Source organism: Pseudomonas peli, assembly GCF_050563605.1.
In the GTDB taxonomy this organism is placed as follows: Bacteria; Pseudomonadota; Gammaproteobacteria; order Pseudomonadales; family Pseudomonadaceae; genus Aquipseudomonas; species Aquipseudomonas peli_A.
In genome coordinates, this window is sequence record NZ_JBNXUH010000001.1 from 393,021 (window position 1) to 486,162 (window position 93,142).

Here is a 93,142-nt window from a genome sequence, read left to right on the forward strand (position 1 = left end):
AAGGTAAGTACGGCCCGAATGGCCAGGTCAACGCCATTCCGGGTGCCAACCTGCCGATGGCAGCGCTGGGTACCTTCATCCTGTGGATGGGCTGGTTCGGCTTCAACGGTGGCTCGCAGCTGAAGATGAGCACCATCGAAGACGCCAACGCCGTGGCTAACGTGTTTGTGAACACCAATATGGCGGCTGCCGGTGGCTTGATCGCTGCGCTGATCGTGGCACGCATCCTGTTCGGCAAGGCTGACCTGACCATGGCCCTTAACGGTGCTCTGGCTGGCCTGGTAGCTATCACTGCCGAGCCGCTGACCCCGACTGCCCTGCAAGCAACCCTGATCGGTGGCGTGGGTGGCGTGCTGGTGGTGTTCTCGATCCTCGGTCTGGACAAGCTCAAGCTAGACGATCCAGTCGGTGCCATCTCCGTTCACGGTGTGGTCGGTATCTGGGGCCTGTTGGCTGTCTGCCTGACCAATAGCGACGCCACCATTGGCGCACAGCTGCTGGGTATCGGCGCGATCTTCGCCTGGGTCTTCGTGGCCAGCCTGATCGTCTGGTCCATCATCAAACTGGTGATCGGCCTGCGCGTTACCGAGGAAGAAGAGTACGAAGGCGTGGACATCGCCGAATGCGGTATGGAAGCCTATCCGGAATTCACCAAGCGTTGATTTCCTCTGGTTTCAACAAGGGCGCCTAAGGGCGCCCTTTGTTTTTTCCGAAAGCGAATAAAGGGTTGTGGTTTTTCAGCATGTGCGCGGTTGTGATGGAGCGGCAACAGACCCTAGAATGCGCGCCGTTGAGCACAGTTCGCCGATGCGCAGCGCTCAGCCCAAGGCAAGGCCACTGGAATTTTTATCAGCGACGTTAGAAAGCTGACGCAGCTGGGCTATAACTACTCTGCTTTTCGCAAGTCATGAGGTTGGAACATGAGCGACGAAGATCTGGAACACGACGAATTAGAAGGCGCTGACGAAGACGAAGGTGAGGAGCTGGCTGCCGCCGATGATGGCGACAGCAGCGATGATGGCGATGGTGACGACGAAGTCGTACCCGCCAGCAAAGGCAAAAAAGCCAAAGCCGCCGTCGACGTAGAAGAACTGCCGAGCATCGAAGCCAAGCAGAAAGAGCGTGATGCTCTGGCCCGCGCCATGGAAGAGTTCCTCTCCCGGGGTGGCAAGGTGCAGGAAGTCGAGCCGAATGTGGTCTCCGATCCGCCCAAGAAGCCGGACAGCAAGTACGGCAGCCGCCCTATCTAAGGGCCCATTTACGATCTGCTGCGCGTCGGCCCTGCGGCGTTAAAAAACGGCTCGGAATGCTCATGTACAACAGTACACTCCGCTTCCTCACCGGTTTTTGCCTTGCAGGACTCTAGCTCGCGAGATCATAAACAGCCCCTAAGTGACTGTACGAATACAAAAAGCCCGCAGGCCGAAGCCTGCGGGCTTTTTGTGGCGGTTAAGCGCTGTTTACGCCCAGCTATGCAGCAATGCCGGCAGCTCGGCCAGGCTGCGGATCTGTCCATCCGGGGTGTTGTCGGCCTCCCAGGCTTTGCCCTGGGGGTTGAACCAGATCGCCCGTAAACCTGCAGCCTGCGCACCGGCAATGTCGTCGCTGGGGTGGTCGCCGATATGCACCGCGTGCTCGGCGGCGATTCCGGCGCGTTTCAGGGCTTCGGTAAAGGGTTTCGGGTCGGGTTTGCCGACGCCTAGCTCCTCGGCGCACAGGGCGAACTGGAAGTAGTCGGCCAGGCCTAGGCGGCGCACGTCGGCATTGCCGTTGGTGATGACCCCGAGCTGGAAGCGATTGGCCAGGGCTTCAAGGGTTGGATGCACCTCGGCGAACAGTTCGACCTGATGGCGCGCGGCGAGAAATACCTGAAAGCCAGCTTCGGCCAGCGCCTGCGCATCTTTGTGCGGGTAGCCAGCGTCTGTCAGGGCATGCAGCAGAATGCGCCGGCGCAGTTCGCTGAGGCGATGCTTGAGCATCGGCTCGGCCTGCAGCAAGGTGGCGCGAATCGACCACAGATACTCCACCGGCACCGCACCCAGGCGCGGCGCATGCATCGCCAGCCAGTTGCGCAGCGCCGCTTCGGCGTCCTGCATCACTGGTGTGACATCCCACAGGGTGTCGTCGAGGTCGAAGGTGATCAGCTGAATGCTCATTCTGTGCTGCCTTTGCGTTTGGCCCTGGGGTGGGCTTTGTCATAGACCGTGGCCAGGTGCTGGAAATCCAGATGGGTGTAGACCTGGGTGGTGGCGATGTCGGCGTGGCCGAGCATCTCCTGCACCGCGCGCAGGTCCTGGGACGATTCGAGCATATGGCTGGCGAAGCTGTGGCGCAGCATATGCGGGTGTAGGTGTTGGCCCAGTTCGCGCACGCCGGCCTGACGCACGCGCAGTTGAACTGCACGTGGGCCAATACGCCGGCCCTGCTGGCTGATAAATACCGCGCCGTCGTCCGGGTTGGCCAGCGCACGCAGTGGCAGCCATTGCTCCATTGCCTCGCGCGCCATGCGCCCAAGCGGCAGTTCGCGGGTCTTGTTGCCTTTGCCGATGACGCGTACCAGGCCGGCGGGTAGGTCGAGGCCATCCAGGTTCAGGCCAACCAGCTCGGACAGGCGCAGACCTGATGAATAGAACAGCTCCAGCATCGCCTGATCGCGGCGGGCGATAAAGTCGTCTTCCAGCGCGCCATCGAGCAATTGTGCGGTACGGTCGGCGTCCAGGGTTTTCGGCAGGCGGCGTTCGCCCTTGGGCGGCATCAGGCCGCTGGCCGGATCACTCTGGCAGTGGCCTTCGCGAATCAGGTAACGGTATAGCCCGCGAGTGGCCGAGAGCAGGCGCGCCAGGCTGCGGCTGGATTGGCCCTGCATATTCAGCCGGCCGATCATGCGGCGCAGACGCGCGGTATCGAGCGCGGCCCAGCTGTCGATCTGCTCCTGGGTGCAGAACGCCAACAGCTTGCTCAGGTCGTGGCGGTAGCCAATCAGGGTGTGGGAAGAAAGCTGGCGCTCGCTACGCAGGTGTTCGAGGTAGGCGTCCAGGAGGTCTTGCATGGAAGCTCCCTGCGGTGCGGTCGGTGCGATGGTTACAGCGATTAACGCACCGAGCGCAAGGGTGTGGCAAAGCCCGGTACGACGCGTGCCAGCACTTCGGCGATGTAGCCGAGGAACAGCGTGCCCAGCGAGCTTTTGTAATGCTGCGGGTCGGCGCTGCCAATCGCTAGCACGCCATGCAGGCCTTGATAGGAGATGCTCACCACCGCCGCTGAGCCGACTTGTGCGCCGTCTTCGGCACCGAAGAGGAAGTTCAGCTCATGCTCGCGCAGTACGCCGCAGATGGTTTTACCACCGGCCAGCAGGCCACCGATGGCTTGATGCGCCTCCGCGCTGCTGACCGATCGGCCGACCGGTAGTGGCGCTTCGCTAAACAGAATTAGGCTGACGAAGGGCACCTGAAACTCGCGGCGCAGGCTGTCTTCGACGCAGCTGACCACTTCTTCCAGGCTGTTGGCATCGAGCAGGTCGAGCACCAGGCGGCGGGTCTTGTCGAACAGGCGGTCGTTGTCGCGGGCCACGTCCATCAGTTGCGAGAGACGGTGACGCATCTCGATATTGCGCTCGCGCAGCAGTTTCACCTGGCGCTCGACCAGCGACACGGTATCGCCGCGCTGGTGCGGAATGCGCAGCTCGGGGATCAACTCGTCGTGGTCGATAAAGAATTCCGGATGCAGGCGCAGGTACGCGGCAACCGTGTCCGAATCCAGTGGCTTGGGTGAATCCTGCTTGTCGGTCATAGGCGAACCTGTCCTTCGTACACACGTACTGCGGGTCCGGTCATCATAACGGGCTGGCCGGGGCCTGCCCACTCGATGCTCAGTTTGCCGCCGGGCAGTTCGAGCTGCACCGGTGAATCCATCCAGCCCTGGCTGATCGCCGCCACTGCCGCTGCGCAAGCGCCGGTACCGCAGGCCTGGGTTTCCCCGGCGCCGCGTTCCCAAACGCGCAGCTTGGCCTGCTTGCGGTCGACCACTTGCAGGAAGCCGACATTGACCCGCTGCGGGAAGCGCGAATGGTGTTCGAGTTTTGGCCCCAGGCTGTGCACCGGCGCGTTGTCGACGCTGTCGACGCGCAGCACGGCATGCGGGTTGCCCATGGACACGGCGGCCAGCTCAACGGTCTGACCGTCGACGGCCACGTTGTAGCTCAGCGCCTGTTGTTCGGCCTGGAACGGGATATCTGCCGGCACCAGGCGCGGCGCGCCCATGTTGACGCTGATCTGCCCGTCGTTGCGCACGTCCAGTTCGATGATGCCGCCCTTGGTTTCCACGCGCATCTGCTTCTTCACCGTCAGGCGCTTGTCCAGCACGAAGCGGGCGAAGCAGCGTGCACCGTTGCCGCACTGCTCCACTTCCGAGCCGTCGGCATTGAAGATGCGGTAGCGGAAATCCACGTCCGGGTTGCTTGGCGGCTCAACCAGCAGCAGCTGATCGAAGCCCACGCCGGTGTGGCGGTCGCCCCACTGCTTGGCGTTCTTCGGCTGGATATGCGCGTGCTGGCTGACCAGGTCGAGGACCATAAAGTCGTTGCCGAGGCCGTGCATCTTGGTAAAGCGCAATAACATCGCCACTACTCCGGCAGGCGGCTTTCGCCCGCAAAGAGTTCGCTGAGCGTCTCACGGCGACGCACTTCGAAGGCGTGGTCGCCATCCACCATCACCTCGGCGGCGCGGCCTCGGGTGTTGTAGTTGGAGCTCATGACAAAACCGTAGGCACCGGCCGAGCGCACGGCCAGCAGGTCGCCTTCGGCCAGGGCCAGCTGGCGGTCTTTGGCGAGGAAGTCGCCGGTCTCGCAGATCGGCCCGACGATGTCGTAGTTGCGGGTCGCGCCATCGCGCGGCTGCACGGCCACCACCTCCATCCAGGCCTGGTACAGGGCTGGGCGGATCAGGTCGTTCATCGCCGCATCGACAATGGCGAAGTCCTTATGCTCGGTGTGCTTGAGGTACTCGACCTGGGTCAGCAGCACGCCGGCGTTGGCGACAATGGAGCGGCCCGGTTCGAACACCAGGGCCAGGTCGCGGCCGGCAATGCGCTCACGCACGGCCTTAATGTAGTCGCCAGCCAGTGGCGGTTGTTCATCGCGGTACTGCACGCCGAGGCCGCCACCCAGGTCCAGGTGCTTGATGCGGATGCCGTCAGCGGCGAGCTGATCGATCAGCGCGAGCAGGCGGTCGAGGGCATCGAGAAACGGCGGCAAGGTGGTCAGCTGCGAGCCGATATGGCAATCGACACCCATCACCTGCAGGTTTGGCAGCGCAGCGGCGCGGGCATAAACGGCCGGGGCCTGCTCGATATCGATGCCGAATTTGTTTTCTTTCAGGCCCGTGGAAATGTACGGGTGGGTGCCAGCGTCGACATCCGGGTTGACCCGCAGCGAGATCGCCGCAGTCTTGCCCAGTTCGGCGGCAACCAGTTGCAGGCGCTCCAGCTCGTCAGTGGATTCGACGTTGAAGCAGTGCACGCCCACTTCCAGAGCGCGGCGCATGTCGTCACGGCTCTTGCCAACGCCGGAGAAGACGATCTTGCTCGGCTCGCCGCCGGCGCTCAGTACGCGCTCCAGCTCGCCACGGGAGACGATGTCGAAGCCAGCGCCGAGGCGCGCCAGCACATTCAGCACGCCGATATTGGAGTTGGCTTTGACCGCAAAACACACCAGGTGCGGCATGCCCTGCAGGGCATCGGCATAGGCGCGGTACTGCGCCTCGATGTGCGCACGCGAGTAGACGTAGGTCGGCGTACCGAAGCGTTGGGCGATGGCGGACAACGCCACGCCTTCCGCGAACAGCGCACCGTCGCGGTAGTTGAAGGCGTTCATAAGCTGTCCTTATTCGGTTTGCGCAGGCGCTGGCTGGCTTTCTTCCGGCAGGTACAGCGGGCCTTTCTGGCCGCAGCCAGCGAGCAGGGCGCTGACGGCAAGCATCGCGATAAAGGCAGTAAATAACCGCTTCATGGTGGAATCCTTGTAATAAAGCATGATTGCGCCGGAGTATACCGACCCCCCGGCGCCTTGCCTATGCGCCGGGGTTCCCGTCGGGCGGGGCTTTGCCTGTATCTTTGGTGCTAGGGTCTGTTCCCATTTCGTCGCGAGCCGCGTTGCCGCGAAAAATCTCGCCAGGCTAGGCGGAGGACGCAGGTAATGGTGTTCCCTTGCCAAGTCCTCCAACACCGCATGGCGAGATTTTTCGCGCAACCCGAAGGGCCGGGCTAGTTTTAGCGCGATGCTGCGTTTATCGACACTCATTTGGACCAACCAAACTTCGTGTCTCATGCCTTGCCTCGCGCTAAAACTAGCTCCGGCGCGGCCGTGAACGAAACGGGAACAGACCCTCGCTTTGCACCCATCGCCAGCGATCAGGAGACTGGATGGACAACCCCGTACCCGTGAGCAGCTCGGTTTCCGTTGCCTACCTGCAAGGTTTGCTCGATTACCTGACGCGCCAGGGTGTCGACAGCGCTGAGCTGCTGGAACGAGTGCAGCTCAGCCCGCAGATCCTCGCTCAGCGAGATCAGCGCATCGCCGCCAGCACCTATCTGGAAATGCTCGGCCACGGCGTACGGTTGACCGGCGATGAGCAGCTGGGTCTGCACCTGGGCGAGGCGGTACGCCCCGGTTATTACGGTGTGTTGGGTTATCTGATCATGAGCTGCGCGACCCTCGCCGATGCTTTGCATCGTCAGGCGCGTTACGCCGCGCTGGTCGGTAACCTCGGCCAGGTCGATCTTGCCGATGAGCCGCCGCTTGCAGGGCTGGAGCCGCAGGTGGCACACAGTTGGCAGCCGTTGTTGCCGCAGCAGAAACGTCAGCTCAGCGAAGAAACTCTGGCCGGCTGGGTGACCTTTGGCCACTGGATCAGTGGCCTGGATATTCCGCCGACCGAGGTGCGCTTCCAGCATTCGGCCCCGGCGGACACCTCCGAATATCAGCGGATTTTTCGCTGTCCGGTGCTGTTCGATCAGGCCGATAACGCCCTGGTATTTCCCAAACGCCTGCTCGCCACACCGCTCGGCCAGGCCGATGCCCAGGTGCGCCTGATGCTCGATGCCTATGCTGATCGCCTGCTGGGTGAGATTCAGCAGGGCCATAGCGTGCTCGACCGCGCGCGTCTGGAATTATCCCGCCAACTGCCGGAAGTGGGCGCCGATCTTCAGCAAATCGCCGCGCGTTTGGCGCTCAGTCCGCGTACCCTGCAGCGGCGTTTGCGCGAAGCCGGGTTATCCTTCAATCAGTTGGTGGATGAAACCCGCCAGCAGCTGGTGTTGCATTACCTGCGCGACCCGGCGCTGGAACTGGCGGAAATCGCCTTCCTGGTTGGCTTCAGTGAGCCCGGCTCGCTGGCCCGCGCGTTTCGCCGTTGGACCGGGCAGAGCCCAGGCGAGTATCGCCGTAGCTTGAAAGAACATTAATCACCGCAGCCCAAGACTTTTGCAGTCGCTGATTTTTTTGAGGTAAGTCGTAATGAGTTTGACCGAAGCCCGCTTTCACGATCTGGTCGATGCCACCCAGCAGGCGGTGGAAGATATTTTCGATGACAGCGACCTGGACCTCGACCTGGAAAACTCCGCTGGGGTGCTGACCGTGCGTTTTGAAAACGGCACTCAGCTGATCTTCAGCCGTCAGGAGCCGCTGCGTCAGCTGTGGCTGGCGGCGCGTTCGGGCGGCTTCCACTTCGATTACGACCAGGCCAGCGAGCGTTGGATCTGCGACAGCAGCGACGAGCTGTTGGGCGAAATGCTGGCGCGTATCACCCTGGAACAATCCGGTGCCGACCTTGAGTTCGAAGAGCTCTGACGGCGCGGGCCAGGAGGTCGCCTCGCCCTGCCGTCGCCAGTGTTGTCTGGATGATCAGGATATTTGCCTGGGCTGTGGCCGCACGCTGCAGGAAATTCTCGACTGGGGCAAAGCCGATATGGCAGGCAAACGCAGCATCTGCGCGGCTGCCGAAGCACGCTTGCAACAGCGTAACGTCGCACCTTGACCGGGCGGTCTTGTTTATTTGACTAGCTGTGGTACGGTCAGCCCAAGCCTTGCAAAACCCCGTCTTAGTGATGGGGTTTTGCTTTTTTCACGATCCGTAAAGGGGACATACCCGCACCATGACCAGCGCACCTTCGCTCACCATCACCCGTCTTGACCTGCAGCGCCTGGAGCATCTGCTCGACAGCCTGGACGACTTCGGTCCCAGTGCCATCGCGTTGCAGGCCGAACTGGACCGCGCCGATGTGGTTGGCCATGACGAGGTACCGGCCGGGGTGGTGACCATGAATTCGCGGGTGCATTGCCGTGAAGAAAGCAGCGGCAAGGATTACCACCTGACCCTGGTTTACCCGCAGGATGCCGGTGGTGAAGGCTGTGTGTCGGTGCTGGCGCCGGTCGGCACGGCCCTGCTGGGTCTGTCTGTGGGGCAACATATTGATTGGGCTGCGCCCGGCGGCAAGGTGCTCAAGCTGACGCTGCTGGCCGTGGAATATCAGCCGGAAGCGGCGGGTGAATACAGCCGCGCCGAGTGAGCAGGTTGCGCAAAGCCTTCTAGAGTAGAGCTAAGCCAATCTCGGCATGGAGGCCGTATGTCCAGTCTATCCCTGTACTTTCCCCAAGGTTTTGACCTCTATCGCGCGCTGCAATGCGCGCAGTTGGTCAGTTTCGCCTACGACCAATACAGCCAGTGGCAAGCCCAGCAGCGCCCGCGGCGGCCCCAGGATTTCACCTGGCAGCCGCCTACGTTGCCCGGCTGGGGCTTTTCCGCGCCAATCTGGAGCGTGCTCAGCGAGCTGCACTTTCTCAACGAGTCGGAACCCTTCGGCTTTGCTGCGCGTGATCCGCAGGGCGAGGTCTATCTAGTGTTCCGTGGCACTGACACGGTGCAGGACTGGCTGGATGATCTGGATGCCGATCAGCGCGCCTACCCCTGGCAGTCTGGCCTGGGCAATGTGCATGACGGCTTTCTCAAGCTCTACACCTCACTGCGCGACCAGGCTTTGCAGGCCGTAGATACTCAGCAGCCCAATGGGTCGCTGTGGGTGTGCGCGCACAGCCTGGGTGGTGCGCTATCCAGTTTGGCGGTGCTGGATATGCGCGAACGCTGGCCGGACTTGCCCTTGCAACACTACAGCTTTGCCAGCCCACGCCTGGCCGCCCCGGATTTTGCCGCGCACTACAACGGGCTGCAGGTGCCGACCTTCCGCGTGGTGAATGACAGTGATCTGGTGCCGCAGGTGCCGCCGGGAGTGACCGGCAAGTGGCTGTACCAACACCTGGGGCTGGCAGTGACCTTCAGCGCCAGCTACGCCTCGGTGGGTGACAATCACAGCCTGGCCGGTTGTTATCTGTACGCCTTGCAGAACCCGCAGGCGCCGATGCGTGGCTGATCAGGCCTTCTGCAGTGCCTGATTCAGCGCCGCTTCCAGGCGACTTTTGTAGCGCAGGTAATGCACGCTCTGCATATGCCCTTCGCCGAGTACCGCGGACAGGTCGAGGTCGGTGATATAGCAGGGGTAGCGCGCGCCATCGCGGCGTTGCGCGAGGATGTGCTGGGCGACCGCGGCGAACAGGTCGCCGGCGTATTCCAACTCGGAAAATTCGCGGTGATTACAGTAGAGGGTGACGTGCGAGCGCTTGCCATCGGCCGGCTCGACGATGGCCTGCACGTCATAGAACGGGTGGCTGATCGGTGACAGCGGCGGCGGCCGGCGCTCCAGGCGCTGGGCGCGCAGCGGCGCATCCGGCAGTACCTGGTAATACAGCACTTCCAGCGGCTGATGCGCCGGCAAGTTATCCAGCGGCAGTAGGGCGTTACGCCGGTACAGCACCGATTGCAGAAAACGTTGCAGCGGCGTTAGCAGGCTTTGTTCATCACGGAACGGCATCTGCTGGCGCCACAGGGCGTTGTGCTCGTCGAGCACGCTCAGTTCGGCCGTAGCGCTGCCTTCGTTCAGCCGGTAGAACACCTGAATGCACTGCGGTCGCCCGACGGGAAGAATCAGCGCCAGGTCTTCACCTTCCAGAGCGCTACGATCCAGATGCAGCTCGCTGTAGCCGGGCAGCTCCTCGCCCAGATGGTCGATCAGGGTAGGCAGGTCTTTCAGGCTGGTGTGGCTGACGTGGCCGGGCTTCAGTTCGAGCACGTGGTAGTGCTGCTTGATCTGCAGCAGGTAGCGGTTGGCCTGTTCGCTGCTGAAGCTGCCGAGGGTTTCGCGGAACAACTCTTCGACCCGCTCGGCAATTGCCGTGGCGCGGTTGCGGCAGAAGCAGCGCACGCGCAGGTTGGGCTTGCGGCCGCTGGCGGGCAGGGCGTTGAGGAAGTCGCGCAGGCAGTCGAGCAGCGCATGCGGGCCGTCATAGCGGGTCACCAGCAGCTCGTTCCAGCTGTTCAGCGTGACCTGATCGATGGTCAGAATCAGGTTCTCGCGCACCCCGGAATAGCCCAGCGCATCGGTGCGCTCGGTGGTCATGTGCATGTTCATCTGGCTGAACTGCTTGAGCGGATCGATGCCGACGTTGACCAACAGCAGCACTTCGCCGGGTACGCTAGCGCTGAGCAGAGCCGCTTCATCTACTGCCGGCAAAGGCAGCGGCACCGCCTGCTGCAGGCTGCTGAGCAGGTTGGACAGCTCGTATTCGGTCAGGTCGCTGGAGCCTGGGTGCAGCGACAACCGCGTGCTGTTGTCGATCACCCCATTGCGCTGGCACCAGGCGAGCAGTTCGATCAGCTCGCGCGAGCGCTTGAGCGGCGAGAAGTCTTCCAGGTCCTGGGCGTTGACGCTGCCGCTGTAGAGCGCCCACAGCGTTTCATTGGGCTCATCCGGGCTGGGGCTCTGCGCCAGGGTCAGGGTGTCTTCGGCGAGGTCCGGGGCGATGCCCGGGTTGATAAATTCGATCTTGCCGGCCTTGCGCTCGAAGGCGGCGTACAGGCGGCGGCCGAGGATGCCCAGATCGCGGCTGTTGAGGGAGCTGCCTGCATGTTCGCTGCGGGCAAACTCGGAGAGAAAGCGGTAGCTGTAGGTCAGCTCGTTGACCAGCATGCGCCGTTCGGCGCTGACCTGGCGCACCTTCCACTGGCTGCGGCTATCGAGCATTGCCAGCTGGCGGCTGTCCCAGTTCCAGTCGCGGGTCAGGCGCTCCAGCAGCAGGCGTTGCCAGCTCTTGCGGTTGTTGCGCGGTGGACGGCTGAGCTTCTTGTCGACCTTGAGGTACAGACAGCGGCGGATCAGCTCCAGGCGCTCGTGCTCGCCACGGGCCTTGAGGTATTCCTCCAGGCGCCGGTAGACCACGATATAGGGGTCGAGCTCGTCGACGTCGAGGCGATTGGCGAACACTGCCTGTTTGAAACGCAGCGACAGGCATTCGACCTTGGGGTGTTCGCTGGCGTAAACCTCGGTAAGCAGCAGCTTGAGCACCGACTTGTAGGGTGACTCGATGCCCTTGAACAGTTGCCACATACCGGCGCCGATAAATTCTTCCGGCGGTATGCGCGCCAGGTGGCCGAGGTCGAGCACGTCCTCGGCGCGGATAAAGCGCTTGGCCAGCAAGGTGCTGGTGTAGTGCTGGTAGCGCTGCTCTTCATACACCGGCACCAACCACCACAGCGGCGTGCGCCCGCCGAGCCAGATGGCGGTGCGGTAGAACTCATCAAGCAGCAGGTAGTGCTGGGTGGTGCCGCAGTCGTCCGAGGTCAACTGCGCCTCGCGTTCGCCCTGGGTGAAGCGCGCCGGGTCGATCAGAAAGAAATGCGCCTCGGCGCCGAAGGTGGCCGCCCAGCTTTCCAGCAGTGCGCACTTCTTGTTCAGTTCATGCAGCTGTTGCGGGCTTAGATCGCTGGCGTGGCACACCCACAGGTCCATGTCGCTCTGTTCGGCCTGGGCCACGGTGCCCAGGCTGCCCATCAGAAACAGGCCGTGGATCGGCAGCGCCTGTTTGCCGCGATAGGGTTTGTAGGCGAACGAGCGGGTCAGGCGCTGCACTTCGGAGAGCAGTTCGTCGTCCGGCTCGAAGCCGCTGAGACCGGCCGGAGTCAGCCCGGAAACGTAGCCTGGAAGTAGCGGATGATTGACGTGGAACAGCAGCGGCAACAGCTTGAGCACCAGTTGCTGGCGCGTCGACAGCGCCTGCATGGCGCGTTGCAGACGGCCCTGGTTGAGTTTGAGAAAGCGCGCACGCAGCTGCGTCAGTACCTTGCGGTCGATACCGTCTTCAATGTCTGGGCGAATTTCCTCGGTACGGCTCATGCTCAGGCTCTGCAGGGCGGTGCGTGATCATGCCTTGCCAGGTGGCTGGCGGACGGCTGCGGATACAGGGTTATCGCCTGCGTCGCGGGCAGCTTGAGCAAGCCGCTGCAACGCAGGCTGGGTTGGCTTGGAAGCGGTTTTGATCTCGCTCTGGCTGGCGAGACTCGAGGGCGCTTCTCAGGCCGCTTCGGTCACATTGAGAATGGTCAGCAGAACTTGCGCGTGTTCGGCGGCATCCAGGCCCAGGCTGGTCAGGTATCCGCCGTCTGGCTGGTTGATCAGGCCTTTGGCATGCAGGCGTTTGGCGGCGGCAATCGCCGAGGGAGTGGCAGTGTGGTGAACCTTGATTCCTTCCTGAGTGGTGCCCAGGTTGTACAGCGCGAGGATTTCCAGTTCGGCAATCAGTTCGGGGGTAAAGGCCATAAGTACTCCAGCTTCTTGTTTTAGTGAGCTGCGGCCGGCGGCGGCAGCACCCGCTGCGGTAAATCGGCTGAAACAACAGGCAGCCTGCGAGGGCAGTGTAGTGAAGCCCCAGGCAGTCTGCTGTGACCTGATGCTGCCAGAAGTTGGCGTGCTGTGGGGTAAATTTTTCCGGGTTGGTTACGACGCCTGTTCGGGCAGCTCGGGCAAGGCGCGCAGGCCCTGCTCGTAGCGGGCGAGATCGAAGGGGCGGTCATCGCGCAGCATGACGTCGATTTCATCGGCCAGCACCAGGGCCATCAACTCGATGATCTCTTCGCGTTCGTAGCCGACCAGGCTCAGTTTGTTCAGCACCGCCTGGACGAAGGCCGGTTCACCGGCTTCCAGCTGGTTTTCGATGGCCTGGATCAGGGTGTCCTGGGCAAAATCTTCGTCTTCTTGCTCGCTCATGCGCGACTCCGGTAGATGGCTGTTCAGCCCTGGGCAAAATCCAGCAGGGCTTGGCCGGTAAGGCGGTAGATGGTCGATTCGTCCTGCGGGCGGGCGCCGAACGATTGGTAGAACTCAATGGCTGGCTGATTCCAGTCCAGCACGATCCACTCGAAACGGCCACAGTCCTTGGCCACGGCCAGTTGCGCCAGATGCCGCAGCAGGGCTTTGCCCGCGCCCGCACCGCGTTTTTCCGGACTTACATAGAGGTCTTCAAGGTACAGCCCGTGTTTGCCCAGCCAGGTCGAGTAGTTGAAAAAGTACACCGCATAGCCAATGGGCTGGCCCTCATGCTCGCAAATCAGCGCATGGGCGTTACTGTCCGAGCCGAACAGGCTTGCCTGGATGCCGGCCACATCGGTTTTTACCTCATGCTCGGCGTTATCGTAGATCGCCAGATCGGTGATAAAGCGCAGGATCAGGGCAGCGTCTTCGGCAGTAGCGGTGCGGATATGCAGGGGCATGGGGTACTTAGCCATAGCGAAAAATCAGAAGAGTTAGCGGTAGGCCGACCACACAAAGAAAGCCGAAGGCGCTGACCCAGCTACAGCGTGGGTCCAGCGGATCGGACACGCGTAATGGCAGGCGCGGATAGCGGCCCAGCGTCAGTAGACGCAGAACCAGCCAGCCGCTGGCGTAGAAGAGGTAGCCGAAAACCAGCTCCAGTACGACCTCTGCCAGGACAGACAGGCCGCGCAGTACCAGCTCGAACATGGGACGTCCCTTTCCCTTGGTGAGTTGACGATCAGCGCGTCGTCAGCAGTTCTTTGCCGCGCACAACAGCGGCGCGCACCTGATTCGGTGCGGTGCCGCCGATATGGTTGCGGGCATTTACCGAGCCTTCCAGGGTCAGCACGGCAAACACGTCCTGTTCGATCTGTTCGCTGAACTGGCGCAGTTCTTCCAGGCTCATCTCGGCCAGATCCTTGCCGGACTCGACGCCGTATTTCACCGCATGACCGACGATTTCGTGACAGTCACGGAACGGCAGGCCCTTGCGCACTAGGTAGTCGGCCAGATCGGTTGCGGTGGAGAAGCCGCGCAGCGCCGCTTCACGCATGATCGCGTGCTTGGGCTTGATCGCCGGGATCATATCGGCAAAGGCACGGAGGCTGTCGCGCAGGGTGTCGGCGGCGTCGAACAGCGGTTCTTTGTCTTCCTGGTTGTCCTTGTTGTAGGCCAGCGGCTGGCCTTTCATCAGGGTCAGCAGGCCCATCAGCGCGCCGAACACGCGGCCGGTCTTGCCGCGTACCAGCTCGGGTACGTCGGGGTTTTTCTTCTGCGGCATGATCGAGCTGCCCGTGCAGAAACGGTCCGGCAGGTCGATAAACTGGAATTGCGCGCTGGTCCAGAGCACCAGTTCTTCGGAGAAACGCGACAGGTGCATCATGGCAATCGAGGCGGCGGCGCAGAATTCGATAGCGAAATCGCGATCCGACACGCCATCCAGCGAGTTGCCGCCAACGGCGTCGAAACCCAGCAGCTGAGCGGTAACTTCGCGCTGAATCGGGTAGGTGGTGCCGGCCAGCGCCGCCGAGCCCAGTGGCATGCGGTTGGTGCGCTTGCGGCAATCCACCAGGCGCTCGTAGTCGCGGCTAAGCATTTCGAACCAGGCCAGCAGGTGGTGGCCGAAGGTCACTGGCTGGGCGGTTTGCAGGTGGGTAAAGCCGGGCATGATGGTCTCGGCTTCACGCTCGGCCTGCTCCAGCAACCCCTGCTGCAGGCGGGTGATCTCGGCTAGGATCAGGTCGATCTCGTCGCGCAGCCACAGGCGGATATCGGTAGCCACCTGATCGTTACGGCTGCGCCCGGTGTGCAGTTTCTTTCCGGTGACGCCGATGCGGTCGGTCAGGCGCGCTTCGATGTTCATGTGTACGTCTTCCAGATCGACGCGCCAGTCGAACTGGCCGGCTTCGATCTCGCCCTGAATCTGCGTCAGACCGTCGACGATGGCATCGCGCTCGGCATCGCTGAGCACGCCGACCTTGGCCAGCATGGTCGCGTGGGCGATGGAGCCCATGATGTCGTGGCGATACAGGCGCTTGTCGAATTCGACGGAGGCGGTAAAGCGGGCAACAAAGGCATCGACTGGCTCGCTGAAGCGGCCGCCCCAGGATTGGTTGGTTTTTTCAGTGCTCATGGGCTTCGCTCGGCTGGTGCGCTAAAACGGGCTGGCCGCGCTGGGGCGGCCGGCAAGACGGGAAAGTGCGCCGATAATAACAGGCTGGCCGGCAAATTCGCCGCGTCGCTTTGTCGGTGGGCGCAGCTAGGCTGCAGTAGGGCAATGTTGCGCCGTTCACAGTTTTATCGCGGCGGGCGCATTTCGGTGCTTTATTTTGCCCGGTCGCAGCTGTCTATCTTGCTGCTGGGGCGGGTCACGCGGAAACTGCGGCGATGAAAATAAAAAGTGCTTTATCAGAAAAACAACCACCACTGGTCGATGACTTCTTTGTACCCGAGCTTTGTCAGCCAGAAGCCCTGCTGAGCATGGTGCTGCTGGCCGAGTTGCTGGTGCTGGTGCTGGTGTTGTCCGAACCGATGCTGCCGGGCTTCGATTGGGTGCGTCTGGCGCTGACTTCACTGTTTGTGCAATGGATCGTGCTGCTCTCGGCCGCCGTGCTGTGCCGCCTGCGCCCGTTGATGGCGCGCATGCCGGCAGCCACAGCCGGCGCCTTGTGCTGCGCGATTGTGGTCGCCCTGAGCCTGATCTGTACCGCCGTGGCGGATTATTACGAGCTGGGCGGGCCGTTGCCGCGTACCGGCGAGGTCAATCTGTACCTGCGCCATGCCTTGATCAGCCTGATCATGTCGGCGTTGCTGCTGCGCTATTTCTACCTGCAGAGCCAGTGGCGCAAGCAGGAGCAGGCCGAGCTGCGTGCGCGCATCGAATCGTTGCAGGCGCGCATTCGCCCGCACTTTCTCTTCAACAGCCTGAACAGCATTGCCAGCCTGGTGGTGATCGACCCGTACAAGGCCGAGCAGGCGGTGCTGGATCTGTCCGATCTGTTCCGCGCCAGCCTGGCCAAGCCCGGCAGCCTGGTGCCCTGGCGCGAGGAGCTGGAGCTGGCACAACGATATTTGTCGATTGAGCGCTATCGGCTCGGCGAGCGTCTACAGTTGCAGTGGGGGATCGTTGATGTTCCGGATGATCTACCGATTCCACAACTGACGCTGCAGCCCTTACTGGAAAACGCCTTGATCTACGGCATTCAGCCGCGTATCGAGGGTGGCTTGGTGCGGGTCGAGGCGAGTTATCACGAGGGGGTATTCCAGCTGTGCGTGAGCAATCCATACGAACAACTAGGCGAGCAGCCGCCGTCGCGCGGCACGCATCAGGCGCTGACCAATATCGATGCGCGGCTGGTGGCACTTTTCGGGCCGCGGGCCAGTCTCAGCGTAGAGCGCCGTGACGGACGCCACTTCACTTGTCTACGCTATCCTTGTGCGAGACCCAAGCAGGAAGCCCGTGCATTATGAATGTCCTGATTGTCGATGATGAACCCCTGGCCCGAGAGCGCCTGAGCCGTATGGTGGGCGAACTCGATGGCTATCGCGTGCTTGAACCCGCAGCCAGCAACGGCGAGGAGGCCCTGAGCCTGATCGACAGCCTGAAGCCGGATGTGGTGTTGCTGGACATCCGCATGCCCGGCCTGGATGGCCTGCAGGTGGCGGCCAAGCTGTGTGAGCGCGAAGCGCCGCCAGCAGTGATTTTTTGTACTGCCCATGATGAATTTGCCCTGGAAGCCTTTCAGGTCAGCGCGGTCGGCTATCTGGTCAAGCCGGTGCGTGCGGAAAGCCTCAGTGAGGCGCTGAAGAAAGCTGAACGGCCCAACCGCGTACAACTCGCTGCCCTGACCCGTCCTGCCGTGGACAGCGGTGGTGGCCCGCGCAGCCATATCAGTGCGCGCACCCGTAAGGGCATCGAGCTGATTCCGCTGGATCAGGTGATCTACTTTATCGCCGACCACAAATACGTGACCCTGCGTCATGCGGGCGGCGAAGTGCTGCTGGATGAACCGCTGAAAGCGTTGGAAGACGAATTCGGCGATCGCTTTGTGCGCATCCACCGCAATGCTCTGGTGGCCCGTGAGCGTATCGAGCGCTTGCAGCGCACCCCCCTTGGGCATTTCCAGCTGTTCCTCAAGGGTATGAACGAGGAAGCGCTGATTGTCAGCCGTCGGCATGTAGCCGGGGTGCGCAAACTAATGCACAACCTTTAGCGTTCTGGCTGGATCTGCTGCGCGTCGGCGATCCTGCGTTGGAAACAGGCTCGGAATGCTCATTTACAACAGTAAACTCCGCTTCCTCGCCTGTTTCCGCCTTGTCTCACTCTAGCTCGCAAGATCCGATACTGGTTGCTAAGGAGCTTTAGCTGCTAGGGTCGCAGGCCTGATCTGGGCCAGCCTGTTATTATCCCCGGCAGTTCGTTTTCTGGAATTGCCCATGTCTCGCGAAATCCGCATTGCCACCCGTAAAAGTGCCCTGGCCCTGTGGCAGGCTGAACACGTCAAAGCCCGTCTGGAACAGGCGCACCCTGGCCTCAAGGTCAGCCTGGTGCCCATGGTCAGCCGTGGCGACAAACTGCTCGACGCGCCGCTGGCGAAGATTGGCGGCAAGGGTCTGTTTGTCAAAGAGCTGGAAACCGCGATGTTGGAAAACCAGGCAGACATCGCCGTGCATTCGATGAAGGATGTGCCGATGGACTTCCCCGAAGGCCTGGGCCTGTACTGCATCTGCGAGCGGGAAGACCCGCGCGATGCCTTCGTCTCCAATACCTATGCCAGCCTCGATGCCTTGCCCGCCGGTAGCGTGGTTGGCACTTCCAGCTTGCGCCGTCAGGCCCAGCTGCTGGCGCGTCGTCCGGATCTGAAAATCCAGTTTCTGCGCGGCAACGTCAACACCCGTCTGGCCAAGCTGGATGCCGGTGACTACGACGCCATTATTCTTGCCGCAGCCGGGCTGATTCGCCTGGGTTTTGAAGAGCGCATCCGCTCCTCGATCAGCGCTGAAGACAGCCTGCCAGCGGGTGGTCAGGGCGCGGTGGGTATCGAATGCCGCACTGCCGACAGCGAAATCCATGCCCTGCTGGCGCCCCTGCATCATCGTGATACCGCGCTGCGGGTAACCGCCGAGCGCGCGTTGAACAAGCACCTGAATGGCGGCTGCCAAGTGCCGATCGCCTGTTACGCGGTGCTGGAAGGCGATCAGCTATGGCTGCGCGGGCTGGTCGGCCAGCCGGATGGTGGTTTGCTGCTGCGGGCGGAAAACCGTGCTCCGGTCGCGCAGGCCGAGCAGCTGGGTGTGCAGGTCGCTGAAGCCCTGCTGGCCCAGGGCGCTGCGGCCATTCTGCAAGCCGTTTACGGCGAGGCCGCTGCCGAGTGACGGGCTGGCGTGTGCTGCTGACGCGCCCGGCTCAGGAGTCGGCCGCGCTGGCGGCAACCTTGGCTGAGCAGGGCATCTACAGCAGCAGCTTGCCGCTGCTGGCCATCGAAGCGCTGAGCGAAAGTGCCGAGCAACGCGCCGCGCTTGCTGATCTGCAGCGCTACAGCGCAGTGATCGTGGTGAGCAAGCCGGCGGCGCGGCTGGCGCTTGATCTGCTGGATCGCTACCAAACGCCAGTGTCTGCCGAGCAACCCTGGTTCAGCGTCGGCGCGGCCACGGCGCAGATTCTCAGTGAACACGGTCTGCAGGTGTATTACCCCGAACAGGCCGATGACAGTGAAGCGCTGCTCGCCCTGCCACAGTTGCAGCATGCGCTGACGGCCGCCACCAACCCGCGGGTATTGATTCTGCGCGGCGAGGGTGGCCGAGAGTTACTGGCCGAGCGCTTGCGCGGCCAAGGCGTGCAGGTGGACTATCTGCCACTGTATCGCCGGGTGCTGCCGGATTACCCGCCGGCGGCGCTGGTCGAGCGGGTTCAGGCTGAACGCCTGAACGCTCTGGTGGTCAGCAGTGGGCAGGGCTTTGTGCATTTGCGCGAGCTGGCCGCCGACGCCTGGGCCGACCTGGCCCGGCTACCCTTGTTTGTACCCAGCCCGCGAGTTGCCGAGATGGCCCGTGCAGCGGGTGCGCAATTTGTTGTGGACTGCCGTGGCGCGAGTGCCGCGGCGTTGCTGGCAGCGTTGCAGGCGCAACCTGCCCCGATCTCTGACGCAAAGGATGGATACGTGAGCGAAGCAACTACTCCGAAAGAGCAAGCCCCGAAGGATCCCGACGTGAAACAACAGCAGCCGGCGCCGGTGGATGCCGCCGCTGCGAAGCCCGCTACGCCAGCACCTGCTGCGGGCAAACCGGCCTCGCGTGGCAACGGCCTGGCGCTGCTGGCCTTGCTGGTTGCGGCGGCTGGCGCCGGTGCGGGCGGTTGGGGGCTGTGGCAGTTGCAGGCGCTGGACGCTCGCGAGCAACAACAGTTGGGCCTGTTGCAGGAGGCGCGTAATGAAGCGCAAAGCCTGGCGCAGACCGGCAAGAAGTTGGAGGCGCGGCTGGATCAGCTGCCAAGCGTCGAGGAACTGGAAACCCGTCGCCGTCTGCTGACCCAGTTGCAGGGCGATCAGCAATTGCTCAACCAGCGTCTGGAAACCGTACTCGGTGCCAGTCGTCAGGACTGGCGTCTGGCCGAGGCCGAGCATCTGCTGCGTCTGGCCAGCCTGAGGCTGTCCGCGTTGCAGGACATCAACAGCGCTACCGCGCTGGTCCAGGCCGCCGATGAAATCCTCCATGAGCAGGATGACCCCGCCGCATTTTCCGCCCGCGAGCAATTGGCCAAGAGCCTGCAGGCACTGCGTTCGACCACTAACCCGGACCGTACCGGGCTGTTTCTGCAACTCGGCGCATTACGTGAGCAGGTGGCGCAACTCAATGCCCTGGCTCCGAGTTTCAGCGGCGAGGGTGGCGTGCTCAGCGAGCTGGCCGATGCAGGGGTGGTCGAGCAGCAATGGTGGCAGCGTGGCCTGCAAACCTTGTCGGAGTACTTCCGCATCGACTTCAACGCCGACCGCAATATCCGCCCCGTGCTCGCCGGCCAGAGCCTGACCCAGGTTCGCCTGGCCCTCAGCCTGGCGCTGGAGCAGGCGCAGTGGGGCGCGTTGCATGGTCAGAGCGAGGTCTATCGCCAGGCCTTGCAGCAGGCGCGTGAAGTGCTGGATGCGCACTTCGATGTGGACAACCCCAATAGTCGCGCCTTGCGTGCGCGCATTGACGAGCTGGCCGAACGGCCGATTGCGGTGACGCCGCCGGATCTCAGCCCGACGCTGAACGCCGTACAGGCTTATATGCAGGCCAAGCAGACGGCGCGCAGCCAGCAGAAGGTCGAAGCTGAGCCTGCGGCTGCGGCCACCGATGATGTCGAGGCTTCGTTGCAGGAGGCCCTGCAATGAAGCGCATCTACTGGTTGCTGCTGATTCTGGCGCTGGTGGCTGGCGTCGCCAGCCTGGTGCTGTTCGGTCTGCCGCTGGCTGAGCACAAGGGCTATGTGCTGATTGCCTTCCAGGGTTTCCGTTATGAATCCAGCCTGTGGGCTTTTGTCGCGCTGTTGTTGGTGGTTTGGCTGCTGATTTATCTGCTGCGGCTGAGCGTACGGCTGCTGGTAACGTCCGGCGGCTTGATCAATCCATGGTCGCGCTTGCACAGCCGTCGCCGCGTGCGTCTGGCGTCCGAGCAAGGCTTTCTCGATCTCGCCGAAGGCCGCTGGGCCCGTGCTCTGCGCCATCTGCAGCGCGCCGCAGTCGATGCACCGCAGCCGTTGAGCTATTACCTGGGTGCGGCCCGGGCTGCGCATCAGCTGGGGCATTACAACGACAGCGACGATCTGCTGGAGCAGGCCCTCAACCGTCAGCCGCAGGCAGAGCTGGCGATTGCCCTGCAACATGCCGAACTGCAACTGGCGCGCGGTCAGACCGATGCCGCGCTGGAAACCTTGCAGGTGATGCGCTCGCGTCATCCGCACCACCACCTGGTGTTGCGTCAGCTGCAGCAGCTTTACCTGCAGTCAGGCGATTGGGCGGGCCTGCTTGGGCTGCTGCCTGATCTGCGCAAGGAGAAAGCCCTGGGCAATGCCGAGCTGAGCGAGCTTGAGCGTCAGGCCTGGCGCGGTCGTTTGCTGCAGACCGGTCGCCAGACTGACGGCGACGCCCAGGCGGCGTTACTCGCGTTGCAACAAACCTGGCAGGCCATGTCCTCGGCGCAGCATCAGGAGCCCGAGTTGCTGGCGGTGTATGCCGAGCAACTGCGCCAGCTGGGTGCCGAAGCCGAGGCGGAAGAACTGCTGCGGCATTTTTTGAAGCAGCATTACGACACGGCCCTGGTGCGCCTCTACGGCTTGCTGCGTGGGCGTGATCTGGGTAAGCAGCTGCAGGTGGCCGAAGGCTGGTTGAAGCAGCATCCCGAGGATGCCGGTCTGCTGCTGACACTGGGTCGGCTGTGCCTGCATAGCCAATTGTGGGGCAAAGCCAAGGATTACCTGGAAAGCAGTCTGACCTTCCAGCGTCATCCGGAAACCTGCGCAGAGTTGGCCCGTCTGCTGGCGCAACTGGGCGAGCTGGAGCGCAGCAACAGCCTGTATCAGGAAGGCCTGCGTCTGCTCGATGCACGTCTGTGTACTCCGGCTTTGCCTGCACCGATCTGATCCCGTAGTGAGTGAGGTGTCTATGCGAATCTGGTTGATGCTTTGTCTGGCGGTGCTGCTGATCGGTTGCGCCGGCCCGCAGGTAAATGATTACGCCAATGAGCAGCCGCGTCTGGAACTGAGCGATTACTTCAACGGCGATTTGCAGGCCTGGGGCATGTTCCAGAACCGCTCCGGGGAGGTGGTCAAACGCTTCCACGTGGCCATGACGGGCACCTGGCAAGGCGATGTGGGCGTGCTCGACGAGCGCTTTACCTACAGCGATGGCACCACGGAACGACGCGTCTGGACCCTGACCAAACAGGCCGATGGCAGCTGGCGAGGCACTGCCGATGATGTGCAGGGCGAGGCGGTCGGGCAGGTTGCCGGCAACGCCCTGCATTGGCGTTACAAGCTGCGGCTGAAGGTCGACGACTCAACCTATGTGGTTGATTTTGATGATTGGATGTTCCTGATGGACGGCCAGGTGATGCTCAACCGGGCGCGTATGTCGAAGTGGGGCATTGATCTTGGCCAGGTCACCCTGAGCTTTTACAAGCCCGCTGCGGCTGAGAAGGCCGAGTAGCCGCCGGTTAAACGCTTGTATGAAATTTTCTCCCGCGCTGCCTTGAAGGCTTAGAGCTGCGGGAATAATCTGGCTCACAGATACCGCCGGAAAGTTGCCGTTTCACGGTTGTCTTCCCAGACCTTGCACGGACTGACAAAAATCTGTCTCGATGCGGGCGTACAACACTAATAGCAATAGGGAAGTAGAGGTCATCATGCTCGAGAGTTGTCAGAACGCCCAGGAACGTTGGGGTGGAGTTCACCTGCTGATCGACCGTTGGCTGCAAGAGCGCAAAGAGTTAGTTCATGCGTATGCCGCCATCAACAATTCACCGCAAGCGCCGAGCGCTAATGCCGAGGCATTGCAGCGCTTCTGCGAGATCCTTGTCGATTACGTATCCGCCGGCCACTTCGAGGTCTACGAACAGTTGACCAGCGAAGCCAAGGCCTTTGGTGATCAGCGTGGTCTCGATCTAGCCAAGCAGATCTACCCGCGTATCGAGGTGATTACCGAAGTGGCGCTGGCCTTCAATGACCGCTGCGACAATGGCGATTGCCACGACTCGGTATCCCTGCTCGATGAGCTGAAACGCCTCGGCCAGTTGCTGCACGAGCGCTTCGAGCTGGAGGACTGCCTGATCGAAGTCCTGCACAACGCCCATCAGGAACAGGCCGCGCCTGCCCTCTGATGAACTGACTCGTTACTCCTTGGTGTCGAGCAGTTCCAGCTCGAACACCAGGGGCGAGTAGGGTGGAATCAAATCCCCCGCACCTTCTTCGCCATACGCCTGAGCCGACGGAATCACCAAGCGCCACTGCGCGCCCACCGGCATCTGCTGCAACGCACTGCGCCATCCGGCGATCACGCTATCCAGGCGAAACCAATGCGCGGTCTGACTTTCGTCGAACTGACTGCCATCCGCCAGAAAACCTATATAGCGCACCTGAATGCGGTCTTTCGGGCCGGGTTTGCGGCCGCTGCCGGCGCGTAGCTCCTGCATCAGCACGCCATCCTGCAGTACGCGCACTCCGGCCTTGGCTTTCTCAGTAGCGAGGAAACGCTGCTCGGCCGTCTTGGCTTTTTCGATGCGTTCCGGCGCGTTGGCCAGTTGCGCTTCATGCTCGGCCAGCAGGCTTTCGATGCGCTTGGCATCCAGCGCCAGCGGCTCATTAAGGTAGGCCTGGCGTAAGCCATCGAGCAGGGCTTGCAGCTCCAGATCGGGCACCTCATCGCGCAGCCGTTCACCGAGTTTTACCCCCAAGCTATAGGCCAGGTCGTGGGAATGCTCGTGTGCTTGAGATAAGGGCGCGAGCAGGCAGAGCAGTAGCAAGGTGAAACGTGGCATGGGTGTTCTCCGGCCTAAGGTGCGCCGATTATGCCAGCCAGGCGTGCAAGCTCAATGCATGAGGTGGCAAGGCGGGTAAAAGGAGGTCTAGTATGACGCCATCTTCATCCGCCAGGAGGCGAGTCATGTCGGCTACAAAGAATGCAAAGAAGAAATCAGTGAGTACCCCGCTGCACCTGTTGCAGCAACTTTCCAGCAGCCTGCTTGAGCATCTTGAAGATGCCTGCACCCGTGCTTTGGTTGATGCTGAAAAACTGCTCGCCAAGCTGGAAAAACAACGCGGCAAAGCCCAGGAAAAACTGCATAAAGCCCGCAGCAAAATGCAGGATGCAGCGGTTGCCGGCAAAGCCAAGGCCCAGGCCAAAGGCAAAGATGCCGTGGCGGAACTTGAGCATCTGCTCGATACCCTGAAGGACCGTCAGAGTGAAACCCGCACCTATATCGCTGGCCTCAAGCGCGATGCGCAGGAAAGCTTGAAACTGGCCCAGGGCGTCGGCAAGGTTAAAGAAGCCGTAAGCAAGGCGCTGGACAGTCGCTCGACCAAGGCTGCTGCAGTTAAACCTGCTGCCAAGCCGGCCGCGACCAAAGCCCCGGCCAAGCCAGCGGCCAGCAAACCAGCGGCTAAACCTGCGACTAAAGCTGCTCCGCCAGCCGCCAAGACTCCGGCTAAAGCCCCCGCCAAACCGGCTGCCAAAGCCCCGGCCAAGGCCGCAAGCAAAGCGCCCGCCGCCGCAAAACCTGCAACCAAGGCACCCGCCAAACCTGCGGCGAAGAAACCAGCAGCGGCCAGCGCGGCCAAGCCTGTGGCACAGCCTGCCAAGGCAGCTGCTAAACCTGCAGTGAAGAAAGCGCCTGCGGCTAAACCCGCCAGCAAACCTGCGGCCAAGCCAGCTGCAAAACCTGCAGCTAAGCCGGTTGTGAAGAAAGCCGCCGCCAAGCCCGCCGCTAAACCGGCTGCTGCCAAGCCAGTGGTTGCCAAGGCTGCGGTTGCCGAAGCGCCTGCTGCACCTGCCGGCAGCAATGGCAGCACCCCGCCAAGCGCTGTTTAAGCGCTGAGTTGCGCCGCCGCGATGCGCAGCGTTTGCAGCGCATCGTGGTTGCCGGGCTGGGGAGCCAGGCTTTCCAGCCAATTCAGCTGCGCGTTCGCCGCGTGGCTTGACCAGTCCTGAGTGCAGGCCGCCAGGCGCTCCAGCTGCTCGCGTTCCGCCTCCAGTTCAAGCTGTTTGATCTGTTCACGTAATTGCGCCAGGGCATTATCGCTCTGCGCCAGCTCGCGCCAGCTCTGGCGCAATTGGCGTAGCGGCACCACCACCTGCTGTTGCCAGGGCTGCGCCAGATTTTTCAGCGTCGTGACGCGTTCGTCGCTGCATGCGATCTTGCGGGTTTCCAACCAGGCGGCGCAGAGCAACACGCACACGTCTGCCCCTTGTGTTTGCAGCAGCAGACACGCGGCCTCGACGCCAGGGCGTTGATACAGTGCTTCGGCGAATCGCCACAGGTCAGTAGGCATGGTGCTTTCCGGGTTTCTCTAAAGGGACTCTGGTAGACTCCGCCGCCATTATGATCCGACTCCAGAACCTGACTTTACAGCGTGGCCCTCAGCGTCTGCTAGAAGACGCCGAGATGACCCTGCACCCCGGCCACAAAGCCGGCCTGATCGGCGCCAACGGCGCCGGCAAATCCAGCCTGTTTGCCCTGTTTCGTGGCGAGCTGAGTGCGGACGCGGGCGACTGCCTGATCCCCGCCGATTGGCGCGTTGCGCATATGCGCCAGGAGATCGATGCGGTCGAGCGCCAGGCGGTGGACTATGTGCTCGATGGCGACCTGCAACTGCGCAAGGTGCAGGCCGAACTGGCCGTGGCCGAAGCTGCGCATGACGGCGCCGCCGTGGCGCGCCTGCACACCGAACTGGATACCCTCGACGGCTACAGTGCCGATGCCCGAGCGCGCAAGCTGCTCGCTGGCCTGGGTTTCGACAGTACGCAGATGGATCGCCGTGTCGGCGACTTCTCCGGCGGCTGGCGTATGCGCCTGAACCTCGCGCAGGCGCTGATGTGCCCGTCCGACCTGCTATTGCTCGACGAGCCAACCAACCACCTCGACCTCGACGCGATTCTCTGGCTGGAAAGCTGGCTGAAAGGTTACCCCGGTACCTTGCTGCTGATCTCCCATGACCGCGATTTCCTGGATGCCGTAGTGGACCACGTTGCCCACCTCGATCAGCAGAAACTGACCCTCTATCGCGGCGGTTATTCGGCCTTCGAGCGTACCCGTGCCGAACGTCTGGCGCAGCAGCAACAGGCGTACGAGAAGCAGCAAGTGCAGCGCGCGCACATGGAAAAGTACATCGCCCGCTTCAAGGCCCAGGCCACCAAGGCGCGTCAGGCGCAGAGCCGGATCAAGGCGCTGGAACGCATGGAAGAGCTGTCGGCGGCGCATGTCGATTCGCCCTTCGACTTCAGCTTCCGTGAGGCCGACAAGATCTCCAGCCCGCTGCTCAGCCTTAGCGAAGGCCGCCTCGGTTATGGCGACAAGGTGGTGCTGGAGAAGGTCAAACTGAACCTCGCGCCCGGCGCGCGCTTGGGTCTGCTCGGGCCGAACGGTGCGGGCAAGTCGACCCTGATCAAGAACCTGTCGAACGAACTGCAGCCCATCAGCGGCCATCTGCAACGTGGCGAGAACCTGGTGGTCGGCTACTTTGCCCAGCATCAGCTCGATGCTCTGGATGACAAGGCCAGCCCGCTGCTGCATTTCCAGCGCCTGGCGCCGACCGAGCGCGAGCAGACCCTGCGCGACTTCCTCGGCGGTTTCGACTTCCGCGGCCCGCGCTGCGACGAGCCAGTGCTGAATTTCTCCGGCGGTGAGAAAGCCCGTCTGGCCTTGGCTCTGATTGCCTGGGGCAAGCCCAACCTGCTGTTGCTCGACGAACCGACCAACCACCTCGACCTGGAAATGCGCCTGGCGCTGACCATGGCGCTGCAGGAGTTCAGCGGTGCAGTGGTGGTGGTGTCCCACGATCGCCATCTGCTGAAAAGCACCACCGACGAGTTCCTCCTGGTCGCCGATGGGCAGGTGCTGCCGTTCGACGGTGATCTGGAAGACTACGCCCGCTGGCTGGTGGATTACCGCACGCGGCAGGCGCCGACGAGCGGTGGCGAGAGCAATCCGGATAAAGCCGACAAGCGTGTGCAGCGCCAGGCCGCTGCCGCGCTGCGTCAGCAATTGGCGCCGCACAAGCGCGAAGCCGACAAGCTGGAGAAAGAGCTGGGCCAGCTGCACGAGAAACTCGCTGCCGTCGAAACCCGCCTGGGTGACAGCGACATCTACGAAGCCGCGCGCAAGGACGAGCTGCGTGACGCCCTGGCCGAACAGGCCAAGCTGAAAAGCCGCGAAGCCGATCTTGAGGAGCGCTGGATGCTCGCGCTGGAAACCCTCGAAGCCCTGCAAGCCGAGCTGGAGGCCGCCAGTTGAATATCGCCCTGCCGACCCTGGAATGGCTGATGACCTGGCAAGAGCCGTTGCTGCGCACCGGTCAGATTATTCTGATTGTGCTGCTGGCCTGGCTGTTCCAGCGCATCCTCACCCGCGGCATCACCCGACTCGGCAAACGCTACCCGCAGCTGCCAGCCGAATTGCTGATGCCCCTGCGCGGTCTGCTGCGCTGGTTGATTGTGGGTAGCGCATTCATGCTGGTGCTGGAACGCCTGGGGGTGTCCGCACAGGTGCTGTGGGCCGCGCTTACCGGCTTTGCGGCAGTGGCTGCAGTCGCCTTCTTCGCGATCTGGAGCGTGTTGTCAAACATGTTCTGCGCGTTGCTGATCTTCGCCATGGGGCCATTTCGCATCGGCGAATGCGTCGAAGTGCTGGAAAGCGCCGACAAGCCGGGAGTGCGCGGGCGGGTGGTGGCGATCAATCTGTTCTACACCACCCTGGAAGATCTCAGCGGTGATGCACCTGGCGCCTGGGTGCAGATCCCCAATAGCCTATTTTTTCAAAAAGCCGTGCGCCGCTGGCGCAGTGGCGACATCCCACCTGTACGTACTAGCGAGATTTAATCCCTATGGAATGGCTGGCCAGCCCTGAACTCTGGGTCGCGTTTCTGACCCTGACTGCCCTGGAAATTGTCCTGGGCATCGACAACATCATCTTTATCTCGATCCTGGTCAGTCGTCTGCCCAAGCATCAGCAACCCAAGGCGCGCTTCTTCGGCCTGGCGTTGGCGATGGGCACGCGGATTCTGCTGCTGCTGTCGATCAGCTGGGTGATGCGCCTGACGGCCGACCTGTTCCATGTGTTCGATCAAGGCTTCTCCGGGCGTGACCTGATCCTGCTCTTCGGTGGTCTGTTCCTGTTGTGGAAGAGCACTGCCGAGATCTTCCACAGCCTGGAAGGCGAAGAGGAAGTTCAGGCCGCCGGCGGCAAGGCTTACGGCTTTATGGGCATCATCGTGCAGATCGCGATCATCGACATCGTCTTCTCCCTCGACTCGGTAATCACTGCGGTCGGCCTGGTCGACAACGTGCCGGTCATGGTCGCGGCCATCGTCATCTCGGTGATTGTGATGATGCTGTCGGCAGGCACCATCAGCGACTTTATCGACAAGCACCCGAGCCTGAAAATACTCGCCCTGTCGTTCCTGATCGTGGTCGGTACCGTGCTGGTTGCCGAAGCCTTCGGCGTGCATGTGCCGAAGGGTTATGTGTACTTCGCCATGGCCTTCTCGCTGGCCGTGGAAGCGGTCAATATCCGCATGCGCGTGGCCCGCGCACGTGCCCGCAAGGAAGCAGAGCCGGCGCCGGTGCAACTGCGTAAAGACCTGCCGGACTGATCGACAGGCTGGGCGCGGTAACTGACAAGGGGTAGGCTAGATGGCCTACCCCTTTTTTATTCCGCTGTCTGTTAATGGAGACGTGCCATGGCACTGGAAACCTGGCTTGCATTCTTTGTGGCCTGTTGGGTCATCAGCCTGTCGCCGGGCGCGGGGGCGATTGCTTCGATGTCCGCCGGCTTGCAATACGGCTTTCTGCGCGGCTACTGGAATGCCCTGGGCCTGCAGCTGGGCCTGGCTTTGCAGATCGCTATCGTGGCCGCCGGTGTCGGGGCGATTCTGGCAGCGTCGGAATTGGCCTTCAGCCTGATCAAGTGGTTTGGCGTGGTCTATCTGGTGTACCTCGGCTATCGCCAGTGGCAGGCGCTGCCCAGTGATATGACGGCGCAAACCGAACGGCCCATCGGCCGGCCGCTGACCCTGGTGCTGCGCGGTTTCCTGGTCAACTTTAGCAACCCCAAGGCGATTGTCTTTATGCTCGCGGTGCTGCCGCAGTTCCTCAATCCACAGGCGCCGCTGCTGATGCAGTACCTGGTGATGGGTGTGACCATGATCTGTGTCGACCTGATCGTTATGGCCGGCTACACCGGCTTAGCCGCACGGGTGCTGGGCGCGCTGCGTTCACCACGTCAGCAGAAGCTGATGAACCGCACATTCGGCGCGCTGTTTGTCGGTGCGGCGGCACTGCTGGCCAGTGTGCGCCGCGCCCCGGTCTGATCTTCGCCAGTATAGCTACCAGGGAATCGGTTGGCCGTCCCAGCCCCAGAAGCTGCCAGTCTGCGCCGGACCGTGCTGCTCAATCTGCGCCAGCAGGCACTCGGCTGAATAGCTCGGGGTAAACAGCTTGTCTGCCGGCACATTGGCCTGAAAGGGTTTCGACAGTTCGGTGTCGGTCGTACCAGGATGCAGGCTGAGCACGCAGCTGTTTGGGTTAAGGCGGCTCAGCTCGATGCTTGCAGTGTGCAACAGTTGGTTTAGCGCAGCTTTGCTGGCGCGGTAGCTGTACCAGCCGCCGAGGCGGTTGTCGCCAATCGAACCGACCCGCGCCGACAGCGCCGCCACCGTGCAAGGATGCTGACCGCGTAGCAGCGGCAGCAGGTGCTTGAGCAGCAGGATCGGTGCAAAGCTGTTGCGCTGAAAGGTCGCCAGCAGTCCCTCAAGATTGATCTGCGCCAAACCCTTCTCGGCCTTTGCCGCGCCGTCCTGCAGTACACCAACCGTGCACAGCAGCAGATGCAGACGCGGAATGGCAGCGCGCAAATGCGCGGCCAGCTTGCTCAGCGCCTGTTCGTCGCACACATCCGCGTCCAGACAGTGCAGGCGTTGGCCGTATTGCTCTTGCAGCTCAAGCAGGCCGGGCGCCTGACTGGCCTGGCGGGCGATGGCCCAAACCCCGGCGACATCGGTGCGGGCGAGCAATTGTGTGGTCAGCGCCAGGCCAATCCCCCGGCTGGCGCCACAGACCACGACATGCGCCGGTTCTTCCAGGCGTTGCCAAAAACTCATCGCATCACTCCTGCGCCGTTGCGACGATCCGTCGCGGGCCATGGTCGATCAGTGGTTGAGGAAAGTCGTTAGGAGGGTAACAATCTAATGTCATCCATTCGTATTTGGGATCAACTCCTATATGACTTCCGTATTGCGTTTCTGCAGCTGGTTGCTGGTGCCCGTGTTGGCACTCTGCAGCCTGGTTGTTATGGCCGAGCCCATCGAGGGCGCGGCGCAAGCTCTGCATCTGCTCGGTTACCTGGGCGCTGACTACCCGGCTACCGTGGCCAATGGTCAGGTGATCGACTCCGGTGAATACCGCGAGCAGCTGGAGTTTCTTACTGTACTGCAAGGCCTGATCGTTGCGCTGCCAGTGCGTAGCGAACAGGCTGAGCTGCAGCAGGGCGTGGCCAGCCTGCGCCAGGGCATTGAGCAGCGTGTCGACGGCGGCCAGATCGCCCAGCAGGCGCGGCAGTTGTCCGCGACCCTGGCCACGGCCTATGGCGTCAGCCAGACGCCGGCCATCACTCCCGACCCTAGCCGTGGCGCGCCGCTGTTCGCCCAGCACTGCAGCGTCTGCCATGGCGACAGCGGCGCGGGTGACGGGCCGGCGGGCATCGGCCTGGAACCGCCACCGGCCAATCTGCGCGACTTGGCGCGGCTTAATCGGTTAAGCCTGTATGACCTGTTCAACACCATCGGCCTGGGCATCGACGGCACCGATATGGCGGCCTTTGCCGATCAGCTGGATGAGCGTCAGCGCTGGGACCTGGCCAGCTATATCGCCGGGTTCAGCGCCGAGCCGGTTGCCGCAGGCGAGCCGTTCAGCCTGACGGCGTTGGCGGGCACGACCCCGAATGAAGTTGCAGCAGCACAGGGTGAGGAGGCGGCTGCACGCTTTCGCGTCCAGCGTGCGCAGCCGCCGGTGCAGCAACGTGGTCCGCTGCAATTGATCGAGCATACCCGCGCGACCCTGGAGCAGAGCCTGACGGCCTACCGCGCCGGTGATCACGAGCAGGCCTATGACCTGTCCGTCGGAGCTTATCTGGAAGGCTTCGAACTGGTCGAAAGCGCCCTGGATAACCTTGACTCGGTGCAGCGCAAGACCACCGAGCGAGCGCTGATGGCTTACCGCCAGGCGCTGCAGGACGGCCTGTCGGTGCCGCAGGCGGCGCAGCGGCTGGAGCAGGCCAAGGCCGAGCTGGCGACTTCTGCTGAGCTGCTCGACAGCGATGGCCTGTCGGATTCGCTGAGCTTCTTCTCCAGCCTGCTGATTCTGTTGCGTGAGGGGCTGGAGGCGATTCTGGTGCTGGCGGCGATTCTCGCCTTCCTGCGCAACACCGGCCAGCAACAGGCGGTGCGCAGTGTGCATATTGGCTGGGGCCTGGCGCTGCTGGCTGGGGCTGGCACCTGGGCGTTGGCGGCGTATCTGATCGACGTCAGCGGTGCGCAGCGTGAACTGCTGGAAGGCGTGACTGCGCTGTTTGCCAGCGTGATGGTGCTCTGGCTCGGGGTGTGGATGCATGACCGCCGGAATGCCGCGGCCTGGCAGGATTACATCAAGAGCAGCCTGGTCGGCGGTGGCGGGCGTTTCGGCTTTGCCGTGCTGGCGTTCTTTTCGGTGTACCGCGAGTTGTTCGAAGTCATCCTGTTCTATGAAACCCTCTGGCTGCAGGCTGGCCCGCAGGGTCATGGCATGGTGTTGGCGGGTGCGGCAGCGGCGCTGGTGCTGCTGCTTGGTCTGGCCTGGGTGATTCTGCGCGGCTCGCGCAAACTGCCGCTGGCGACCTTCTTCGGCGTCAATGCCGTGCTGCTCTGCGTACTCTCGGTGGTATTTGCCGGCCATGGCGTGGCCGCCCTGCAGGAAGCCGGGGTGCTCGGCACACAGCCGGTGGCATTCTTCGAGTTTGACTGGCTGGGCATTCACGATGATGCCTACAGTCTTGCGGCCCAGGCCACGGCGCTGGCGGCCATTGCGCTGCTCTACGGGCGTAGCTGGCTGGGCGAGCGTCGCCGTCTGTCTCAGGCTTGAAGCGCAGCTGCTGCCGGCATGGCTTAACATGCCGGCTTTGCTGCCTCTGGAGAATGTTGGGTGATGCGAGTCTGGATTGATGCTGATGCCTGCCCCAAGGCGGCCAAGGATCAGGTGGTGAAGTTCGCCTTGAAGCGACGCTTCGAGGTGCTGCTGGTAGCGGGTCAGGCGCAAATCAAACCGGCGTACAGCTGTGTGCGGCTGATCGTGGTGCCCAGCGGCCCGGATGCGGCCGATGATTACCTGGTGGAACATGCCGTGCCGGGTGAGCTGGTGATCTGCAGCGACGTGCCGCTGGCCGACCGCCTGGTGAAGAAGGGCGTCGCGGCCCTTGATCCGCGCGGCCGCGAGTTTGATGAGCGCAATATGGGTGACAAGCTGGCGGTGCGTAACCTGTTTACCGAGCTGCGTGAGCAAGGTCAGGTTGGCGGCGGTCAGCCGCCTTATGGCGAGCGCGACAAGCAGGCGTTCGCCAATTCGCTGGATCGTATTCTTACCCGTCTACAACGTCAGACCGGCGCGTAACGCTGGCGGTAGTGCCCGCCATTCAGCCAGGTATGCAGCTCACCCAGCGGCAATGGCTTGCTGAACAGGTAGCCCTGCAGCAGGTCGCACTGCTGTTCCTGCAGAAATATCATCTGCTCGACGTTCTCCACGCCTTCGGCGACCACCCGCAGCTTGAGTTTGTGGGCCATGGCGATGATCGCGGAGGTGATCGCCATGCCGCTGCTGGAGCCGGGGATTTCGCGGATAAAGCTGCGGTCGACCTTCAGGCTGTCCACGGGCAGGCGGCTGAGGTATTGCAGGGACGAGTAGCCGGTGCCGAAGTCATCGATGCTGATGGTCATGCCCATGGCGCGGATCTTGTCGAGTTGCGTCTGTGCGGCGCTCAGGTCGTGCATCAGGGCGTTTTCCGTGACTTCCAGGGTCAGTGAACTGAGCGGCAGGTCGGCGCGTTGCAACTCGATCTCCATGGCCTTGACCAGGTGCGGCTGCAGCAGGCTCAGGGCCGAACAGTTGACCCCCAGGTGCATCTGCCGGTAGCCATTGTTGTGCAGCCATTTGAGGTCGCGGCAGGCGCGCTTGAGCACCCAGATATCCAGCTCATGGATAAAGCCGTGCTGCTCGGCGATGCGCACAAAACGCTCCGGGCTGATCACCCCCAGTTCGCTGTGCTGCCAGCGCACCAGGGCTTCCAGGGCGACCACCTGGTCGCCGCGCGCCGACAGGATGGGTTGGTAATACACCTGCAGCGCGTCGCGGTTCAGCGCTACGCGCAGTTCCTGTTCCAGGCTTAGCTCCTGCTGCGCGTCGTGTTCCAGCTGGGTGCTGAAACCCAGGCAGTGATTGCGCCCCTGACGCTTGCAGTGGCCAAGGGCGATGCCGGCCTGTTTCAGCAGTTGGCCGGAATCGTTGGCATCCTGTGGGTAGCGACTGATGCCGATGCTGGCGGTCAGGCTGAGCTGGCCGCTTTCCAGGCTGAAGGGTTGGCGGATCTGCGTGAGGATGCGCTCGGCCAACTGGCTGCCTTGCTGCAGTGGCACGTTGAGGGCAAAGGCGCAGAACTCGTCGCCGGAAAAACGCCCGAGCAGGTCTTCGCGGCCGAGTGCACTGCGGATGCGCGCGCCCACCTGTTTCAGCAGTTCATCCCCGCGGCCATGACCGAGGCTGTCGTTGATCCGCTTGAAGTTGTCCAGGTCGATAAACAGCAGAGTAGCGCCGTGAGGCGGCGCGGTGGCCAGGGTGGTGTCGAGCATCTGGCTGAAGGCCTGGCCGTTGAGCAGGCCGGTCAGGCCGTCATAGTGGGTCAGGGTGTCCAGTTGCTGGGTTAGCTGATGCAGCTGCCGGCGCTCCTGGCGCAGGCGCTGATCGGCCCAGCCGGCCAGCGCGCCAATCAGGATGATCAGCAGGGCAATCAGGGCAATCGCTGTGCCCAGCAGTTGGTGACCTTCCTGGCTGGCCGCCGCTTGCAGCGGTTGATCCAGCGGCACGCTGAGGGTCAGCGCTGCCATGCCGGTGAAGTGCATGGAGGCAATCGCCCCGCCCATGATCAGGCTGGCCAGCAACCGCAGCCAGTTGGCGCGACGGCCGCTTTGCCCGCGGAAATAACCGGCCAGCAACAAGGCCGCGAGCGAGGCGACGATGGCGATCAGAATCGACAGTAGGAACAGACCGGGATCGTAGTGCTGGCTGGCCGCCGAGCGAATAGCCGCCATGCCGGTGTAATGCATGGTGGCGATACCGCAGCCGGCGACGATGGCGGCCGCCACGGTTTGCCAGAGGCGCAGCCGTTCATGACCGATCACCCGCATCACTACATAGGACACGGCGATGGCGATCAGCAGGGAGAACAGGGTGATGCCGATGTCGTAGCTGAACGCCAACGGCGCGGAAAAGGCCAGCATGGCGACGAAGTGCATCGACCAGATCCCGCCGCCCAAAGCCCAGGCCCCGACCCATCGCCAGCGTTCGCGGCTCTGCTCGCGGCTGACGCGTTCGGCCATATTCAGCGCGGTAAAGCCGGCGGCACTGGCAATCAGATAGGACAGCAGCACCAGTAACGGGTCATGGCTGCAGTCGAGCAGGACCATCTGGTCCGCCGCAGGCGGGCTGAAAAAGGGCAGTGAAAACATGAATGGCTCCAACTACAGGCGGTTACGCAGCCATTGGGTTTGCCAGTCAGTGTAAGCCTGCGTGGGGGTAAAGCCCACCTGTGCCTGCAGCTAGCCGCAGAGATAAGTGCCGGTGCCGACTGCCACCAGGGTGCCGTCGTCGCTGTGCAGTTCACTGCGTACCACTGCCACCTTGTTGCCGGTGCGCAGCAGCACGGCGGTAGCGGTAAAGCGCTGGCCGCGGCCGGGGCGCAGGTAGTCGATGCGCAGGTCGATGGTGCCGAGCTTCGACAGCCGCGTCATGCGTTCGGCGCTGGACAGGTGCTGGTGCTTATCGAAGGCGCCAATCAGCGCCATGGCGCCGCCAGCCACATCCAGCAACGAGGAAATCACCCCGCCATGCAGAATGCCGTGGACGAAGTTGCCGATCAGCTCGGGCTTCATCGGCAGGTGCATGGTCACGCGCTGGGCGCTCAGCTCATCCAGCTCGATACCGAGCACCTGATTGAACGGGATGCGCTGGAAGAAGCTGCTCACCGCTTGTTGCAGCTCGGCGGTGAGCTCGAAAGGTGGGTTGCTCATGGGAGTCGTGCCTGGGCGGATGGATGATCAACCTGCCGCACTGGGGCCGCTGTGACCAGTGGCGCGGCCGGAGTACCGCGCGCATTGGCGTGATTGGCTTGCTATAGGCCTGATCTGCGGCTGATCAGGCCGCAGACTTAGGCCGGGTGGCTAAGCTCCAACACCCGATCCACCAGCTTGTTGATGCCGGCGGCGGCTTCGCTGATCGACTGGGCGAGCATATAGGCCGGGGTGGTTACCAGCTTGCGCTCGGCGTCTTCGACAATCTCGCTGACTTCGCACTCATGGTGCTCGGCGCCCATCTGCACCAGAGTCGCGGCGGTTTCATGGTCCTTGCCGATGGTGCAGATCACGCCAGCGCCGAAGATCTTCGCCGCCAGCGCCGGGGCGATGCAGATCAGGCCTACCGGCTTGCCGGCCTTGACGAAGGCCTGGGCGGCACTCAACACATCCGGCTGCACCGTGCAGTTGGCGCCGCTGATGGCGAAGTCGGAGAGGTTCTTCGCCACGCCAAAACCGCCGGGCAGGATCAGCGCATCGAAGTCGCCGACATGCAGCTCCTTGACGTCCTTGATCTTGCCGCGGGCGATGCGCGCCGACTCGACCAGCACGTTGCGCGTGTCGTCCATCTCGTCGCCACTGTAGTGATCGACCACGTGCAGCTGCGGCACGTTGGGGGCGAAGCACTGCACCAGGGCGCCGCGCTGATCAAGGCGCAACAGGGTGATCACGCTTTCATGGATTTCCGCGCCGTCATAGACGCCACAGCCGGAAAGAATCACCGCGACTTTTTTGTTCATCAAGTTCTCCTGAATTGCCAGCCGTATCGGATTGAGTCGTGATCTAGCGTCGCTTGAGCACTGTTGTCGTCATATGCCACCCAGGTTGGCATGGCGCGCCGCGAGGCGGGTGCCGTGCTGGGCTAGGATTTATTGAGCAATCCTAGCCGTTAGCCTCGTGCAGCGATATGGCGATTCTATGCAACCGGTGAAACCATGAATTACATCCTTTATGCCGTACCGTTCTTCTTTGCCTTGATCGCCCTGGAACTGCTGCTCGACCGCTGGCGCGGGGTCAGCACCTACCGCTTCTCCGATGCGGTCAACAGCCTCAGTGCCGGGGTGCTGTCGACCACCGTGGGCCTGCTGACCAAGGCCGTCGGTCTGCTCACCTACACCCTGGCCTGGCAACAGCTGGCGGTGGTAGAGCTGTCGGCCAGCAGTCTGTGGGTCTGGCTGTTCGCCTTCGTCTTCTACGACTTCTGCTACTACTGGAACCACCGCCTGGGTCACGAGCGCAACGTGCTCTGGGCCGCGCATTCGGTGCACCATCAGAGCGAGGACTACAACCTCTCCACCGCGCTGCGGCAGACCAGTACCGGGTTTATCTTCGGCTGGATCTTCTACCTGCCGATGGCCGTGGCCGGTGTGCCACCGTTGGTGTTCCTCACGGTGGCGGCGCTGAACCTGCTTTATCAGTTCTGGGTGCACACCCGGCATATCCCCAAACTGGGCTGGTTTGAGTGGGCGTTTATCACGCCGTCCAACCACCGTGTGCACCATGCGCAGAATGCTGTGTATATGGATCGCAATTACGGCGGAGTGTTCATTCTCTGGGATCGCCTGTTCGGCACCTTTCAGGAAGAGCTGGACGAACACCCGGTGGTGTTTGGCGTAACCACGCCGCTGGCCAGCTGGAATCCGCTGTGGGCCAATGCGCAGTTCTATGTCGCGCTGTGGCTTGACGCCGTGCGCGCCGAGTCTTGGTGGGACAAGCTGCGCATCTGGTTTATGCGCACCGGCTGGCGCCCGGCCGATGTGGCGGCGAAATATCCGCAGAGCAAGCCGGACCTCAGCCAGTTCGTCAAATTCGACGTGCCGCTAAGCCTGGCGCAGAAACTCTACGCAGGCGTGCAGTTCAGCCTTTATGTGGCAGGCGGCACGCTGCTGTTGGGCATGGGCGGCGAGCTGAGCTTGGCGCAGACGTTGCTGGGCGTGACCTGGATGGCGGTGGGCCTGTTCATCATCGGCAACTGGCTGGAAAACCGGCCCAACGCCAAACGCCTGGAAGTGCTGCGCCTGTTGTTGAACCTGCCGCTGGCCTGGCTGGCGCTGCAATTGGGCCTGCTACCGGCCCAGCCGCTGATTTGGGCGCTGCTGCTGGGTTATAGCCTGCTCAGTTTCGGTGCGCTGTTCTGGACGCCGCGCGGTCACAATCCAGTGCCTGCTTAGGCATAAACCGCTGCTCGACCCGATAACGGTGGACAGGCGCAGGCCTGCTCCGCCGTTATGCTTTTTGGTCTTTGAGTAATGGCTTTTCCCCTATTTTCGGGCATATCCCCGCGCCTGTGGCAGCGCTATGCTTGCTGGGCTTGCGGCAAGCGGTCGCAGCGCTGTCGTGCGTTGTCATACTTTGGTCATAATGGCCGCTTATAACTGTCACACTCGCCCGTCGCTACGGGCTTCGGAGCCTGCCGTGAGCTTTACCCCCGCCAATCGCCTGTTTCCCGCCACTCGCCTGCGTCGCAACCGCCGTGATGATTTTTCCCGGCGCCTGGTGCGGGAAAACCGCCTGAGTGTCGATGACCTGATTCTGCCGGTGTTCGTCCTCGACGGCGAAAACCGCCGCGAAGCGATTGCCTCGATGCCGGGTGTCGAGCGCCTGTCTATCGACCTGCTGCTCAAGGAAGCCGAACATTGGGTCGCACTGGGCATTCCGGCGCTGGCGCTGTTCCCGGTGACGCCGCTGGAGAAGAAATCCCTGCTGGCTGAAGAAGCCTGGAACCCGGACGGCATCGCCCAGCGCGCGATCCGTGCCCTGCGTGCCAAGTTCCCCGAGCTGGGGGTGATCAGCGATGTGGCGCTGGACCCGTTCACCACGCACGGTCAGGACGGCATTCTCGATGCCGACGGCTATGTGCAGAACGACGTGACCGTCGATGCGCTGGTCAAGCAGGCGCTGTCACATGCCGCGGCCGGTGCTCAGGTGGTGGCGCCCTCGGACATGATGGATGGCCGAGTGCAGGCGATCCGCGAGGCGCTGGAACTGGCCGATCACAGCAATGTGCGGATCATGGCCTACTCGGCCAAGTACGCCAGCGCCTACTACGGCCCGTTCCGCGATGCGGTGGGTTCGGCGGCCAATCTGGGCAAGGCCAACAAGGCCAGCTACCAGATGGACCCGGCCAATGGCGACGAAGCGCTGCATGAAGTAGCGGCCGATCTGGCCGAAGGCGCCGATATGGTCATGGTCAAGCCGGGCATGCCCTATCTCGACATCCTCTGGCGGGTCAAAGCGGAATTCAAGGTGCCGACCTTTGTCTATCAGGTCAGCGGTGAGTACGCCATGCATATGGCGGCTATTCAGAATGGTTGGTTGGGCGAGGCGGTGATTCTCGAATCACTGACTGCCTTCAAACGTGCGGGTGCCGATGGCATCCTGACTTATTTCGCCGTGCGCGCGGCAGAACTGCTGAAGCAGGGGCAATAGCCCCGCCAGGACTTTGTAATGAACACCGAAGGACTCAGTACCCCTGAATTGCAAGACGCCCAGCCGGTCGTCGACGAGGTTGTAGCCGTGGAAGTGCCTGTCATCGAGGCCCCAGCGCCGGTCGTACCTGCGCCTGTGGTGATCCATAACCTGGATGACAGCAGCCTGTATATCCACCGCGAGCTGTCGCAGCTGCAATTCAATATCCGCGTGCTGGAACAGGCGCTGGATGAGTCCTATCCGTTGTTGGAACGGCTGAAGTTTCTGCTGATCTTCTCCAGCAACCTGGATGAGTTCTTCGAGATCCGCGTTGCTGGCCTGAAGAAGCAGATCAACTTCGCCCGCGAACAGGCCGGCGCCGATGGTTTGCAACCGCATCAGGCTCTGGCGCGGATTGCCGAGTTGGTGCACGAGCAGGTGGACCGGCAGTACGCGATTCTCAACGACACCCTGTTCCCGGCGCTGGCCAAGCACAACGTCAACTTTATCCGTCGACGCTTCTGGACGGCCAAGCACAAGGCCTGGGTGCGCCGCTATTTCCGCGACGAGATCGCGCCGATCATCACCCCGATCGGCCTCGACCCGACGCACCCGTTCCCGCTGCTGGTGAACAAGAGCCTGAACTTTATCGTCGAGCTGGAAGGCATCGACGCCTTCGGCCGCGACTCTGGCCTGGCGATCATTCCGGCGCCGCGTCTGCTGCCGCGCATCATCAAGGTGCCGGAAGAGGTGGGCGGTCCTGGCGACAACTTCGTGTTCCTCTCCTCGATGATCCACGCCCACGCCGATGACCTGTTCCAGGGCATGAAGGTTAAGGGTTGCTACCAGTTCCGCCTGACCCGTAACGCCGACCTCTCGGTGGACACCGAGGACGTTGAAGACCTGGCCCGCGCCCTGCGCGGCGAGCTGTTCAGCCGCCGTTATGGCGATGCGGTGCGCCTGGAAGTGGTCGACACCTGCCCACGGCCGTTGCTGGATTACCTGCTCAAGCAGTTCAGCCTGACCGAGGCCGAGCTGTACCGGGTCAATGGACCGGTCAACCTGACTCGCCTGTTCAGCATCACTGGCCTGGAAAGCCACCCGGAGCTGCAATACAAGCCCTTCACCCCGGTGATCCCCAAGCTGCTGCAGAACGCCGAGAACATTTTCAGCGTGGTCAGCAAGCAGGACATCCTCCTGCTGCATCCCTTCGAGTCCTTTACCCCGGTGGTCGATCTGCTGCGTCAGGCGGCGAAAGATCCGCACGTGCTGGCGATCAAGCAGACCCTGTACCGCTCTGGAGCCAACTCGGAGATCGTCGACGCGCTGGTGGAAGCTGCGCGTAACGGCAAGGAAGTCACCGCGGTGATCGAGCTGCGTGCGCGTTTCGATGAAGAGTCCAACCTGCAACTGGCCAGCCGTCTGCAGGCCGCCGGCGCGGTGGTGATCTACGGCGTGGTGGGGTTCAAGACCCACGCCAAGATGATGCTGATCCTGCGCCGCGAGAGTGGCGATATCGTCCGCTACGCCCACCTCGGCACCGGTAACTACCACGCCGGCAACGCCAAGCTATACACCGACTACAGCCTGCTCACCGCCGATATGGCGCTGTGCGAGGACGTCTCCAAGCTGTTCAGCCAGCTGATCGGCATGGGTAAAACCCTGCGCATGAAGAAGCTGCTGCACGCGCCGTTTACCCTGAAAAAGACCCTGCTCGACATGATCGCCCGCGAAACCGCGCTGGCGGCCGAGGGCAAGCCGGCGCATATCATCGCCAAGTTCAACTCGCTGACCGACCCGAAGATCATCCGCGCGTTGTACAAGGCCAGCCAGACTGGGGTGAAGATCGACCTGGTGGTGCGTGGCATGTGCTGCCTGCGTCCCGGGATTGTCGGGGTTTCGCACAATATTCAGGTGCGTTCGATCATCGGCCGCTTCCTTGAGCACACGCGGGTGTTCTATTTCTCCAATGGCGGCGAGGAGAAGATCTACCTGTCGAGTGCCGACTGGATGGAGCGTAACCTCGACAAGCGCGTCGAGACCTGCTTTCCGGTGGAAGGCAAGAAGCTGATTCTGCGGGTCAAGAAGGAGCTGGAAAGCTACCTGACCGACAACACCCAGGCTTGGGTGCTGCAGCCGGACGGGCGTTATCTGCGCGTCAGCCCAAGCGGCAACCAGAACCCGCGCAGCGCGCAGGCCGGTCTGCTGGAGAAGCTGACAGCGCCGCTGATCAACGCACGCTGAGTTCGATACCGATACGCTTGAGCCACTCCGCTTCCTGGGTGAAATCTGCCTGGGTTAGCGGGTTGTTCTCCAGCCAGCCTTGCGGGAACTGAATCTCCAGGCGTTGTTCGGCGGCCTTGAGCTGCACGTTGGGCATTTCCTGGGTGCCACGGATGTGGTGGAACAGGATGGCAAAGCGCAGCAGCACGCACAGGCGGATCAGCTTGATGCCTTCGCTGCCGAATTCGGCGAACTTGTCCTTGGGGATATTGCGTCGATGGCCGCGTATCAGCAGGGCAAGCATCTGCTGGTCCTGACGCGAGAAACCGGACAGGTCCGAGTGCTCGACCAGGTAGGCGCCGTGCTTGTGGTACTGGTAGTGGGCGATGTCCAGGCCGACTTCGTGCACCTTGGCCGCCCAGCTGAGCAGCTCGCGGTGCCAGTCGTCCTGCAGTTGCCAGTCGTTGGCGACTTTCTCCAGCGCCGCGAGCGCCTTGCTCTCGACCCGCGCCGCCTGCTCCAGATCGACGTGATAGCGCTCCATCAGCGAGCTGAGCGTGCGCTCACGCACGTCCTCATGCTGATGGCGGCCGAGCAGGTCGTACAGCACGCCTTCACGCAGGGCGCCTTCGGAATGGCTCATGCGCTGGATATCGCAGGCATCGAAGATCGCTTCGAGAATCGCCAGGCCCGCCGGGAAAATCCCCCTGCGATCCGGCTTGATGCCGTCGAGGTCGAGTTTTTCCACCTCACCGGCCTTGAATACTTTGCGTTTCAGCCAGGCCAAGCCCTGGGCGTTGACCTCGCCCGTGCCCAGGCCGGCGGCTTGAATGGTCAGGCCGATGGCCTTGATGGTGCCGGATGCGCCCACGGCGTCTTCCCAGCCCAGGCGGCGCAGGGCGTGCTCGATGCCCATGATCTCCAGCCGCGCCGCCGTGTAGGCCTGGGCGTAACGCGCCGGGGTGATCTTGCCATCCTTGAAGAAGCGCTGGGTAAAGCTGACGCAGCCCATCTGCAGGCTTTCGCGCAGCAGCGGCTCGAAGCGCTGGCCGATGATGAACTCGGTGCTACCGCCGCCAATGTCAGCGACCAGGCGCTTACCGGGGGTGTCGGCGATGCTGTGCGATACGCCGAGGTAGATCAGCCGCGCTTCTTCGCGCCCGGAGATGACTTCAACCGGGTGGCCGAGGATTTCTTCGGCGCGGCGGATAAATTCGCCACGGTTGCGCGCTTCACGCAGGGCATTGGTGCCCACCACGCGCACTGCGCCTTCCGGCAGGCTAGCGGTCAGCTGGGCGAAGCGGCGCAGGCAATCGAGCCCACGCTGCATGGCTTCTTCGCTGAGCAGGCGCTGCTCGTCGATGCCGGCGGCCAGCTGGACCTTGTCGCCGAGGCGTTCGAGGATGCGGATCTCGCCGTGATCGGCTTTGGCCAGCACCATATGGAAGCTGTTGGAGCCCAGGTCGATAGCTGCAATCAAAGGAAAAGACTCGGCAGGGGTATGCGGCATGGCAGAACCATCTCAATGCGGAACCGCGCCATCGTGCCACGATAGCCCAGCCCCGCCAACGCATACTGATGTCGCAGGTACAGACCAGGCCTGCTGCGCTAGGGCTCGCGCAGCGTCAGGCGAGGGCTTGCCGGCCGTCCGAATTAATTCGGACATAGGCGGCCGTGCGGCTGGCTTGTGGTCAAGCCATAGAGAAGCTCAATTGCCGCCGCCTTCCTGTGTGGGAAAAGCCGGGCTATGATGTCGCCCATCTTTTGCTTCCGAACACGGAGACTTTCCATGAGCGAATTCATCACCAATGTCAGCGATGCCAGCTTCGACCAAGATGTCCTGCAGGCCGAAGGGCCGGTGCTGGTCGACTACTGGGCTGAGTGGTGCGGCCCGTGCAAAATGATCGCGCCGGTGCTCGATGAGATCGCTCAGACCTATCAGGGCAAACTGAAAGTCTGCAAGCTGAACATCGATGAAAACCAGGACACCCCGCCGAAGTTCGGTGTGCGTGGCATCCCGACGCTGATGCTGTTCAAGAACGGCAATGTTGAAGCCACCAAAGTTGGCGCGCTGTCCAAGTCGCAACTGGCGGCCTTCCTCGACAGCAACATCTAAGTTGCGCTGAGACGGCAACAAGCCCTGAAAGCCCCGCACATTGCGGGGCTTTTTTCTGTCTGGGCGCTAGACGTATGAATAAAACCGGTGTTACATTCGGCCTCGCTGCATTTCCTATGCAGCCCCCTGCAAGCCGTCGCCGACGCATTCCTATTCGAATCTTTCGATATACAAGCAGGCGATCAAGTCGCCTTCTCAGCGGCGCGGCCTCCCAAGCTAAATAGCTTATTCCCCTCCTTCATGATTACGTCATTCCTATGAATCTGACCGAACTCAAGCAAAAGCCGATTACCGAACTGCTGGAACTCGCTGAACAACAGGGCCTGGAAAACATGGCCCGTTCGCGCAAGCAGGACGTGATTTTCTCCCTGTTGAAAAAACACGCTAAAAGCGGTGAGGAAATCTCCGGTGATGGCGTGCTGGAGATTCTCCAGGACGGTTTCGGCTTTCTCCGCTCTGCGGATGCCTCGTACCTCGCTGGCCCCGATGACATCTATGTCTCGCCGAGCCAGATCCGCCGCTTCAACTTGCGTACAGGCGATACCATCGTCGGCAAGATTCGCCCGCCGAAAGAAGGCGAGCGTTACTTCGCGCTGCTCAAGGTTGACACGATCAACTACGACCGCCCGGAAAACGCCAAGAACAAGATTCTGTTCGAAAACCTGACGCCGCTGTTCCCCACCAAGCGTCTGGTCATGGAAGCCGGTAACGGCTCCACCGAGGACATCACCGGCCGGGTGATCGACCTCTGCGCCCCGATCGGCAAAGGCCAGCGCGGCCTGATCGTCGCACCGCCGAAAGCCGGTAAGACCATCATGCTGCAGAACATCGCCGCAAACATCGCGCGCAACAACCCCGAGTGCCACCTGATCGTTCTGTTGATCGACGAGCGCCCGGAAGAAGTGACCGAAATGCAACGCACCGTGCGCGGCGAAGTAGTTGCCTCGACCTTCGACGAGCCGCCAACCCGCCACGTGCAGGTTGCCGAAATGGTCATCGAGAAGGCCAAGCGCCTGGTTGAGCACAAGAAAGACGTGGTCATCCTGCTCGACTCCATCACCCGTCTGGCGCGTGCCTACAACACCGTGATCCCAAGCTCTGGCAAGGTGCTTACCGGTGGTGTCGACGCTCACGCCCTGGAGAAGCCGAAACGCTTCTTCGGCGCCGCGCGTAACATCGAAGAAGGCGGTTCGCTGACCATCATCGCCACCGCGCTGGTAGAAACCGGCTCGAAGATGGATGAAGTGATCTACGAAGAGTTCAAAGGCACCGGCAACATGGAGCTGCCGCTGGACCGTCGTATCGCTGAGAAGCGTGTGTTCCCTGCGATCAACATCAACCGCGCCGGTACCCGCCGCGAAGAACTGCTGACCGCCGATGACGAACTGCAGCGCATGTGGATTCTGCGCAAGTTGCTGCACCCGATGGATGAGATTGCCGCCATCGAGTTCCTCACCGACAAGCTGAAAGCGACCAAGACTAACGAAGAGTTCTTCCAGTCGATGAAGCGTAAGTAAGAGGGTGTACTGCGCATCGGTGATGCTGCGTTAAAAACAGACTCAGAATGCTCATGTACAAAAGTACACTCCGCTTCTTCGCCTGTTTTTGCCTTGCCGAACCTTCGCTCGCTACGATCCTAAACATACGCACCTACAAAAGCCGGGTAAGCCCGGCTTTTGTGTGTCTGGAGGCTGGCTTTCCCTTCTGAAAGACCCAGTTCGGCGCTAAACTTTGCGCCCCTATTGCTCGGCCCGAAACGAGGCATCTGCATGCAGTATCGTGACCTGCGCGATTTTATTCGCGGTCTGGAGACGCGCGGCGAACTCAAGCGCATCCAAACGCCGGTTTCCCCTGTGCTGGAAATGACCGAAATCTGCGACCGCACCCTGCGTAAAGGCGGGCCGGCGCTGCTCTTCGAAAACCCCACAGGCTTCGATGTGCCTGTGCTCGGCAACCTGTTCGGCACGCCCAAGCGTGTGGCCTTGGGCATGGGCGCGGAAGAAGTCAGCGAGCTGCGCGAAATCGGCAAGCTGCTGGCCTTCCTCAAGGAGCCCGAGCCGCCTAAGGGGCTCAAGGATGCCTGGAACAAGCTGCCGATCTACAAGAAGGTGCTGAGCATGGCGCCTAAGGTGCTCAAAGACGCCCCTTGCCAGGAAGTGATCGAAGAAGGTGACGACGTCGACCTCGGCAAGCTGCCGGTACAGACCTGCTGGCCTGGCGATGTTGGCCCGCTGATTACCTGGGGCCTGACCATTACCAAAGGCCCAAATAAAGAACGGCAGAACCTTGGCATCTACCGCCAGCAGGTGATCGGCCGTAACAAGGTGATCATGCGCTGGCTCAGCCACCGCGGCGGCGCTCTGGACTATCGCGAGTGGTGCCAGAAGTATCCGGATCGCCCCTATCCGGTGTGCGTTGCCCTAGGTGCGGATCCGGCGACCATTCTCGGTGCCGTCACCCCGGTGCCCGACAGTCTTTCCGAATACGCTTTTGCCGGTCTGTTGCGCGGCCACCGCACCGAGCTGATCAAGGCCCGTGGCAGTGATCTGCAGGTGCCGGCCAGCGCCGAAATCGTCCTCGAAGGGGTGATCCATCCGGGCGAGACTGCGCCGGAAGGACCCTACGGCGATCACACTGGCTATTACAACGAGGTCGATACCTTCCCGGTGTTTACCGTCGAGCGCATCACCCGTCGGCAAAAGCCGATCTATCACAGCACCTACACCGGTCGGCCGCCGGATGAGCCGGCGATTCTCGGTGTGGCACTGAACGAAGTGTTTGTGCCGATCCTGCAGAAACAGTTTCCCGAGATTATCGACTTCTACCTGCCGCCGGAAGGCTGTTCCTATCGCATGGCGGTGGTGACCATCAAGAAGCAGTACCCCGGTCACGCCAAGCGCGTAATGCTCGGTGTGTGGTCGTTCCTGCGACAGTTCATGTACACCAAGTTCGTTATCGTCACCGACGACGATATCAACGCACGGGACTGGAACGACGTGATCTGGGCAATTACCACGCGCATGGACCCCAAGCGCGACACGGTGATGATCGAAAACACACCGATCGACTACCTCGACTTCGCCTCGCCGATCTCCGGCCTCGGCTCGAAGATGGGGCTGGATGCCACCCATAAATGGCCTGGAGAAACCACCCGCGAGTGGGGCCGAGCTATCGTTCAGGATGAAGCGGTCAAACAGCGCGTCGATGCGTTGTGGTCTGAGCTGGGAATTGATTGATGAAAGTCACCCTGAACCCTTCAGGTGCCGTACTGGACGTGCAGCCCCGCGAGCGCATCCTTGATGCCGCGCGGCGTCTGGGTTACGACTGCCCACAGAGCTGCCGCAATGGCAATTGCCATATCTGCGCGGCGCTGCTGGTTGAAGGCCGCGTGCAGCAGGGCGGGGTTGAGCTGAGCCACGGCGAGCTGTTTACCTGCATGGCCGAGCCACTGCAGGATTGTGTGCTGCACTGGGATGGCGTACTGGCCCCCGGCGAGCTGCCGGTGCGTGAGCTGGCCTGCCAGGTCGTCGCGTGTGATGACGTGGGCGGTGATGTATTTCGTCTGCGCCTGCAGGCGCCTGCAGGCAAGGTGCCGCGTTATCACGCCGGGCAATACCTGCTGCTGCAGCGCGATGGTGACGATTACGCGGCGTTCTCCTTGGCTTCGGCGCCGCATCGCGGGCGTGAGCTGGAGTTGCATGTACTGGCTCGCGACGAAGCCACTGTCGCTCTAATCGCTCAGCTGCGCCGTACCGGTTTGGCGCGGGTGAAAATGCCCTTCGGTGATACTCACCTGGCCGAGCTGCCGGATGGGCCGCTGGTGTTGATCGCCGCCGGTACCGGCATGGCGCAGATGCACAGCCTGATCGAACACTGCCGCGCCGCCGGTTTCGCCCACCCGGTGCACCTGTACTGGGGCGCGCGCCGCCCGGAGGATTTCTACGAACTGCAGCACTGGGCGCAGTGGCAGCAGGTGCCCAATCTGTTCCTGCATCAGGTGGTCAGTGACCAGTGCGGCTGGCAAGGTCGTTGCGGCTTGTTGCACGAGGCCGTACGCGAAGACTTCGTCGATCTCAAGGCGCTTCACCTCTATGCCAGCGGTTCGCCCGCCATGGTCTACGCCACTCTGGACGCCCTGGTAGATGCCGGCATGGATGCCCATCAGATGCGCGCCGACGTATTCGCCTACGCGCCGCGCGGCTGAATCCCGCGCATAAAAAAGGCCGCCTGATGGGCGGCCTTTTGCTGCTTGTGCGGACTTAACGCGCGGTGACTACCACTTTGCCCACGGCCTTGCGCTGGCCGAGGGTGTTGATCGCCTCCGCCGCTTGTTCCAGTGGGAAGGTCTGCGAAACCAGCGGCTTGAGTTTGCCTTCGGCATGCCAGGCGAACAGTTGCTGGAAGTTGGCGGCATTGTCCTGCGGCTGACGCTGGGCGAAGGAGCCCCAGAATACCCCGACCACGGCAGCGCCCTTGAGCAGCGTGAGGTTGACCGGCAGCTCGGGGATGCGCCCGCTGGCAAAGCCCACCACCAGGAGGCGGCCGTTCCAGGCGATTGAGCGAATGGCGGCATCGAACAAGTCGCCACCCACCGGGTCATAGATCACGTCCGCGCCCTGGCCGCCGGTCAGGCGTTTTACTTCGTCCTTCAGGTTGCTTTCGCTGTAGTTGATCAGCTCATCGGCGCCGGCTGCCTTGGCTATTTCGAGTTTTTCCGCGCTGCTTGCTGCGGCAATCACCTTGGCACCCATGGCCTTGCCGATTTCCACTGCCGCCAAGCCAACGCCGCCGGATGCGCCGAGCACCAGCAGGGTTTCCCCCGGTTGCAGGTTGGCGCGCTGCTTGAGGGCGTGCATCGAGGTGCCGTAGGTCATGCCGAAGGCGGCAGCGCTGACAAAGTCCATGCTCGCCGGGATCGGCATAACGTTGTAGCCAGGCACCGCCACTTCTTCGGCAAAGCTGCCCCAGCCGGTAAGGGCCATGACCCGGTCACCGACTTTCAGATGGCTGACCTTTTCGCCCACAGCAGTTACCACGCCAGCAGCTTCGCCACCCGGAGAGAAGGGGAAGGGCGGCTTGAACTGGTATTTGCCCTCGATGATCAGCGTGTCGGGGAAGTTGACCCCGGCCGCATGAACTTCCAGCAGCACTTCATTCTTCTTCGCTTCGGGGCTGGCGATTTCTTCCAGTACCAGGGTTTCGGCGGGGCCGAAGGCTTTGCACAGCACGGCTTTCATCGGGCTTTTCCTCTGCGGGTGATGGCCATGCAGTGTAGGTGCGGGTGGTGCCCGGTCAACGAGCATGCCTGTGCCTGATGGTCATGCATAAGCTTGGGGCTTGGGCCGCCGCCTGACTGTGGCTATGCTAGGGGCTGAACTCTTGAGGAATACCGCCTGTGAAAGCCTGGATCGCATTGTTGTTGGCCCTGTCCCTGCCCTTGGCGGCGCATGCCTCGGAAGATGAAGAAGCCAAGGAAGGGGCTGCGCCGGTGGTGTCCTACGTCACCCTGGTGCCGGCGCTGGTGGGTAACTTTGGCGAGGGCCCCAAGCTCAAGTTCTTCAAGGCCGACCTGTCCCTGCGGGTGACCGGTGCGGACGTCGAAGCCAAGGTCAAACACCATGAGCCGTTGATTCGCAATCAGCTGGTCATGCTGTTTTCCCAGCAGACCGAGGTGGCCATGGCAGCCCCGGGTGCGCGGGAGACGCTGCGCGCCGAGGCGCTCAAACAGGTGCAGGACGTGCTCACCCAGGAAGAAGGCAAGCCGCTGGTTGACGACCTGCTGTTCAACAACCTGATCATTCAATAAGCCTGCTCAGCGGGTGCTGCGCCATTTCAGCGCAGCGCCAGCACGGCTGCCCATTCCTCGGCGCTGACGGGCATCACCGACAGGCGGCTGCCCTTCTGCACCAGCGGCAATTCCAGCAGCGCACTCTGCGCTTTCAGCTGCGCCAGCGGGATAACCCGCTTGAACGCCTCGAAAAACGCCACATCGACTGCGCTCCAGGGGTTCTTGGCGGCGCTGGCCTTGGCGTCGAAATAGTGGCTGTCGGGCTCCAGGGCGGTGGGGTCAGGGTAATGTGGCGCGGCAATGCGCCCGATCCCGGCAATCCCTGGCTCCGGGCAACTGGAGTGGTAGAAGAAGAACATATCCCCTGGCTGCATGCTGCGCAGGAAGTTGCGCGCCTGGTAATTGCGCACGCCATCCCAACGGGCTTGCTCCAGGCGCTGCAAGTCGTGAATCGAGAGTTCGTCGGGTTCCGACTTCATTAGCCAATAAGGCATGAACTTTGCTCCTGTAATCCAGTCCGTTAGCGGGCAGGTGCTGTTTACCTGGTGGTGCCCGGCGTGTAGCAGTGTTGCACCCGGCGCGTGTGAATGGCTGCCGCTGTTGGACCTATAAAAATAATCGCCGCGAATACAGCGTGCGCTATGCCTTTAAGGGGGAGGCATTCAATGAAACGTAAACCAGATGTGTTGTTGATTTTGGTAATACTGTTCAGCCTGGGTGTGGTAACTACCGGTTATACCCAGAGTTTGTGGGATCGCCAGGCTGATGCGCCGGTCAGTCAGTCGCAAGCGGCTGGTTGAAGCTGGTACGTACCGCAGGGAGTGCGGTACAGCCTTTATAGCGGCTTGATTCAATACCACGCCTTGTCCGTCACTGTGCCTTGCAGTGGCACATCCCAGCTGGCCATCGCCAGTCGATCTACCTGCTGACACTCATGCGCCAAGCCCAGTAATGTCGGTTTGTGCCAATTTTTGCGCAATGCGCGATATGCCAGGCTGCGGTCATAAAACCCTCCGCCCATACCCAGGCGCGCGCCATGGCGGTCGAAGCCGACCAGCGGTAGCAGCACTAGATCCAGTGTCCAGACCTTGCGTTGTTGTTTGCAGTTGCGCCGTGGCTCGTAAATACCGAAGCGATTCTTCTGCAAGCTCTCACCAATACGGATGCGTTGAAACACCATCTTGCTGCGAGGCCAGGGGCTGAGTACCGGCAAGTAAGTCGCTTTACCGCGTTGTTGCGCGGCACGCAGCAGGGGGCGCGGATCGATCTCGCCGTCATTGGGCAGGTACAGGGCAATCTGCTGCGCGCGGCGAAACAGCGGGTGTTGTGCCAGCTGTTTATACAAGCCGTGGGCGGCTTGGCGTTGAGCGTGGCGGCTGAGTGCGCGGCGCTGTACGCGCAGATGGCGACGTAATTGCCCGCGGCTTAGGGCTGAGGTATCGAGCATGGGTTGTTGCTGTAGCGATCGCCGCGCAAGGGCAACCGGCTAGAGAGAATGACTCCCCGACGTGCCGCTGTCGGCTTAGCCCTTGAACCCGAAAGTTCAAGGTGGAGGTTGCAGGAGGCGTTAAGGCTTTCCGTCAAGCGGACATGCACACCGGCTTCAACGTGCAACCTCCGGGGTTGTGCGAATCGGCTCAGGGACATCACCAACTGGCGCACACTCCAGGGAGCGGTGGCCAGTATACCCGAAAGCGTCGGCACGCAATCAGCTGCCTTGCTCATCGGCATCCCGAGCCAGAGCGCTGTCGACCCGATTGAGCAGGCTACGCACCTGATCGCGGTTGGCGCCGGCCTGCTGATCAAGGTGTTGCTGTTTGTGTAGCAGGTCGTGGGTAATGTTCAGGGCAGCCATAACCGCAACGCGGTCGGCACCGATCACTTTGCCGCTCGAGCGGATCTCTCGCATCTTGCCGTCCAGGTAGCGCGCGGCGCTTTCCAGATTGCTGCGTTCATCGCTCGGGCAAGCGATGCAATATTCTTTGTCCAGAATCTGGACGGTCAAGGTATTCGACTGGGTCATTAATCCTGCTCCAGGGCTTTGAGGCGCGAAATCATGGATTCGACCTTATGCCGGGCCATTTCGTTCTTTTCAATTAGATGGGCACGTTCTTCGCGCCAGGCCTTTTCGCTCGTCAGAAGCTGTCGGTTTTGCGCCTTGAGCTGTTCGACACGCTGGATCAGCAAGTCCAGCTTGGTCGTAAGAGCCTGCAGGTCGACGTCTTCCATGGTTCTCTACTCGTAGCTAGGTGAGTGGGCTGGCAGGTGAAAAATAGCGTCTTTGCGGCGTCTTCGACAGTACCGGAGAGTATGCGGTTCTGTTGCCTGGCGCGTTTGGCAGTGTGGGACAGATCGACGTGCTAGAGGTTGATGCATTTCACCCGCGGATTAAGGTGCGGCAATTATTCGTGCTGGCTGGTGCGCGCTCCGTCGAGCCGCTTGCATAGTCTTGGCACGCCTGCCGGTGCTAGGATACAAGGCCTCCATTCTAGTGATCGCGCAGCTTTGCGCCTAGTTATCTATGCCAACTTCAAATTCTCCGTACTCCGCGTTTGCCGCCCTGCTCGCCAGCAGCGGCCACACCATTTCCCCAGCCGAGTTGCATGGTCTGCTGCTCGGTCGCAGCTGTGCTGGTGCGGGCTTTGAAATCGACTCCTGGTTGGTGGATGCCGCTGAGCTGCTTGGCGCTGCGCCGGAAGATACCGTGCGCCAGGCGCTGATCGGCCTGCAGGAAATGGTCAAGAACGAGCTGACCAGTAATGACGTCACCGTGGTGCTGCTGTTGCCCAGCGACGATGCGCCGCTTAGCGAGCGTGCCGTGGCTCTGGGACAATGGTGCCAGGGCTTCCTCGGCGGCTTCGGCCTGACTGCCCGCGACAGCGCCCTGAGCGCGGAAGCCATGGAAGTGCTGCAAGACCTCTCGGCGATTTCCCAGGTGCAGAACGCCCTGGATGAGTCCGATGATGGCGAGAACGATTACATGGAAGTGATGGAGTACCTGCGTGTTGCGCCGCTGCTGCTGTTCAGCGAGTGCGCCAAGCCAGTGGTCGCCGCGGCGAAGCCGTCGCTGCATTGATTTTCATGCAATAGAAGTGGACTCAATCTGCCCATGATCAGCATCCCCAAGTCGGAATACGCCCGTCGGCGCAAGGCGCTGATGGCGCAGATGGAACCCAACAGCATCGCGATTCTGCCGGCGGCGCCGGTGTATATCCGTAACCGCGATGTTGAGCATATCTACCGTCAGGACAGCGACTTCCAGTACCTCTCCGGCTTTCCCGAGCCGGAGGCGGTAATTGCGCTGATTCCCGGGCGCGAGCATGGCGAATACGTATTGTTCTGTCGCGAGCGCGACCCGTTGCGCGAACTGTGGGACGGCCTGCGCGCCGGCCAGGACGGCGCAATCAGCCAGTACGGCGCCGATGATGCGTTCCCGATTGGTGATATCGACGACATCCTGCCGGGGCTGATCGAGGGCCGTGATCGGGTCTACTCCTCCATGGGCAGCAACCATGAGTTCGATCGCCAATTGATGGAGTGGATCAACGTGATCCGCTCCAAGGCGCGTCAGGGTGCCTCACCGCCCAACGAATTCATCACCCTTGAACACCTGCTGCATGACTTGCGTCTGTACAAGTCGGCGGCCGAAGTCAAAGTCATGAAGGAAGCTGCGGACATTTCCTGCCGCGCCCACGTGCGCGCCATGCAGGCCAGCCGTGCCGGCTTGTTTGAGTACCACCTGGAAGCCGAGCTGGATTACGAGTTCCGCAAGGGCGGGGCGAAGATGCCGGCTTATGGCTCCATCGTCGCGGCGGGCAAGAACGCCTGCATCCTGCATTACCGCGAAAACGATGCGCCGCTGAAAGACGGCGACCTGGTGCTGATCGATGCCGGCTGCGAGATCGACTGCTACGCCAGTGACATCACCCGCACCTTCCCGGTCAGCGGCAAATTCTCCCCCGAGCAGAAAGCCATCTACGAGCTGGTGCTGGCTTCGCAGGAGGCCGCGTTCAAGGAAATCGGCCCCGGCAAACACTGGAACCAGGCTCACGAAGCCACGGTGCAAGTGATTACCGCCGGCCTGGTGGCGCTCGGTCTGCTGCAGGGCGATGTCGCCGAGCTGATCGCCACTGAGGCCTACAAACCTTTCTATATGCACCGCGCCGGCCACTGGCTGGGCATGGATGTGCACGATGTCGGCGAGTACAAGGTCGGCGGTGAATGGCGCGAGCTGGAAGTCGGCATGGCCATGACCGTCGAGCCGGGCATCTATATCGCCGTGGACAATCAGGATGTGGCGAAGAAGTGGCGCGGCATCGGTGTGCGCATCGAGGACGACGTGGTGGTGACCAAGACTGGCTGCGAGATTCTCACCAGCGGCGTGCCAAAAACCGTCGCCGAGATCGAAGCGCTGATGGCCGCCGCACGCAGCGTGGCTGCCTAAATCATGCAGCGGGTGGATATCGCGATTATCGGCGGCGGCCTGGTGGGCGCCAGCCTAGCCGTGGCCTTGCAGGCCGAAGCCAAGCAGCGCGGCTGGAGCATTTGCCTGATCGAGCCATTCACTCCGGGCAACGGTTATCAGCCCAGCTACGACGCGCGTTCCACTGCGCTGTCGTTTGGCTCGCAGCAAATTTATCAGCGCCTCGGCCTATGGCAGCAGATCAGCCAGCGCGCCGAGCCGATCAAGCAGATTCATGTTTCCGACCGTGGCCGCTTTGCCGCCGCGCGCTTGAGCGCCGAGGAAGAAGGTGTGCCGGCGCTCGGTTATGTGGTGGAAAACGCCTGGCTCGGCGAATGCCTGTGGCAGGCGCTGGACCAGCAGGTGGTGAGCTGGCGCAGCCCGGCCCAGGTTACGCGCATGCAGGCTCTGGCCGATGGCTATCGTCTGACCCTGGACGATGGCAGTGAGCTTGAATGCAGCCTGGCGATTCTCGCCGAGGGCGGTCGCTCCGGTCTGCGTGAGCAACTGGGCATTGCCGTCAGCAACACGCCTTACGGGCAGAGCGCGCTGATCGCCAACGTCAGCCCGCAGGAGGCGCACAACGGCCTGGCCTTCGAGCGCTTTACCGAAGAAGGGCCGATGGCCCTGTTGCCGCTGGCGGATAACCGCTGCGCCCTGGTCTGGACCCGCGCCACTCTGGAAGCCGAACGGCTGTCGGCGCTGGACGATACGGCGTTTCTCGCCGAACTGCAGCAGGCCTTCGGCTATCGCCTGGGCAGCCTGCGCCAGGTCGGCGCGCGGCATCTCTATCCGCTGGCCCTGACTGCGGCCAAGGAGCAGGTGCGTCAGCATCTGGTGGTGCTCGGCAATGCCGCGCATAGCCTGCATCCGATTGCCGGGCAGGGCTACAACCTGTCGCTGCGTGACACTCTGGTGCTGGCCGAAACCCTGCTGGCCAGCAGCGCGCCGTTGGGCGATCTGGCCACCCTGCAGCGTTACCTGAGCCGTCAGCAAAGCGATCAGCAGCTGACCGTAGGCTTCTCCGACCAGGTCACCCGCCTGTTCAGTACCGGCCAGCCGCTATTGGCTGCTGGGCGCAACCTTGGCCTGCTCGGCCTCGACCTGCTACCTCCGGCGAAACGCTGGTTCGCCCGCCAGGCCATGGGCCTTGGCACTCGCTCGGAGCATTGATTCATGTCGGCGAACAAACTGGCGCGCAAGGCGCAGCTGCTGCGCTGGGCGATGAATCTGTATCCGCCGTATCTGGGCGCCGGTGTGCGGGTGCGGCAGATCAGCGCGGACTTCCGTCAGGTGCAGGTGAAGATGGGCCTCGGCTGGTATAACCGCAACTATGTTGGCACCCAGTTCGGCGGCAGTCTGTATTCGATGACCGACCCGTTTTTTATGCTGATGATCATGGAAAACCTCGGGCGTGACTTTATCGTCTGGGACAAGGCCGCGCGCATCGACTTTATTACCCCCGGCACCGGCCCGGTGTACGCCGATTTCAGCATCGACCAAGGGCTGCTGGACGATATTCGCCAGCACACGGCAGATGGCGATAAGTACCACCCCGAGCTGCATGTGGAGGTGCGCGATGGCAGCGGCACCCTGGTGGCGCGGGTGCACAAGACTCTTTACGTGCGGCTTAAACCGCGCGCTCGGCAGGCAGCCTAAGAACTTGTCAAAGTCTGCTGCGCGTCGGCCCTGCGGCGTTAAAAACAGGCCCGGAATGCTCATGTACAACAGTACACTCCGCTTCCTCGCCTATTTTTGCCTTGCATGGCTCTAGCTCGCGAAACTTTGAACAGGCTCTAAGTAAGAAGGAAATGTGATGCAAGCGGATCTGATCATCGTAGGCGCAGGCATGGTGGGCAGCGCCCTGGCGCTGGCCCTGCAGGATCAGGGGCTGGAGATTCTGCTGGTCGATGGTGGCCCGCTGAGCGTCAAACCCTTTGACCCGCTGGCCGCCTTCGAACCACGGGTCAGTGCGCTGTCGGTGGCCAGCCAGCGCATTCTCGACCGCCTCGGTGTATGGGACGGCATCGCCGCGCGACGCGCCTGCCCCTATGGCGAGATGCAGGTATGGGACGGTTCCGGCACCGGACAGATTCATTTCAGTGCGGCCAGCGTGCATGCCGAATCGCTCGGCCATATCGTCGAGAACCGTGTGGTGCAGGATGCACTGCTTGAGCGCCTGCACGACAGCCCGATTGGTCTGCTGCCGGGCGCCCGCCTGGAGCAGCTGCGCCGCTCCGGCGATGGCTGGTTGCTCAGTTTGAGTGACGGCCGCGAACTGCGTGCGCCGCTGCTTATTGCCGCCGACGGTGCCAACTCGGCGGTGCGCCGCTTGGCCGGTTGCGCTACCCGTGAGTGGGATTACCTGCACCACGCCATCGTCACCAGTGTGCGCTGCAGCAAGCCGCACCAGGCTACCGCCTGGCAGCGCTTTACCGATGACGGCCCATTGGCCTTTCTGCCGCTGGCAGGTCCTGAAGGTGAGCATTGGTGCTCGATTGTCTGGTCGGTCACCCCAACTGAAGCTGAACGACTGATGGCGCTGGATGATGCCGGTTTCCGCCGTGCGCTGGGCTTTGCCTTCGAGCATCGCCTGGGCGACATCCTCCAGGCCGATCCGCGCCTGTGCATTCCGCTGCGTCAACGTCACGCCAAACGCTATGTCGAAGATGGCCTGGCGCTGATCGGCGATGCCGCGCACAGCATCCACCCGCTGGCCGGCCAGGGCGTCAACCTGGGCTTTCTCGATGTGGCGGTGCTGGCTGAAGTGCTGCTGCATGCCGCGCAACGTGGCGAGCGCTTGGGTGATGTGAAGGTGCTCAGTCGTTACGAGCGTCGGCGCATGCCGCATAACCTGGCGATGATGGCGGCGATGGAAGGCTTTGAGCGGCTGTTTCAAGCTGACCCGTTGCCGCTGCGCTGGTTGCGCAACAGCGGCCTCAACTGGGTGGATGATCTGCCGGAAGCCAAGGCGCTGTTTGTGCGTCAGGCGTTGGGCTTGTCCGGTGACTTACCCGAGCTGGCGCGGGTCTAGCGTCAAACCTGATTTATTGAAGGCAAAAAAAGCCCGGCACTTAGGCCGGGCTAAAAGTGTGTAGGGAAGTACACACGGAGTTGCTGTCAGGTCATGCCCAGCCAGTTCGGCAATGCCAGGGAAACGGCAGGCACGTACGTGATGATCATCAGGAAGCTCAGTAGCAGCATCAGCCATGGCCATGCAGCCTTGACCACGGCGGTCAGCGGCATGCCGGTCACCGCTGAGGTGACGAACAGGTTGAGCCCCACGGGTGGTGTGATCAATCCGATTTCCATGTTCACCACCATGATGATGCCCAGGTGGATCGGGTCGATGCCCAGTTGCACGGCAATCGGGAAGAGGATCGGCGCGAGGATCAGGATGATCGCCGACGGCTCCATAAAGGCGCCCGCCACCAGCAGCACGATGTTCACTACCAGCAGGAACTGCCACGGCTGCAGGCCCATGTCGACCACCCAGGCAGTGATGGTCTGTGGGATCTGCTCGGTGGTCAGCACGTGGGCGAAGAGCATGGCGTTGGCGATGATGAACATCAGCATGATGGTCAGCTTGCCGGACTCCAGCAGCACCCGTGGGCACTCGCGTACGGTCATGTCCTTGTACACGAACAGCGCCACGAAGCCGGCGTAGACCGCTGCCACTGCAGCTGCTTCGGTCGGAGTGAACATGCCGGTGTAGATACCGCCGAGGATGATCACCATCAGCAGCAAACCCCATACGGCTTTGCGTGCAGTGCTGAGGAACTCGCGGAAGGTCGCGCGCGGCATGGCCGGCAGGTTCATCTTCCGCGCGACGATATAGATCGCCACCATCAGAGCCACGCCCAGCAGCAGGCCTGGTACCACGCCGGCCATAAACAGCTTGCCCACCGATTGCTCGGTCGCGGCGGCGTACACCACCATGACGATCGACGGCGGAATCAGGATGCCCAGGGTACCGGCGTTACACACGATACCGGCGCCGAACGCCTGCGGATAACCCGAGCGCACCATGCCGGCGATGGCAATCGAACCCACCGCAGCCACGGTGGCTGGGGAGGAGCCGGACAGCGCGGCGAACAGCATGCACGCCAGTACGGCGGAAATTGCCAGGCCGCCACGGATATGGCCAACGCAGGCGTTGGCGAAATCGATCAGGCGCTTGGCCACGCCGCCAGTGGTCATAAACGCACCGGACAGCAGGAAGAACGGAATCGCCAACAGGGTGTAGTGCTCGGAGGTTTCGAACAGCTTGATCGCCAGCGAACGCACCGAGTCCGGGCTGAACAGCATGATGGTCACCGAGCCGGCCAGGCCCAGCGAGGCGGCAATCGGCACGCCGATAAACATCAGCAGAAACAGCAGGACAAAGAGGAACAGAATGGTCATTGCTTGTGCTCCCCGTGCTCATTGATCTTCAGTGCGTCGGCGGCTTCGTCAGCCAGGCCGAGGCCGGTCTGCTGGTTGCGCAGGATGCGCACGAATATCTCAAAGAAGCGGATAAATACCATCGCGTAGCCGAACGGCACGATCAGGGTGATATGCCATTGCATGATGCCGTAGTGACCGAGGTCTTCCGCACCGATGCCGGCGGTGAACAGGGTTTTCACCCAGTCGAAGCTAGCGACGGTGATCAGCCCGGCATAGCCCAGGCAGGCCAGGCAGGCGATCAGGCCGATAACCCGTTGCACCGGTTTGCTGGCCAGTTTCACCAGCGCATCGACGCCGATATGCCCCGCGGTGCGTACACCGTAGGCCAGGCCGAAGAAAATCAACCAGGCGAATAACGCCTTGGTCAGGGCAATGCTCCAGGTCATCGACTGGGCCATGCCGAGAATGCTGTCGCCAATGGCGAAGAAAAACTCACTGCTGCCTTCCCAGCGATCCGCCAGGTTGTAGAACAGTGTGTAAAGGTTATTGAGGATCACGTAGACGAAGGTCACCAGCGTCATGGCGGCCAGCAGGAACGCGATAAAGCCTTCCTCGAAGTGGTCCCAGACGCGCCGCAAGGCGTTCATCGATAGAGTCTCCAGTGGTTAGGGGCGGCGTACCCAGGCCGCCCGAGAGGGTTGCCTGGGTATTCGGCCAATCGCGCAGCGGCAAGGCTGCGCTGTGGTTGGGTGCAGGCCGCAGCCTGCTCCGCCTTACTGGTTGGCTGCGTCGGCAGCCTTGATCAGGTCAGCACCGATTTCAGCTTCGAACTTGCTCCACACCGGCTTCATGGCATCGCGCCATTCATTACGCTGCTCAGGCGTCAGGGTAATGATCTCGGTGGTTTTCGCGTCGATGATGCGCTGCTTGTCGCCTTCGTTGAGGGCGTCAGCCTGCTTGTTCACTTCGGCGGTCACTTCCACGATGATCTTGTCCAGCTCGCTGCGTACATCGGCAGGCAGGCTGTTCCAGAACTTGGTGTTGGTGATCAGCATGTAGTCCAGAACACCGTGGTTGGATTCGGTGATGAACTTCTGCACTTCATGCATCTTCTGGCTGTAGATGTTCGAGTAGGGGTTCTCGGCACCGTTTACTACGCCAGTCTGCAGACCCTGGTAAACCTCGGCGAAGCTCATTTTGCGCGGGTTGGCGCGCACTGCCTTGAACTGCTCTTCCAGTACGGCGGAAGCCTGTACGCGGAATTTCAGGCCGCGGGCGTCTTTCGGCTCACGCAGCGCCTTGTTGGCGGACAGCTGCTTGAGGCCGTTGTGCCAGTAGGCCAGACCGGTGATGTTTTTCTCTTCCATGGACTTCAGCAGCGCCTGACCTTCTGGGCTCAGCTGGAAGCGATCGACGGCGGCCATGTCCTTGAACAGGAACGGCAGGTCGAATACCTGGATTTGCTTGGTGTACTGCTCGAATTTGGCCAGCGATGGGGCGATCAGCTGCACGTCACCGAGCAACAGCGCTTCCATTTCCTTACCGTCACCGAACAGCGAGGAGTTCGGGTAAACCTCGACCTTGACCTTGTCGCCCAGACGCTCTTCAGCGAGCTTCTTGAACAACGCGGCACCCTGGCCTTTAGGGGTGTGGTCGGCGACCACGTGGGAGAACTTGATCACGATCGGGTCGGCCGCTTGGGCCATACCGGCGATGCTCAGCGACAGGGCGCATGCGAGCGCCTTGGCAGTCAGTTTGAACATGGAGTCTTTCCTCTTGTTTTTGTATCACGTGATGCGCCGCAGCGCTGCAAGTCGGGCGAACAGGCTCAAGTCTAGGCGGCCTGTCAGAAAATGACGGGCGTCGGGCAGATTGCCTAGAACTGTGCGTTGATGAGTCGCCTGCAAGAGGCTAGAGCAACCGCCATGCCAGGCACTGAAATGGCTGCTGTGCAGTAGTGTGAAACGCAGCAGCGACAAGGCCTGGCGGGTTGTTGCAGAAGGTTTCGCTGGCTTCTGCGGAGAGGGATTGCGTAGCTTTTGGCGGAAATCCGCCGGCTAGTCGAGGCTGTCTGGCGAGCTTCCGCCAGCGTCGGCGAAGCTCAGACCGTGTTTGCGCAGTTTGTCGTGCAGGGTTTTGCGCGGCACCCCCAGGGCCTCGGCCAGGCTGCGCAGCGAGCTGTGTGAGCGGCTCAGTTCGGCGCTGATCAGGCTGCGTTCGAAGGCTTCGACCTGGGCGTTCAGGCCGCCGCTGTTGCCGTCTTCATCGGGCATGGGCGGAGCGGCCTGGGCTTGCAGGTCGAGATCCAGTTCCAGGCCGAGGGCAAAGCGTTCGGCGGCGTTCTGCAGCTCGCGCACATTGCCCGGCCAGGGATGACGCAGCAGCGCTGCGCGCTGGCCTGGTTGCAGGCTGCGTTCGGCCAGGCCATGGCGGCTGCTGGCGGCTTCGGCAAAGTGCTGGAACAGCAGCAGCGCATCTTCGCCGCGCTCGCGCAGGGCCGGGATGCGCAGCGGTGCGACGTTCAGGCGGTAATACAGGTCGGCGCGGAAACGCCCCTGGTCGGCGGCCTGGCGCAGGTCTTCCTTGGTCGCCGCGATCACTCTAATATCCAGGGGAATCAACTGGTTGCCGCCGAGGCGCTCGACCACCCGCTCCTGCAGCAGGCGCAGCAGCTTGACCTGCACTTCCAGGCTCATGCTTTCGATTTCATCGAGAAACAGCGTGCCGCCATTGGCGAATTCGAACTTGCCGATGCGACGCTTTTGCGCCCCGGTAAAGGCGCCTTGCTCGTGGCCGAACAGCTCGCTTTCCACCACCGACTCAGCCAGGGCGCCGGCGTTGATCGCCACGAACGGCCCGGCGCGGCGGCTGGACAAATCGTGCAGGGCGCGCGCCACCACTTCCTTGCCGGCGCCAGTTTCACCGAGTATCAGCACGTCGCTATTGATCCCGGCCAGGGCGCCGATCTGCTCGCGCAGGCGCAGCATGGCTGGCGATTGGCCGACCAAGCGCGCTGACAGGGTGTGGCGATCGGCCAGGGCCATGCGCAGGCTACGGTTATCCAGCACCAGGCGGCGCAGGGCCAGGGCGCGGCGCACGCTGTCGAGCAGGTCGTCGCTGGCGAAGGGTTTCTCCAGAAAGTCATAGGCGCCCGCGCGCATGGCCTGCACGGCCAGCGGCACATCGCCGTGGCCGGTGATCAGCAGTACTGGCAGCTCCGGGTCCTGCTCCTGCAGCTGTTGCAACAGTTGCAGGCCGTCGATGCCGGGCATGCGGATATCGCTGACCACCACGCCCGGCCAGTCGCGCTCAATGCGCGCGGCAACGCCATGGGCATCCGCCAGGCTGCTGACCTTGAGCCCGGCCAGGTCGAGGGTCTGGCTCAGTGCCTGGCGCAGGTGGGGGTCGTCGTCGATCAGCAGCACCTGGGTGCGGGAGTCGATCATGCTCATACAACAAAGTCCTCTGGCGACTGGGTTTTGATGCCCTGATCCGCGGCGCGCAGGCGCAGGGTCAGCTGAGCGCCGCCGTCGGGGTGGTTGGCGAACAGCAGTTCGCCGCCGAGGGCGCGCATCAGGGTATCGCAAATGGCCAGGCCGAGGCCGAGGCCCTGAGCGCTGGTTTTGGTGGTGAAGAATGGCTCGCGAGCGCGTTGCAGCGCCTCCTGGCTAAAGCCGGGGCCATTGTCCCGCAGGTGTAGATCGACGCCCTCGGCGGTAAGTTCGGCACTCAGCCACAGGCGGCGTGGCTGCGGCACTTCGCTCAAGGCATCGAGGGCGTTGGCCAGCAGGTTGCCGAGCACCTGGCGCAGGCGGGTTTCCCCGGCCTGCACCCACAGGGTGGCGTTCGGCAGGTCGCGAATAAGCTCGACCTGCATGGCCTGGCGACGCTTGGCCAGCAAGGCCAGGGCATCGTCGATGGCTGGCTGCAGGGCCACGCTTTCCGGTGCATGACGGTCGCGGCGGGCGAAGGCGCGCAGGTGGGCGATGATCGAAGCCATGCGCTCGGTCAGCTGGCTGATCAGCTTGAGGTTGGCGCGAGCATCGTCGCCGCGCTGGTGGTCGAGTAGCACGCAGGCGTTGTCGGCGTAGCTGCGAATGGCCGCCAGCGGCTGGTTGAGTTCATGGCTGATACTCGCACTCATGGTGCCCAGGGCCGAGAGTTTGCTGGCCTGCACCAGTTCATCCTGCGCTTGCACCAGCTCCTGTTGCGCCTGCTCGCGCTCCAGCACTTCCTGTTTCAGCCGGCTATTCAGCCGTTCCAGGTCCAGGGTGCGCTCCAGCACGCGTTGTTCCAGCTGCTGACGGGCCTGGGTATTGAGGGCGATGCGTTCCAGGTAGTGGCGGCGGCGCTGCATCAGCAGGCCGAGCAGCAGCATCAGCAACAGCAACATGCCGCCGCCGGCCACCAGGGCAGTGCGTACGGGGCGGTCGAGCAGGCTGCGCGGGGCGAGAATGCTGACGGTCCAGCCGGTTTCCTTGAGTTCACGGTCCTGGCGAATCCAGTTCTGCGCATCCAGCTTGATCGGCGGTGGCGCCTGGGTTGGATAGGGCAGGTTGGCGGCGATTGCGGCGCGTTCGGCGGCGTCCAGCGGACGGCTGGCGGTAAAGCGCCACTGGCTGTTGGAGGTAAGGATCACCACGCCATTCGCATCGGTCACCAGCAGCTGTTCAGGGGTATTGCCCCACAGGGTTTCGGTGTGGTCGAGGTCGACCTTGACCACCAGTGCGCCGAGGTTACGCTCGCCATCGCGCACTGCGGCGGCAAAGTAGTAACCGCGCTTTCCCGAAGTGGTACCTAGGCCGAAGAAGCGCCCGGGACGGCCGGCGATGGCTTCGCGGAAATACGGGCGGAAGGCGAAATTACGGTCGACGAAGGAATCGGCCTGCTCCCAGTTGGAGGCCGCCAGGGTGTTGCCGTTGGGGTCCATCAGGTAGATCACATCAGCCCCGGTTTGCCCGCGCACCCGGTCGAGAAGGCGGTTGGCATTCTCCAGCAGCGGCTCTTCGGTGGGGTGCTGCAGGGCCAGGCGCAAGGCCGGCAGGTCGCCGAGAATCGGTGGCAGCACTTCATAACGGCGCAGGGTGCCGAGCAGGTTGGCGACGTAGAGGTCGAGGGTCTGGCGGTTCTGTTCGACCAGTACGCCGCTGTAGTAACGCTCGGCCAGCTGCTGCAGCGGCCACAGCAGTGGCGTCAGCAGCAGGGCAAGTACGGCCAGGCTGCGCCAGCGCGGGCGACGAGGGTGAGGCAGGGTGGTGGACATGCGCTTACTCGGGCAGTGCAATAGGTTGAGAGTGGCGGTTATGCAATAAGTGGGCAAGCTCGCCGATATGGGTCAATACTCAAATTGTTCGGCATCGCTTTGGCGTAATGGTGCCGCCCCGGTTGCGCCCTGCATGGACGGCTGCGCTTTAGTCCCTGGAGGTGTCCGATGTTGGCTCAATTAACGGTAAGGGCGAGACTGCTGCTGTTGGCGGTGGTGCCGCTGCTGGTGCTGATTGTGGTCATTGCTATGGCGTTGACCAACGCCAGCAAGCTCAACGACAGCTTTGACGAGTTGTATACCGACCGTATGCGGCCGATTAGCCAAGTCAAGGTGGTGTCCGATGCCTACGCGGTGGCGATGGTCGATGCGCTGCACAAATACCGCGCGGGGGTGTTTGACGAACCCGCGTTGCGCAAGGCGTTCAGCGAAGCGCGCAGTCGTGGCGACAAGGCCTGGGCCGAGTACATCGCTACTCGTCTGACCACAGATGAAAGCAACCGGGTCGAGCGCACCAAGCCACATCTGCTGCGGGTGCAGCAACTTGCCGATCAGTACCTGGGGCAAATCGACAATGGTCAGTTATTGGCAGCCGAGGCCGGCCCGTTCAACCGCACGCTGTATGACACCTTCGATCCGCTGGGCGGCGAACTGGAAGGCCTGATCAGCCTGCAGTTAAGCGAAGGCGAGCGGCTTAACGCAGAGACTACGGCGCAGTACCAGTCGATGCGTACCACCTTTCTGCTGATTGGCGCGGTGGCGCTGGTGCTGGTGCTGGTGGCGGCGCTGTTGATCAGCCTGTCGATCATTCGTCCGCTGGCCGGTTTGCGCAGCCTGATCAGCGAAGTGCAGCAGTCCTCCAACCTGACCCTGCGCGCCGATGCCAGCGGCCGTGATGAAGTGTCCGATACCGCGCGGGCCTTCAACACCATGCTTGAACATCAGCAGGCACTGATTCGCCACCTGGCCGATACCGCGACTCAGCTGGCGGCGGCGTCCGAGGAAATGAGCGCGATCAGTGCTCAGGTCAGTCAGGCCGCGACGGCCCAGGGCGACCAGACCAGCATGGTTGCTACCGCCGTGCACCAGATGAGCGTGGCGGTGCAGGAAGTGGCGCGCAATGCGCAGTCCACTGCCAGCAATGCGGCGGACGCGAATAAGGAAGCGCGCCAGGGCAGCGAGCTGGTGCAATCAAACCTCACATCGATTCAGGGCCTGTCAGCGTCGGTGGAAAAAGCCGGTGAGGTGATCGACACCCTGCACAGTCAGAGCGATGAAATCAGCAAGGTACTTGGGGTTATCCAGAGCATTGCCGAGCAGACCAATCTGCTGGCGCTTAACGCTGCCATCGAGGCGGCGCGCGCGGGTGAGGCGGGGCGCGGTTTTGCCGTGGTGGCCGATGAGGTGCGCAGCCTGGCCAGTAATACGCAGAAAGCCACCGAGTCGATCCGCAGCATGATCGATGCCCTGCAAGGCGGCGCCCGCAGTGCAGTAAGCGCCATGCAGCTATCGCGCGAGCAGGCGCAGAACAGCGTCAGCCATGCCCGTGAAGCGGGTGAGGTGCTCAATCATATTGCCCATGCCATCGAGGGTATCGCCGACGGCAATGTGCAGATTTCCGCCGCTACCGAGGAGCAGACGGCGGTGGCCAATGAGATCAGCCAGAACATCAGCAGCCTTAACGACAGCATTGGCGAAGTGGTCAACGGCGCTGAGCAGAGCTCGATTGCCAGCCGCGATCTGGCGCAACTGGCCACCGGTTTGCAGCAGCAGATTCAGCGCTTTAGGGCTTAGCGATGAGCTAGGCACTGCTCCAGCGCGGCTTGCCAATCCGGCAGCTGGACGTGCCAGTCCTGCTGCAGGCGGCTGCAATCCAGGCGCGAATTAAGCGGCCGCTGCGCGGGGGTTGGATAGGCGCTGCTGGGAATTGGCTGCAGCGTCGCCACGCTTTTGCCCTGGCTACGCAAGTGCGCGGCAATCGCGCTGGCGAAACCGAACCAGCTGGTTTCACCCTGCGCAGTCAGGTGATACACGCCCCACGGGCCGGCTTGGCCGGTGCGCCACTGCTCGACCAGTTGCGCCGTGGTCTGCGCAATAGTGCCGGCCCAGGTCGGCGCGCCGATCTGGTCGGCCACCACGGAAAGGCTTTCGCGCTCCTGCAGCAGGTGCTGCATGGTCAGCAGAAAGTTTTTGCCGTGCTGCGAATAGACCCAGCTGGTACGCAGAATCAGGTGCATACCGCCCACGGCCTGAATCGCCTGCTCGCCCGCCAGTTTGCTGCGCCCGTATACGCTCAGCGGACTGGTGGCGTCGCTTTCGCGGTAAGGCTCGGCGTGGTTGCCATCGAATACATAGTCGGTGGAGTAATGGATCAGCGGAACACCCAGCTCAGCGGCTGCTTCGGCCAGGATGCCCGGCGCCGTGGCATTGATCGCGAAGGCCAGCTCCGGCTCGCTCTCGGCCTGATCTACAGCCGTGTGCGCCGCGGCATTGATGATCAGCTCTGGGCGCAGACGCTGAACCTGTTGGCGAATCAGCTGGGGCTGAGCCAGATCCAGCTGGTCGCGGCCCAGTACTGTCAGCTCGGCTTGCCCGTTGAGGCTGCGCTGTAATTCCTGACTGACCTGACCGTGCTGGCCGAGCAGGAGAATCTTCATGGAAAAACCTGGGCATTGACAAAGCTGAGCCCTGCCTGATCCTTGGCCGACAGCTGCGGCGCGTTTTCCAGTGGCCAGTCGATGGCCAGCGTCGGGTCATCCCAACGGATGCAGCGCTCATGTTCGGGGGCGTAGTAGTCAGTCGTCTTATAGAGGAACTCGGCGAACTCGCTGAGCACCACAAAGCCATGGGCAAAGCCTTCCGGCACCCACAGTTGCCGTCTGTTCTCGGCGGACAGGTACACGCCGACCCAGCGGCCAAAGGTAGGCGAACTGCGACGTAGATCCACGGTCACGTCATAGACTTCGCCAGCGGTGACGCGCACCAGTTTGCCCTGCGCCTGCTGCACCTGGTAATGCAGGCCGCGCAACACGCCGCGTTGCGAGCGCGAATGGTTGTCCTGAACGAATTCGCGCTGCAGACCGGTGGCCTCGACGAAGCTGCGGGCGTTGAAGCTCTCGAAGAAAAAACCGCGCTGATCGCCGAACACCTTGGGTTCGAGAATGATCACGCCAGGTAGGTCGGTGCTGACAGCCTGCATGCTTACTCCTCGGCCAGCTTGAACAGATACTGGCCGTAGCCGGTTTTGCCAAAGGCTTTGGCCTGCGTCAGCAGTTGCTGGCGATCAATCCAGCCCTGCTGGTAGGCGATCTCTTCCAGGCAGGCGACTTTCAGGCCCTGTCGGTGTTCGATGGTCTGCACGTATTGCGATGCATCCAGCAGGCTGTCGTGGGTGCCGGTGTCGAGCCAGGCAAAGCCACGGCCGAAACGCTCTACACGCAGATCGCCGCGTTGCAGGTAGGCATTGTTGACGTCGGTGATTTCCAGCTCGCCGCGCGCTGAAGGTTTGACTGCCTTGGCGATCTCGACCACGTCGTTGTCGTAGAAATACAGGCCTGTCACCGCGTAGCTGGATTTCGGTACTGTAGGCTTTTCCTCGATGGAGATGGCTTTGCCTTGGGCGTCGAACTCGACCACGCCGAAACGTTGCGGATCATTGACCCAGTAACCGAAAACGGTAGCGCCCGAGGGTTCGGCAGCTGCGCGTAGAAGTTTCTCTGTGAAGTGTTGGCCGTGGAAGATATTGTCGCCAAGGATCAGGCACACCGAGTCCGTGCTGATAAAGTCTTCGCCCAACAGAAATGCCTGGGCCAGGCCGTCGGGTGAGGGTTGTTCGATGTATTTGAAACGCACACCAAACTGGCTGCCATCACCGAGCATCTTGCGAAAGTTCGGCAAGTCCTGTGGGGTGGAGATAATAAGAATCTCACGCACACCAGCGAGCATCAGCACCGAGATCGGGTAGTAGATCATCGGTTTGTCATAGATCGGCAGCAGTTGCTTGGACACGCCCAGGGTGATGGGGTGCAGGCGACTGCCGGAGCCGCCTGCGAGAATGATGCCTTTCATCGTGCTGCTCCTTAAAGTGCGCCGAGGCGTTCGCGCTGGTAGCTGCCATCTTGTACGCGGCGGCACCAGTCTAGGTTGTCCAGATACCAGAGCACCGTCTTGCGCAGGCCGCTGGCGAAGGTTTCTGCGGGTTTCCAGCCCAGCTCGCGTTCGATCTTGCTGGCATCGATGGCGTAGCGCAGGTCATGACCAGGTCGGTCGCTGACGAAGCTGATCTGCTCTTTATACGAGCCGCTCTGGCGTGGTGCCAGTTCATCCAGTAGCGCGCAGATACTTTCCACCACATGCAGGTTCTTCTGCTCGTTATGCCCGCCGATATTGTAGGTCTCGCCGACCTTGCCTTCGCTCACAACCTTTAACAGCGCGCGGGCATGGTCTTCCACATAAAGCCAGTCACGCACCTGTTGACCGTTGCCATATACCGGTAGCGGCTTGCCATCCAGAGCGTTGAGGATCACCAGCGGAATCAGCTTTTCCGGGAAGTGGTAGGGGCCGTAATTGTTCGAGCAGTTGGTGATCAGCACCGGCAGGCCATAGGTGCGCTGCCAGGCACGCACCAGATGGTCCGACGCGGCCTTGCTTGCCGAGTAGGGCGAGCTGGGCGCGTAGGGTGTGGTCTCGGTGAATAGATCGTCCACGCCATGCAGGTCGCCATACACCTCGTCGGTGGAAATATGGTGAAAGCGAAACGCTGCTTTACGCGCGGGGTCCAGCTGCAACCAGTAGCTGCGAGTGGCCTCAAGCAGCGCATAGGTGCCGACGATATTGGTCTGGATAAACGCCGCTGGGCCGTCGATGGAGCGATCGACATGCGACTCAGCTGCCAGGTGCATGATCGCATCCGGCTGAAACTCGCCCAGCGCCTTACCGACAGTAACGCTGTCAGCAATGTCGGCTTGCAGAAAGCGATAGTGCGGATGATTCGCCACACTGGCCAGCGACTCGAGATTGCCGGCATAGGTCAGCTTGTCGAGGTTGAGCACCTGGTGCTCGGTGTTATTCAGCAGATGACGAATCAGTGCCGAACCGATAAAGCCGGCGCCGCCGGTGATAAGGATTTGCACAGGCCTACACCTTCCTTTGCTCATATGCTCGGTGAACATTGCGGGCAGTGTTACAAGCCGCGTAGGAGGGGGCAAGTGCAGTATTTCTTTATACAAAAAAGCCCCGCATCGCTGCGGGGCTTTCTTTATATGGTGCCGGCACCAGGAGTCGAACCCGGGACCTACTGATTACAAGTCGTAGCCTAATGCACCGAGGCCCGTCCAGTCTAGCCCCTACAAGACCAGGGTACAACAGCCTAAGCCACTGAATATACTGGGATTCGGCCGATTTCGAGCCGGCGAGTCCCAAGAAGCACTGTACCTCTACTGTACCTTTTGAGGGCTAGGCTAGAGCAGAGTCCTCTAGTTCCTTGATGAGGTGAGTTATCGTTCTGCGCGATGCAGCTTCGCTGAGGGCGTAGCAAGATCAAATGGGCGGACCTATACTCATGGGCATGAAAAAGCTCACACTCGAACTCGACGGAACCGACCCAAGCAAGCTCTCGATGGCTCGCATGACGGACTATCTGCGCGAGCTAGTTGAGCTTTTTGGTTCGCATGACAACGTCCACTTTGACTCTGTGACAGAGGGTTGTGTCTGCCTGAATACATGGGTGGAGGACGATAAATACCCTCACGTTTTGAATCGTGTGCGTGAAGCTTCTCAGGGCATGGGCCCCAGGCGAGCAAGAAAAGCTTACATGCAGCTATCCGCGTTGATGGAGCAAGACCGCGTTGACGGCGTCCTGCAAACTCCAGATGTGAACATTTTGCAGTTCCCAAAAGCTAAGGCCGCTGATCCTGCGATGGTTGTCATCAAGCAAGGCAGTGTCCAAGGTCGCCTCTATATTGTCGGTGGAAAAGACGAAACGGTCCCTGTTCGGCTTGAAGGCGCAGGTGGCGAAACCCTGCTTTGCGAAGCCAATACGGTGCTAGCCGAAGAGTTAGGGAAGCTGCTCTTCAAGCATATCCGCGTTCATGGCAAGGGCGAATGGGAAAGCCGCCCACATGGCGGTTGGCGACTGCGAAAGATGATCATCCAGTCCTACGAGAGGCTCGAAAAAGTCTCCCTGCGTAGTGCTGTAGGTAAGCTCAAAGCCGTTGGTGGTATGAGCTGGAACGAGATGGATGACCCTCATGGAACGATCCATAACCTAAGGGGATGAGGTGCGCATAGTTCTAGACACCAACGTGCTCGTGCAGGCATTGAGAAATGCAAAGGACGACGTTGTCTTGGTTGATCCCGCCACCGGAAATAAAGTTGATAGGGCTGAGGCTAGGGCTGAGGCTCTAATCGAGCTAATCGATGGGAAAGGCGGGACGGTTCTTATTCCAACTCCTGCCTTGGCTGAGTATCTCGTGGGCGTTGAACGATCCCACTATCAGCAGCATCTTGATGTTATCAACGGCGTGTCATGCTTTGAGGTTGTGGCCTTTGACCAAATCGCAGCTGTCGAGTGCGCTCGCATGGTTGATGACAGCGAGTTGAAGGTTCTGGACCCAGAGGCTACCAAAGCAAAGCTGCGTTTTGATCGTCAGATAATCGCTATTGCCCTTGCAAACAATGCCGATGAGATTTGGACACATGATGCGGGCCTTTACTCCAAGGCTCAGCGTTGCGGGCTGGTTGTTAAATCGCTTGCTGATATCGAGCCTAGCCCGGAGCAGCTTGAGGCGGACCTACGACATTAAGCCTAATGCATAAACAATCGGGGGCAGGCCCCCACTAGTTATTCAATCGCGACTCTGCAAGTTCTCATCGGTCGGTTGAGGCGAAGATCCCCAGCGAGCGGGCTTCCGAGGCAGTTTTTCCAGTTCGCTGTTCCACTGATCTTTCATCGGGTGTTGATCGATTATGGTCCCGATACTCTTCCCGCAGTGCTTGCAGACAACAGCTTGAAGTTGGATTTTCTCGGCGCAGTGGGGGCACGTCTTTAGAGTATGTGCCGGCTGGGTGGGTACGCGCCTCGGCGTCGCGGACATGGCTGCTGCAAACAGCAGAGCCAGGGGGCCGAATAAGCATCCCAAGAGAAACCATCCGATAGCGCTGCGCCCTTTGGCCAGGGCGATAACTGCGCATATCACCCCCATAAGCAGCCAGAAAACTACAAAACCCATAGCGGATATCCTTATTCCGGTTTTTTGAGTGGTTGCCACGATTTCGGAAGGCCAGTGCCCAGGCCGCAGTTCAGGCACTCCAAGCCTTTCTCGTCGACTGCCCGCACGAAGGCATAGGTTTTGCCCTTTGTGTTGGTGAGCAAGAGCTTCTCGGCCTTACTCTCGGCGCTCCAGACCTCTGCGCGCATGACGCGGTCCGTGATCATATCCACCTGTGCAACCGTGGCTTCGCTTCCTGCGATCTGTATCACAACTAGCGGCCCCATGAATCCGCTGACGGCTGAATAGCTACCGTCATAGTCATTTCCACAGCCGGCCAGGACGGCCATAGCTGCAACAAGGGTGCAGGTCCTCAGGTGTTTTGCGGGCATATCTCTACTCCATGTCGGTTACTACTTGGCGCATCCTCGCGCTAAATCGCCGTGGCAGAAGCCATGTCAGGTGAATTTTCAATCCGCTAGCTGGACTTCGAATGCGCCCAGGCCGAGCTCTTCAATCAGAGCGGCGAGCTTATCGAGGCTTTTGAATGTGCGGTTACCACCGCGTTGTTTCTGGAGGGCGTGTAGCTCGCCTCCGAGCTGGACCTGCAGCATCCAGCCATCATCGATCTTCTTGACCAATGTACGCTCGACAATACTGTAAGCCACGTACTGGCGCAGATAGGCCTCTTGTACTGGCATGAGCCACCTTTTTCACGGTGCTGAAAAAGCGGAGGGAGGAGCCCCGCAGGTCCTCCTCCCCCTCACTAACAGCATGAGCCTCTACATACTCTGTTGCGCTGTTGTGGCCAGTATATTGTTGCTGTACATATCGTCAATAGGTGATTATTGATAAATCAAAAATAATCTAATGATTTATCTCTAGCGCTACTCCGAGCTCGCTGGCCAGTCGCTTTCGTTCGAGCAACTTATCTGCGATGGCTTGCGACCAGCAGCTTTCTTTAAGTTCCATCCGGGCCTGTGCTTCGGTTTCGCCCAGGATCTGCAGCAGAACCACGCGGGTCAGCTGCTCATCTGTCATAAGCGCGATAGCGCGGAGGCGGTACCGCTCTGCAATGTCTGCAGGCAGTAGAGGGCTGCAGGCCATTAGGTTTATCTCCAGCCCCTGCAAGCCCGTATTCAGAGTTGATCTCCAAACGGAGTTAGCCAGTGCCTCCGTTGCCGTTTCTGCGTTTTCGCCAAGGGTCGCAAACAAGGCGGCCCCAGCTGCTGCATCACCGGTGAGCAAGGCGACGAGGCGCAGGGGATCTCTTGCTTTTCCGAGACTCATTAATTTCCTCCAGACGCTAATGCGGAAAGTAACAGGGCTGCCGAAAGGCCCATTAAAATGCTGGTGAACTGTTGTACCTGGTTGGCCTGGCTGCGCTTGTGAAGAGCAGCTATTGCACTAGCTGTGGCCATCAACAGGAGTGCCAGGTAGATCATGTGTGCCGGGAGTGCCGTCAGCCAAGAGAGTGCGCTGGCTACCGGAATTGAGAGCAGCACCGATACGAACCAGTTGCGACGGATCTTCGAGGCAGTCATCAGGCTTTCCCTGCATAGGGCACGGTTACGGCCGGCAGCGCGGCTAGGGCGTGCTCATAGCGTTCTTCGTGGATCTCCTCCTGGCGAGCATCGATGCCACATCGCTTATTCAGCTCGCTGACGATCAGGAACCAACTCGTAGCATCTAGATTCGGAGATCTGATTGGCCGTATTTCAACGGGAGTGCCTTCCATCTCAACCAGGTCATGGGCAATTGCACTCAGCTGCGGTAGCTGGTGATAGGGGTCGCCCCTGAGTAGCCAGCACAGACCTTTGTGCAGGGTCGCTTGATCCAGGATGTAGCGGACGTCGATGGGGGTATCCCAGTGTGTTGCGAAATCGGCTGTTAGCCAGGCAGGGAAGCTGAGCATTGTGGACTCCAGGATGTGTTCGAGCCGCATGTGTACTTCGTTGCTATGTGTGCCAGAAGCCATTTTCCATTCCCGGGCTGGGGCACTGAATATTGATGCCGCGGTCATGTCGGGTCTTCCTCTGATGGTCGGTTCTTCTGGCTTCGAGGTATGCGCCCTGTGGCGAATCGATCACTGTTGCTGGCTGGTTGGCTTAGCTGGGGAGGGCGGGCGAGCCCGGGGTTGGGCTTCCAGTTGCGGGTTCTTGCAGATGAGTAGGCATCCTGCATGACGGTTGACCTGCCTGAGTGCCGCTCTGTTTGATTTGCGCCACCGCCACCGCCACCGCCATTGTTGGTGCTCGGCCTAGGGCGCTTACCTTTACTTGCGTCAGACCCAAGTCCTATTGAGGACAGAGATCTAGTGAGTAGATTGAGAGACGCATTGACCGCCTCTGGGCCAGAAACCGCAGCGCTTCTTGCTGTTCTAGCTAAGGCCCCAATGGAGACGCGAGTCATTGAGGCGGCTACCCAGGTGCCAGCAGCCAGAAGTACGCCGAAGACCATCTGCAGAGCGCCATAAAGTAAATCGAGGTCAGATCCACCACCTTGCCAACCTGCCGATAGTGCTGCTTGCGCCAGCGCAACCGAGCTCATCGCTACGGAAGCGGAAACCGCAAGTAGGTGAGCGAAGATGATGCACAGCACAGGGAAGAACAGCCTGCCAATCCACTGGGCGAGGCTCTCTACCCCCATTATTGGAGACATGGCTAGTGCAATGGGGCTAGTAAGAAAGACCAGCCAGAAAAAGCCTGCTTGGGCGGCAACATATACAGGTAGAAGAGTCTGAAGCTCTAACCAGCCCAGGTATGACTTGAGCATCTGCCAACTGGCGACGGTGCCTGCAAAAAGGGTATTCCAATGGCCGGGCTGCTGTTCTGGCCCTCCGGCAAAAACGGCTTGCTGGATCTTCATCCAGGAGCGACCAGCTGCAATGGCTCCCGTATCGGTATCTGTGTTCTGTCCGTTAGAGGCTCGTTTGTCTCCTATCTCGGTGAGGGCGCGGTATGCCTGTTCAGCTGCAAACTGAGCAACCTTGTAGGCCTCAACGCATGACGTGGGTTTGTATCCGGTCCCTGCTTCTTTTCCTCCTTCAGGAGCCCAGACCATTGCGTGAGCTATCAAGCTTTCACGAATGTCTTCTGGTGCTTCTGACAGGCTGAGATAGCCGAGGCTGGCATTGGACTGGCCGGAGGCTAGCGCAGCCCAATGCTCCTGTGTGGGCAGGGTGTATGGCTGGGAGCCAGAGGGTACAAATGCCTGGTTGCTCTTCTCTAGCGCCGCTAAGCCATCTGCACGCCGTGTTCTGACCGCATCTGCATCTCGGACACTGTTGATCGTGTCCACGCCGCCTGTATTGTTGGAAAAAGGGTTGAGGGCGTCTGCTATATCAGCGAACCCACTACCGACAATTTTAATTTGGGCCCATCTGCTGACTTGGTCGTCAGGTATACCCAGCCCCGAGCCGCCAAGGAGGCCGATTGCGTGATAAGCCTGCACCTGTGTACTGCTCGCGGAGGCTGCATACAGTGTTCTAGGAGGGGAACACTGCTCGTTGTAGTCACGGATCAGCCTGCCTAGATCGCTATTGGCGTACTGGGCTGCAGTGCGTTGAACACTGTGGTCGACCACGGCAGCTGTTGGAATGAACTGCCCATCAACATTCATCGTCGCCATAGTTTTACTGATGGCGCTATTGAGTGTCTGGTTGAAACTCATGATCAGGTTGTAACTGATGCGCTGTGCGTGCGTAGTCTGGACAGTAGCGCCGCTGGTCAGTGTAAGCGTGGTGGGCTGAAGCCCGTAGGTGATCACCAGGAAAATCAGCACACCGCTAAACAGTGCGCGGAATGGGCCATCGAATGGAAGGCGAAACATGATTATGGTCAAGGCTAGGTAGCCAACAGCGATTAGCCACCCACTGATCTCAGCGCCAATCATCGTCACGAATGGCTCTGTAGCCAGAATTAGGAAGTCGACTACCCCATCGAACAATCCGAATAGCCACGATAGGCCTGCTAACGATTTGCTATCCATTACGAGTCCCCCCCTTGGCCGGGTGCGTTGCATCAGGTGTGGGCGTGAGCCGATAGAAGAGAAGGGCGCTCAGCACCAGGCCCGGCGTATGGACGAAGGGGCCCAGCCAGGGAAAGAGCGAGGGGCCGTTGATAGCTATCGAGGTGCCGACGATATAGCTTGCAGCGAGCAGCACCAGGCGAAGCGGCGAGATGTCGTTACCGAATACCTTCATACCTGATGCTCCTGATCGGTTTCCTTTTTCCTTTCTTCAATACGGCGCTGTTTCTTGGTTTTCTTGCGTTTTCTCGGCGCGCTGCCGCCTTCGAGACGATTAAGCATGTTTATTAAACTGCGTATGCCCATGACATTTATCCTTGTGTTATCAGGCGTTAGGGGAGCCGAGATAGGTGTTAGTTATTGCGATCCGCTCATGGCCGAGCTCGTGCGAGATAAGCAGCCTGGCTTCACGATCACTAAGAGGGGGCGTTACTGCTGCTTCCGCGCTGGGAATGGCGACCTTTCCGAGCCAGCCGGACTCAGCTCCTGCGAGTAGCTGGCCGCTGATTGAGGCTTTTACGGCGGGAGCCTGCTTGCCAGTCAGCTCTAGATAACGGCGCTGCGCGTACATGTGCCGAAGCCCGTGCATTTTGCTGAGGCCGGCTGCAGCTATCTGGTGTTCGTACCGTTTGAGCTGTTGTTTGTAGCTGAGGTCAGATGGGATGAGGCTCCCCATGCGGGTGTGCGCATGTACCTCGGCGAGCAGCTCTTCCTGGGCTCGTGTACGAATCGGGATCTCGCGGGCTTTGCCGCCCTTGGTCCAGCTACCCTTGAGCTCGAGGTGGCCGCCTTTGTCGGCCTGCGCTGCAATGAACTTGATCGACTCCTCTCGACGCAGGCCGAACTCGGCTTGCAAGCGCAGGCTGAGTCGAATGTTCGCGTCAGTGATCGCATCGAGGTTTTCTCTCGGAAGCTCGCGGGCGCGGCTCTCTTTGGCGACATATGAGCGGCGAGCGATACCCAGGTCGTCGTTACTAATCCGAGCAACGCCGGCACGGCCGGCCTTTTCGCATGACCAACGCAGATGGGCCATACGGTTTTTGATGGTTGCAGCAGATACGCCTGAAGTTTGCCAATGCTGCACCAGGGCTCGCATGTGACGTTGGCCTAGCGTGTTGGCCCGAAGGTTCCGGTAGCCCAGCTCTCGCAGTTGGCGGGCGCTGAGGCTCAAAGTTGCCGAGCGAGCTGCCTGCGTTGCATACGAGCCATCACGGTTGTGTTTCTGTTGCTGGACGAAATCCCAGCCGAGCTTGTCCATAGTCACGATCCAATAGCTGATGAACGAGGTTCGAAACGCCAATCTCGAGGTAAGTGTTTGTTCCTGTCCCGGTCGCAGTGCGGCGGGAGCTGAGCTTTCACTCAGGAGCGGAACGGCGTTTCACACAGACGGCCAAACGTGGCTCGCAACGACCAGCCCGGCAGCGGGCGGTGATTACGACGACAGGCGCTCAATCAAATCGATTGGCTGCACCGTCGGTGTCTGCGGGCATGCGAGGCATGCCATTTCTCGTCGAGCGTGGATCGACAAACTCAATCCGATCTCGAGGATCGGAAGGGAACCCGAACGCCACGCAGCGTCGGGAGGGTTTGCTCATTGAGCCAGCCCTAGTTCGTGTTGAGTCCCATCTCAAACACAAGCCGTTTACGCGGGGCACGACTCAGTTTTTTAGGTCCGGAGCTGGACCTTGTGCTCATTGTGAAAACCCCGACAGACGCTGAGCGAGCGGCTATCGGAGGGCGGTGTAGCGAACGTGTCGGTTGCCAAATCGACTCGCTTTTGCCGCTCTGTATACGCGCAATAGCCACGTAAGCAGGGCGGGCTGACGATGCTGCAAGAATGCTTGCCACGCATCGCCCCTTCGCCAGCCGATCAAAAAGCCTGAACAGAAATAGCTGACAGGTTTGTTGATCGTACGGCTGGCGAATGAGGGTTCATCACCTAGCTGTCACTGCAAAATATCTGAATCCACGATCACTGCAACTCAAAATCGCGCAGGAAATTCGCAGGGCCTGAAAGCCCCGAAAGTGCTGCTCTTTCGTTCTCCCAAGGCGCTTTTTTGCGGCCCGCGTAGCGGGCCGTTGGGGGCCGCTACGCGGCCCTACGCTGTGCGTCACTACCCAAAGGTAGTGACGCACAGCGTTATCGCAACCTGCTCGTTTGCCTCATACCTCACACCTAGTGGCTGTTGGATTGTCTATGCCCAGGCGGTTCGGAGATAAGGACTTAAAAGTCTCTGAGATAAAGAGCTTGCTTGAAATATTCATTTTAAATCAGTGTGTTGTGGCAATTTTTGTTTTTGATGTACGGCCAATTGTTTTCGATGTACGTCGCCGATGTACGGAGAGTTGTCGTCGATGTACGGTGGCTGTCTTTGATGTACGGTGGTTGTTTTCGATGTACGGTTGAGCGCTATTTACGGGGGCGCATTAGTAAAAGGGGACCCTCAACGCCATCGACCTGGCGCAGTTCAAATTCCGGAATCAAATTTTCTTCGATCAGCCTGCGCAATCGAGACGAGAACTGGCGAAAGTTTTCGGTGCTAGAGCTGCGGCGATAGAGCGTTTCGAATCGGTACCGCCCCTCCTGTTTCGCAGCAAATTTGGCCACCCGGTAGATATAGCGCCCCAGTGATGAAGGAATTGAAAAATAGGCGTCCGGGATACTGAGGACGTTTGGAGTTCGAGAACTCACAACCTCGCTGTAGAGCCATGTCGGTAGCGTTATCTCAACCAAGGTTACTCGGGCACCTGTTTGTAAAACCTTAAATCCCGTGATTAGACCCTCTACAGAGGTTTCCACTAAATTCTTTGCGCTTTGGCGTCGGATCTGGACCGTCGTTGTAAGCAGTCGTTCTAGTCGCGGAAACAGCCTGTCGTACTGGTTCCGTCCATCTCCATTGAGTAGCTCTGAACGGGGTATAACAACTGTTCGACCAGGCATTTGTGTGCGGTCACGCGCCGATTGGTCGACTAGTCGCACTAGATGACCGGTTGCGATCATCACGATGTCGTAGTCCCATGCGGTGGCCATACCTGCATCGCCAGATCGAACTCTGACAAAAGAGCCGTCATCCAGCGAATAGCTAAGCTCCGCGTTCGGGCGTGGAGTTTTCGATAGCTGAAATACGGCTACATCCATTACGACGCGAGCATCACGAGCTGAGACCCCCTTTAGGATCGGTGTTTCCCGAGGCTGCGACTCCTGGAGTTTTTGCCGCTCAATTCCTCGCTGCAACGCCTCGCGACTGGCAGGGCTGAGGTGATCCTCGATCAACTGGTCTTCTCCCCAGCCAGCAGAGCAGCAACATCAGCAGCTGGAAAGTAGATTGACCGACCGAACCGAATCTTGATTGAGTTGAGAGCCGTAGCCAGCTGGCAGCCGGACGGGTGATAGAGGGTGTGATCCAAGGCTTTCTCGCTACGGTGTAGCAGCTCTGCGAGTTGCTTGCGTGTAATCAGCAGGCCATAGCGTTCGATCAATTGCTGTTCGAGATGTGCGGTTTCAATACTCATGCTTGCATCCGTTTTGTGGGTGGATGCTTGAATAGTGGAAACCGACTACCCCAAATCCGGGGTTTTGGGTTCTACAGACCGTTTTAGTACTGTCAGAGTCCAACTCGGGAAGGTAAGGCCCGGGTGAGCCCGGCTCAAAAAGATTCCGCATGCAGAATCTTTTTGAGGGGCGTTAAGGCCCATTAGGCCCTTTTCTTTTTCTGAATCAGATCAAGTTGGTCAACCAGATCCTCAGCCCTGAGATGCGTATATCGCCTGAGCATCTGCATCGACTTATGGCCGCTGATAGCCGAGACCTGCTGGTCGGATAGGCCCCCTTCAACCAGTCGGCTGACTGCCTCATGGCGCAGATCGTGGAAGCGCAGATCGGGCATGCCGAGTTTCTTCTTCAGCAGCCCCCAGGTTTTGGTGAAAGCATAGGGGCGGCGTTTTTTATCCTTGCCAGGTTCGCCAAAGAACACCAGGTTGCAGTCCTTGGGTCGAGCGGGGTTGGCTAGAGCTGCCTTGAAAGCTTCGGTGGCCGCCTTCGTGAGTGGGACCGTTCGCGCACTATCATTTTTGGTATCTGCAAGACGCACTACGAGCCGTTCCAGGTCGACCTGCTGGCAGCGTAGGCCGGTGATCTCTGACGAGCGCATGCTCGTTTCGAGGGCGATGCACACGATCCAGCCAAGCATTGGGTTGCTGTGTGCGTTTACCGCTGCCACCAGGCGGGACTCCTCGTCAGCAGAGAGGCGGCGATCACGGCCTTGGCCGGGGCTGGGCTTACGAATATTGAGAACTGGGTTCGCTGGAAGCCCAATTCGCCATTCTTGGATGGCCACCGTAAAGAGGTGGCTCAGAAGTGCTAGCTCAAGCCGGACTGTATTGGGACTGACTAGGGTTTTGCGCCGGCTGCGCTCAGCCAGCCGAGAGTCTCGATAGTCGGCAAGGATGTCTGCAGACAGAGCTGCCAGCGAGTATTTGCCAAGGCGTGGTATCAGCACCTTCGCGCTACCTGCTTCAGATTTGGCAGTCTTAGGGGCTTTGGTGGGGGAGACTTCCACGAGATAACGATTGAGTGCTTTCTCGAGCGTCATGCGCTCCGAGCTTCTGCGCTCGATATAGACGCCGCGCACCATTTCATCTTCGGTGCGACGTGCCCAGTCTTGGGCGTCACGCTTAATACGGAAGGTTTTGCAGGCTGTAGGCCAGCCAGTCATGCGGATGACTGCTTTGTACTTGCCAGAGTCAGTATCGACGATGATTGCCATATGTTCTCCGAGGTATGCTCGGTACGGACTGTACCGAAACTGTACCTCGGGAACATCTGATTACGGGGTTAGGAAATTCCGAAGCCCGTAAAGGCTTGATGTAGATGGTGCCGGCACCAGGAATCGAACCCGGGACCTACTGATTACAAGTCAGTTGCTCTACCAGCTGAGCTATACCGGCATTTGAGGGTCGCCATTATATCCATTCGTTTCGCTGAGTAAAGCCGTCTGAGCGTAGTTCTGTGCAGGCATTGTTATCAGCAGCAAAAGTCTTATGCACATATGCAGGGCATCTGGGACGAGCGTGCGCAGACTTTGTGCGCTGGTTCGCTATATTGCCTAAGTGCATGTTTTTGCAAGACATATTTCGAGATTAAAAAGTGCGCAGTTTGGCGATATGCAGCTGGGACGGGCGTTTGCGCGGTTTGCTCAGATTCTGTCAACAGAGTTATCCACAGATGCTGTGGGCAACTTCAGGGGCGTTCGGCCAGCAGCAGCAGGTTTCGCGGGCTCTGTTGATGGCTACAGAAGGTGCCAAGGCGCACGTTGTAGCCTTGCTCTTGCAGGAACAGGGCGCGGTCGAGCAGTAGCCAGAGTTCCAGTGGGCGACGGAACAGGTTGCGCAGCAGTTCCAAATTGCGCACTTCGGCCAGGCGTTGCCAGCCTTGTCGTTCCAGTTGTTGCCAATTTTGTGCTGCGGGTATGGGCAGTTGTTTGAGTGCGGCGAGGTCTTTGCAGTATTCGGCAAACGGCTTGTCGAGCCAGGCTGGTGGCAGGGATGGGGTGGGCAGGTATTCATCGATGCCGCGCAGCTGGCGCTGCAGTAGATCGAAGGCCAGACGGCGGGCCATGGATTGATCGCGCTGGCGGCGTACTCGGGCGCCGGCTGTGACGGTTTCGCTTAGGGGCAGGCCGAGATCGTCGATGGACAATTGCAGTGCTGAAGCCTGGGCGCTTGCCGACAGCGGCTGATAGCGCTGTGTGCTGATGCGGTTGTAGCAGCAGGGCGCCACGGCCAGTTGTTGGCAGCCGGCCTGGCTGGCCAGTTGCAGCAGGCGCGTATGCAGTTCGCCGCAGGCGTGCAGGGCAACCGGGGTGTGCTGCGCTTGCAGCTGTATCACGGCGTCCTTTGCCATTACATCCTGCTCAATATGCTGCGCGGTGATGCCGAGCTTATGACTAAGTTGCTGGCCGCTGCTGACCAGCTGCGGGTTGTATTCCAGGCAAGTCAGGCTGCCGCCGCCGTGTGCAAGCATCCGCCCGAGGTGGCCTTTGCCGGCGCACCAGTCCAGCCAGTGTTGCGGTGTTTGGCTAAAGCTCAGGCTACGGGCGAAGGCGTCGATCTGCTGCCATTTGCGACCCGGCACATCGCTGCTAAAGCGCGCAGGCAATACCGTCGCGGGTGACTGCGGCAGTTCACCAATCTGGCTTAGGTCATGAGCCTGAGCGGCCAGTTGTGGAAAGGGCGCGGGTGCTTGCAGCAGGTGCGGCTGGTTATGCGCGGCTTCGGCATGCTCCAGGCTTTGCGCCCTGAGCCAGGCGGCCAGTTGCGGATGGTCGGCTTCCCAAGGCAATGCCGGGTAATGCACAAAGGGCCGTGGTCGCCACAGTGCCTGGTGTTCGATAAGAAAACTGTCGAGCGCCTGAAAGCGCTGCAACAGGGCAGCGTCTTGCAGGATCTGGGCGGGAGTGGTGGTTGGCATGATGAGAGTGCCTGAGGGTACGAGCCCTCAGGCAATCAGCGGCCCTGGCAGGCGTCGACGCGCAGCCAGCGCTCCAGCAGCTTGAAGCCGCGCACTAGGAGGAAGGCGATCAGCAGGTAGAACATCCCGGCGGCAAAGAAGATCTCCACCGGCAGATAGGTGCGGGCGATGATGGTGCGCGCCATGCCGGTCAGCTCCAGCAGGGTCACGGTGCTGGCCAGGGCGCTGGCCTTGAGCATCAGAATCACTTCGTTGCTGTAGGCCGGCAAGCCGATACGCGCGGCGCGTGGCAGGACGATATAGAACATGGTCTTGGCCCGCGACATACCCAGCGCACGGGCTGCTTCGATCTCGCCTGGTGGCACGGCCTGAATCGCACCACGCAGAATCTCGGCGATATAAGCGGCGGTGTGCATGGTCATGGTCAGCACCGCGCACCAGTAAGGCGAGCGCAAATAGGGCCAGAGCGGACCTTCGCGCACCGCATCGAACTGCGCCAGGCCGTAGTAGACCAGGAACAGCTGCACCAGCAGCGGCGTGCCACGGAAGAAGAAGATGTAGCCGTAGGGCAGGGCGCGCACATACCAGTGCCGCGAGGCGCGGGCGATGCCCATCGGCAGGGCGAGAATCAACCCGGCGAGAACCGCGATGGCCACCAGCTCCAGGGTCAGCAGCGCACCTTCAGACAGGCGCGGCAGCCATTTGATGATCACGTCCCAGTTGAGAGCAGTTAGGCCGCCCCACAGCGCATAGGCAATCAGCGCAACGGCAACTGACCAGGCAGCTATTTCAGAGATTTTTCTCATGACGCGCTCCTGACAAAACCACGGCTGGAGCGTTTTTCAAGGAAGTGCATACCGATCATCGCGACGACGGTCAGGCCCAGGTAGATAAAGGCCGCCACCAGATAAAAGGTGAAAGGCTCTTTGCTGGACGTCACGGCGATTTGCGAGCGGCGCATGATTTCTTCCAGGCCGATCACCGACACCAGCGCGGTGTCCTTCATCAGGATCATAAACAGGTTGCCCAGGCCGGGCAGGGCTATGCGCCACATCTGCGGCAGGATCAGCCGCCAGAAGATCCGTGGCTTGGACATGCCCAAGGCTAGGCCCGCTTCGCGATGGCCCTTGGGGATGGCCAGGATCGCACCGCGAAACACCTCAGTGGCGTACGCGCCGAAGCAGATGCCGAGGGCGATGGTACCTGCGGCGAAGGCGTTCAGCTCAAGGCTTTCGATGCCGAGCAGGTCTGCCAGGTTGCGCATCAGCTGCACGGTGCCGAAGTAGATCAGCAACACCCAAAGCAGCTCGGGAATCCCGCGCACGATGGTCGAGTAAGTGCCGCCAAGCCATTGCAGCGGCTTGTACGGGGAAGTCTTGGCGAGGGCGCCGAGCAAGCCGAGCACCAGACCCAGGCACAGCGCACTGAGCGCCAGCTTGATGGTCATCAGGGTGCCAGCAGCCAGGGCCGGGCCGAATCCGTAGAGGTCGAAATTCATAGGGGCTCAGAAGCCTGCGCCGCCCGGACGGGCGACGCAGTGCCGGCAGCTTAGTAGATGCTGAACGGGAAGTACTTGTCGTTGATCTTCTTGTAAGTGCCGTCAGCTACGATCTCGGCCAGTGCGGCGTTCAGCTTCTCGCGCAGGGCGTCGCCCTTACGCACGGCAATGCCGATCTTGTCGTTGTCGAATACTGGGTCGCCTTTGAATTCGAAGCTCTTGCCAGCGTCGCTCTTCAGCCATTCCCAGTTAACGAAAGTGTCAGCCAACACGCCGTCGACGCGGCCAGACGCCAGGTCGAGGTAGGCGTTTTCCTGGGTGTCGTACAGCTTGATATCAACCACGCCGTCCAGGTTGTCTTCCAGCCAGGTGCCGGCGATGGTCGCGCGCTGGGCGCCGATCACTTTGCCTTTGAGGCTGGCTTTATCAGTCTTGAACTCGCCGCCTTTCGGGGCGATGAACTGCAGCTTGTTGGTGTAGTAAGGCTCGGTGAAATCCACAGCAGCCTTGCGCTCTTCAGTGATCGACATGGAGGCGATCAGGAAGTCGAATTTCTTCGCGTTGAGGGCCGGGATGATGCCGTCCCAGTCGGAGGTGACCACTTCGCACTCGGCCTTCATCTTGGCGCACAGGGCCTGGCCGATTTCCACGTCAAAACCGCCGACCTGGCCGCTGGCGTCAATTAGGTTGAACGGCGGGTAAGCGCCTTCGGTGCCGAGCTTCAGCTTGTCCGCGGCGACGGCGCTGGTGCCGAAGGCCAGGGTGGCGGCTGCGGCCAGCAGGATCTTCTTATAGTTCTGCATGCGTAGTTGCTCCGTGTTTTTAGTGATTGCTGGACATGAATTGTTTGCAGCGCGCCGAGTTCGGGTTGTCGAACACCTGCTCCGGGGAGCCCTGTTCTTCAACCAGGCCCTGATGCAGAAACACCACCTCGCTGGACACTTGGCGGGCAAAGCCCATTTCATGTGTTACCAGCAACATGGTGCGGCCTTCTTCGGCGAGTGCGCGGATCACATTAAGCACTTCTTGTACCATCTCCGGGTCGAGGGCCGAAGTGGGCTCATCGAACAGGATGACTTTCGGCTGCATGGCCAGCGTGCGGGCAATCGCCGCGCGCTGTTGCTGGCCGCCGGAAAGCTGATTCGGGTAAACGTGGCGCTTGTCGGCAATGCCGACCTTGGCCAGCAGCGCCTCAGCCACCTCGATGGCCTCAGCCTTGCTCTGCCCCAACACGCGGCGCGGCGCCTCGATGATGTTGTCGAGCACGCTCATGTGCGGCCACAGATTGAAATTCTGGAAGACGAAACCGATCTCGCTGCGCAGGCGATTGATCTGGCGGCTGTCGGCGGCGACCAGGTCGCCATTCTTCGCGGCTTTGAGCTTGAGCTCTTCGCCCGAGAGGATGATCTGCCCCTTGTGCGGGTTTTCCAGCAGGTTAATGCAGCGCAGAAAGGTCGACTTGCCGGAGCCGGAAGAACCGAGGATGGAAATCACATCGCCGTCGCGAGCGGTGAGGGAGATGCCCTTGAGCACCTCAAGGTCGCCGTAGCGTTTATGCAGGTCGCGTATTTCCAGCGCGGGCGTGGCCTCGGCCATGGAGTGTCCTCTTATTCTTCGGTTGCGCTCAGGCGTTGCGTGGCCTTCCTGGCGAGGCGTCAAGCTAGCATAGCGTTTCGCTGACCGCCAAGCCGTTTACCGGCCAGGGAGCGCTCACCCGGTCACGCTGTCGCTTGGCTGCAGTTGGCTGTCGCGCGTGCACAATTTCAGCGGCTTTATAAGCTGTTGTGCGGTAAATCGCAGGCAAGAAAAAACCCCAAGGAGGTTTAGTTCTCTTGGGGCTTCTCTGTATTTGGTGCCCGGGGACGGAATCGAACCGCCGACACGGGGATTTTCAATCCCCTGCTCTACCGACTGAGCTACCCGGGCTAACGGGGCGCTATTAGACGGATTTGAGGGGTAGGTGTCAAGCGTGAGTTTGAAAAATATTTAATTATTACGGGCGGTTAGCTGCGAGGGGAGGTTTTGCGAGGGGATTGCGAGCTGCAGGGGCTGCTCGCCCCTGCAGGTAACTGCGTTGCTGTTACTCGCTGGGCGGCACGTAGCCTTCGGCCTGGGCGTATTCCTCGCCGGAGAGGAATTTGTCCATCTCGGCCTGGAGGAACTTGCGGTCTTCGGCGTTCATCATGTTCAGGCGGCGTTCGTTGATCAGCAGGGTCTGGTGCTTCTGCCATTCGTCCCAGGCTTGCTTGGAGACGTTGTTGAAGATGTCCTCACCTTTGGCGCCTGGATACGGTGGGCGGTCCAGGCCGGGGAGTTCTTGCTTGTGTTTGCGGCACTGTACGGTGCGGGTCATGGCGTTTCTCCAGTATTTGCTGCGAGTGCATCGGCCGCGCGCTTCAGTAACTTCTTCACCGGGGCGGCGAGGCCCAGGCGCGGCGGGGTGGCGAGGTTATACCAGAGCCAGTCAGCCTCGGCCACGGCAGCTGGGGCGGCGTCGACCTGGATCAGCCAGGGTTCGATGGTCAGCTGGAAGTGGCTGAAGGTGTGGGTCAGGCCGCTTAGTTCGCGCTGTGCACCGAGCTGCAGGGTGTGGCGGCTGGCCAGTGTGGCGATGGCCGTGGCTTCGTCCAGCTCCGGCAGGCTCCATAGGCCGCCCCAGAGGCCGCTGGACGGGCGGCGGTAGAGCAGCACCTCGCCGTTGCGGTTGGCGAAGATCGGCATCAGTGTGCGCTTCTGTGGCAGCGCCTTGCGCGGTTTGGGGATCGGGTAGCGGATCTCCAGGCCGAGCAGGTGCGCCTGGCAGCCGCTTTTCAGTGGGCAGAGCAGACAGCTGGGTTTGCTGCGGGTACAAAGGGTGGCGCCCAGATCCATCATTGCCTGGGTGTAGTGGTTTACCCGGGCGTGCGGGGTAAAACGCTCGGCCACATCCCACAGCTGTTTCGCCACCTTCGGCTCGCCGGGATAGCCTTCCTGGGCCACATAGCGCGCTAGGACGCGTTTGACGTTGCCATCGAGGATCGGCGCACGCAGGCCCATGCTGAGGCTGGCGATGGCGCCGGCGGTGGAGCGGCCGATGCCGGGAAGTTCGGTGAGCTGGTCGACATCGCGGGGGAATTCGCCGGCATGTTCGCGCATAACGATCTGCGCGGTTTTCTGCAGGTTGCGCGCGCGGGTGTAGTAACCGAGGCCCGTCCACAGGTGCAGCACTTCGTCTTCCGGCGCTGCGGCCAGGTCATTTACCGTCGGCAATGCGGCCATAAAACGGTCGAAATAGCCGAGCACGGTGCTGACCTGGGTCTGCTGCAGCATGATTTCTGAGACCCACACGCGGTACGGTGTTATGCCCTGTTGCCAGGGCAGGTCCTTGCGCCCGTGGCTGTCGTACCAGTGCAGTACTGCGTCAGAAAACTGCTCGGGGCTCATCGATTGAACAGGCCCTTGAGTGCGTCTTTCAGCTCGGGGCTGACCTTGTCGCCGAGTTTTTCTTCGATCTTCTCGTTGAGCTTGTTGCCGGCCAGTTTGGCGGCGACCTTGCCCAGGCCGTCCTGATCCAGGCGGCAGGCCTTGCCGCCCATTTCCAGCGGGCCGCGGCAGCGCACCGGCCATTCGATGCCGACATAGCGCTCGTTGACCTGGCAGGCCGGGTCGGGCATTTCGCGCTGATCACCGGTGATGGTGATGCCGACGCGGTAGTCGAGGCCGAGGATGCGCAGGTCCAGATCACCATTTCCGCTGACTGCCAGGCCCGGAATAACGGCCTTGAGGTCGGGGTTGTGGGCCACGCCGTTGCGCAGGATCAAGCGGCCTTGCAGGGTCTCGAAGGGCGTGTCCTTACCGCGTGGGTCGCTGCTCAGGGATTTGCGGTTGAGGGTGGCGATGCCGCGGCACAGTTGCTGTTCCAAGTTGGCGTCGACCAGCACGCCGTCGTTGAGCAGGAAGCTGGCATCGCCAGTCAGCCCATCGACCCAGGCGCGCTGGCTGTTACCGCTGGTGGTCAGGTTGGCTTTGAAATCCAGTAGACCTTTGACCGGTGAAGGCTGGTCGGGCTTTTTCAGGAACGGTTCAACCGGGATGCTGCTGAGGTTCTTCTGCACGCTGAGCAGCGGCACTGCCGGGCGCACGTCGATGCTGGCCTTGGCGTCGAAGCTGCCGTTACCGATATTGCCGCGCACATCTTGCAGGGTCAGCAGGCCGCCTTTGCTTTGCGCCTTGGCGCTGAAGTTGCTGATCACCTGCTGTTGGGTGGTGAGCTGATCGAGGCCGAGATCGAGCTGTACGTCGAGCTTGCGCAGCAGTTCGATCGGCAGCACTTCGCTGCTGCTCCAGGCGTGCTGGGTCGGTGCATCGGGCAGCGGTGTGCTGCCACTCTGCCCGGCGCTGGCGACGCTGGCCTTGACCTCGGCCTTGCGTGCTGCGCCGGCATCCTTGTCGTCCTTGGATGGCGCGGGCAGGTAGCGGTCGAGGTTCAGTTGGTCGCCCTTGAGCTGCACGCGCAGGGCCTGCTTGGCGAAATCGGCAATCGCCAGTTGGCCGCTGAAGTGGCTGTCATCCAGGGTCAGCTTGAGTTCTTCGAAGGTCAGGCTGTTGTCAGTGCCGCTGAGGCGGGTGACCAGCTCGAACTGGCTGAGAGTTTTCTCATCGGTCATCGGCGGCAGCTTCTGGCCGATGGTGGCGAGGAACTCACGCAGGTTGAGCGGTGCGATGGACAGGCCGCCGCTGAGTTTTGGCTGCTTGTCGAGATCGCGGACTTTCAGCTCGCCAAGGGCACGCAGCTGGTTGCCGGAGAACTTCAGGCCGTTCCATTCGGCGACCTGGGCGGCTAGGTCAACCAGCAGCTGGCCCTGGGCCGAATAGGTCAGGGTCTGGCCATCGAAAGGCTCGCCGGACACTTCGCCGGAAAGCTTGGCGTCTTCCAGTTGGTAGCGTTTCAGCGTGCGGTCGAAGCGCAGTTCGCCCTGCAGTTCACTACGGGCGCGCAATACCGGTTTGTTGAGGCCGAAGAAGGCGCTGAGTTTGATCGGGATGCCCGCGCCTTCGCGGATCGCTCCGGTGGTCAGCTGGATGCTTTCGGCGCTGAATTGCTGGCCTTTCTGCACGTCGTGGTAGTCGATGCGCGCGCTGTTGACGATCAGGCTGTCGATATCCAGTTTCAGTGGCTGGCTGCTTTCGCCGGGCTCGGTGGCTGGGCTTTCGGTCTGTGCGCTATCGGTGTTTGCTGCTGGGGCGTCGGCTGTTGCAGTCGAGGCGTTGGCCGGTTTGCCGACATCTTCCCAGTTACTGCGGCCTTTTTCGTCGCGCTGCAGGTTGAGGTTGAGGCCGTCGATGCGGATGTCGCTCATCTGCACTTCTTTGCGCAGCAGCGGCAGCACGCGTACCGACAGGCCAAGCAGGCGCAGATCGGCGAAAGGTTTGTCCGGGGTGCTGAGGCTGGCGAGGGTGGCGTCGGTCAGCTCCAGGCCGAGCCAGGGGAACAGGCTCCAGCCGATATCGCCCTTGAGGGTCAGCTCCAGGTTGGCCTTGTCACGGGCAAGCTGGCGGATTTCGTCTTTGTAATCGTTGGGATCGAACAGGTGGGTGAGGGCAAAGCCCAGCGCCACGATGATCAGCAATAGCCCGAGAAAAAACAGGCCGAGAATTTTGCCGAGCGCTTTCATGTGCGAATCCTTGTTTCGAAACTGGATGGTGAAGAGCAGCAATTCAAGCCGGCGAGTATAGCGCCAGCGCTTTTACCTGGACCGCCGACAGTCCCGTTTGTGCGGTGATTTTGCAAGCGGCTTTTAGAACCTGTTTATTACGAGCTCGCGAGCTAGAGCCATGCAAGGCGCTACGTTAGTAACAGCCTCCGGCTGGTCAAAACAGGCGAGGAAGCGGAGTGTACTTTTGTACATGAGCATTCCGAGTCTGTTTTTAACGCCGCAGGGCCGACGCGCAGCAGGTCGGCTCTTACAGTGATTGCGCCACGCGCTCGGCAATAGCCAGGCTGGCGGTAAGCCCGGGAGACTCGATGCCGAACAGGTTAACCAGGCCTGGCAGGCCATGCTCGTTGGGCGTTTGGATAATGAAGTCGGCGGCCGGTTCCCCGGGGCCTGCGAGTTTCGGCCGGATGCCACTGTAGCCCGGCACCAGGCGTGCGCTGTCGATAGTGGGAAAGTAGCGGCGGATGGCCTCGGCAAACGGCCCGCGCAGATTTTCGTCGACCTGATAGTCGATCTGCGTGAGGTAGTGGGTGTCCGGGCCGAAACGCAGCTGGCCGCCGAGATCCAGGGTGGCGTGGATGCCAAGGCCGGCAGTATTGGCTTCCGGCATCGGGTAAATCAGGTGCTGGAAGGGCGAGCGGCCGCTGTAGCTGAAATAGCGGCCCTGGCACAAATGCAGCGTCGGCACCTTGTGCAGCCCTTGGGTTTGCCTGGCCAGCTGCTGGGCGAACAGCCCGCCAGCATTGATTACCCGCTGGGCCTTCAGCTGGAACGGCTCGCCGCCGCTGTGGCCCGAGGCTATCCAGCTGTCGCCGTCTGCTTCGAGGTGCTCGACGCGGGTGTGCAGAACCAACTGCGCGCCGCGATTCTCTGCAGCCGCCAGCAGGGATTGCAGGTAAGCGTGGCTGTCGATAATCCCAGTGCTGGGCGAAAGCAGTGCGCAGGTGCCGCGCACGGCTGGCTCCAGGGTATTCAACTGAGCGTCATCGATGGGCTGCAGGTCATGCACGCCGCAGGCTTGGGCGTTGCGCTGCAGCTGTTCGAGTTTGGTGATTTCCGCACTTTCCACCGCCACCAGCAACTTGCCGATCTGGCCGTGCGCCACCTGGTGCTGGCGGCACCAGGCATACAGGCGTTCGCGCCCTTCCAGGCACAGCTCGGCCTTGAGCGAGCCGGGCGCGTAATACAGGCCGGCATGGATCACTTCGGAGTTGCGACTGGAGGTGTGGCTGCCGATCAGGCTTTCCGCCTCGACTATCAAGGTGCTCTGCCCCGGCGTGCTCAGGCGCACGGCGCAGGCCAGGCCGAGGGCGCCTGCGCCGATAATCAGAGTGTCGATACTGTCCATGGTTTCCCGCTGCTTATCCTGTGATTGCTGTGCTGGTCGTTTGGGCGGAAAACATGCCCTCACGGCCTATGCAGCCGATAGTCGGCACCTCTGATCGCCGCCGGTAGCCGCCCAGGTGGATGCCCGCCTATAATGCCAGCCTTTTTCCGTGGGCAATTTCTGGAGCTGGTGATGGCCGAACGTACGGCATCCGTCGAGCGCAATACCCTGGAGACCCAGATCAAGGTCTCGATCAACCTGGATGGGACTGGCAAAGCCAAGTTCGATATTGGCGTGCCATTCCTCGAGCACATGCTCGACCAGATCGCCCGCCATGGCTTGATCGACCTCGATATCGAGTGCAAGGGCGACCTGCATATCGACGACCACCACACCGTGGAAGACGTCGGTATCACCCTCGGTCAGGCGTTCACCAAGGCCATCGGCGACAAGCGCGGCATGACCCGCTACGGCCATTCCTACGTGCCGCTGGATGAAGCGCTGTCGCGCGTGGTGATCGACTTCTCCGGTCGTCCCGGCCTGCAGATGCACGTGCCGTTCACCCGCGCGGTGGTTGGCGGCTTCGATGTGGACCTGTTCCAGGAGTTCTTCCAGGGCTTCGTCAACCACGCGCTGGTGTCGCTGCACATCGACAACCTGCGTGGCACCAACACTCACCACCAGATCGAGACGGTGTTCAAAGCCTTCGGCCGCGCCCTGCGCATGGCCGTCGAGCTGGACCCGCGTATGGCCGGGCAGATGCCGTCGACCAAGGGCTGTTTGTAAATGCAGACAGTTGCAGTAATCGACTACGGCATGGGCAACCTGCACTCGGTGGCCAAGGCCCTCGAGCACGTAGGTGCCGGCAAGGTGCTGGTGACCAGCGATGCCCAGGTGATTCGCGAGGCCGACCGCGTGGTATTCCCCGGCGTCGGCGCGATTCGCGATTGTATGGCCGAGATCAAGCGCCTGGGCTTCGACAGCCTGGTGCGTGAAGTCAGCGCGGATCGGCCGTTCCTCGGCATCTGCGTGGGTATGCAGGCGCTGCTGGAGCACAGCGAAGAGAACGATGGCGTCGATTGCATCGGTCTGTTCCCCGGCAAGGTGCGCTTCTTCGGCAAGGGTATGGTCGAAGACGGCGAGCCGCTGAAGGTGCCGCATATGGGCTGGAATGAAGTGGCGCAGTCGGTCAAGCACCCGCTGTGGCACAACATCCCGGATCTGGCGCGCTTCTACTTTGTGCACAGCTATTACATCGAGGCCGGCAACCCCAAACAGGTGGTTGGTCGCGGGCATTACGGCAAGGATTTCGCCGCAGCGTTGGCCGAAGGCTCACGCTTTGCCGTGCAGTTCCACCCGGAGAAGAGCCACACCCACGGCCTGCAGTTGCTGCAGAACTTCGCCGCCTGGGATGGTCGCTGGTAAATGAGCCGGGCCAAGCAGAAGCCGCCGATTCTCACCCTCTCTGCTGAGCAGGAGCGTGAAGCGACCAATGCTCTCAAACGTTTTATGGAAGAGCGCTTCGAGCTGCAGCTGGGCTCGTTTGAGGCGGCGGAAATCCTTGAGCTGTTTGCCCGCGAGATTGCGCCGCACTACTACAACCGGGCGGTTTTCGATGTGCAGACTCACCTGAAAGAACGGTTCGAGAGCATCGAAAGCGACCTCTGGGCACTCGAAAAGAGCTGACCCACCGAATTCACACGACTTGAGCAGGTTCAACCGATGCTGATTATCCCCGCTATCGATCTGAAGGACGGCGCTTGCGTGCGTCTGCGCCAGGGCCGCATGGAAGACTCCACGGTGTTTTCCGATGACCCGGTGAGCATGGCCGCCAAGTGGGTCGAGGGCGGCTGCCGCCGTCTGCACCTGGTCGACCTCAACGGCGCCTTCGAAGGTCAGCCGGTCAACGGTGAAGTGGTGACTGCCATCGCCAAGCGCTATCCGCACCTGCCGATCCAGATCGGTGGCGGCATTCGTTCGCTGGAAACCATCGAGCATTACGTCAAGGCCGGCGTCAGCTACGTGATCATCGGCACCAAGGCGGTTAAACAGCCGGAATTCGTTGCCGAAGCGTGCAAGGCGTTTCCAGGCAAAGTAATTGTCGGTCTGGACGCCAAAGACGGTTTCGTTGCCACCGACGGTTGGGCCGAAGTCAGCACCGTACAGGTGATCGACCTGGCCAAGCGCTTTGAAGCCGACGGTGTGTCCGCCATCGTTTATACCGATATCGCCAAAGACGGCATGATGCAGGGCTGCAACGTGCCTTTCACCGCTGCCCTGGCCGCGGCGACCAAGATTCCGGTGATCGCTTCTGGCGGCATCCACAACCTGGGCGATATCAAAGCTCTGCTGGACGCCAAGGCGCCGGGCATCATCGGCGCCATCACCGGCCGGGCGATCTACGAAGGCACCCTGGATGTCGCTGAGGCGCAAGCCTTCTGCGATTCCTACAAGGGCTGAGGACAAACTCATGGCGCTGGCTAAACGCATTATCCCCTGCCTCGACGTGGACAACGGCCGCGTGGTCAAGGGCGTGCAGTTCGAGAACATCCGCGATGCCGGCGACCCGGTGGAAATCGCCCGCCGTTACGACGAGCAGGGCGCTGACGAGATTACCTTTCTCGACATCACCGCCAGCGTCGATGGCCGCGACACTACGCTGCATACCGTCGAGCGTATGGCCAGCCAGGTGTTTATCCCGCTGACCGTCGGTGGCGGCGTGCGCACCGTGCAGGACATCCGCAACCTGCTCAATGCCGGCGCTGACAAAGTCTCGATCAACACCGCTGCGGTGTTTACTCCGGAGTTCGTTGGCGAAGCGGCCTCGCGCTTTGGCTCGCAGTGCATCGTCGTCGCCATCGACGCGAAGAAGGTCTCCAAGCCGGGCGAAACCCCGCGCTGGGAAATCTTCACCCACGGCGGACGCAAGCCCACCGGTTTGGATGCGGTGCTCTGGGCGAAAAAGATGGAATACCTCGGCGCCGGCGAAATCCTCCTGACCAGCATGGATCAGGACGGCGTAAAAAGCGGCTATGACCTGGGCGTAACCCGCGCCATCAGCGAAATGGTCGGCATCCCGGTCATCGCCTCCGGCGGTGTCGGCAACCTGCAGCACTTGGCTGACGGCATTATCGAAGGCAAAGCGGCTGCCGTACTGGCTGCGAGCATCTTCCACTTCGGCGAGTACACCGTGCCGGAAGCCAAGGCCTATATGGCCGCTCGCGGCATCGTAGTGCGCTAAACCTCGCTGGCCGGCAGCCCTGCCGGCCACTGCTGCGGGCGAGTCGACAGCAAAATGTCGACTGGCCCGCTAAAATCAGAATGTTTGCGTTCGGGTCGATGCTTTTGGCATCCCTGTGAGCGCTCCTCTTTCAATAAATGGTTTTTCCATACACGGAGTTCTTATGTCCGCTATCCGGCTATTCACCGCGGTTTGGCTGTTGTGTGCCGTCAGCCTGGCTCACGCGGAGCCTCTGGTTCTGCTTACCGAAAACCTCCCGCCGTTCAGCATGGCGGCCAGTGGCGGCAACTTTGCCAAGGATGCTGATGTGCAGGGCATCAGCAGCGATACGGTGCGTGCGCTGTGCAGCAAGGCGCAGCTTGAGTGTCAGATGATCCTGCGTTTCCCTTGGGACCGTCAGTACAAGCAGGCACTCGAAAGCAAGGGTTATGGGCTGTTCTCCACCATCCGCACGCCGGAGCGTGAGTCGTTGTTCAAGTGGGTTGGGCCGATTGCCGTGAGCGACTGGGTGCTGCTGGCCAAGGCCGATAGCACCATTGCGTTGAATAGCCTGGATCAGGCCGGGGCATACCGGATCGGCGGTTWTYGCAAWGATGCGATTTTGCMGKTCCTCATCGACCCKGGSGGGGCGGGACAAAACCARCCCGCMGGRCAAGNGAAAAACCYCAACAAACTGGGGRAGGGGAWGATCGACCCGTGGGGCACCSMNGAGGGTGGGGGGGGCTV

The 93,142-nt window shown here is 61.3% G+C and carries 97 protein-coding genes, 2 tRNA genes, 1 other RNA gene and 1 pseudogene (1 of these 101 running past the window's edge); 44 read left to right on the plus strand and 57 right to left on the minus strand.

What is annotated here, in order from left to right:
• On the plus strand, window positions 1-662 hold the 3' portion of the coding sequence (locus ACQ4LH_RS01825) for an ammonium transporter (RefSeq protein WP_430695666.1). It extends 589 nt beyond the left edge of the window; only the last 662 of its 1,251 coding nucleotides appear in the window; the start codon falls outside the window, past its left edge; the stop codon is at window positions 660-662.
• 258 nt (window positions 663-920) lie between these two features.
• Window positions 921-1,250, plus strand: a complete 330-nt coding sequence (gene sutA, locus ACQ4LH_RS01830; protein ID WP_160014953.1) for a transcriptional regulator SutA — start codon at window positions 921-923, stop codon at window positions 1,248-1,250.
• Between the two features lie 210 nt (window positions 1,251-1,460).
• Here sutA and ACQ4LH_RS01835 read toward each other — a convergent pair whose 3' ends face one another.
• The 6 genes from ACQ4LH_RS01835 to lptM are packed head-to-tail and all read right to left on the minus strand — an operon-like array spanning window position 1,461 to window position 6,004.
• On the minus strand, window positions 1,461-2,156 hold the full coding sequence (locus ACQ4LH_RS01835) for an HAD family hydrolase (RefSeq protein ID WP_430695667.1): 696 nt from the start codon (window positions 2,154-2,156) through the stop codon (window positions 1,461-1,463).
• Complete coding sequence (gene xerC, locus ACQ4LH_RS01840; RefSeq protein ID WP_430695668.1) at window positions 2,153-3,049, minus strand: tyrosine recombinase XerC; 897 nt, start codon at window positions 3,047-3,049, stop codon at window positions 2,153-2,155. Before xerC ends, ACQ4LH_RS01835 begins: the two co-directional genes overlap by 4 nt.
• A 41-nt stretch (window positions 3,050-3,090) precedes the next feature.
• The gene (locus ACQ4LH_RS01845) at window positions 3,091-3,789 is read right to left on the minus strand and encodes a DUF484 family protein (RefSeq protein WP_430695669.1); all 699 of its coding nucleotides are present in this window, start codon (window positions 3,787-3,789) and stop codon (window positions 3,091-3,093) included.
• Window positions 3,786-4,616 (minus strand): diaminopimelate epimerase, encoded by an 831-nt coding sequence (gene dapF / locus ACQ4LH_RS01850; protein WP_430695670.1) that lies wholly within the window; start codon window positions 4,614-4,616, stop codon window positions 3,786-3,788. Before dapF ends, ACQ4LH_RS01845 begins: the two co-directional genes overlap by 4 nt.
• A 5-nt stretch (window positions 4,617-4,621) precedes the next feature.
• Window positions 4,622-5,869, minus strand: coding sequence for a diaminopimelate decarboxylase (gene lysA / locus ACQ4LH_RS01855; RefSeq protein ID WP_430695671.1), 1,248 nt, complete (start codon window positions 5,867-5,869; stop codon window positions 4,622-4,624).
• A 9-nt stretch (window positions 5,870-5,878) separates the two neighbouring features.
• Window positions 5,879-6,004 carry an LPS translocon maturation chaperone LptM gene (lptM, locus tag ACQ4LH_RS01860; RefSeq protein ID WP_090254607.1) on the minus strand — a complete coding sequence of 42 codons (126 nt, stop codon included), beginning with the start codon at window positions 6,002-6,004 and terminating at the stop codon, window positions 5,879-5,881.
• A gap of 413 nt (window positions 6,005-6,417) precedes the next feature.
• Between lptM and ACQ4LH_RS01865 the strand changes: the two genes are divergently transcribed.
• The 5 genes from ACQ4LH_RS01865 to ACQ4LH_RS01885 all read left to right on the plus strand — a co-directional run bounded on the left by ACQ4LH_RS01865 (window position 6,418) and on the right by ACQ4LH_RS01885 (window position 9,420).
• Window positions 6,418-7,458, plus strand: a complete 1,041-nt coding sequence (locus tag ACQ4LH_RS01865; protein WP_430695672.1) for an AraC family transcriptional regulator — start codon at window positions 6,418-6,420, stop codon at window positions 7,456-7,458.
• Window positions 7,459-7,510: 52 nt separating this feature from the next.
• Entirely contained in the window at window positions 7,511-7,843 is a 333-nt protein-coding gene (cyaY, locus tag ACQ4LH_RS01870) for an iron donor protein CyaY (protein WP_339525249.1), read from the plus strand.
• Window positions 7,824-8,030: a DUF1289 domain-containing protein gene (locus ACQ4LH_RS01875; protein ID WP_430695673.1), complete on the plus strand. Its 207-nt coding sequence runs from the start codon at window positions 7,824-7,826 to the stop codon at window positions 8,028-8,030. Before cyaY ends, ACQ4LH_RS01875 begins: the two co-directional genes overlap by 20 nt.
• 118 nt (window positions 8,031-8,148) lie before the next feature.
• A complete protein-coding gene (gene rnk / locus ACQ4LH_RS01880) occupies window positions 8,149-8,562 on the plus strand; it encodes a nucleoside diphosphate kinase regulator (protein WP_305592240.1) in 414 nt (137 codons plus the stop codon).
• 57 nt (window positions 8,563-8,619) lie between these two features.
• Window positions 8,620-9,420 carry a lipase family protein gene (locus ACQ4LH_RS01885; protein WP_430695674.1) on the plus strand — a complete coding sequence of 267 codons (801 nt, stop codon included), beginning with the start codon at window positions 8,620-8,622 and terminating at the stop codon, window positions 9,418-9,420.
• Here ACQ4LH_RS01885 and ACQ4LH_RS01890 read toward each other — a convergent pair whose 3' ends face one another.
• The 6 genes from ACQ4LH_RS01890 to argH form a co-directional block, all read right to left on the minus strand.
• A complete protein-coding gene (locus ACQ4LH_RS01890; protein WP_430695675.1) occupies window positions 9,421-12,276 on the minus strand; it encodes a class I adenylate cyclase in 2,856 nt (951 codons plus the stop codon).
• A 177-nt stretch (window positions 12,277-12,453) separates the two neighbouring features.
• Window positions 12,454-12,699, minus strand: a complete 246-nt coding sequence (locus ACQ4LH_RS01895) for a TIGR02647 family protein (RefSeq protein WP_430695676.1) — start codon at window positions 12,697-12,699, stop codon at window positions 12,454-12,456.
• 177 nt (window positions 12,700-12,876) lie between these two features.
• Window positions 12,877-13,146, minus strand: a complete 270-nt coding sequence (locus ACQ4LH_RS01900) for a hypothetical protein (RefSeq protein WP_430695677.1) — start codon at window positions 13,144-13,146, stop codon at window positions 12,877-12,879.
• Between the two features lie 23 nt (window positions 13,147-13,169).
• Window positions 13,170-13,649 carry an N-acetyltransferase family protein gene (locus tag ACQ4LH_RS01905; RefSeq protein ID WP_430695747.1) on the minus strand — a complete coding sequence of 160 codons (480 nt, stop codon included), beginning with the start codon at window positions 13,647-13,649 and terminating at the stop codon, window positions 13,170-13,172.
• Window positions 13,650-13,656: 7 nt separating this feature from the next.
• Window positions 13,657-13,899, minus strand: a complete 243-nt coding sequence (locus ACQ4LH_RS01910) for a hypothetical protein (RefSeq protein WP_430695678.1) — start codon at window positions 13,897-13,899, stop codon at window positions 13,657-13,659.
• 31 nt (window positions 13,900-13,930) lie between these two features.
• Entirely contained in the window at window positions 13,931-15,325 is a 1,395-nt protein-coding gene (gene argH, locus ACQ4LH_RS01915) for an argininosuccinate lyase (protein ID WP_430695679.1), read from the minus strand.
• 254 nt (window positions 15,326-15,579) lie between these two features.
• Here argH and ACQ4LH_RS01920 point away from each other — a divergent pair, with 254 nt between their 5' ends.
• The 8 genes and pseudogenes from ACQ4LH_RS01920 to rsd all read left to right on the plus strand — a co-directional run bounded on the left by ACQ4LH_RS01920 (window position 15,580) and on the right by rsd (window position 23,043).
• Window positions 15,580-16,662, plus strand: coding sequence for a sensor histidine kinase (locus ACQ4LH_RS01920; protein ID WP_430695680.1), 1,083 nt, complete (start codon window positions 15,580-15,582; stop codon window positions 16,660-16,662).
• Entirely contained in the window at window positions 16,659-17,405 is a 747-nt protein-coding gene (locus tag ACQ4LH_RS01925; protein ID WP_339411541.1) for a LytR/AlgR family response regulator transcription factor, read from the plus strand. Before ACQ4LH_RS01920 ends, ACQ4LH_RS01925 begins: the two co-directional genes overlap by 4 nt.
• A 223-nt stretch (window positions 17,406-17,628) precedes the next feature.
• Window positions 17,629-18,567, plus strand: a complete 939-nt coding sequence (gene hemC / locus ACQ4LH_RS01930) for a hydroxymethylbilane synthase (RefSeq protein WP_430695681.1) — start codon at window positions 17,629-17,631, stop codon at window positions 18,565-18,567.
• Window positions 18,568-18,578: 11 nt separating this feature from the next.
• A pseudogene (locus tag ACQ4LH_RS01935) lies at window positions 18,579-19,319 on the plus strand (uroporphyrinogen-III synthase); the annotation flags it as partial.
• Between the two features lie 33 nt (window positions 19,320-19,352).
• Window positions 19,353-20,561, plus strand: coding sequence for a uroporphyrinogen-III C-methyltransferase (locus ACQ4LH_RS01940; RefSeq protein WP_430695748.1), 1,209 nt, complete (start codon window positions 19,353-19,355; stop codon window positions 20,559-20,561).
• Complete coding sequence (locus ACQ4LH_RS01945) at window positions 20,558-21,808, plus strand: heme biosynthesis HemY N-terminal domain-containing protein (RefSeq protein ID WP_430695682.1); 1,251 nt, start codon at window positions 20,558-20,560, stop codon at window positions 21,806-21,808. Before ACQ4LH_RS01940 ends, ACQ4LH_RS01945 begins: the two co-directional genes overlap by 4 nt.
• A 22-nt stretch (window positions 21,809-21,830) precedes the next feature.
• Window positions 21,831-22,373 carry a DUF3833 domain-containing protein gene (locus ACQ4LH_RS01950; protein WP_430695683.1) on the plus strand — a complete coding sequence of 181 codons (543 nt, stop codon included), beginning with the start codon at window positions 21,831-21,833 and terminating at the stop codon, window positions 22,371-22,373.
• A gap of 196 nt (window positions 22,374-22,569) precedes the next feature.
• Window positions 22,570-23,043 carry a sigma D regulator gene (gene rsd, locus ACQ4LH_RS01955; RefSeq protein WP_090378059.1) on the plus strand — a complete coding sequence of 158 codons (474 nt, stop codon included), beginning with the start codon at window positions 22,570-22,572 and terminating at the stop codon, window positions 23,041-23,043.
• A gap of 12 nt (window positions 23,044-23,055) precedes the next feature.
• On the opposite strand, the gene ACQ4LH_RS01960 is transcribed toward rsd, so the two are convergent.
• On the minus strand, window positions 23,056-23,700 hold the full coding sequence (locus tag ACQ4LH_RS01960) for an FKBP-type peptidyl-prolyl cis-trans isomerase (protein ID WP_430695684.1): 645 nt from the start codon (window positions 23,698-23,700) through the stop codon (window positions 23,056-23,058).
• A 125-nt stretch (window positions 23,701-23,825) separates the two neighbouring features.
• Here ACQ4LH_RS01960 and ACQ4LH_RS01965 point away from each other — a divergent pair, with 125 nt between their 5' ends.
• Window positions 23,826-24,749 (plus strand): AlgP family protein, encoded by a 924-nt coding sequence (locus ACQ4LH_RS01965; RefSeq protein WP_430695685.1) that lies wholly within the window; start codon window positions 23,826-23,828, stop codon window positions 24,747-24,749.
• Here ACQ4LH_RS01965 and ACQ4LH_RS01970 read toward each other — a convergent pair.
• Window positions 24,746-25,210, minus strand: a complete 465-nt coding sequence (locus ACQ4LH_RS01970) for a TIGR02444 family protein (protein ID WP_430695686.1) — start codon at window positions 25,208-25,210, stop codon at window positions 24,746-24,748. The genes ACQ4LH_RS01965 and ACQ4LH_RS01970 overlap by 4 nt on opposite strands.
• A 50-nt stretch (window positions 25,211-25,260) precedes the next feature.
• Here ACQ4LH_RS01970 and ACQ4LH_RS01975 point away from each other — a divergent pair, with 50 nt between their 5' ends.
• The 4 genes from ACQ4LH_RS01975 to rhtB all read left to right on the plus strand — a co-directional run bounded on the left by ACQ4LH_RS01975 (window position 25,261) and on the right by rhtB (window position 29,245).
• The gene (locus ACQ4LH_RS01975) at window positions 25,261-27,171 is read left to right on the plus strand and encodes an ATP-binding cassette domain-containing protein (RefSeq protein WP_430695687.1); all 1,911 of its coding nucleotides are present in this window, start codon (window positions 25,261-25,263) and stop codon (window positions 27,169-27,171) included.
• A gap of 29 nt (window positions 27,172-27,200) precedes the next feature.
• On the plus strand, window positions 27,201-27,755 hold the full coding sequence (locus tag ACQ4LH_RS01980; RefSeq protein WP_430695749.1) for a mechanosensitive ion channel domain-containing protein: 555 nt from the start codon (window positions 27,201-27,203) through the stop codon (window positions 27,753-27,755).
• A 5-nt stretch (window positions 27,756-27,760) separates the two neighbouring features.
• Complete coding sequence (locus tag ACQ4LH_RS01985) at window positions 27,761-28,528, plus strand: TerC family protein (protein ID WP_430695688.1); 768 nt, start codon at window positions 27,761-27,763, stop codon at window positions 28,526-28,528.
• Between the two features lie 87 nt (window positions 28,529-28,615).
• The gene (gene rhtB, locus ACQ4LH_RS01990; protein ID WP_430695689.1) at window positions 28,616-29,245 is read left to right on the plus strand and encodes a homoserine/homoserine lactone efflux protein; all 630 of its coding nucleotides are present in this window, start codon (window positions 28,616-28,618) and stop codon (window positions 29,243-29,245) included.
• A gap of 15 nt (window positions 29,246-29,260) precedes the next feature.
• Here rhtB and ACQ4LH_RS01995 read toward each other — a convergent pair whose 3' ends face one another.
• The gene (locus ACQ4LH_RS01995) at window positions 29,261-30,034 is read right to left on the minus strand and encodes an SDR family NAD(P)-dependent oxidoreductase (protein ID WP_430695690.1); all 774 of its coding nucleotides are present in this window, start codon (window positions 30,032-30,034) and stop codon (window positions 29,261-29,263) included.
• A 121-nt stretch (window positions 30,035-30,155) separates the two neighbouring features.
• On the opposite strand from ACQ4LH_RS01995, the gene ACQ4LH_RS02000 reads away from it, so the two are divergent.
• Both ACQ4LH_RS02000 and ACQ4LH_RS02005 read left to right on the plus strand, forming a co-directional pair.
• Window positions 30,156-32,048 carry an FTR1 family protein gene (locus tag ACQ4LH_RS02000; protein ID WP_430695691.1) on the plus strand — a complete coding sequence of 631 codons (1,893 nt, stop codon included), beginning with the start codon at window positions 30,156-30,158 and terminating at the stop codon, window positions 32,046-32,048.
• A gap of 63 nt (window positions 32,049-32,111) precedes the next feature.
• Window positions 32,112-32,573 carry a YaiI/YqxD family protein gene (locus tag ACQ4LH_RS02005; RefSeq protein WP_430695692.1) on the plus strand — a complete coding sequence of 154 codons (462 nt, stop codon included), beginning with the start codon at window positions 32,112-32,114 and terminating at the stop codon, window positions 32,571-32,573.
• Here ACQ4LH_RS02005 and ACQ4LH_RS02010 read toward each other — a convergent pair.
• The 3 genes from ACQ4LH_RS02010 to elbB form a co-directional block, all read right to left on the minus strand.
• Window positions 32,558-34,681 (minus strand): putative bifunctional diguanylate cyclase/phosphodiesterase, encoded by a 2,124-nt coding sequence (locus ACQ4LH_RS02010; protein WP_430695693.1) that lies wholly within the window; start codon window positions 34,679-34,681, stop codon window positions 32,558-32,560. The genes ACQ4LH_RS02005 and ACQ4LH_RS02010 overlap by 16 nt on opposite strands.
• Window positions 34,682-34,771: 90 nt before the next feature.
• Window positions 34,772-35,242 carry a thioesterase family protein gene (locus ACQ4LH_RS02015; RefSeq protein ID WP_430695694.1) on the minus strand — a complete coding sequence of 157 codons (471 nt, stop codon included), beginning with the start codon at window positions 35,240-35,242 and terminating at the stop codon, window positions 34,772-34,774.
• A 137-nt stretch (window positions 35,243-35,379) separates the two neighbouring features.
• Window positions 35,380-36,042 carry an isoprenoid biosynthesis glyoxalase ElbB gene (gene elbB / locus ACQ4LH_RS02020; RefSeq protein ID WP_430695695.1) on the minus strand — a complete coding sequence of 221 codons (663 nt, stop codon included), beginning with the start codon at window positions 36,040-36,042 and terminating at the stop codon, window positions 35,380-35,382.
• A 195-nt stretch (window positions 36,043-36,237) separates the two neighbouring features.
• Here elbB and ACQ4LH_RS02025 point away from each other — a divergent pair, with 195 nt between their 5' ends.
• The 3 genes from ACQ4LH_RS02025 to ppk1 all read left to right on the plus strand — a co-directional run bounded on the left by ACQ4LH_RS02025 (window position 36,238) and on the right by ppk1 (window position 40,954).
• On the plus strand, window positions 36,238-37,473 hold the full coding sequence (locus ACQ4LH_RS02025) for a sterol desaturase family protein (RefSeq protein WP_430695696.1): 1,236 nt from the start codon (window positions 36,238-36,240) through the stop codon (window positions 37,471-37,473).
• A 244-nt stretch (window positions 37,474-37,717) separates the two neighbouring features.
• Entirely contained in the window at window positions 37,718-38,731 is a 1,014-nt protein-coding gene (hemB, locus tag ACQ4LH_RS02030; protein WP_430695697.1) for a porphobilinogen synthase, read from the plus strand.
• An 18-nt stretch (window positions 38,732-38,749) separates the two neighbouring features.
• A complete protein-coding gene (gene ppk1 / locus ACQ4LH_RS02035; protein ID WP_430695698.1) occupies window positions 38,750-40,954 on the plus strand; it encodes a polyphosphate kinase 1 in 2,205 nt (734 codons plus the stop codon).
• Here the strand turns inward: ppk1 and ppx are convergent.
• Window positions 40,941-42,443, minus strand: a complete 1,503-nt coding sequence (ppx, locus tag ACQ4LH_RS02040; protein ID WP_430695699.1) for an exopolyphosphatase — start codon at window positions 42,441-42,443, stop codon at window positions 40,941-40,943. The two genes, ppk1 and ppx, sit on opposite strands and share 14 nt — an antisense overlap.
• Window positions 42,444-42,722: 279 nt before the next feature.
• Between ppx and trxA the strand changes: the two genes are divergently transcribed.
• From trxA to ACQ4LH_RS02060, 4 genes are all read left to right on the plus strand, one after another.
• Window positions 42,723-43,049, plus strand: coding sequence for a thioredoxin TrxA (trxA, locus tag ACQ4LH_RS02045; RefSeq protein WP_090241426.1), 327 nt, complete (start codon window positions 42,723-42,725; stop codon window positions 43,047-43,049).
• Between the two features lie 257 nt (window positions 43,050-43,306).
• Complete coding sequence (rho, locus tag ACQ4LH_RS02050; RefSeq protein WP_090254678.1) at window positions 43,307-44,566, plus strand: transcription termination factor Rho; 1,260 nt, start codon at window positions 43,307-43,309, stop codon at window positions 44,564-44,566.
• A 252-nt stretch (window positions 44,567-44,818) separates the two neighbouring features.
• The gene (gene ubiD, locus ACQ4LH_RS02055) at window positions 44,819-46,285 is read left to right on the plus strand and encodes a 4-hydroxy-3-polyprenylbenzoate decarboxylase (protein WP_430695700.1); all 1,467 of its coding nucleotides are present in this window, start codon (window positions 44,819-44,821) and stop codon (window positions 46,283-46,285) included.
• Complete coding sequence (locus ACQ4LH_RS02060) at window positions 46,285-47,253, plus strand: CDP-6-deoxy-delta-3,4-glucoseen reductase (RefSeq protein WP_430695701.1); 969 nt, start codon at window positions 46,285-46,287, stop codon at window positions 47,251-47,253. Before ubiD ends, ACQ4LH_RS02060 begins: the two co-directional genes overlap by 1 nt.
• A 55-nt stretch (window positions 47,254-47,308) precedes the next feature.
• Here the strand turns inward: ACQ4LH_RS02060 and ACQ4LH_RS02065 are convergent, their stop codons facing one another.
• A complete protein-coding gene (locus tag ACQ4LH_RS02065) occupies window positions 47,309-48,286 on the minus strand; it encodes an NADPH:quinone oxidoreductase family protein (protein WP_430695702.1) in 978 nt (325 codons plus the stop codon).
• A 158-nt stretch (window positions 48,287-48,444) separates the two neighbouring features.
• Between ACQ4LH_RS02065 and ACQ4LH_RS02070 the strand changes: the two genes are divergently transcribed.
• Window positions 48,445-48,855 (plus strand): flagellar basal body-associated FliL family protein, encoded by a 411-nt coding sequence (locus ACQ4LH_RS02070; RefSeq protein WP_430695703.1) that lies wholly within the window; start codon window positions 48,445-48,447, stop codon window positions 48,853-48,855.
• Window positions 48,856-48,881: 26 nt separating this feature from the next.
• Here ACQ4LH_RS02070 and ACQ4LH_RS02075 read toward each other — a convergent pair whose 3' ends face one another.
• Window positions 48,882-49,331, minus strand: coding sequence for an EVE domain-containing protein (locus tag ACQ4LH_RS02075; protein ID WP_430695704.1), 450 nt, complete (start codon window positions 49,329-49,331; stop codon window positions 48,882-48,884).
• A gap of 171 nt (window positions 49,332-49,502) precedes the next feature.
• Between ACQ4LH_RS02075 and ACQ4LH_RS02080 the strand changes: the two genes are divergently transcribed.
• Window positions 49,503-49,637: a hypothetical protein gene (locus tag ACQ4LH_RS02080; RefSeq protein ID WP_424485628.1), complete on the plus strand. Its 135-nt coding sequence runs from the start codon at window positions 49,503-49,505 to the stop codon at window positions 49,635-49,637.
• 50 nt (window positions 49,638-49,687) lie between these two features.
• On the opposite strand, the gene ACQ4LH_RS02085 is transcribed toward ACQ4LH_RS02080, so the two are convergent.
• From ACQ4LH_RS02085 to ACQ4LH_RS02100, 4 genes are all read right to left on the minus strand, one after another.
• Window positions 49,688-50,284, minus strand: coding sequence for a 5-formyltetrahydrofolate cyclo-ligase (locus tag ACQ4LH_RS02085; RefSeq protein WP_430695705.1), 597 nt, complete (start codon window positions 50,282-50,284; stop codon window positions 49,688-49,690).
• 49 nt (window positions 50,285-50,333) lie between these two features.
• Window positions 50,334-50,512, minus strand: a non-coding RNA gene (ssrS, locus tag ACQ4LH_RS02090) — 6S RNA.
• Between the two features lie 33 nt (window positions 50,513-50,545).
• Window positions 50,546-50,860: a cell division protein ZapA gene (locus tag ACQ4LH_RS02095; RefSeq protein ID WP_090254691.1), complete on the minus strand. Its 315-nt coding sequence runs from the start codon at window positions 50,858-50,860 to the stop codon at window positions 50,546-50,548.
• A complete protein-coding gene (locus ACQ4LH_RS02100) occupies window positions 50,860-51,066 on the minus strand; it encodes a TIGR02449 family protein (RefSeq protein ID WP_090254694.1) in 207 nt (68 codons plus the stop codon). Before ACQ4LH_RS02100 ends, ACQ4LH_RS02095 begins: the two co-directional genes overlap by 1 nt.
• 292 nt (window positions 51,067-51,358) lie before the next feature.
• Here ACQ4LH_RS02100 and ACQ4LH_RS02105 point away from each other — a divergent pair, with 292 nt between their 5' ends.
• From ACQ4LH_RS02105 to ACQ4LH_RS02125, 5 genes are all read left to right on the plus strand, one after another.
• Window positions 51,359-51,913 carry a YecA family protein gene (locus ACQ4LH_RS02105; RefSeq protein ID WP_170049879.1) on the plus strand — a complete coding sequence of 185 codons (555 nt, stop codon included), beginning with the start codon at window positions 51,359-51,361 and terminating at the stop codon, window positions 51,911-51,913.
• Between the two features lie 33 nt (window positions 51,914-51,946).
• Entirely contained in the window at window positions 51,947-53,281 is a 1,335-nt protein-coding gene (gene pepP / locus ACQ4LH_RS02110; RefSeq protein ID WP_430695706.1) for a Xaa-Pro aminopeptidase, read from the plus strand.
• 3 nt (window positions 53,282-53,284) lie between these two features.
• On the plus strand, window positions 53,285-54,472 hold the full coding sequence (gene ubiH, locus ACQ4LH_RS02115) for a 2-octaprenyl-6-methoxyphenyl hydroxylase (RefSeq protein ID WP_430695707.1): 1,188 nt from the start codon (window positions 53,285-53,287) through the stop codon (window positions 54,470-54,472).
• Window positions 54,473-54,475: 3 nt separating this feature from the next.
• Window positions 54,476-54,958 carry a DUF4442 domain-containing protein gene (locus ACQ4LH_RS02120; protein ID WP_430695708.1) on the plus strand — a complete coding sequence of 161 codons (483 nt, stop codon included), beginning with the start codon at window positions 54,476-54,478 and terminating at the stop codon, window positions 54,956-54,958.
• A 157-nt stretch (window positions 54,959-55,115) separates the two neighbouring features.
• Window positions 55,116-56,333, plus strand: a complete 1,218-nt coding sequence (locus tag ACQ4LH_RS02125; protein WP_430695709.1) for a 2-octaprenyl-3-methyl-6-methoxy-1,4-benzoquinol hydroxylase — start codon at window positions 55,116-55,118, stop codon at window positions 56,331-56,333.
• Between the two features lie 86 nt (window positions 56,334-56,419).
• On the opposite strand, the gene dctM is transcribed toward ACQ4LH_RS02125, so the two are convergent.
• From dctM to ACQ4LH_RS02150, 5 genes are all read right to left on the minus strand, one after another.
• On the minus strand, window positions 56,420-57,703 hold the full coding sequence (dctM, locus tag ACQ4LH_RS02130) for a C4-dicarboxylate TRAP transporter large permease protein DctM (RefSeq protein WP_430695710.1): 1,284 nt from the start codon (window positions 57,701-57,703) through the stop codon (window positions 56,420-56,422).
• Window positions 57,700-58,332: a TRAP transporter small permease gene (locus ACQ4LH_RS02135; RefSeq protein WP_160086748.1), complete on the minus strand. Its 633-nt coding sequence runs from the start codon at window positions 58,330-58,332 to the stop codon at window positions 57,700-57,702. The genes dctM and ACQ4LH_RS02135 overlap by 4 nt, the downstream gene beginning before the upstream one ends.
• Window positions 58,333-58,458: 126 nt before the next feature.
• Window positions 58,459-59,448, minus strand: coding sequence for a C4-dicarboxylate TRAP substrate-binding protein DctP (gene dctP, locus ACQ4LH_RS02140; RefSeq protein WP_430695711.1), 990 nt, complete (start codon window positions 59,446-59,448; stop codon window positions 58,459-58,461).
• Between the two features lie 294 nt (window positions 59,449-59,742).
• Window positions 59,743-61,137 (minus strand): sigma-54-dependent transcriptional regulator, encoded by a 1,395-nt coding sequence (locus tag ACQ4LH_RS02145; RefSeq protein WP_430695712.1) that lies wholly within the window; start codon window positions 61,135-61,137, stop codon window positions 59,743-59,745.
• Complete coding sequence (locus ACQ4LH_RS02150; RefSeq protein ID WP_430695713.1) at window positions 61,134-62,948, minus strand: sensor histidine kinase; 1,815 nt, start codon at window positions 62,946-62,948, stop codon at window positions 61,134-61,136. The genes ACQ4LH_RS02145 and ACQ4LH_RS02150 overlap by 4 nt, the downstream gene beginning before the upstream one ends.
• Before the next feature lie 168 nt (window positions 62,949-63,116).
• Here ACQ4LH_RS02150 and ACQ4LH_RS02155 point away from each other — a divergent pair, with 168 nt between their 5' ends.
• Window positions 63,117-64,742, plus strand: coding sequence for a methyl-accepting chemotaxis protein (locus ACQ4LH_RS02155; RefSeq protein WP_430695714.1), 1,626 nt, complete (start codon window positions 63,117-63,119; stop codon window positions 64,740-64,742).
• Here ACQ4LH_RS02155 and rfbD read toward each other — a convergent pair.
• Genes rfbD through rfbB form a run of 4 tightly spaced genes read right to left on the minus strand, consistent with a single transcriptional unit; the run spans window position 64,739 to window position 68,080 of the window.
• Complete coding sequence (gene rfbD / locus ACQ4LH_RS02160) at window positions 64,739-65,605, minus strand: dTDP-4-dehydrorhamnose reductase (protein ID WP_430695715.1); 867 nt, start codon at window positions 65,603-65,605, stop codon at window positions 64,739-64,741. The two genes, ACQ4LH_RS02155 and rfbD, sit on opposite strands and share 4 nt — an antisense overlap.
• Window positions 65,602-66,147 (minus strand): dTDP-4-dehydrorhamnose 3,5-epimerase, encoded by a 546-nt coding sequence (gene rfbC, locus ACQ4LH_RS02165; protein WP_430695716.1) that lies wholly within the window; start codon window positions 66,145-66,147, stop codon window positions 65,602-65,604. The genes rfbD and rfbC overlap by 4 nt, the downstream gene beginning before the upstream one ends.
• A 2-nt stretch (window positions 66,148-66,149) precedes the next feature.
• Window positions 66,150-67,016 (minus strand): glucose-1-phosphate thymidylyltransferase RfbA, encoded by an 867-nt coding sequence (rfbA, locus tag ACQ4LH_RS02170; protein WP_430695717.1) that lies wholly within the window; start codon window positions 67,014-67,016, stop codon window positions 66,150-66,152.
• A gap of 11 nt (window positions 67,017-67,027) precedes the next feature.
• Window positions 67,028-68,080, minus strand: coding sequence for a dTDP-glucose 4,6-dehydratase (gene rfbB / locus ACQ4LH_RS02175; RefSeq protein ID WP_430695718.1), 1,053 nt, complete (start codon window positions 68,078-68,080; stop codon window positions 67,028-67,030).
• Window positions 68,081-68,508: 428 nt separating this feature from the next.
• Between rfbB and ACQ4LH_RS02180 the strand changes: the two genes are divergently transcribed.
• Together ACQ4LH_RS02180 and ACQ4LH_RS02185 are read left to right on the plus strand one after the other, a co-directional pair.
• Window positions 68,509-69,225, plus strand: a complete 717-nt coding sequence (locus ACQ4LH_RS02180) for a hypothetical protein (protein ID WP_430695719.1) — start codon at window positions 68,509-68,511, stop codon at window positions 69,223-69,225.
• Between the two features lies 1 nt (window position 69,226).
• Complete coding sequence (locus tag ACQ4LH_RS02185) at window positions 69,227-69,751, plus strand: type II toxin-antitoxin system VapC family toxin (protein ID WP_430695720.1); 525 nt, start codon at window positions 69,227-69,229, stop codon at window positions 69,749-69,751.
• Window positions 69,752-70,188: 437 nt separating this feature from the next.
• Here the strand turns inward: ACQ4LH_RS02185 and ACQ4LH_RS02190 are convergent, their stop codons facing one another.
• The 23 genes from ACQ4LH_RS02190 to ACQ4LH_RS02300 all read right to left on the minus strand — a co-directional run bounded on the left by ACQ4LH_RS02190 (window position 70,189) and on the right by ACQ4LH_RS02300 (window position 89,196).
• Complete coding sequence (locus ACQ4LH_RS02190) at window positions 70,189-70,548, minus strand: hypothetical protein (RefSeq protein ID WP_430695721.1); 360 nt, start codon at window positions 70,546-70,548, stop codon at window positions 70,189-70,191.
• A gap of 78 nt (window positions 70,549-70,626) precedes the next feature.
• Window positions 70,627-70,857, minus strand: coding sequence for a hypothetical protein (locus ACQ4LH_RS02195; RefSeq protein WP_430695722.1), 231 nt, complete (start codon window positions 70,855-70,857; stop codon window positions 70,627-70,629).
• Window positions 70,858-71,023: 166 nt separating this feature from the next.
• Window positions 71,024-71,446 (minus strand): hypothetical protein, encoded by a 423-nt coding sequence (locus ACQ4LH_RS02200; protein WP_430695723.1) that lies wholly within the window; start codon window positions 71,444-71,446, stop codon window positions 71,024-71,026.
• Window positions 71,446-71,700: a hypothetical protein gene (locus ACQ4LH_RS02205; protein WP_430695724.1), complete on the minus strand. Its 255-nt coding sequence runs from the start codon at window positions 71,698-71,700 to the stop codon at window positions 71,446-71,448. The genes ACQ4LH_RS02200 and ACQ4LH_RS02205 overlap by 1 nt, the downstream gene beginning before the upstream one ends.
• On the minus strand, window positions 71,700-72,101 hold the full coding sequence (locus ACQ4LH_RS02210; protein ID WP_430695725.1) for a hypothetical protein: 402 nt from the start codon (window positions 72,099-72,101) through the stop codon (window positions 71,700-71,702). The genes ACQ4LH_RS02205 and ACQ4LH_RS02210 overlap by 1 nt, the downstream gene beginning before the upstream one ends.
• A 74-nt stretch (window positions 72,102-72,175) precedes the next feature.
• A complete protein-coding gene (locus tag ACQ4LH_RS02215; protein WP_430695726.1) occupies window positions 72,176-74,056 on the minus strand; it encodes a hypothetical protein in 1,881 nt (626 codons plus the stop codon).
• 82 nt (window positions 74,057-74,138) lie between these two features.
• The gene (locus tag ACQ4LH_RS02220; RefSeq protein WP_430695727.1) at window positions 74,139-74,360 is read right to left on the minus strand and encodes a hypothetical protein; all 222 of its coding nucleotides are present in this window, start codon (window positions 74,358-74,360) and stop codon (window positions 74,139-74,141) included.
• Window positions 74,357-74,491, minus strand: a complete 135-nt coding sequence (locus ACQ4LH_RS02225) for a hypothetical protein (RefSeq protein WP_430695728.1) — start codon at window positions 74,489-74,491, stop codon at window positions 74,357-74,359. The genes ACQ4LH_RS02220 and ACQ4LH_RS02225 overlap by 4 nt, the downstream gene beginning before the upstream one ends.
• 19 nt (window positions 74,492-74,510) lie before the next feature.
• Window positions 74,511-75,443: a phage integrase N-terminal domain-containing protein gene (locus ACQ4LH_RS02230; RefSeq protein ID WP_430695729.1), complete on the minus strand. Its 933-nt coding sequence runs from the start codon at window positions 75,441-75,443 to the stop codon at window positions 74,511-74,513.
• 1,152 nt (window positions 75,444-76,595) lie between these two features.
• Entirely contained in the window at window positions 76,596-77,459 is an 864-nt protein-coding gene (locus ACQ4LH_RS02235; protein WP_430695730.1) for a replication initiator protein A, read from the minus strand.
• Window positions 77,456-77,698, minus strand: coding sequence for a hypothetical protein (locus ACQ4LH_RS02240; protein WP_430695731.1), 243 nt, complete (start codon window positions 77,696-77,698; stop codon window positions 77,456-77,458). Before ACQ4LH_RS02240 ends, ACQ4LH_RS02235 begins: the two co-directional genes overlap by 4 nt.
• A gap of 182 nt (window positions 77,699-77,880) precedes the next feature.
• A complete protein-coding gene (locus ACQ4LH_RS02245) occupies window positions 77,881-78,951 on the minus strand; it encodes a site-specific integrase (protein ID WP_430695732.1) in 1,071 nt (356 codons plus the stop codon).
• Window positions 78,952-79,056: 105 nt separating this feature from the next.
• Window positions 79,057-79,132 (minus strand) — tRNA-Thr (locus tag ACQ4LH_RS02250).
• 292 nt (window positions 79,133-79,424) lie between these two features.
• Window positions 79,425-80,654 carry a methyltransferase gene (locus ACQ4LH_RS02255; RefSeq protein WP_430695733.1) on the minus strand — a complete coding sequence of 410 codons (1,230 nt, stop codon included), beginning with the start codon at window positions 80,652-80,654 and terminating at the stop codon, window positions 79,425-79,427.
• 35 nt (window positions 80,655-80,689) lie between these two features.
• Window positions 80,690-81,460: an ABC transporter permease gene (locus ACQ4LH_RS02260; RefSeq protein WP_339525320.1), complete on the minus strand. Its 771-nt coding sequence runs from the start codon at window positions 81,458-81,460 to the stop codon at window positions 80,690-80,692.
• Window positions 81,457-82,152, minus strand: coding sequence for an ABC transporter permease (locus tag ACQ4LH_RS02265; protein ID WP_430695734.1), 696 nt, complete (start codon window positions 82,150-82,152; stop codon window positions 81,457-81,459). The genes ACQ4LH_RS02260 and ACQ4LH_RS02265 overlap by 4 nt, the downstream gene beginning before the upstream one ends.
• Before the next feature lie 50 nt (window positions 82,153-82,202).
• Entirely contained in the window at window positions 82,203-82,955 is a 753-nt protein-coding gene (locus ACQ4LH_RS02270) for an ABC transporter substrate-binding protein (protein ID WP_430695735.1), read from the minus strand.
• Window positions 82,956-82,974: 19 nt separating this feature from the next.
• On the minus strand, window positions 82,975-83,748 hold the full coding sequence (locus ACQ4LH_RS02275; RefSeq protein ID WP_090378366.1) for an ABC transporter ATP-binding protein: 774 nt from the start codon (window positions 83,746-83,748) through the stop codon (window positions 82,975-82,977).
• A 254-nt stretch (window positions 83,749-84,002) separates the two neighbouring features.
• A tRNA-Phe gene (locus tag ACQ4LH_RS02280) sits at window positions 84,003-84,078 on the minus strand.
• A 154-nt stretch (window positions 84,079-84,232) separates the two neighbouring features.
• Entirely contained in the window at window positions 84,233-84,505 is a 273-nt protein-coding gene (locus ACQ4LH_RS02285; protein WP_090379491.1) for an oxidative damage protection protein, read from the minus strand.
• Window positions 84,502-85,575: an A/G-specific adenine glycosylase gene (gene mutY, locus ACQ4LH_RS02290; protein WP_430695736.1), complete on the minus strand. Its 1,074-nt coding sequence runs from the start codon at window positions 85,573-85,575 to the stop codon at window positions 84,502-84,504. Before mutY ends, ACQ4LH_RS02285 begins: the two co-directional genes overlap by 4 nt.
• Window positions 85,572-87,806 (minus strand): AsmA family protein, encoded by a 2,235-nt coding sequence (locus ACQ4LH_RS02295; protein ID WP_430695737.1) that lies wholly within the window; start codon window positions 87,804-87,806, stop codon window positions 85,572-85,574. Before ACQ4LH_RS02295 ends, mutY begins: the two co-directional genes overlap by 4 nt.
• Window positions 87,807-88,095: 289 nt before the next feature.
• Window positions 88,096-89,196, minus strand: coding sequence for an NAD(P)/FAD-dependent oxidoreductase (locus ACQ4LH_RS02300; RefSeq protein ID WP_430695738.1), 1,101 nt, complete (start codon window positions 89,194-89,196; stop codon window positions 88,096-88,098).
• Window positions 89,197-89,367: 171 nt separating this feature from the next.
• On the opposite strand from ACQ4LH_RS02300, the gene hisB reads away from it, so the two are divergent.
• The 5 genes from hisB to hisF are packed head-to-tail and all read left to right on the plus strand — an operon-like array spanning window position 89,368 to window position 92,416.
• A complete protein-coding gene (gene hisB, locus ACQ4LH_RS02305; RefSeq protein ID WP_275962434.1) occupies window positions 89,368-89,961 on the plus strand; it encodes an imidazoleglycerol-phosphate dehydratase HisB in 594 nt (197 codons plus the stop codon).
• Window positions 89,962-90,600, plus strand: coding sequence for an imidazole glycerol phosphate synthase subunit HisH (hisH, locus tag ACQ4LH_RS02310; RefSeq protein WP_430695739.1), 639 nt, complete (start codon window positions 89,962-89,964; stop codon window positions 90,598-90,600).
• Window positions 90,601-90,861 (plus strand): DUF2164 domain-containing protein, encoded by a 261-nt coding sequence (locus ACQ4LH_RS02315; RefSeq protein ID WP_275962177.1) that lies wholly within the window; start codon window positions 90,601-90,603, stop codon window positions 90,859-90,861.
• 36 nt (window positions 90,862-90,897) lie between these two features.
• Window positions 90,898-91,635 carry a 1-(5-phosphoribosyl)-5-[(5-phosphoribosylamino)methylideneamino]imidazole-4-carboxamide isomerase gene (hisA, locus tag ACQ4LH_RS02320; protein WP_430695740.1) on the plus strand — a complete coding sequence of 246 codons (738 nt, stop codon included), beginning with the start codon at window positions 90,898-90,900 and terminating at the stop codon, window positions 91,633-91,635.
• A 10-nt stretch (window positions 91,636-91,645) separates the two neighbouring features.
• Window positions 91,646-92,416 (plus strand): imidazole glycerol phosphate synthase subunit HisF, encoded by a 771-nt coding sequence (gene hisF / locus ACQ4LH_RS02325; RefSeq protein ID WP_430695741.1) that lies wholly within the window; start codon window positions 91,646-91,648, stop codon window positions 92,414-92,416.
• The last annotated feature ends 726 nt before the right edge of the window (window positions 92,417-93,142 follow it).

Excerpts from the sequence above, each read along its gene's own strand:
- sutA (WP_160014953.1), top strand. The coding sequence starts at position 921 with ATGAGCGACGAAGATCTGGAACACGACGAATTAGAAGGCGCTGACGAA.
- ACQ4LH_RS01835 (WP_430695667.1), bottom strand. The coding sequence starts at position 2,156 with ATGAGCATTCAGCTGATCACCTTCGACCTCGACGACACCCTGTGGGAT.
- xerC (WP_430695668.1), bottom strand. The coding sequence starts at position 3,049 with ATGCAAGACCTCCTGGACGCCTACCTCGAACACCTGCGTAGCGAGCGC.
- ACQ4LH_RS01845 (WP_430695669.1), bottom strand. The coding sequence starts at position 3,789 with ATGACCGACAAGCAGGATTCACCCAAGCCACTGGATTCGGACACGGTT.
- dapF (WP_430695670.1), bottom strand. The coding sequence starts at position 4,616 with ATGTTATTGCGCTTTACCAAGATGCACGGCCTCGGCAACGACTTTATG.
- lysA (WP_430695671.1), bottom strand. The coding sequence starts at position 5,869 with ATGAACGCCTTCAACTACCGCGACGGTGCGCTGTTCGCGGAAGGCGTG.
- lptM (WP_090254607.1), bottom strand. The coding sequence starts at position 6,004 with ATGAAGCGGTTATTTACTGCCTTTATCGCGATGCTTGCCGTCAGCGCC.
- ACQ4LH_RS01865 (WP_430695672.1), top strand. The coding sequence starts at position 6,418 with ATGGACAACCCCGTACCCGTGAGCAGCTCGGTTTCCGTTGCCTACCTG.
- cyaY (WP_339525249.1), top strand. The coding sequence starts at position 7,511 with ATGAGTTTGACCGAAGCCCGCTTTCACGATCTGGTCGATGCCACCCAG.
- rnk (WP_305592240.1), top strand. The coding sequence starts at position 8,149 with ATGACCAGCGCACCTTCGCTCACCATCACCCGTCTTGACCTGCAGCGC.
- ACQ4LH_RS01885 (WP_430695674.1), top strand. The coding sequence starts at position 8,620 with ATGTCCAGTCTATCCCTGTACTTTCCCCAAGGTTTTGACCTCTATCGC.
- ACQ4LH_RS01890 (WP_430695675.1), bottom strand. The coding sequence starts at position 12,276 with ATGAGCCGTACCGAGGAAATTCGCCCAGACATTGAAGACGGTATCGAC.
- ACQ4LH_RS01895 (WP_430695676.1), bottom strand. The coding sequence starts at position 12,699 with ATGGCCTTTACCCCCGAACTGATTGCCGAACTGGAAATCCTCGCGCTG.
- ACQ4LH_RS01900 (WP_430695677.1), bottom strand. The coding sequence starts at position 13,146 with ATGAGCGAGCAAGAAGACGAAGATTTTGCCCAGGACACCCTGATCCAG.
- ACQ4LH_RS01905 (WP_430695747.1), bottom strand. The coding sequence starts at position 13,649 with ATGCCCCTGCATATCCGCACCGCTACTGCCGAAGACGCTGCCCTGATC.
- ACQ4LH_RS01910 (WP_430695678.1), bottom strand. The coding sequence starts at position 13,899 with ATGTTCGAGCTGGTACTGCGCGGCCTGTCTGTCCTGGCAGAGGTCGTA.
- argH (WP_430695679.1), bottom strand. The coding sequence starts at position 15,325 with ATGAGCACTGAAAAAACCAACCAATCCTGGGGCGGCCGCTTCAGCGAG.
- ACQ4LH_RS01920 (WP_430695680.1), top strand. The coding sequence starts at position 15,580 with ATGAAAATAAAAAGTGCTTTATCAGAAAAACAACCACCACTGGTCGAT.
- ACQ4LH_RS01925 (WP_339411541.1), top strand. The coding sequence starts at position 16,659 with ATGAATGTCCTGATTGTCGATGATGAACCCCTGGCCCGAGAGCGCCTG.
- hemC (WP_430695681.1), top strand. The coding sequence starts at position 17,629 with ATGTCTCGCGAAATCCGCATTGCCACCCGTAAAAGTGCCCTGGCCCTG.
- ACQ4LH_RS01945 (WP_430695682.1), top strand. The coding sequence starts at position 20,558 with ATGAAGCGCATCTACTGGTTGCTGCTGATTCTGGCGCTGGTGGCTGGC.
- ACQ4LH_RS01950 (WP_430695683.1), top strand. The coding sequence starts at position 21,831 with ATGCGAATCTGGTTGATGCTTTGTCTGGCGGTGCTGCTGATCGGTTGC.
- rsd (WP_090378059.1), top strand. The coding sequence starts at position 22,570 with ATGCTCGAGAGTTGTCAGAACGCCCAGGAACGTTGGGGTGGAGTTCAC.
- ACQ4LH_RS01960 (WP_430695684.1), bottom strand. The coding sequence starts at position 23,700 with ATGCCACGTTTCACCTTGCTACTGCTCTGCCTGCTCGCGCCCTTATCT.
- ACQ4LH_RS01965 (WP_430695685.1), top strand. The coding sequence starts at position 23,826 with ATGTCGGCTACAAAGAATGCAAAGAAGAAATCAGTGAGTACCCCGCTG.
- ACQ4LH_RS01970 (WP_430695686.1), bottom strand. The coding sequence starts at position 25,210 with ATGCCTACTGACCTGTGGCGATTCGCCGAAGCACTGTATCAACGCCCT.
- ACQ4LH_RS01975 (WP_430695687.1), top strand. The coding sequence starts at position 25,261 with ATGATCCGACTCCAGAACCTGACTTTACAGCGTGGCCCTCAGCGTCTG.
- ACQ4LH_RS01980 (WP_430695749.1), top strand. The coding sequence starts at position 27,201 with ATGACCTGGCAAGAGCCGTTGCTGCGCACCGGTCAGATTATTCTGATT.
- ACQ4LH_RS01985 (WP_430695688.1), top strand. The coding sequence starts at position 27,761 with ATGGAATGGCTGGCCAGCCCTGAACTCTGGGTCGCGTTTCTGACCCTG.
- rhtB (WP_430695689.1), top strand. The coding sequence starts at position 28,616 with ATGGCACTGGAAACCTGGCTTGCATTCTTTGTGGCCTGTTGGGTCATC.
- ACQ4LH_RS01995 (WP_430695690.1), bottom strand. The coding sequence starts at position 30,034 with ATGAGTTTTTGGCAACGCCTGGAAGAACCGGCGCATGTCGTGGTCTGT.
- ACQ4LH_RS02000 (WP_430695691.1), top strand. The coding sequence starts at position 30,156 with ATGACTTCCGTATTGCGTTTCTGCAGCTGGTTGCTGGTGCCCGTGTTG.
- ACQ4LH_RS02005 (WP_430695692.1), top strand. The coding sequence starts at position 32,112 with ATGCGAGTCTGGATTGATGCTGATGCCTGCCCCAAGGCGGCCAAGGAT.
- ACQ4LH_RS02010 (WP_430695693.1), bottom strand. The coding sequence starts at position 34,681 with ATGTTTTCACTGCCCTTTTTCAGCCCGCCTGCGGCGGACCAGATGGTC.
- ACQ4LH_RS02015 (WP_430695694.1), bottom strand. The coding sequence starts at position 35,242 with ATGAGCAACCCACCTTTCGAGCTCACCGCCGAGCTGCAACAAGCGGTG.
- elbB (WP_430695695.1), bottom strand. The coding sequence starts at position 36,042 with ATGAACAAAAAAGTCGCGGTGATTCTTTCCGGCTGTGGCGTCTATGAC.
- ACQ4LH_RS02025 (WP_430695696.1), top strand. The coding sequence starts at position 36,238 with ATGAATTACATCCTTTATGCCGTACCGTTCTTCTTTGCCTTGATCGCC.
- ppk1 (WP_430695698.1), top strand. The coding sequence starts at position 38,750 with ATGAACACCGAAGGACTCAGTACCCCTGAATTGCAAGACGCCCAGCCG.
- ppx (WP_430695699.1), bottom strand. The coding sequence starts at position 42,443 with ATGCCGCATACCCCTGCCGAGTCTTTTCCTTTGATTGCAGCTATCGAC.
- trxA (WP_090241426.1), top strand. The coding sequence starts at position 42,723 with ATGAGCGAATTCATCACCAATGTCAGCGATGCCAGCTTCGACCAAGAT.
- rho (WP_090254678.1), top strand. The coding sequence starts at position 43,307 with ATGAATCTGACCGAACTCAAGCAAAAGCCGATTACCGAACTGCTGGAA.
- ubiD (WP_430695700.1), top strand. The coding sequence starts at position 44,819 with ATGCAGTATCGTGACCTGCGCGATTTTATTCGCGGTCTGGAGACGCGC.
- ACQ4LH_RS02060 (WP_430695701.1), top strand. The coding sequence starts at position 46,285 with ATGAAAGTCACCCTGAACCCTTCAGGTGCCGTACTGGACGTGCAGCCC.
- ACQ4LH_RS02065 (WP_430695702.1), bottom strand. The coding sequence starts at position 48,286 with ATGAAAGCCGTGCTGTGCAAAGCCTTCGGCCCCGCCGAAACCCTGGTA.
- ACQ4LH_RS02075 (WP_430695704.1), bottom strand. The coding sequence starts at position 49,331 with ATGCCTTATTGGCTAATGAAGTCGGAACCCGACGAACTCTCGATTCAC.
- ACQ4LH_RS02080 (WP_424485628.1), top strand. The coding sequence starts at position 49,503 with ATGAAACGTAAACCAGATGTGTTGTTGATTTTGGTAATACTGTTCAGC.
- ACQ4LH_RS02085 (WP_430695705.1), bottom strand. The coding sequence starts at position 50,284 with ATGCTCGATACCTCAGCCCTAAGCCGCGGGCAATTACGTCGCCATCTG.
- ACQ4LH_RS02095 (WP_090254691.1), bottom strand. The coding sequence starts at position 50,860 with ATGACCCAGTCGAATACCTTGACCGTCCAGATTCTGGACAAAGAATAT.
- ACQ4LH_RS02100 (WP_090254694.1), bottom strand. The coding sequence starts at position 51,066 with ATGGAAGACGTCGACCTGCAGGCTCTTACGACCAAGCTGGACTTGCTG.
- ACQ4LH_RS02105 (WP_170049879.1), top strand. The coding sequence starts at position 51,359 with ATGCCAACTTCAAATTCTCCGTACTCCGCGTTTGCCGCCCTGCTCGCC.
- pepP (WP_430695706.1), top strand. The coding sequence starts at position 51,947 with ATGATCAGCATCCCCAAGTCGGAATACGCCCGTCGGCGCAAGGCGCTG.
- ubiH (WP_430695707.1), top strand. The coding sequence starts at position 53,285 with ATGCAGCGGGTGGATATCGCGATTATCGGCGGCGGCCTGGTGGGCGCC.
- ACQ4LH_RS02120 (WP_430695708.1), top strand. The coding sequence starts at position 54,476 with ATGTCGGCGAACAAACTGGCGCGCAAGGCGCAGCTGCTGCGCTGGGCG.
- ACQ4LH_RS02125 (WP_430695709.1), top strand. The coding sequence starts at position 55,116 with ATGCAAGCGGATCTGATCATCGTAGGCGCAGGCATGGTGGGCAGCGCC.
- dctM (WP_430695710.1), bottom strand. The coding sequence starts at position 57,703 with ATGACCATTCTGTTCCTCTTTGTCCTGCTGTTTCTGCTGATGTTTATC.
- ACQ4LH_RS02135 (WP_160086748.1), bottom strand. The coding sequence starts at position 58,332 with ATGAACGCCTTGCGGCGCGTCTGGGACCACTTCGAGGAAGGCTTTATC.
- dctP (WP_430695711.1), bottom strand. The coding sequence starts at position 59,448 with ATGTTCAAACTGACTGCCAAGGCGCTCGCATGCGCCCTGTCGCTGAGC.
- ACQ4LH_RS02145 (WP_430695712.1), bottom strand. The coding sequence starts at position 61,137 with ATGAGCATGATCGACTCCCGCACCCAGGTGCTGCTGATCGACGACGAC.
- ACQ4LH_RS02150 (WP_430695713.1), bottom strand. The coding sequence starts at position 62,948 with ATGTCCACCACCCTGCCTCACCCTCGTCGCCCGCGCTGGCGCAGCCTG.
- ACQ4LH_RS02155 (WP_430695714.1), top strand. The coding sequence starts at position 63,117 with ATGTTGGCTCAATTAACGGTAAGGGCGAGACTGCTGCTGTTGGCGGTG.
- rfbD (WP_430695715.1), bottom strand. The coding sequence starts at position 65,605 with ATGAAGATTCTCCTGCTCGGCCAGCACGGTCAGGTCAGTCAGGAATTA.
- rfbC (WP_430695716.1), bottom strand. The coding sequence starts at position 66,147 with ATGCAGGCTGTCAGCACCGACCTACCTGGCGTGATCATTCTCGAACCC.
- rfbA (WP_430695717.1), bottom strand. The coding sequence starts at position 67,016 with ATGAAAGGCATCATTCTCGCAGGCGGCTCCGGCAGTCGCCTGCACCCC.
- ACQ4LH_RS02180 (WP_430695719.1), top strand. The coding sequence starts at position 68,509 with ATGGGCATGAAAAAGCTCACACTCGAACTCGACGGAACCGACCCAAGC.
- ACQ4LH_RS02190 (WP_430695721.1), bottom strand. The coding sequence starts at position 70,548 with ATGCCCGCAAAACACCTGAGGACCTGCACCCTTGTTGCAGCTATGGCC.
- ACQ4LH_RS02195 (WP_430695722.1), bottom strand. The coding sequence starts at position 70,857 with ATGCCAGTACAAGAGGCCTATCTGCGCCAGTACGTGGCTTACAGTATT.
- ACQ4LH_RS02200 (WP_430695723.1), bottom strand. The coding sequence starts at position 71,446 with ATGAGTCTCGGAAAAGCAAGAGATCCCCTGCGCCTCGTCGCCTTGCTC.
- ACQ4LH_RS02205 (WP_430695724.1), bottom strand. The coding sequence starts at position 71,700 with ATGACTGCCTCGAAGATCCGTCGCAACTGGTTCGTATCGGTGCTGCTC.
- ACQ4LH_RS02210 (WP_430695725.1), bottom strand. The coding sequence starts at position 72,101 with ATGCGGCTCGAACACATCCTGGAGTCCACAATGCTCAGCTTCCCTGCC.
- ACQ4LH_RS02220 (WP_430695727.1), bottom strand. The coding sequence starts at position 74,360 with ATGAAGGTATTCGGTAACGACATCTCGCCGCTTCGCCTGGTGCTGCTC.
- ACQ4LH_RS02225 (WP_430695728.1), bottom strand. The coding sequence starts at position 74,491 with ATGGGCATACGCAGTTTAATAAACATGCTTAATCGTCTCGAAGGCGGC.
- ACQ4LH_RS02230 (WP_430695729.1), bottom strand. The coding sequence starts at position 75,443 with ATGGACAAGCTCGGCTGGGATTTCGTCCAGCAACAGAAACACAACCGT.
- ACQ4LH_RS02240 (WP_430695731.1), bottom strand. The coding sequence starts at position 77,698 with ATGAGTATTGAAACCGCACATCTCGAACAGCAATTGATCGAACGCTAT.
- ACQ4LH_RS02245 (WP_430695732.1), bottom strand. The coding sequence starts at position 78,951 with ATGGCAATCATCGTCGATACTGACTCTGGCAAGTACAAAGCAGTCATC.
- ACQ4LH_RS02255 (WP_430695733.1), bottom strand. The coding sequence starts at position 80,654 with ATGCCAACCACCACTCCCGCCCAGATCCTGCAAGACGCTGCCCTGTTG.
- ACQ4LH_RS02260 (WP_339525320.1), bottom strand. The coding sequence starts at position 81,460 with ATGAGAAAAATCTCTGAAATAGCTGCCTGGTCAGTTGCCGTTGCGCTG.
- ACQ4LH_RS02265 (WP_430695734.1), bottom strand. The coding sequence starts at position 82,152 with ATGAATTTCGACCTCTACGGATTCGGCCCGGCCCTGGCTGCTGGCACC.
- ACQ4LH_RS02270 (WP_430695735.1), bottom strand. The coding sequence starts at position 82,955 with ATGCAGAACTATAAGAAGATCCTGCTGGCCGCAGCCGCCACCCTGGCC.
- ACQ4LH_RS02275 (WP_090378366.1), bottom strand. The coding sequence starts at position 83,748 with ATGGCCGAGGCCACGCCCGCGCTGGAAATACGCGACCTGCATAAACGC.
- ACQ4LH_RS02285 (WP_090379491.1), bottom strand. The coding sequence starts at position 84,505 with ATGACCCGCACCGTACAGTGCCGCAAACACAAGCAAGAACTCCCCGGC.
- mutY (WP_430695736.1), bottom strand. The coding sequence starts at position 85,575 with ATGAGCCCCGAGCAGTTTTCTGACGCAGTACTGCACTGGTACGACAGC.
- ACQ4LH_RS02295 (WP_430695737.1), bottom strand. The coding sequence starts at position 87,806 with ATGAAAGCGCTCGGCAAAATTCTCGGCCTGTTTTTTCTCGGGCTATTG.
- ACQ4LH_RS02300 (WP_430695738.1), bottom strand. The coding sequence starts at position 89,196 with ATGGACAGTATCGACACTCTGATTATCGGCGCAGGCGCCCTCGGCCTG.
- hisB (WP_275962434.1), top strand. The coding sequence starts at position 89,368 with ATGGCCGAACGTACGGCATCCGTCGAGCGCAATACCCTGGAGACCCAG.
- hisH (WP_430695739.1), top strand. The coding sequence starts at position 89,962 with ATGCAGACAGTTGCAGTAATCGACTACGGCATGGGCAACCTGCACTCG.
- ACQ4LH_RS02315 (WP_275962177.1), top strand. The coding sequence starts at position 90,601 with ATGAGCCGGGCCAAGCAGAAGCCGCCGATTCTCACCCTCTCTGCTGAG.
- hisA (WP_430695740.1), top strand. The coding sequence starts at position 90,898 with ATGCTGATTATCCCCGCTATCGATCTGAAGGACGGCGCTTGCGTGCGT.
- hisF (WP_430695741.1), top strand. The coding sequence starts at position 91,646 with ATGGCGCTGGCTAAACGCATTATCCCCTGCCTCGACGTGGACAACGGC.